This is a genomic window from Vibrio sp. BS-M-Sm-2, assembly GCF_041504345.1.
In the GTDB taxonomy this organism is placed as follows: domain Bacteria; phylum Pseudomonadota; class Gammaproteobacteria; order Enterobacterales; family Vibrionaceae; genus Vibrio; species Vibrio satsumensis.
This window is the reverse complement of sequence record NZ_CP167894.1, coordinates 3,171,927-3,287,269: the sequence shown is the minus strand read 5'-3', so window position 1 is coordinate 3,287,269 and position 115,343 is coordinate 3,171,927. Positions and strand designations below refer to the sequence as shown.

General features: G+C 43.6%; 85 protein-coding genes, 4 tRNA genes, 11 pseudogenes and 1 other annotated feature (1 of these 101 only partly in view). Of the genes and pseudogenes, 37 read left to right on the top strand and 63 right to left on the bottom strand.

The genetic code is table 11. The features are described from left to right. The 10 genes and pseudogenes from AB8613_RS15025 to AB8613_RS14980 all read right to left on the bottom strand — a co-directional run. Positions 1–992 (bottom strand): annotated as a pseudogene (locus tag AB8613_RS15025) (IS3 family transposase) (its annotated part extends 21 nt beyond the left edge of the window); the annotation flags it as partial. A gap of 321 nt (positions 993–1,313) precedes the next feature. After that, positions 1,314–3,281, bottom strand: coding sequence for an Ig-like domain-containing protein (locus tag AB8613_RS15020; protein WP_372384040.1), 1,968 nt, complete (start codon positions 3,279–3,281; stop codon positions 1,314–1,316). 143 nt (positions 3,282–3,424) lie between these two features. After that, on the bottom strand, positions 3,425–4,474 hold the full coding sequence (locus AB8613_RS15015; protein ID WP_372384039.1) for an OmpA family protein: 1,050 nt from the start codon (positions 4,472–4,474) through the stop codon (positions 3,425–3,427). A gap of 61 nt (positions 4,475–4,535) precedes the next feature. Continuing rightward, positions 4,536–4,673, bottom strand: a complete 138-nt coding sequence (locus AB8613_RS15010; RefSeq protein ID WP_372384038.1) for a hypothetical protein — start codon at positions 4,671–4,673, stop codon at positions 4,536–4,538. A gap of 92 nt (positions 4,674–4,765) precedes the next feature. Continuing rightward, a complete protein-coding gene (locus AB8613_RS15005) occupies positions 4,766–6,259 on the bottom strand; it encodes an EAL domain-containing protein (protein ID WP_372384037.1) in 1,494 nt (497 codons plus the stop codon). An 83-nt stretch (positions 6,260–6,342) separates the two neighbouring features. After that, a complete protein-coding gene (locus tag AB8613_RS15000) occupies positions 6,343–6,651 on the bottom strand; it encodes a hypothetical protein (RefSeq protein WP_372384036.1) in 309 nt (102 codons plus the stop codon). Between the two features lie 2,219 nt (positions 6,652–8,870). After that, positions 8,871–9,976 (bottom strand): annotated as a pseudogene (locus AB8613_RS14995) (IS3 family transposase); the annotation flags it as partial. Between the two features lie 351 nt (positions 9,977–10,327). Beyond that, complete coding sequence (locus AB8613_RS14990; RefSeq protein WP_372384035.1) at positions 10,328–11,101, bottom strand: hypothetical protein; 774 nt, start codon at positions 11,099–11,101, stop codon at positions 10,328–10,330. A 672-nt stretch (positions 11,102–11,773) separates the two neighbouring features. Next, on the bottom strand, positions 11,774–13,336 hold the full coding sequence (locus AB8613_RS14985) for a bifunctional UDP-sugar hydrolase/5'-nucleotidase (RefSeq protein ID WP_372384034.1): 1,563 nt from the start codon (positions 13,334–13,336) through the stop codon (positions 11,774–11,776). A gap of 752 nt (positions 13,337–14,088) precedes the next feature. Then, positions 14,089–14,757: a class I SAM-dependent methyltransferase gene (locus tag AB8613_RS14980; protein WP_372384033.1), complete on the bottom strand. Its 669-nt coding sequence runs from the start codon at positions 14,755–14,757 to the stop codon at positions 14,089–14,091. A gap of 278 nt (positions 14,758–15,035) precedes the next feature. On the opposite strand from AB8613_RS14980, the pseudogene AB8613_RS14975 reads away from it, so the two are divergent. Next, a pseudogene (locus AB8613_RS14975) lies at positions 15,036–15,193 on the top strand (IS21 family transposase); the annotation flags it as partial. Here the strand turns inward: AB8613_RS14975 and AB8613_RS14970 are convergent. The 4 genes and pseudogenes from AB8613_RS14970 to AB8613_RS14955 form a co-directional block, all read right to left on the bottom strand. Further along, positions 15,155–15,313 (bottom strand): annotated as a pseudogene (locus tag AB8613_RS14970) (group II intron maturase-specific domain-containing protein); the annotation flags it as partial. The pseudogenes AB8613_RS14975 and AB8613_RS14970 sit on opposite strands and share 39 nt — an antisense overlap. 541 nt (positions 15,314–15,854) lie before the next feature. After that, positions 15,855–16,724 carry an alpha/beta hydrolase gene (locus AB8613_RS14965; RefSeq protein WP_372384032.1) on the bottom strand — a complete coding sequence of 290 codons (870 nt, stop codon included), beginning with the start codon at positions 16,722–16,724 and terminating at the stop codon, positions 15,855–15,857. Positions 16,725–16,886: 162 nt separating this feature from the next. Next, the gene (tpx, locus tag AB8613_RS14960; RefSeq protein ID WP_372384031.1) at positions 16,887–17,384 is read right to left on the bottom strand and encodes a thiol peroxidase; all 498 of its coding nucleotides are present in this window, start codon (positions 17,382–17,384) and stop codon (positions 16,887–16,889) included. 771 nt (positions 17,385–18,155) lie between these two features. Next, positions 18,156–18,610: pseudogene (locus AB8613_RS14955) on the bottom strand (GIY-YIG nuclease family protein); the annotation flags it as partial. A gap of 254 nt (positions 18,611–18,864) precedes the next feature. Here AB8613_RS14955 and AB8613_RS14950 point away from each other — a divergent pair. Then, entirely contained in the window at positions 18,865–20,697 is a 1,833-nt protein-coding gene (locus AB8613_RS14950; RefSeq protein ID WP_372384030.1) for an aryl-sulfate sulfotransferase, read from the top strand. A 121-nt stretch (positions 20,698–20,818) separates the two neighbouring features. Here the strand turns inward: AB8613_RS14950 and AB8613_RS14945 are convergent, their stop codons facing one another. From AB8613_RS14945 to AB8613_RS14890, 12 genes and pseudogenes are all read right to left on the bottom strand, one after another. Next, positions 20,819–21,007 (bottom strand): hypothetical protein, encoded by a 189-nt coding sequence (locus tag AB8613_RS14945; RefSeq protein ID WP_372384845.1) that lies wholly within the window; start codon positions 21,005–21,007, stop codon positions 20,819–20,821. Next, positions 20,952–21,143 (bottom strand): annotated as a pseudogene (locus AB8613_RS14940) (IS3 family transposase); the annotation flags it as partial. The gene AB8613_RS14945 and the pseudogene AB8613_RS14940, both read right to left, overlap by 56 nt. Positions 21,144–21,155: 12 nt before the next feature. Then, positions 21,156–21,623, bottom strand: a pseudogene (locus AB8613_RS14935) (transposase). Between the two features lie 239 nt (positions 21,624–21,862). After that, on the bottom strand, positions 21,863–22,195 hold the full coding sequence (locus AB8613_RS14930; protein ID WP_372384029.1) for a transposase: 333 nt from the start codon (positions 22,193–22,195) through the stop codon (positions 21,863–21,865). A 190-nt stretch (positions 22,196–22,385) separates the two neighbouring features. Continuing rightward, positions 22,386–23,044: pseudogene (locus AB8613_RS14925) on the bottom strand (IS3 family transposase); the annotation flags it as partial. 297 nt (positions 23,045–23,341) lie between these two features. Next, entirely contained in the window at positions 23,342–24,067 is a 726-nt protein-coding gene (locus tag AB8613_RS14920; protein ID WP_372384028.1) for a hypothetical protein, read from the bottom strand. Positions 24,068–24,405: 338 nt separating this feature from the next. Next, positions 24,406–25,254 (bottom strand): outer membrane beta-barrel protein, encoded by an 849-nt coding sequence (locus AB8613_RS14915; RefSeq protein WP_372384027.1) that lies wholly within the window; start codon positions 25,252–25,254, stop codon positions 24,406–24,408. Next, positions 25,255–26,286 (bottom strand): hypothetical protein, encoded by a 1,032-nt coding sequence (locus tag AB8613_RS14910; protein ID WP_372384026.1) that lies wholly within the window; start codon positions 26,284–26,286, stop codon positions 25,255–25,257. Continuing rightward, a complete protein-coding gene (locus tag AB8613_RS14905) occupies positions 26,286–27,002 on the bottom strand; it encodes a hypothetical protein (RefSeq protein ID WP_372384025.1) in 717 nt (238 codons plus the stop codon). The genes AB8613_RS14910 and AB8613_RS14905 overlap by 1 nt, the downstream gene beginning before the upstream one ends. Positions 27,003–27,014: 12 nt before the next feature. Next, a complete protein-coding gene (locus AB8613_RS14900) occupies positions 27,015–29,759 on the bottom strand; it encodes a TcfC E-set like domain-containing protein (protein ID WP_372384024.1) in 2,745 nt (914 codons plus the stop codon). Next, entirely contained in the window at positions 29,759–30,277 is a 519-nt protein-coding gene (locus tag AB8613_RS14895; RefSeq protein ID WP_372384023.1) for a hypothetical protein, read from the bottom strand. The genes AB8613_RS14900 and AB8613_RS14895 overlap by 1 nt, the downstream gene beginning before the upstream one ends. A gap of 67 nt (positions 30,278–30,344) precedes the next feature. Then, the gene (locus AB8613_RS14890) at positions 30,345–30,842 is read right to left on the bottom strand and encodes a hypothetical protein (protein WP_372384022.1); all 498 of its coding nucleotides are present in this window, start codon (positions 30,840–30,842) and stop codon (positions 30,345–30,347) included. A 1,030-nt stretch (positions 30,843–31,872) separates the two neighbouring features. Between AB8613_RS14890 and AB8613_RS14885 the strand changes: the two genes are divergently transcribed. After that, positions 31,873–32,814, top strand: coding sequence for a helix-turn-helix domain-containing protein (locus AB8613_RS14885; RefSeq protein ID WP_372384021.1), 942 nt, complete (start codon positions 31,873–31,875; stop codon positions 32,812–32,814). Between the two features lie 180 nt (positions 32,815–32,994). On the opposite strand, the pseudogene AB8613_RS14880 reads toward AB8613_RS14885, so the two are convergent. Further along, a pseudogene (locus AB8613_RS14880) lies at positions 32,995–33,192 on the bottom strand (sugar-binding transcriptional regulator); the annotation flags it as partial. 51 nt (positions 33,193–33,243) lie between these two features. Between AB8613_RS14880 and AB8613_RS14875 the strand changes: the two are divergent. Beyond that, a pseudogene (locus AB8613_RS14875) lies at positions 33,244–33,795 on the top strand (transketolase); the annotation flags it as partial. A 57-nt stretch (positions 33,796–33,852) separates the two neighbouring features. On the opposite strand, the gene AB8613_RS14870 reads toward AB8613_RS14875, so the two are convergent. The 9 genes from AB8613_RS14870 to AB8613_RS14830 form a co-directional block, all read right to left on the bottom strand. After that, positions 33,853–34,344, bottom strand: coding sequence for a hypothetical protein (locus AB8613_RS14870; RefSeq protein WP_372384020.1), 492 nt, complete (start codon positions 34,342–34,344; stop codon positions 33,853–33,855). Between the two features lie 95 nt (positions 34,345–34,439). Then, positions 34,440–37,073 carry an Ig-like domain-containing protein gene (locus AB8613_RS14865; RefSeq protein WP_372384019.1) on the bottom strand — a complete coding sequence of 878 codons (2,634 nt, stop codon included), beginning with the start codon at positions 37,071–37,073 and terminating at the stop codon, positions 34,440–34,442. 360 nt (positions 37,074–37,433) lie between these two features. After that, positions 37,434–40,076, bottom strand: coding sequence for an Ig-like domain-containing protein (locus tag AB8613_RS14860; protein WP_372384018.1), 2,643 nt, complete (start codon positions 40,074–40,076; stop codon positions 37,434–37,436). A gap of 361 nt (positions 40,077–40,437) precedes the next feature. Next, positions 40,438–43,083, bottom strand: coding sequence for an Ig-like domain-containing protein (locus tag AB8613_RS14855; protein ID WP_372384017.1), 2,646 nt, complete (start codon positions 43,081–43,083; stop codon positions 40,438–40,440). Positions 43,084–43,195: 112 nt separating this feature from the next. Next, a complete protein-coding gene (locus AB8613_RS14850; RefSeq protein WP_372384016.1) occupies positions 43,196–44,431 on the bottom strand; it encodes a lactonase family protein in 1,236 nt (411 codons plus the stop codon). Positions 44,432–44,486: 55 nt separating this feature from the next. Then, a complete protein-coding gene (locus AB8613_RS14845) occupies positions 44,487–46,124 on the bottom strand; it encodes a BBE domain-containing protein (protein WP_372384015.1) in 1,638 nt (545 codons plus the stop codon). 297 nt (positions 46,125–46,421) lie between these two features. Further along, positions 46,422–47,021 carry a hypothetical protein gene (locus AB8613_RS14840; protein WP_372384014.1) on the bottom strand — a complete coding sequence of 200 codons (600 nt, stop codon included), beginning with the start codon at positions 47,019–47,021 and terminating at the stop codon, positions 46,422–46,424. 19 nt (positions 47,022–47,040) lie between these two features. Then, positions 47,041–47,556 (bottom strand): ferredoxin-type protein NapF, encoded by a 516-nt coding sequence (napF, locus tag AB8613_RS14835; protein WP_372384013.1) that lies wholly within the window; start codon positions 47,554–47,556, stop codon positions 47,041–47,043. Beyond that, entirely contained in the window at positions 47,556–48,122 is a 567-nt protein-coding gene (locus tag AB8613_RS14830; RefSeq protein ID WP_372384012.1) for a molecular chaperone TorD family protein, read from the bottom strand. The genes napF and AB8613_RS14830 overlap by 1 nt, the downstream gene beginning before the upstream one ends. A gap of 198 nt (positions 48,123–48,320) precedes the next feature. Here AB8613_RS14830 and AB8613_RS14825 point away from each other — a divergent pair, with 198 nt between their 5' ends. Genes AB8613_RS14825 through AB8613_RS14815 form a run of 3 tightly spaced genes read left to right on the top strand, consistent with a single transcriptional unit; the run spans position 48,321 to position 52,238 of the window. Continuing rightward, entirely contained in the window at positions 48,321–50,759 is a 2,439-nt protein-coding gene (locus tag AB8613_RS14825; RefSeq protein ID WP_372384011.1) for a DmsA/YnfE/YnfF family dimethyl sulfoxide reductase, read from the top strand. Between the two features lie 11 nt (positions 50,760–50,770). Further along, positions 50,771–51,391, top strand: a complete 621-nt coding sequence (locus tag AB8613_RS14820) for a DMSO/selenate family reductase complex B subunit (protein ID WP_372384010.1) — start codon at positions 50,771–50,773, stop codon at positions 51,389–51,391. Between the two features lies 1 nt (position 51,392). Continuing rightward, the gene (locus tag AB8613_RS14815; RefSeq protein ID WP_372384009.1) at positions 51,393–52,238 is read left to right on the top strand and encodes a dimethyl sulfoxide reductase anchor subunit family protein; all 846 of its coding nucleotides are present in this window, start codon (positions 51,393–51,395) and stop codon (positions 52,236–52,238) included. A 160-nt stretch (positions 52,239–52,398) separates the two neighbouring features. Here the strand turns inward: AB8613_RS14815 and AB8613_RS14810 are convergent, their stop codons facing one another. Beyond that, complete coding sequence (locus AB8613_RS14810; RefSeq protein ID WP_146489861.1) at positions 52,399–53,637, bottom strand: CinA family nicotinamide mononucleotide deamidase-related protein; 1,239 nt, start codon at positions 53,635–53,637, stop codon at positions 52,399–52,401. Positions 53,638–53,847: 210 nt separating this feature from the next. On the opposite strand from AB8613_RS14810, the gene AB8613_RS14805 reads away from it, so the two are divergent. The 4 genes from AB8613_RS14805 to AB8613_RS14790 all read left to right on the top strand — a co-directional run bounded on the left by AB8613_RS14805 (position 53,848) and on the right by AB8613_RS14790 (position 57,872). Beyond that, positions 53,848–54,756, top strand: coding sequence for a DUF3943 domain-containing protein (locus AB8613_RS14805; RefSeq protein ID WP_146489860.1), 909 nt, complete (start codon positions 53,848–53,850; stop codon positions 54,754–54,756). A 232-nt stretch (positions 54,757–54,988) separates the two neighbouring features. Then, positions 54,989–55,501 (top strand): glycine cleavage system protein R, encoded by a 513-nt coding sequence (locus tag AB8613_RS14800; RefSeq protein ID WP_050646057.1) that lies wholly within the window; start codon positions 54,989–54,991, stop codon positions 55,499–55,501. A gap of 191 nt (positions 55,502–55,692) precedes the next feature. Then, positions 55,693–57,333, top strand: a complete 1,641-nt coding sequence (locus AB8613_RS14795; protein ID WP_372384008.1) for a DUF1566 domain-containing protein — start codon at positions 55,693–55,695, stop codon at positions 57,331–57,333. Next, a complete protein-coding gene (locus AB8613_RS14790; RefSeq protein WP_048659590.1) occupies positions 57,333–57,872 on the top strand; it encodes a DUF1566 domain-containing protein in 540 nt (179 codons plus the stop codon). Before AB8613_RS14795 ends, AB8613_RS14790 begins: the two co-directional genes overlap by 1 nt. A gap of 77 nt (positions 57,873–57,949) precedes the next feature. Here the strand turns inward: AB8613_RS14790 and nspC are convergent, their stop codons facing one another. From nspC to uvrY, 10 genes are all read right to left on the bottom strand, one after another. After that, positions 57,950–59,083 carry a carboxynorspermidine decarboxylase gene (nspC, locus tag AB8613_RS14785; protein WP_285953942.1) on the bottom strand — a complete coding sequence of 378 codons (1,134 nt, stop codon included), beginning with the start codon at positions 59,081–59,083 and terminating at the stop codon, positions 57,950–57,952. 210 nt (positions 59,084–59,293) lie between these two features. Continuing rightward, positions 59,294–60,544 carry a carboxynorspermidine synthase gene (locus AB8613_RS14780; RefSeq protein ID WP_372384007.1) on the bottom strand — a complete coding sequence of 417 codons (1,251 nt, stop codon included), beginning with the start codon at positions 60,542–60,544 and terminating at the stop codon, positions 59,294–59,296. 8 nt (positions 60,545–60,552) lie between these two features. After that, positions 60,553–63,504: a pyridoxal phosphate-dependent class III aminotransferase gene (locus AB8613_RS14775; protein WP_372384006.1), complete on the bottom strand. Its 2,952-nt coding sequence runs from the start codon at positions 63,502–63,504 to the stop codon at positions 60,553–60,555. Between the two features lie 883 nt (positions 63,505–64,387). Then, positions 64,388–64,463 (bottom strand) — tRNA-Gly (locus AB8613_RS14770). Positions 64,464–64,495: 32 nt separating this feature from the next. After that, a tRNA-Leu gene (locus AB8613_RS14765) sits at positions 64,496–64,582 on the bottom strand. Between the two features lie 80 nt (positions 64,583–64,662). Beyond that, positions 64,663–64,738, bottom strand: a tRNA-Gly gene (locus AB8613_RS14760). A gap of 36 nt (positions 64,739–64,774) precedes the next feature. Next, positions 64,775–64,848 (bottom strand) — tRNA-Cys (locus tag AB8613_RS14755). 266 nt (positions 64,849–65,114) lie between these two features. Further along, the gene (pgsA, locus tag AB8613_RS14750; protein ID WP_019821134.1) at positions 65,115–65,672 is read right to left on the bottom strand and encodes a CDP-diacylglycerol--glycerol-3-phosphate 3-phosphatidyltransferase; all 558 of its coding nucleotides are present in this window, start codon (positions 65,670–65,672) and stop codon (positions 65,115–65,117) included. A gap of 46 nt (positions 65,673–65,718) precedes the next feature. Further along, entirely contained in the window at positions 65,719–67,551 is a 1,833-nt protein-coding gene (gene uvrC, locus AB8613_RS14745) for an excinuclease ABC subunit UvrC (protein ID WP_210447209.1), read from the bottom strand. A gap of 15 nt (positions 67,552–67,566) precedes the next feature. Next, positions 67,567–68,211 carry a UvrY/SirA/GacA family response regulator transcription factor gene (uvrY, locus tag AB8613_RS14740; RefSeq protein ID WP_004729778.1) on the bottom strand — a complete coding sequence of 215 codons (645 nt, stop codon included), beginning with the start codon at positions 68,209–68,211 and terminating at the stop codon, positions 67,567–67,569. A gap of 425 nt (positions 68,212–68,636) precedes the next feature. Here uvrY and AB8613_RS14735 point away from each other — a divergent pair, with 425 nt between their 5' ends. Beyond that, positions 68,637–71,000, top strand: coding sequence for a DNA polymerase II (locus AB8613_RS14735; RefSeq protein WP_372384005.1), 2,364 nt, complete (start codon positions 68,637–68,639; stop codon positions 70,998–71,000). 85 nt (positions 71,001–71,085) lie between these two features. On the opposite strand, the gene AB8613_RS14730 is transcribed toward AB8613_RS14735, so the two are convergent. Then, complete coding sequence (locus tag AB8613_RS14730; RefSeq protein ID WP_017629621.1) at positions 71,086–71,853, bottom strand: hypothetical protein; 768 nt, start codon at positions 71,851–71,853, stop codon at positions 71,086–71,088. Between the two features lie 137 nt (positions 71,854–71,990). On the opposite strand from AB8613_RS14730, the gene yeiP reads away from it, so the two are divergent. The 3 genes from yeiP to AB8613_RS14715 all read left to right on the top strand — a co-directional run bounded on the left by yeiP (position 71,991) and on the right by AB8613_RS14715 (position 73,530). Continuing rightward, positions 71,991–72,560, top strand: a complete 570-nt coding sequence (gene yeiP / locus AB8613_RS14725) for an elongation factor P-like protein YeiP (RefSeq protein ID WP_017055115.1) — start codon at positions 71,991–71,993, stop codon at positions 72,558–72,560. A gap of 10 nt (positions 72,561–72,570) precedes the next feature. Then, the gene (locus AB8613_RS14720; RefSeq protein WP_004741258.1) at positions 72,571–72,900 is read left to right on the top strand and encodes an HI1450 family dsDNA-mimic protein; all 330 of its coding nucleotides are present in this window, start codon (positions 72,571–72,573) and stop codon (positions 72,898–72,900) included. Between the two features lie 147 nt (positions 72,901–73,047). Next, positions 73,048–73,530, top strand: coding sequence for an RNA methyltransferase (locus AB8613_RS14715; RefSeq protein WP_017061495.1), 483 nt, complete (start codon positions 73,048–73,050; stop codon positions 73,528–73,530). Between the two features lie 240 nt (positions 73,531–73,770). Here the strand turns inward: AB8613_RS14715 and rluB are convergent, their stop codons facing one another. The 3 genes and pseudogenes from rluB to AB8613_RS14700 form a co-directional block, all read right to left on the bottom strand. After that, entirely contained in the window at positions 73,771–74,805 is a 1,035-nt protein-coding gene (rluB, locus tag AB8613_RS14710) for a 23S rRNA pseudouridine(2605) synthase RluB (protein ID WP_017055112.1), read from the bottom strand. Between the two features lie 159 nt (positions 74,806–74,964). Then, a pseudogene (locus tag AB8613_RS14705) lies at positions 74,965–75,586 on the bottom strand (L-threonylcarbamoyladenylate synthase). A gap of 62 nt (positions 75,587–75,648) precedes the next feature. Then, positions 75,649–76,503, bottom strand: coding sequence for a PHP domain-containing protein (locus AB8613_RS14700; protein WP_048659601.1), 855 nt, complete (start codon positions 76,501–76,503; stop codon positions 75,649–75,651). Between the two features lie 120 nt (positions 76,504–76,623). Between AB8613_RS14700 and AB8613_RS14695 the strand changes: the two genes are divergently transcribed. The 7 genes from AB8613_RS14695 (at position 76,624) to trpA (ending at position 83,756) form a co-directional block, all read left to right on the top strand. Then, complete coding sequence (locus AB8613_RS14695; protein ID WP_009848753.1) at positions 76,624–76,749, top strand: trp operon leader peptide; 126 nt, start codon at positions 76,624–76,626, stop codon at positions 76,747–76,749. After that, positions 76,696–76,810 (top strand) — a sequence feature (Trp leader region). (Overlaps the previous gene by 54 nt.) Positions 76,811–76,935: 125 nt before the next feature. Further along, positions 76,936–78,543, top strand: coding sequence for an anthranilate synthase component 1 (locus AB8613_RS14690; RefSeq protein WP_372384004.1), 1,608 nt, complete (start codon positions 76,936–76,938; stop codon positions 78,541–78,543). Positions 78,544–78,545: 2 nt separating this feature from the next. After that, on the top strand, positions 78,546–79,154 hold the full coding sequence (locus tag AB8613_RS14685) for an aminodeoxychorismate/anthranilate synthase component II (protein WP_017063544.1): 609 nt from the start codon (positions 78,546–78,548) through the stop codon (positions 79,152–79,154). A 9-nt stretch (positions 79,155–79,163) separates the two neighbouring features. Continuing rightward, entirely contained in the window at positions 79,164–80,159 is a 996-nt protein-coding gene (gene trpD / locus AB8613_RS14680) for an anthranilate phosphoribosyltransferase (protein WP_048607239.1), read from the top strand. A gap of 25 nt (positions 80,160–80,184) precedes the next feature. Beyond that, positions 80,185–81,636 carry a bifunctional indole-3-glycerol-phosphate synthase TrpC/phosphoribosylanthranilate isomerase TrpF gene (gene trpCF / locus AB8613_RS14675; protein WP_372384003.1) on the top strand — a complete coding sequence of 484 codons (1,452 nt, stop codon included), beginning with the start codon at positions 80,185–80,187 and terminating at the stop codon, positions 81,634–81,636. 123 nt (positions 81,637–81,759) lie between these two features. Further along, positions 81,760–82,950, top strand: coding sequence for a tryptophan synthase subunit beta (trpB, locus tag AB8613_RS14670; protein WP_060982409.1), 1,191 nt, complete (start codon positions 81,760–81,762; stop codon positions 82,948–82,950). Continuing rightward, a complete protein-coding gene (trpA, locus tag AB8613_RS14665; RefSeq protein WP_061018380.1) occupies positions 82,950–83,756 on the top strand; it encodes a tryptophan synthase subunit alpha in 807 nt (268 codons plus the stop codon). Before trpB ends, trpA begins: the two co-directional genes overlap by 1 nt. Positions 83,757–83,844: 88 nt before the next feature. Here the strand turns inward: trpA and AB8613_RS14660 are convergent, their stop codons facing one another. Together AB8613_RS14660 and AB8613_RS14655 are read right to left on the bottom strand one after the other, a co-directional pair. Beyond that, positions 83,845–84,642 carry a slipin family protein gene (locus tag AB8613_RS14660; protein ID WP_048664711.1) on the bottom strand — a complete coding sequence of 266 codons (798 nt, stop codon included), beginning with the start codon at positions 84,640–84,642 and terminating at the stop codon, positions 83,845–83,847. An 82-nt stretch (positions 84,643–84,724) separates the two neighbouring features. Next, positions 84,725–86,131, bottom strand: a complete 1,407-nt coding sequence (locus AB8613_RS14655; protein ID WP_327783700.1) for a nodulation protein NfeD — start codon at positions 86,129–86,131, stop codon at positions 84,725–84,727. A 409-nt stretch (positions 86,132–86,540) separates the two neighbouring features. Between AB8613_RS14655 and AB8613_RS14650 the strand changes: the two genes are divergently transcribed. Then, positions 86,541–87,860 carry a dicarboxylate/amino acid:cation symporter gene (locus AB8613_RS14650; RefSeq protein ID WP_315897550.1) on the top strand — a complete coding sequence of 440 codons (1,320 nt, stop codon included), beginning with the start codon at positions 86,541–86,543 and terminating at the stop codon, positions 87,858–87,860. 120 nt (positions 87,861–87,980) lie between these two features. Here AB8613_RS14650 and AB8613_RS14645 read toward each other — a convergent pair whose 3' ends face one another. Both AB8613_RS14645 and hisC read right to left on the bottom strand, forming a co-directional pair. Beyond that, positions 87,981–88,754, bottom strand: coding sequence for an ABC transporter substrate-binding protein (locus tag AB8613_RS14645; protein WP_285953265.1), 774 nt, complete (start codon positions 88,752–88,754; stop codon positions 87,981–87,983). A gap of 10 nt (positions 88,755–88,764) precedes the next feature. After that, positions 88,765–89,916, bottom strand: coding sequence for a histidinol-phosphate transaminase (gene hisC / locus AB8613_RS14640; protein ID WP_285953264.1), 1,152 nt, complete (start codon positions 89,914–89,916; stop codon positions 88,765–88,767). A gap of 181 nt (positions 89,917–90,097) precedes the next feature. Between hisC and AB8613_RS14635 the strand changes: the two genes are divergently transcribed. From AB8613_RS14635 to AB8613_RS14610, 6 genes are all read left to right on the top strand, one after another. Continuing rightward, positions 90,098–90,985, top strand: a complete 888-nt coding sequence (locus AB8613_RS14635) for a LysR substrate-binding domain-containing protein (protein WP_146492145.1) — start codon at positions 90,098–90,100, stop codon at positions 90,983–90,985. 287 nt (positions 90,986–91,272) lie between these two features. Beyond that, positions 91,273–91,521, top strand: a complete 249-nt coding sequence (locus tag AB8613_RS14630; protein ID WP_017069991.1) for a hypothetical protein — start codon at positions 91,273–91,275, stop codon at positions 91,519–91,521. Positions 91,522–91,654: 133 nt separating this feature from the next. Further along, complete coding sequence (locus AB8613_RS14625; RefSeq protein WP_285953262.1) at positions 91,655–92,236, top strand: septation protein A; 582 nt, start codon at positions 91,655–91,657, stop codon at positions 92,234–92,236. A gap of 266 nt (positions 92,237–92,502) precedes the next feature. Continuing rightward, complete coding sequence (yciA, locus tag AB8613_RS14620) at positions 92,503–92,901, top strand: acyl-CoA thioester hydrolase YciA (protein ID WP_009846426.1); 399 nt, start codon at positions 92,503–92,505, stop codon at positions 92,899–92,901. 194 nt (positions 92,902–93,095) lie between these two features. After that, positions 93,096–93,392: a YciI family protein gene (locus AB8613_RS14615; protein ID WP_017063533.1), complete on the top strand. Its 297-nt coding sequence runs from the start codon at positions 93,096–93,098 to the stop codon at positions 93,390–93,392. A gap of 1 nt (position 93,393) precedes the next feature. Next, positions 93,394–93,789: a GspS/AspS pilotin family protein gene (locus tag AB8613_RS14610; protein ID WP_285953261.1), complete on the top strand. Its 396-nt coding sequence runs from the start codon at positions 93,394–93,396 to the stop codon at positions 93,787–93,789. An 89-nt stretch (positions 93,790–93,878) separates the two neighbouring features. On the opposite strand, the gene metE is transcribed toward AB8613_RS14610, so the two are convergent. Beyond that, positions 93,879–96,242: a 5-methyltetrahydropteroyltriglutamate--homocysteine S-methyltransferase gene (metE, locus tag AB8613_RS14605; protein WP_372384002.1), complete on the bottom strand. Its 2,364-nt coding sequence runs from the start codon at positions 96,240–96,242 to the stop codon at positions 93,879–93,881. Positions 96,243–96,523: 281 nt separating this feature from the next. Between metE and AB8613_RS14600 the strand changes: the two genes are divergently transcribed. Next, positions 96,524–97,435: a LysR substrate-binding domain-containing protein gene (locus AB8613_RS14600; protein ID WP_285953259.1), complete on the top strand. Its 912-nt coding sequence runs from the start codon at positions 96,524–96,526 to the stop codon at positions 97,433–97,435. Between the two features lie 141 nt (positions 97,436–97,576). Here the strand turns inward: AB8613_RS14600 and AB8613_RS14595 are convergent, their stop codons facing one another. Together AB8613_RS14595 and AB8613_RS14590 are read right to left on the bottom strand one after the other, a co-directional pair. After that, positions 97,577–97,777, bottom strand: a complete 201-nt coding sequence (locus tag AB8613_RS14595) for a DUF4250 domain-containing protein (protein ID WP_004741624.1) — start codon at positions 97,775–97,777, stop codon at positions 97,577–97,579. Positions 97,778–97,892: 115 nt separating this feature from the next. After that, a complete protein-coding gene (locus AB8613_RS14590; RefSeq protein WP_372384001.1) occupies positions 97,893–98,573 on the bottom strand; it encodes a hypothetical protein in 681 nt (226 codons plus the stop codon). 236 nt (positions 98,574–98,809) lie between these two features. Here AB8613_RS14590 and AB8613_RS14585 point away from each other — a divergent pair, with 236 nt between their 5' ends. Further along, entirely contained in the window at positions 98,810–101,194 is a 2,385-nt protein-coding gene (locus AB8613_RS14585) for a YgiQ family radical SAM protein (RefSeq protein WP_285953257.1), read from the top strand. A 107-nt stretch (positions 101,195–101,301) separates the two neighbouring features. On the opposite strand, the gene AB8613_RS14580 is transcribed toward AB8613_RS14585, so the two are convergent. From AB8613_RS14580 to AB8613_RS14570, 3 genes are read right to left on the bottom strand one after another with little or no spacing between them, the layout of a single operon-like run. Then, positions 101,302–101,766: a GtrA family protein gene (locus AB8613_RS14580; protein ID WP_372384000.1), complete on the bottom strand. Its 465-nt coding sequence runs from the start codon at positions 101,764–101,766 to the stop codon at positions 101,302–101,304. Further along, the gene (locus AB8613_RS14575; RefSeq protein ID WP_372383999.1) at positions 101,753–103,222 is read right to left on the bottom strand and encodes an ArnT family glycosyltransferase; all 1,470 of its coding nucleotides are present in this window, start codon (positions 103,220–103,222) and stop codon (positions 101,753–101,755) included. Before AB8613_RS14575 ends, AB8613_RS14580 begins: the two co-directional genes overlap by 14 nt. Beyond that, entirely contained in the window at positions 103,219–104,238 is a 1,020-nt protein-coding gene (locus AB8613_RS14570) for a glycosyltransferase (protein ID WP_372383998.1), read from the bottom strand. The genes AB8613_RS14575 and AB8613_RS14570 overlap by 4 nt, the downstream gene beginning before the upstream one ends. A gap of 125 nt (positions 104,239–104,363) precedes the next feature. On the opposite strand from AB8613_RS14570, the gene AB8613_RS14565 reads away from it, so the two are divergent. From AB8613_RS14565 to AB8613_RS14545, 5 genes are all read left to right on the top strand, one after another. Continuing rightward, positions 104,364–105,041 (top strand): response regulator transcription factor, encoded by a 678-nt coding sequence (locus tag AB8613_RS14565; RefSeq protein ID WP_285953254.1) that lies wholly within the window; start codon positions 104,364–104,366, stop codon positions 105,039–105,041. Continuing rightward, the gene (locus AB8613_RS14560) at positions 105,038–106,336 is read left to right on the top strand and encodes a sensor histidine kinase (RefSeq protein ID WP_372383997.1); all 1,299 of its coding nucleotides are present in this window, start codon (positions 105,038–105,040) and stop codon (positions 106,334–106,336) included. Before AB8613_RS14565 ends, AB8613_RS14560 begins: the two co-directional genes overlap by 4 nt. A 127-nt stretch (positions 106,337–106,463) precedes the next feature. Next, positions 106,464–107,408: a 1-aminocyclopropane-1-carboxylate deaminase/D-cysteine desulfhydrase gene (locus tag AB8613_RS14555; RefSeq protein ID WP_285953252.1), complete on the top strand. Its 945-nt coding sequence runs from the start codon at positions 106,464–106,466 to the stop codon at positions 107,406–107,408. A gap of 189 nt (positions 107,409–107,597) precedes the next feature. Next, complete coding sequence (locus AB8613_RS14550; protein WP_285953251.1) at positions 107,598–108,335, top strand: dienelactone hydrolase family protein; 738 nt, start codon at positions 107,598–107,600, stop codon at positions 108,333–108,335. 176 nt (positions 108,336–108,511) lie between these two features. Then, positions 108,512–109,417, top strand: a complete 906-nt coding sequence (locus tag AB8613_RS14545) for a MalM family protein (RefSeq protein ID WP_146492159.1) — start codon at positions 108,512–108,514, stop codon at positions 109,415–109,417. A gap of 88 nt (positions 109,418–109,505) precedes the next feature. Here AB8613_RS14545 and AB8613_RS14540 read toward each other — a convergent pair whose 3' ends face one another. Beyond that, a complete protein-coding gene (locus tag AB8613_RS14540; protein WP_372383996.1) occupies positions 109,506–112,319 on the bottom strand; it encodes a glycoside hydrolase family 3 C-terminal domain-containing protein in 2,814 nt (937 codons plus the stop codon). A gap of 142 nt (positions 112,320–112,461) precedes the next feature. Here AB8613_RS14540 and AB8613_RS14535 point away from each other — a divergent pair, with 142 nt between their 5' ends. Beyond that, the gene (locus AB8613_RS14535; RefSeq protein ID WP_048664698.1) at positions 112,462–113,340 is read left to right on the top strand and encodes a helix-turn-helix domain-containing protein; all 879 of its coding nucleotides are present in this window, start codon (positions 112,462–112,464) and stop codon (positions 113,338–113,340) included. A gap of 293 nt (positions 113,341–113,633) precedes the next feature. On the opposite strand, the gene AB8613_RS14530 is transcribed toward AB8613_RS14535, so the two are convergent. Continuing rightward, positions 113,634–114,965 carry a carbohydrate porin gene (locus AB8613_RS14530; RefSeq protein WP_019821079.1) on the bottom strand — a complete coding sequence of 444 codons (1,332 nt, stop codon included), beginning with the start codon at positions 114,963–114,965 and terminating at the stop codon, positions 113,634–113,636. Positions 114,966–115,343 lie beyond the last annotated feature (378 nt).

Genomic DNA, 115,343 nt, shown 5'->3' with positions numbered 1-115,343 from the left:
AACTACTGTTGGTATCCATTCCGTCTTCAAGCTTCTAAATAAGCGATTGATGTATCCCAACAATTACCACGACGACTCATGCTTTCAGTTATACGATATCGCCAAAGTCTTTGGCGATATTTACGGCTGCTATATTGACAGCCTTGATCTGAATGGAACATCACTTTCTTCGGACATCCTCGTTCAAAGCTTTAGATACTAATTCGGTATCGGGCTTATAGGATAAAGAGCACCCCACAACGCGTCGGCTAAATAGGTCAAGCACTACCGCTAAATAGGCCCACTTCGAATCTGACCAAATATAAGTAATATCGCCACACCAAACACGATTCGGAGTACTGACAGAAAATTCACGCTTCAGTAGATTTGGAATATCTAGCCTTTCTACTTTTGCATGTCTATATCGATGCGAACCTGGCTGTTTACTCATTAAATCAGCTTCACGCATTATCTGGCGAACCTTGAATCGTCCGGCTTTTATGCCTTCTGCGCTCAGCATCGAGACAAGAGTCTACTACCAGCAGAGCCTCGACCCATGTTGAAGAGTTCTTTAATTTGGCTAGCTAGACGAATGCGATTGGTATCCGGCTTGAGTTGCTTAAACTCGTAGTAACAAGACGAAGCTACGTTGAACAGCTCGTAAAGCATTTTGACCGATTCATGCTCCCTCAACTTGTCTATTAACGAGAACGTTCGAGTTCGTCCGACATTAAGAGAGCGGTGGCCTTTTTTAATATGGATTTTTCTCGTTCTAACCGGTTAATCCGGGCTTCTAACTCTTGGATTTTCTTTTGCTCGGGCGTGAGGGCTTTGGTCGTTGGAGTAATCCCACCTCGCTCAACTTGGAGTTGGTCGACCCATCGCCGTAAAGCTGTTTCACCTACGCCCATAGAGTTAGCGGCTTCAGGTATGGAGTACCCTTGGTCAAGAACCAAACTTGCAGCATCTATTTTGAACTCAGTAGAAAATGTACGTCGTTGTCGTTTTGTCATTGAGCACCTCATTTATGGTGGAGACTTTACCACCTAATTTGGTGTCCGGGATCATTAGACCACTACACTTCCCAAAATGAAGATAGGAAAGTATGATTCGACATGGAAACGGTAGTTTGTGTATGATTTTTGTTTGGCGACTAAACCATATCACTTACTACCGTTTTTGTTTTTAGTTCCCGCTAATCCGCGATGAACCTTTAATAACCGCTATTTGGGTAGATACCCCGTGTATCCACAGAATAAATTCGACCTTTCATCGAAAGATGAAAACGATGTTAACCTAGGTCGTACTGTCCACAAAAGATTCGAATGGACTTGTTATCGAACCTCCGCTACGCACGAGGCATAATGCGTCCCATCACCTTTGGTTACTTCACTATTATTTTTAAGACTAACTAAAATATAATTAGGGGACATTTCGTCTAGAGTATCTGTCCAATAACGCAATGAAGCTGGCCAACCCCACAAATTATAGAAAGAAGTGGCTCCTGAGTTCTCAAAATCAAAGAGGCTTTTTAGTTCATTTCTTGAGGCTCTACTCCATCCCTTTCGGCCTGCAAAACTTAAATCATCTAACTTTTGGCACCAACGGTCAAGTTGACCATTTTCACCGGGAATAGTAACGCCAACGCCACCCTGTCGAAAGAGTGCAAAGCTTCCTGTCGGCCCGTCAGTTCCATCCTCAACTCGAAATGTTGCGTATGTGTTATTACTATTGTTATTGGAGTTTTGACTAGTATACGCCATCCTATTCATCACCAATTCTGATGGACTGCTCGTATACCATTTTACAATTCCGTCAAAGCCAACGACTTCTCTAACTTTCAGACAATACCCCGTAGCATTCGATTGATCACTATTATTAACTCCACCAGTTGGAGCTGTATCTATAGGAAAACCACTCTCATGTCCACATACCAATAAAGTGGGGTCTAGCACGTTTACTGCAACCGGTGTACTCATGACCGAATCAAAGGATGCGGTAGTTTCCGTGATACCTAGGTGTACACCGATAACCATACCTCCCTGGACCGTTGCAATGTTTGTATCTTGCACGCCCCAATTAACGGAAGGAGTAATTGGAATCATTGAACCATCAGAATATACGCCTGTAGCGACTAATGTTCTCGAACTTAATAAGTTTACTTCGACAGGGTTTGGTGAAACCTCTATAGATAATAAGATGCTACCCGTCACAGCTAACTCCGCTTGCGTACTGAAGCTTTGACCATTGGCTTGACCCGACGCGGTTATGGTGACATTACCCACCTTGACTCCAGTGGCCACGCCATCGCTATCTATGGTAGCAATATTGCTATTACTGCTTTGCCAGTTAAGCGCCTCTTGACTTGTTACATCAAGAGCCTGGCCATCAGACAGGATTGCTGTGGCGGTAAAGGGCGCAGCTAGTCCTAGTGGAATCGTTTGTGGGGTTTGGATTATAGACAACGATGTTACGATAGCATCCGTCACTTCTAACGCCGCATTCGCACTGAAGCTTTGACCATTGGCTTGACCCGACGCGGTTATGGTGACACTGCCAACCATGACACCTGTTGCCACGCCATCGCTATCTATGGTAGCAATATTGCTATTACTGCTTTGCCAGTTAAGCGCCTCTTGACTTGTTACATCAAGAGCCTGGCCATCAGACAGGATTGCTATGGCGGTAAAGGTCGCAGCTAGTCCTACTGGAGTCGTTTGGGTGGTTTGGGTGGTTTGGGTGGTTTGGGTGGTTTGGGTTATATACAACAATGCTACGATAGCATCCGTCACTTCTAACGCCGCATTCGCACTGAAGCTTTGACCATTGGCTTGACCCGACGCGGTTATGGTGGCACTGCCAACCATGACACCTGTTGCCAGGCCATCGCTATCTATGGTAGCAATATTGCTATTACTGCTTTGCCAGTTAAGCGCCTCTTGACTTGTCACATCAAGAGTCTGGCCATCAGACAGGATTGCTATGGCGGTAAAGGTCGCAGCTAGTCCTACTGGAGTCGTTTGTGGGGTTTGGGTTATATACAACGACTCTACGATAGCATCCGTCACTGCTAACGCCGCATTCGCAGTAAAGTTCTGACCGTTGGTTTGACCCGACGCGGTTATGGTGACACTGCCAACCTTGACTCCAGTGGCCACTCCATCGCTATCGATGGTAGCAATATTGCTATTACTGCTTTGCCAGTTAAGCGCCTCTTGGTTTGTCACATCAAGTACTTGACCATCAGACAAAACTGCTTCTGCTTTAAATCGGACTGTAAATCCTTGAGGGGTTTGTGCCATTTTGGGAGTGACAATAAGGTCTATAATATTATTTGGCAACGCGGGAGGTTCAGTGAGAAGTCCTCCATCACCATTATTACACCCAGCCAGTCCGATCACTGTCAGTATTGAAAGACTAAGCCCTAAAAATAATTTCATTAATCTCATTGTTGTAATGCCTCTGTCTTCTCTACTACTCGCTCTTCTTTCGTCTTAAAGTCAATCTCAACTCGACGATTCTTCGCTCGCCCTTCTTTGTTGCGATTATCCGCCACAGGCTGGCTTTCACCCATACCGATGACCGTTAAACGCTCTGACGCTACGCCATTCTCGATGAGGTAATCCGCCACCGCTTGTGCACGGAGCTCCGATAGGGCTTGGTTATAAGCTTCAGCTCCGCTGCTGTCGGTGTGGCCCGTAATGGATATCCCCCCAATGTCGTATTGTCCCAATACGCGAACTAACGTATCTAAGTCTTCATTGGGTTGAAATATCGAGGAATCAAACGCAAACCAAGCATAGGCATCAAGGAAAATGTCTTTTATGACGGTTTTAGTCTCAGGGGGTAAGACGGGCTTTAATTGTGGATCAGGAGCTGGTTGATGTGTTTTTTGACCAAAATGGTACGTCAGCCCAAACGAAGTAAAGTGTAAATCCGATTGAAGGACATCACTGTCTCCAATGCCATCAATAAACTGATATTCCCCTCGTAGTGACCATTGTTGAGAAAATCGGTAGTCAATACCCAGTGCGACCAGTGTGTTCCAATCTTGACTGTTTTGTTGACCCTCCCAATCAGAGGTCTTATCAATATCTTGATAAGAGGCCCCTAGGCGACTAAATAGCGCCCATTCAGGGGACAGGTGATAAGAGAACTTTGCAGAAAGCTCCGCCCCATAGGCGTCAGCGCTGACACGGCTTCCATTATAAGTGGCGTCAATTTGACCATAATCCGTCACGCCAGCCTCAAGAGCCAGCCAATCATTGAATTGGTAGCCAGCATAAACACCGCCACCGAAGGTATCCTCATTACATTCATTAGCACCACTTTCACAAGCATCTAGAAAGTAACCCCAGCCAAAACGTCCGCCAACATAAAAGTGGGGAGATAATGAAAGTTCATGGGTTGCTTCTAGTTCAGGAGCTCCTTTAGCTAGAGATAGCCCACCCACACACATTGAGGATATTAACAACACTGAAGTGTTTTTTTTCATATTTATCCATTCAATAAAGATTACATTCAAATAGTAGTAATCGAGTAGGCTGGTTCTGGTTTTATGAGTAAACCAGAACCAGCCCTCCGATGCCCATAGCTTCGCAGATTTCTTTGTAGATATGTCCCTCGTAAAGTATGCTCTGACCACATTCAAGTTTAAATTCTGGGTTAAAAGTGCGTCTATCACGCTTAGTCATAATGTCACCTGATTAAGAGATGATCATACATCACCTCTTAATCAGGTGGCCAAATTCACTATGCCACTACAACAACATCCAAGTACTGGTGACTACAGGCTTACATCTAAGTATGTATTAATAAATTCATCTAATGGCATAGGCTTAAAGAAAAAGTAACCTTGTAAATAGTCAACGCCATGAGATCTTAAATACTTAGCTTGTTCTTCTGTTTCTACGCCCTCTGCTACAGTTTTCATGTCTAAGCGAACAGCGAGATCTAATAGGTTTTCGACGATGTGCATTGATACTGAGTTAGTTCCGACCATTTGAACAAAACTTCGGTCTATTTTTAATACGTCAAAGTGAAACAAGTTTAAATAGTTCAAACTGGCGTGTCCGGTCCCAAAATCGTCGATAGCGAGTTGCACATGGTGCAGATGTAGCGCATCAAATAACTCTCTTGCCTCCCGAGTATCTTTAATTAACTCTCTCTCTGTTAACTCAAAAGATAACGCGACTTTAGCCTCAGATAAAGCATTTAGGAAACCTAAACTGTCCGCCAATAATTCTGATTGGGTACAATGCTTAGCTGAGATGTTAAATGAAATATTGAATTCTTCAGAAAAACAGCCCTGATGAGGACTGAGCTTTTTCTGTACTTGGTTCATAAGTGATTTCGTCATGGGAATGATCAGGCCAGACTCTTCAGCTAACGGAATAAAAAGATCCGGGTTGATAACCCCTTTGCTCGGGTGTAACCAGCGCGCCAACACTTCAACGCCTACCATATTTGAGTCTTTATCTACATAGGGTTGAACATAAGGAATGATTTCTTCATTCTCTATCGCTGATGCTATAAGCGTTTCCAAAGTCTCCGGTTTGTTCATCAACCGATACGTTCCCCATGAAAGTGCCCCACATAAGAAGAGAAAGTAGATCACTAAAAGCAATTTGTGATCTTGAATATGTTCAATATAATCGTGATAAGTAAGGTTAACACTCAATGAATATCGATAGTTAGATGAGTTGATAGTTAAAGATGCACTTGTCGAGTTAGGTTCAAAAAACTGCTGATCATCCATTATCTTACCATCAATGTGCAGCAAAATATGTTGTCCTTCAAGAACAGACGCCAAGACTTGTCGTACGTAGTAGCCAGAGATAAAACTAACTACAATAATATCATCATACTTTGATACAAAAGCTAATGATGACTCTTTGGGATTAAAAGAAGAATGTTCCTGAAGAAACAACGTACGGAACACGATTTCTTTCTCAAGAGGTATATCCACTTCTCCTTCTAACGAACTGCAATAAATACGTTTTTCTTTTATGAAGTGTATTAACTGAACATCTGAACTTATGGCAACAAGCTCACGTAAGAAAGGGAGAATATCTCCACATGGCTTCTGTGTATAGAGGTAAGCTCTTTGATTGGTTGCATCAGCATTACGGATAAGTTTATCTAGGAGAGCAATACCTGACTTCAGCAGTTTTTCAGAATCATGCTTTAGGTGAGAGTTTGCCAATCCACCTAAGACACAAATACTAATGCTCAACGACAAACCAAATATTGTAAGGGGTACTAATCTCTTTTTCGACACATTGTTATCCCTAAATGATCTTCTATATTTAGAATAGCTCAATCATTTAGTTAGCGCCTAAATAAATGACATGACATTATTAATCAGTGACCGTCCAATTTCCTACCATGGCTAAGAGCTGTAATTTCCCCATCAAAAGATTCAAATACAGTGACTGTGCAATAACGTAAACGGTGGCCTTTGGCCCAAGCACTATTGGCATGAATGGTTTCAATATCTAGTGTATTTATCGCACTAGTAAATTGCGTTAGGTCGCCGTCCCGCTCCGGATAGCAAATTCTGAAAATGCTGTACTTATCAGGATACAGAGCAACAGGCCGGCGAGGCTCGACCAGATAGTCGTCCAATGTTTCCATATAGGCTTGGGGCGTTTCCTCTGGAGCGAATTTCATAGCGATTAATTCGCTGGTAGCATCACCAATAAATATGATAAATGTATAGTACTCCCTTCGCTCTTCAAACCAAGAGTATGGAGAGCCATCTATCTGAATCTACTCCCCTCGACGAGAGCGACGCTTTCGTCGAGGGGAGTGTGGCCCTTCTTTCTCTCCTCAGTCATCCAGATAGAGACATCAATCATCCAGATGCGTAGTGTTTCTCTGGAGATTTTTATACCATGTCGCTCCTCGAGCTTTTCACTGGCAAGAGTGGGGGAAAAACCTGCATAGGAGCGTTGGTTGCTTCCGTGTAGCATCGGTATAGGTATTGTTAGACTTCTTGCGTCGTTGACGGGAAATAAGCCCTCTGCCCTCTTCAGCCTGGAATCGTGCAAGAAGGCTTTTGATCTGACGAACCCACAGATCAAGCTGGGAAGCAGCCACCATTTGGAGAAGACGGCCGGCATAAATTAAACGGTCGAGTTCCTTGTGGCTCAACGCTAAATACCCTTCTAACTTTTCCCCTCAATTACCAATCGATTAATTTAGAAAGGGATATTTTAGCTTTGTTGAGAGGAGGGGACATTAAAGCTTTACACTTACACTGGTATGGCAATGTAAAAAACACTGTCAGACTGGATGAGAGTGGGCCAAAGTAGGTAGACAATATTTCAAGCAAAGTATGCACATGTGATTGTATGCTAGATGGCAACTAACGATTTTCAATAAATTAACTGATTTTTGAACAAAAATCATTTTCGTAATACAAATATTAGCAATTCATGAATAACTACAAGTATAGCAAACAGAAAAACTGACTATTAGGGCGCATCGAAAGAGATTGAAAATCTCTGCCCTACGATGGCTGTGTTCGCATGAAGAAAGTTGTTCAGGCCCACACAGTTCTGGAGTAGAACGCAAAATTTACTTACATAGAGACATAAAGCTTGTCAGCAATCTGATTAAGCGCTGGCTAAGCACACTTAATCTTTATTTGTTATATTTATTTTCCAAAGTTTTGTTCTCTCAATTCTTCGCATTCACCAAGAACCAACAGTTATTCCCATCTAAGCAAGCTCTTCCATTACAATCTTTCACTCTGAAGCTAGTATATCAAGCGCCTCGATAAACCCCTATTACTCGGGTAGTCACACAAGTTGTAACACTTGTTCTAAGGTTGTGTATTCGCCACCGTAAATCTGAGCGCTTAGAGCCTTTCTATCTAAAAAATAATATCCCCCAATGACCAATCGGTCATAAGGGGGATAGATATATGATTCAGGTGGCTGTCTATATATCGAATTTGATATAAGACTTGCTCTTTTGAGATGGGGACTTTTCTTGCGTTAGTTCTAAGTGTGTTCGGCAATGTTCACTCAGCGTTGAATAAGATTTGAGGTTACTGAGAGGCTGGTTAATGCAAGTTGATGATGGAACTTTCCCCTTCCACGTCACAGTTATGGTTGCAGCAGATGTATTGAATGGCAATGATAACGCTGTAATGATAGCTAATAGGGTTAAATTTGACTTAAGCATAACTAGGCACCTTTGTGATTGCACTCTTTGTATGTGCTAATTATCACCTCGCAGTGGTCTTTTTGTAAAATAAATACTTATAAATACTTTTAAATACTTTTAAATACTTTTAAGCATAATTTGCGAGGCTTTGGAGCACAATTCAGTGGAACTGAATCAAGAACCTATGAGCTGATCAGCGACACGCCCTCCCTCTCGTAACCCAGCTCTTAAACCTCCAGACTAAACAACCAGTTAGAAGGGGTAGATCAATTACTCATTAACTGTGATCCTCTTACTTTTTCGGTTGATGAAGAAGCGATAAGCGGGGCCACGCAAAGCAAATAGAATAAGCGTGGGTGAGTGTGTCGATTCGGCTATCGCGACAGTGCTTATGGTGAAACAAGTATTTCTATCAACCTGTGAGTACTGCAAGGATTTATCGATTCGATATTTAGGTATGCCCATGTTTCATTAAGTTTCCTCATTACATCTGCATCGGCCGTAGAGCAGAGTATGTTGAGGCCTCATTTGAGACAAAAATGCGAGGGGTTTTACTGTACCGAGCCATTGATACGATTTGTATTCGGGTTTAGTTAAAGTTAAAAATACAGGGCAAGTGGCAGCTGAGAATTTAGCGAAAGCTGTATATAGTACTTGGAAAAACATTCTTTAGTGGTCAACTGATATTCCACGCTCTTAGAGTTTAACCAGAACAATCGTTCTGATTCATTGGGTGTTAGACCACCGTTGTATTGGTGCGGACGGAACTGGCAATAATAGTCAATAATGTATTGAGTAATTTCTTGTTACGCCTCTGCAAAACTCCGATAAACTACTGTTGGTATCCATTCCGTCTTCAAGCTTCTAAATAAGCGATTGATGTATCCCAACAATTACCACGACGACTCATGCTTTCAGTTATACGATATCGCCAAAGTCTTTGGCGATATTTACGGCTGCTATATTGACAGCCTTGATCTGAATGGAACATCACTTTCTTCGGACATCCTCGTTCAAAGCTTTAGATACTAATTCGGTATCGGGCTTATAGGATAAAGAGCACCCCACAACTCGTCGGCTAAATAGGTCAAGCACTACCGCTAAATAGGCCCACTTCGAATCTGACCAAATATAAGTAATATCGCCACACCAAACACGATTCGGAGTACTGACAGAAAATTCACGCTTCAGTAGATTTGGAATATCTAGCCTTTCTACTTTTGCATGTCTATATCGATGCGAACCTGGCTGTTTACTCATTAAATCAGCTTCACGCATTATCTGGCGAACCTTGAATCGTCCGGCTTTTATGCCTTCTGCGCTCAGCATCGAGACAAGAGTCGACTACCAGCAGAGCCTCGACCCATGTTGAAGAGTTCTTTAATTTGGCTAGCTAGACGAATGCGATTGGTATCCGGCTTGAGTTGCTTAAACTCGTAGTAACAAGACGAAGCTACGTTGAACAGCTCGCAAAGCATTTTGACCGATTCATGCTCCCTCAACTTGTCTATTAACGAGAACGTTCGAGTTCGTCCGACATTAAGAGAGCGGTGGCCTTTTTTAATATGGATTTTTCTCGTTCTAACCGGTTAATCCGGGCTTCTAACTCTTGGATTTTCTTTTGCTCAGGCGTGAGGGCTTTGGTCGTTGGAGTAATCCCACCTCGCTCAACTTTGAGTTGGTCGACCCAACGCCGTAAAGCTGTTTCACCTACGCACATAGAGTTAGCGGCTTCAGGTATGGAGTACCCTTGAACAAGAACCAAACTTGCAGCATCTATTTTGAACTCAGCAGAAAATGTACGTCGTTGTCGTTTTGTCATTGAACACCTCATTTATGGTGGAGCCTTTACTACCTAATTTGGTGTCCGGGATCATTAGACCACTACAAAGTCGATGATAAGCTTCTCTAGCATATATCGCCTTTGAGTTGGGAGCACATTGCATTAACTGGTGAGTACCGCTGGCCAAATCCTTAACGTAGGATAATTTACTAATTCCCTGTCTACCCCTTTTAGATGTTGGAATTAAAATGTTCTAGCTGTGCGGATTGCGCAACAAAGCCTCTTGAAAGGCTTGATTGTCCATGTTCGTTCCTTTTTTGAGTGAGGCATTGCTGTTTCTACTCAGGGCTTAAGTTTTTGTACATTTGGCGGTTGCGGCGATTTGTTCGTTTATCTTTTGGTGGGATCGCGCGTAGCAAAGGTGTTGAGTAAGGTTACGATGTCATTGATAGAGGTAAAGTCGAAGTTGGGAAAGTATGAGCTTCTATTCGAGCAATAGGTGAAGTTATATAGATAGGTAAAGATCTCTCGCCAATGCTTAGACATGTGGTGCGAGAGTATTTTCTGATAGCGGTTTGGCAACCATTGATTGAGTAACCGCTGGTAATCTTGGTGCCATTCGGTTCCATTAAATTCTAGGTTTGGTTGCTTGTTAGCTGTTAGCGCGCAAAAGGTTATGTTCCAACACCCACTTGGATATTGCTTGGTTAATGTCGACCAAGTCTCGCCCCACCAACCAATGCTTTTATGCTGAATGGAAGGTGAAATGTTGGTCGTTTTTTTTGCGTACAAGTAATAGAAATTAAAACGACCAGTACATATCTCGGGAGTTAGATTGGTGATGGCAGCACCGCGAATGAAACTCTCATGTTCTAGGAAAAAATCGAACGAATGATGCTTAGGTAACATTTTGGATAGGCTTATCCAGTGAGCGTGCGCGGCATAAACTGGTCGTAGTATGTGTCCTTCGTTCGACTGACATTGCGTTTGATGTGCATAGCCGAGTTCATCAAATTTACTTCTAGCGAAAATCCTATCGTATGTAGATTGAACGGCTTTGAAAGGGTCATCTAAACATTCAGTCGTGATTTCGACTGTATCTAAGTAATAACGCCCAATCTGGCTGCTCTGCTCTTTGTTAAGATACAGATTATCGGTATTCAAAATATGAAATCCATAGCGACTCTCTGTTGTTGATAGATTCCAGCATTTCAGGCTGCTCTCGTTTCCTGAGCGAGATAAAGAAGAGGCACTAGCGGTATATAATGCAACCCCACCTTCGGTATAGCTGAGGTACTGTTGTATTAGCAACTGATTGATTTGGCGTAGCAATAGAGCCAACCTTTTTAAGCGCGCATAGAAGAGCTTATTGTTGAGCTGAGATTTTTGTAAAAGTTCTTGAGGTGAAACTCCTTTAAGTAATAGGTCAAGCAAGGGCTGCAATGTAGCACTGGTTTTGTGGGGGTTTAGCAAGCCAAAAACCGATGCACATTGCTGACACTTGATGCGTGGTGTGCCAATTTTTGTGTATCCATAAGCGTGTGTTCGGGTGTGAGTCTGGCAAGACGGGCATTCAACATTGGGTAGCCGGAGCTTGTCATCCTCAATTTGTTTGCTTAAAAGCAGGATCGGTTCATTTTCAAGGATGGGGGTAAATGCCCCACATAGAGGGCATTTATAAGACTCGAAACCCAGCTGAACGCTGCGTTGGTAAAGACTTAAATCAGGGTTCGCTAGGTTTTTACAACCGTAGCTTTTGCAGCAATTGAATTGAGTTCTCACAGGTACGATGCTTACTAATCCCTGATGTTTATACTTTGATATCAGCCGTGTTTATTATTGGCGGCTCAAATCGACTTGGCGACCCAATTCAGGAACGGTGATGACTTTATTTTTCAGGAAACCATCAATAAGTACTGTAGTGACAGATTCGCCATTTGACAGCATTTTTCCTTTGTTGAACATCGTGTAACCATCACCGCCACTGGCAGCATAGGAGTAGGTAGCAACCTTGTACTTTTGTGTGTCGGATACCGGATGGCCGTTGACTTCCAAACTAGCTAGGCGCTTACCTTCTGGGTGCGTGCTGTCGTAAGTTGCTTTAATTCCAGAAAATTGTGCAAGGCCATAAGGTAGCGTGTAACTGTATTCAAGCAGCTCTTTGACATTTTTGCCAGTCAGTTCAACTACGGTGAGTGTGTCAGTAAATGGGAAAAGATTCATCACATTTTCACGAGTGACAACTCCGGGATTTAAGTCAACGCGAATGCTTCCTGAGCTGATCATTGCAATGTCAGCTCGACCGGCTTCTTTCATTAAATCAGCGACAAGGTCACCAATATTTGATTCTCGGTAGTAACGGCGTGAAGCCGCTTTATCAATAGTGGCGAGTTGATAGGTCAGAGCAGGATTATCATTACGTACTTTTTGAATTAACGCGTAAGTTGCATCGTCGCGTTTGAGTTTGGCTGACTCAACAGGGATCAACTTACCACCTAAGAATTTGACATCATGCTTTTCGGTATCGACAGTAAATTTTGTGTAGCCAAGGTGCATGCCTTGACCAAAGGTTAAGCCGATAACTGTGCCAGTTTTTGGATGAACAACAGGTTCGATCAAGCCATTATCCGAGTGACCACCGAAAATAACATCCACTCCCTTAAGCTTGCCTGCCATTTCGTAATCTTCATCAAATCCACGTTGAACTTCTGGATCGGCTTCTTTGTCCGTTTGCATTGGAGCTGTCTTGTTTTGGTGCGTCAGTACGACGATCATGTCGACATCATCGCGGATCTTATCAGCCCATTTTTGAGCGATTTCTGTCGGGTCTTTGATGGTTAACCCTTTACGGTTTCCTTTCCACATTGTGTTGTAGAACGCATCTATTCCCATGACACCAATCACGCCGATTTTAACACCATCACGTTCAATGATTGTGTATGGCTGAGCAAACATTGAGTCAGAAGCTTCATGGAAGATGTTCGCGTTGAGCACAGGGAAACTGGCACGAGGCATGGTCTCTACCAATGATTGCCAACCGTATTCAAATTCATGATTACCCAGTGTAATTACGTCATAACCCATTGAGTTATAAAGGTCGAAAGGTAGTTTCCCTTTCGACTTTTTAGAGAGTGCACCCGTATAAATATCACCGGCGTCTAATAGGAAGCTGGTTCCTTCTTCAGCCTGAACGTTTTTGATCAAGGTTGCCAAGTAAGGGATACCGCCAATCAGTTCAATGTCGTCATTCCAGAATGCATCCACAGGGTCGTAAACACTTTCAATATCGTTGGTATGAAGCAGGGTGATCTCTTTTATTTCAGCTAAGGTTGGCATTGATGCCACGGTGGCTAATACGGAGACCGCAAAGCATAACGGCTTTAGTTTTAGGTTTTTCATAGTGTGCTCATGTCAGTGAAGAAAACGATTGCCATTTTAGGGAGGGAAGGGGATATGAGTGTGAGTCAGAACACACTCTTTATTTCGAATGGGCGTTAAATCCTACAGAGTTACCTTTTGAGTTGGTTTGCTGCTGTGTGTCGTGTTGTTAAGAGTCTGGATCGGCTTAACTAGTTTTCGATCAAAAAAGAGCAATTAGCTATTTCTGCATTCATGACGCCATTGATACTCATGGATAGCCTCGGCCTCAAGACCACAAGAGCATTTCGCCTAAGAGTTAGGTTTAAGAGTCAGGGTAATAAGTGATGCTGTCTGGTGTGGCTTTACTATTTTAAAACCTTCCCAGAATGAAGATAGGAAAGTATGATTCGGCATGGAAACGGTAGTTTGTGTATGATTTTTGTTTGGCGACTAAACCATATCACTTACTACCATTTTTGTTTTTAGTTCCCGCTAATCCGCGATGAACCTAAAAAAAGCCCACTGTCAGACTGGATGAGAGTGGGCAAAGTAGGTATTACAATACTTTAAGCAGAGTATGCGCGCGCGATTATATGCAACCACACGACTACTGGCAACTAACAATTCTCTATAAATGAACAATTATCACTTTTGTGATAGTCGAACATTAGCAAAATATGAATAACTAGAGATATGGCAACGTTGTTGTGAAGTGCTAGTGCTCGTGCTATGAGTAAAATCGCACTAGCAAAAAGGTGGGATTAGTTATGTTAGGTTCGCACTAAGTGCCATTACCTTAAATCAAGCTTTTTGTTCTTACATGAAAATAGTGCTACGCAACCAATCACCTTAATGTCAACGTTAGAAAAATGCTCATTTAGATGCCTTGATAATGACTCAAAGTCATCACCTAGGTTACAAAAGATGCCCTTTTTATTGTAGATGTGTATGATTTTTTTGGCCAAAAAGTTCATCTTCACGCCCTTACCTAAAATGGTACTACCAAAAACAATACCCTCCTCATTTAAGACATTCTTTAAATTTTTAAATAACAAACTTTTTTCCGAAAGATCGCCAGGCAAGCAATGAAGTAAATAGTTCATACTTATAGAGTCAAATTTTTCAATACGCAGAGCATCCATATTAAGCACATCAACTTGATAGACCTCTGGCTGAAAATCTCTGATAGCAGTTGAAGCCTCGTCAAGGCTGTTCTCATTCATATCCAGCAAAGCTATACGCCTTGTATTTTTGGGAAGGTGATTTTTAAGATAGTAGCCTGTACCAACACCAACATCTAAGTGGTTGGGCGATACATGATTAAGAAAATAATTAGAGATATTTCGAGTTGGACACCTCCAAAAAAAATGGTTTGAAACCCCCAAAACCCAAAAGTCATATATGGATAAGACCTTCTTTGAGTAGATAGCCTGCCCTTCCATTGTTGTTTTTTTGCTCATGCTGTTCTCACTTTAAATTTATTTATGAATAATAATGCCATACATTGCTATTCATTTTCTTAATCATTATTCCTATGTATGAAAATGCGCGAGTTAGCTATCCAAAACAGCCTTCAGACCGACTCAAACACTCTTCGAGTGCATATTTCGGAACATTCCGAACAGTCATTTCGGAATAGCGAAACCGCGATCGGAAAGCCCGAAATCCTACCATTTTCTCTTTTAAATCAATAGCTCGCTATTATTTACTTCTTAAACAAGAAGGTAAGGAAGCGACAATGGCAAAAAAGAAAACTCCAATGAACAAAATCAAAGAGGTATTACGCCTTAAGTACGACTGCGGTCTCTCAAATCCAGCATCGCTTCTTGCCTTAAACTCGGTCCTTCCACCATATCGGAACTCCTGACTCGCTTTAAACAAAGCCAACTTGGTTGGATGACGTCTAACTTCCCAGTGCCATAGCGCTTGGAATAGTTTGTGGCCGACATACCCGAATATTTGTTTAGCAACACAATGGCGATAGTAATTCGCCCATCCCCTGAGTTTCGGATTTATGTGGTTTTCAGGAGGAACATCCTCTCACGATTCTTTTCCCACTGAGCCCAACGGCTAAGTTTCGTCACATTGTCCGAGCCACTGCTTTATTCAGGCTCGTAGGTTCATCTGGTGATACAGACTGTTCACTCATAAAGCGGTGAACAACGCTTCACATCCCAAAGCATGGCGGCAAAACACGTCTCTGGACATCAATGAGCTACAGCTCCCCCTAAATTAGCAATTCGTAGATAACTATAGGTATGGCAAAGTCGTTGTGAATTGCTAGTGCGATGAGTAACATAGCACCATAAAAAGGGTTGGTTTGCATTTGTTTGTTAGTGCGCACTAAGTGCCTTTATGGTAAACCGACCACCTACGCACAACGGGGGTATGGAAAATGTCATCAATAGCTGCTGAGTTCACGGTCTGAAACTAAAATCCAAGCATGCGACCCTGTAAATTAACTCTTCGACTTGATCTAAATGTACAGATTCCTCACTCATAAGGACATACAGCCGCATGTAGCAACTAAAGACAGGAAAGGCCGCCATTGCCGACCTTATAAATACTTATCGAACCAATTTAGTTCTTGCTTGACTACAGATTCAAAGAACTCACCACTGTACACCTGATAGTGGGTTGCACCTTGCTCAATATGTAACTGTTTAGGTTCATTAGCATGCTCGAATAACGTTTTCGACTCACTAACTGGATTCACTTTATCTTCACCGGCTGCCACTACTAGCAGGGGTTTATTTAGTAACGCTAGTGCGTTAAGTGGTTTGTGATTCATGGTTTCCCACACAGTTAAGAATGGGATTTTGATATTTAAAGCTGGGAAGTCATCTTTAAAATTATTAAAAAACTCTACAGATTGAGGGTCACCTAATACTTTAGCGATTGGCACCATCAACTCTTTGCCAGTCTTCGCCTTCTTGTCGCGCATTCGCTCTAACGCTCTAACAAATTTTTCTTTCTCTTCTACGTTCATTTCTCCGGTAATAACGGACTCACCATCAGCAAAAGTTAACTGAGCTACTACACATTGCACCTTCGGGTTGAGGCTTGCTGCAATAATTGAGTTCGCGCCACCAAAAGAAGTCCCCCAAAGCCCAATACGGCTCGCATCAATATTTTGCTGAGTAGATACCCATTCGATTGCAGCATTGATATCTTCAATTTGTAACGCAGGAACTAAACGACCAAGTTCCCCCTCGCTTTCTCCAAACCCACGATAATCAAAGGTAAGCGACGCGTATCCTTGCTCAGAAAATCGTTCAGCATAAGCAGGAAGTAGTAACTCTTTCACACCACAAAAACCGTGACACAAAATAATGATTGGATATTGTGTTTGTGGTTTATTTTTTGGCAAATAAAGGTGAGCGGAAATAGCCACCCCTTGAGAAGGGAATTTAACATGCTGATACATTTATATGTTCTCTTTGTATTTGAGTTTATATGTTATCTAAACATTCTTTATACACTAATTACGTTAACGACCTGTTCTGACCAATGAATTAAGCTCTTGTTCTTATCGTAAACATCAAGACACCTAAAACCTTGGGGAAAATCAGGAGTGGTAAATTTTTAATTAGAAAGCATTCAAGGCTAGCGAGTAATTAGGTTCATCGGTTATTTCTTTAACTAACTCTGAATATGTAACTTTTCCATCGGTACTCACACATACGATTGCACGAGTTGTTAAACCTCTCAGAGCGCCCTCTGTAATTGATACACCGTAATTCTCTGAAAAATCAAAGCTACGGAAGATTGACGCATGTTGAACATTGCTGATATTTTCAACTTCACAGAAGCGACCGACCGCAAAAGGTAAGTCAGCAGAAACACATAACACCACGGTATTTTCAAGTTTTGAAGCTTCTTCGTTGAATCTCTTAACGCTTGCCGAACAAACCGGAGTATCAATGCTTGGGAAAATGTTAATTATTACATTCTGACCTTTGAACGACGAAAGTGTTAGGTCAGATAAATCTGAAGCGGTTAGAGAAAACTCTGGAGCCTGCTCACCTACAACAGGAATCCCCCCTACAACTTTTACTGGGTTTCCTTGGAAAGTTACTTGTGACATAATTTAGCCTATTTTTAAATGATTGTTTTTTGTTAAAAAAATCATACGATTGAGTAGCAAGACATAACCCCAAAATTAATTTAGTGTCAATTGGCAAACAATACATTGGAGCTGTCTCAAATTTAATTTATTTGTTGGTAGTCATTATTCCTTTTATGGTAAATCCGCAAGTTTAGCCTTAGAACACCATGCTTCCAGCCCTCTAAAACGCTTTAAATACTGTTTTAGCAAGAAAATCTACCGTAGACCCCGCAACAAGTTTGAAAGTTTGTGACTCTTTTATCTCGATTAACATGGCAAAAATCAGCGGGGTTGCTTAAACCAAGAACCGTACAATAATGCCCATTTTTCACACTTTGTGAATCTTAGGTGTCAGATTAGTTATACTTACTCAAAACTCAACCTGTTCCAGTCGTACTCTTTATTGGCGAAACACACTTTGGGTAAAAATGTGTTTTCTTTAGCCGATTTATTTATCATTAGAAAATAAAATCAGAAACTTATGAATAGCACCTGCAATTTAAAACCCAAAGAGATGCCAAGATTCTAGGTGAATTACATTCGGATAATTTATTGTAAGGCAAAAGCCAATTAACTAGATATGAATAAATAAAGCTACCAGCAATAAATGGGGCAGAGCTGTACTAACTGAATTAGCTAGCTGGAAGATGGGAAATCAATCTGGGCTTAAAAAAATCTAGCCCAGATTAAATCTTACAGGCACCGAGTCAAAAATGGGTAACTGTCAGATCAGGTCTGAATTAGTACACTTTAAATGCTCTCAGCAAATTCAGGTTGCTTCGTCTTAGTTAAATCGCTGATAGCACCAAGCTCGATTGCTTCTTTCAACTCAGCTTGCTTGCGCATTGCTTTAGTTTCATTGAAGCCCTGTGCTACAGCAGTTTCGATGAACTCAGCATCATCAATATCGAAGTTTTTAACAGCTTTCTTGATGTCAGATAGATCCACTTGGAAAAACTCTTTACGCCTATTCACCATGTTCAGACGGTCATTATCAAATACGCGATGCAACTCTTTCTCAGAGAAGGTGCGTCAGTGGTGTGAATCATGGTGTGGACATCAAAACTGAATGGTACTGAAGCGTCACCCAACTCCTTGACCCGATCCATTGGTTCGAGTCGGCGGGTCATACCAATCTTATAAACGTTTTCTCCAAACGAGCCAATATTACTAATAACATAAAAGTGACCTTGCTTGGTTTGCTGCTGTGTGTCGTGTTGTTAAGAGTCTGGATCGGCTTAACTAGTTTTCGATCAAAAAAGAGCAATTAGCTATTTCTGAGACCGTTTCAATCGGCATTTAGAATCCGATCTGTAACCTGTAATACCACAAGAGAGCGCTCCCACTTACGAACTGGTAGAGGCATTCTTCCATTTTATGATCTCAAAAGTGACATGTTTTAGGGCAGTCTTATCACTTATATTAATATACAATCTCACACATAACCGAGGTAAGGTACATGAAAATCATAAAAACTATATCTAGAATGTTTCCCTATACATTTTTCATATTATTATCACTCTATATACAAATAAATATGGCTCATGCAAAAGCTCCTGATGATCTTGTTGAATTGCATACAAAGAAATGGGATGAGCTAGTTTTAAAAATTGCTAATGGAGCCTATGAGCCAGCTAATCCATATATTGAACTGGATCCATTTAGACTTGATAACAATACTGCAGCGGCCCCTTTAACCGCACTTATTGGCGTAAAAACTCTTTCATTTAGCCATGTATCTGTAACGGTAAAAGGAAAAACTCCTGAGACGGACGTTAGCTATCAATTTACAGAGGAAAGCATGGAGCATTTTATTCCCATTGCAGGGCTGTATCCTGATTACGCGAATATCGTAGAGGTTAGTTATGTTCATCCGCTCTCCCCTTCTCTTGATGAGACATATACATATACTATTCAAACTGAACCATTACCTGATGATTTTCCTATAATAGAAGAGCTAGATCCAGCCCTAATATCTCAACCCGAGCGTATGCAGCGAGGCCTCACTTTTATAGGGGTTCAAACTCATGGTTTTATTGGTATTGATGCCAACCATGAGGTTAGATGGTATGTTGGGCGCGATCTTTATTCAAACCAAGATATATCTGAAGATTGGTCGTCTTTTATCCGTACAGAAAATGGTAACTTTCTATTTACTAACACATTCTATCAACTTAATGAAGTTGACATTTTAGGCAGGTGTATAAAGCAAACTAATACTGACTTTAGGATGCATCATGATTTAGTCGAGCTTCCAAATGGCAATATTCTAATGCCAGCCGAGGTGGCTAATGCTTTTACTAGTGAACCAGAACCTGTAAAGATCGAAGATCAGCTGGTCGAATTGGATTACAATTCGCTCGCACCAAAACCAGAGCGAATTAAATATTTCGACTTCAAAAATATTATTGATGAATCACGCTTTTATCAACCAAATATTGACGAAGATAATGAAGACGTATATGGAATAGAAGTTATCGATTGGATGCATATGAATCGAGGAGATTATAACCCTGAAAGTAACTCTTATATGATATCCTCGCGCCATCAAGATGCGGTCATAGCTTTCAATCAAAACTCATCATTTGACTCGGTTACACATGAAGCTGGGGCTGACATCCGATGGATATTAGGCGCTCATGATAACTGGACAATCGAATATCAACCTTACTTACTTATACCAGTTGACGAGAATGGAAATAGTGATGGTAATTATTCAGATAAACGCTGGTTAGATCGTAACTTCTGGAATTGGGGGCAGCATTCAGCGACATTCTTACCAGACCAGGATAATAATCCAAGCACAGTTGACATAATCTTATTTGACAATGGAAACTTCCGAAGTTTTGATTCATCTTACTGGGTTAACGCTGCTGACAATAGCTCTCGATATGTACACTACCGAATTGATGAAGTAGATAAAACCGTTCAGCTAATCTATGAATACAGCGATCAATATTCATACAAATATTATAGTGGGTATGTTGGAAATGTCGTTAGATACTCTGATAATAACGAAAGTGGTACGTTTTTAATAAATTATGGTGGTGCAAACTTTGATGGAGAAGGCAATAAAATAGGAACTCCCAATGGAGATCCTGAAGACGGTTCAAGTGTAACGGGGGTTTTCGCTGAAATAGCTGTAACTGAAGTTGACTTTGAAACTGGTCAGCCAATCTTCGGTGTGAAAATATCCAATGGTGATACTGGGCATTTTTCATTCTATAGTTTCAAGTCGTTGCGATTCCCAATGTACCCAGATAACTTAGAACTAAACAGCCCCTATCATTAATTTATACGTTGCCATAAAAGGGCTTTTCAGGCTCTGTCGAAAACTTTATTGTATGGCGACAGAAGCTATTCTCTAGTAAGCGCCCCTAATCCCTCGGGGCGACATTCTAGTGTTTGAATTTTCAAGGTGGGAGTGCATCGATATCTGACTTAGCTTCCGCTATCTCGACAATACTGTAAAGCATCGCGCTCGCGTCAGCACCATTTACAGTGTCCGAGATCGGCCAATTTTTCTGCCAATGACCTGTGTAGTGGTCAAGTAAAACTGGCCACGGTTTTATGAGTGAACCAGAACTGTCGTTCTGATTCACTTGGTGTTAATCCACCGTTATATTGATGTGGACGGTGCTGGTTATAATAGCCAACTAGGTATGTAAAACTTTTATAGCCATTCTTTGGTACCCATTCCGTCTTCAAGCTTCTGAACACTCGCTCCATCGGACTATTGACGCTCCTATGTCAAGACAGACTCGCTAGATCTTTCAGTATTCGCGGGAATAGCTCTCTCGCTATATAACGTTTTAAGATACGAGTTATTTCCTTAGTTGATAGCCCTTCTGCTGTTCTTCGTTCAACATAGTCTTTTGTCCTGGGATCACTACGCATTCTAACCATTGCCACGGTCCAAAAAGCGTTATTCGCACTACGGCTACCTCCTCGATCCAACCTATGACGGGTAGTTTTCCCCGATCACGCTGGAATTGGATTAACGCCACACAAGGCTGCAAACGATGATTCTTTCTTTAATTGGTTGGCGTTGTCTCCAGCCGCAACTAAGAGCGTTGCAGCCACATTTGTGCCGACCCCAAACGTTGACACAAGGCTTTGAGCTGTGTTCAAAGTCAGTTTTTTCAAAGCATTATCAAGAGATTTTACTTGGTCGTTAAGGAAGTTCCAACGTTGTGCCAACAGCACAAGCGAAATCATTAATGGCTCACTACTATTAGAGCACCGAGCTAAGCATGCGGTCGCACACGCACTAGGCTTTGGCTGGTAAAGGGACTGTTTTAGCTCATCAGGACCTGATACAAGAAGAGCGCGTATTTAATTCATCGCCTGAGTTCTTGCTTTGACAGCGCTATTGCGGGTCATTTGCAGGCTCCGTAATGACTCGACTGGTCCTGCATGGCTTTTAGGAATGACTGCTGCCTATCCAGATAATATGCTTATAGCCGCATTCTCTGAATCTTTAAGTCTATTTTGCTTTTCAGACGTATCTCCATTCGATTTGGTCGCATCACTTCATATACATCAATACAATTCTTATTCAAGAATTTAGTCAATTCAGCACCATAGCTTCCCGTACCTTCGATGCCAGCTTTTTGAAGGAACCCGTAAGACTTACACCATGCTAAGAGCTCACGATAATCTGCAATGTCGGCACTAAATGACTTACTTTTAACAACCTGAGCAAGCTCATTGATAAGTGTTGCAACATGAAGCTCTAAATGAGTATCTACACCTAAATACAATTTGTAGCGGGGATCGTTACTGTTCATTTAATCACTCTCCTGAGTGAACAGCCCAGCAGGACAGGACACTGGAGATGCAATACAAAGCTCCTATTAAGTCACAACTGAGTCGATAGAATTGAACAGACTCTTTGAACGACAGGTCAACACAAAGACATTTCAACCAATCCCGGCAAGGGTCAGTACAAACAGTCTGTACTTATATTCTAATCCCAGTATCCCAGCAATTTCTTCGTCGAGATAAGCTTTGCTTGATCTGAAAGCGCCACCGTAATTGCCGATAACTTCGGCTGGTATAATGACTGCCTGGATCGCTGTGGAACATTACCCCTTGTCGTTTACCACGAGACTCATAAGTCATGGCAAGAGCTTTACTCGTTAATCGACTATCGGGCGTTAATGACATTGCCCAACCAATCGTTTTTCTAGCAAACAGATCTATAACAACGGCTTAGTACATCCAACGATGGCCTGTCCAAACATAAGTAACATCGCCAACCCAAACGTTGTTTGGCTCCGTAACTGAAAACTGGCGGCCTAAGTGGTATGAGATCTCAATATGTTCTTGTGATGCTCTGCGATACCTGCGTTTTGGTACTTGGAAGCTCGATAAGCCAAGGGCTTTCATGAACTTCGTTGCTCTGGAACGACCCTGATTAACTCCCTTAGTCGTAATTGTGTCAGCGATGGTTCTAGCGCCCGTAGAGCCGTTGCTTGCGGCGTGAGCCGCTAACTAGACTACGGAGCTTTACTGTTTCAGCATCAATCTCTGCTTGAGTTTCTTGATTATCAAGAATTGTTCAGTTAATCCGACATCGACAGAGCCATGGCTTTTTTAAATATTTCATTATGCTCTTCAAGGCGAGCTAACTTATGAGGTGATGACATCACCTCTAACTAAGTGACCAAATTCAACGTAACACTACATTCGAAAATATTGCACCTGAATATGTTTCGTGTGTACTACTTAATGATCCTAAGACATTGTAAAGACTCTCGTTGCTTTTTCTCGACCTCAGATGACTAAAGCTGACATGGTGACCTGAAACCATGACAACACCCTAAAATACTTAGCAAATGCTTGCTTGATATACATTTTAATTTATCAAATAAATCAAGGTTCAGACTTAGAGTACATTATTTCGTCGCCCCTAAGCCGAAACTAAAAAAGCGTCAATTCTTACTTCTATGGTAAACGCTAGTTTTGTTATATTGTTTGTCATGTGATGAGACTGTTATGTTCAAATTTTCCGACTGGACATTTTCAGGAAGGTTAAACACCTTCGACCTTCCAGAAATCACCATATACTCACTCCGGCATTGTTTTAGCTCGCCACAACCCTCTCCCTCTACAGTCACATAGATTAGTGTGTTACCTTTATTCTCAATTATCAAATCAGCACCGTTATTTAACACTTTATACTCTACGTTAGGTGAACGAGTTGGAATGATATAAATAGGTGTAAAACCGTAGTTGAACTGAATTCCACTAGACTTTATACTTTTAGCGTCATAGTGGCTTGGGGTAAACGGCAGCATGAACATAAGGTCTGTAGTGGTATCGCACGACGATTCGTAACACAAGCTTCTTATTCCAACCGTTTTTTCTTCACCAGGTCTAAGTACAACCTGTGGGTGTGTTAGCGAAATTTTCCAATCCGATAAGTTTTTACGCGTATAGTCATTACGAACCACTTCGTTATTCTGATTTACAGTCAACTCCTGTATATTTGACTGTATAAAAAGAGGGGCTGAACCATCATTTGACAAAGAAATAGCGCCATTTCCTTTTTCGTCAGATACTACAACCATTTTATCTACTTTAAATGCAAGTGCAGTTTCAGGAACGATAATTGAGTAACCAATGACCATAATTAAACAAGCTAACTTTATTTTCATATTATATCTCTTAAGAAGAACGGTTGACATTTTTGATAAATCTACCACTAAAAATTAGAGTAATTTCATTCAAATTCATGATTTAGCCTGAAGCTACTGTTTTAAAGAATATTCGACGCCACTTTCTTTTTATTGGGCATAGTAGAATATGACGCCAAAAAGATGCCTACCTGCGATGGTAGTATGCATAGACGCTAATCGCAGCGCTAGGAAAAGATATGAAAGCATTGGGAGGACTTGTGTGTTTTGTTTGGGTTAGTCTGCCATGTAACATTTAGGACCTAAAAAACACTGCTGCTTGATTAAACAACAGTGTTACCGTATATAGAAAACGTAAGTTAGTCACAGCTAAATTGAGGTATTTTAATCACCTCACCAGGGAATAGAAGATTAACGTCTCTATTGGATAACTGTCTGTTTACCTCAAGAATTTCCGTTAGTGATACTTGGTTTAACTTAGCAAGCTTGTTCAAATGGTCGCCAGTTTGGACTTGATAAGATTGAGTGACTTTTTTACATGGATTCAAGTTCACTGGCTTTGAGATATTTTGCTGGTTATTTGCTAATCTTAATTCTGGCTCCTTTTGATTTTTACTCTCCTCTAATGTAGTTATTTTCACAGCCCGATGTTCTAGATAACTTTTACTAATATGTTCAGAATTATAGCTCTCTTCCGAATTTGAAAAGCGATAAGCGACACGAACGTTAAACGAATAAAGGTCGTCTTGCCATTTTTGTAAGTCAAAGATTCCTCGATAAGAGATATCTGCGATCCAGTTTTTTGTCAGCGCATATTGCATGCCCAACGATGCAGTTACGTTGGTATCAATTTGTGAATAATTCAATTCATCGCTAAAAGTTGATAGACCGCCACCGGCTCCTATGTATAGTGACGAATAATCGCTCAAAGGTAATAATAAGCTTGCATCCAATATAGTGGTACTGAGGCCTGAATCTGCTCCACCTAACGCACCAAAGCCACTGTACTCTAACCCCAAACGCAAGTGAGAATTGACATTATAGCCCGCACCGACAGAATAACCCAACGCCTCACTATCCGCTTTATCATTATCGAAAACTGAAAACACCACACCACTACTGATTTGAACAGGTGATAAAGGCTGTTTTGCTTTGACGCCTTCTGCATTAACAATTAGCAGTGCGATCAACAAAATTTTTGTTTTCATTTATATACGAGGCTCCAACATAATTGTTACTTGATCTTCGTATCTACCACTTGAAAGTATTTCTCCATTATAGTTGTAACGAAAATTCAACTCGAAAGTAATAGCTGTTTTAGTACCTCCGCCCTGCCCGATCTGTGTTGTATTGTGTAACAGCTTGCCTTTCTCGACCATAATGTTATTACTACAACCTGCGCAATCAATACTGTAGGGGATTAACACATTACGTTCTGTTTGATGGACTAGATGATAGTCTGACTCGCCATTTAACAGTGTTAATTGAATACCGTCGCTAAAGTAGCCGTTGGCCGTAATATCGAACTTGGTTTGAGCAGACACCTTCCTGTTAACCACATCATATTGTGGGTCCATCTCCCCATCCCCTTGAACAATAATATTGTCAAGTTGGACAGGAAAATAATTAAACATCATAATAACGGTTTCATTTATATTACGATATGTTCTTATACCATTATTTTCGTAATAGTGACGTATCATGAATTTTATTTGGATAGAGTAAACACCTTGTTTTTTCCCTTCTAATGAACTAAGAATATCATTATCATTTAATGTAATTATTGGTCGATAGAAAACAAATGGTTCTGTTTTTACCTTAGCGCTTAACTTAGTTTCCGAAATACAGTTTATTCCAGTTAACTGTATTATGGGTAACTTAACGCTATCATGAATACAAGAGTTGTTCCCCATGCCGCTCTGTAATTTAGAAAACTCAGCACCTGTTGTATTGTATTCCATGCCTACAACTTGAACGGGGCTAGTGCTAGCATCAACCCAACCATTCGTAATAAATTGTTGACCCCCTCCAAGACTAGCAGGAGTCCAAGATTCAACAGCTTGTAACATTGGAGGCGTCCCCCAGGTACTTGGTACCATAGCATTTAAACCAGAGGTATGAGTCATGTTATCCCAATTAATTACACCGCCGCTTACAGTCGCTCTAATTTCAAATGCCGCATGTGACTGACTCATTTGAAATAATATAACGCCAATGAAGACGATAAATTGCTTTATCATTACATACCTCTTAGTTCTAACGTATATTTTTCAGTGTAACTGCGATCATGGGAAGTCACAGTAACGTTTATACTTTCGCTTTGCATCACGCTAGGTAATTTAAATGATTTTTCTCGACCAGCTAATACAGTATACATTTTTTGACAAGCTTGTTTGTTTTGGCCCTCACATGAATTCGCGTAAATATTGATCAATGTATTACTGTCATTGATAACATGTAATCTATCACCTTGATTTATTAACTCGTATGAAAATTCCGGATTTTTAGTTGGAATAACATATACTGGAGCGAAACCAAAATTCACTTGAATTGAACTGTTATCATTCTCTTCTTTTAAGTAAGGGCTTGGATAAAATGTTGTTAAAAACATGAGATCTTTATCATTTTCACACTTAGATTCACTACACAAACTGCGAATACCTACTACTTTCTCTTGACCTGGTTTCAAAATTAATTTCTGGTTTGTCAATGAAATCTTCCAATCTTCTAAGTTTTGTCTTGTATATTTTTTCTTCTTGATCTCAGTTCCGTTTGATATGCTAATTTCTTCTACTTTAGAATCAACGAATATTATATCGTCCTCATCATTAGTTAAAGTTAATATACCATTCGAGTTTTTGTCAGAGACAATAATCATTTTATCTAATTGAAGTGCATTTACAGAAAAATTTACTACCATAAGAATAGATATCGATATGATTTTTTTCAATTTCATTTCACCACCCTACTAGTTAATCTTTGCGACTGGATAAAATATACTATTTGTTTTATACATATTTTTAGCCATTAGTTTAAATTTCTCGATTTCGTTCGCATGCGTTGCTAACACTTCCTGTAACTTATTTGACTTATGAGATATATAAATCGCTTTATAGCGCCCTATATCTTTTTTAATCAAATTGTAACCTAAATATTCAAGTTTATTCATCGATTGTGTTAATTTATCCGACACTTCAAATGCTCCAAGAAATAATGCATTTAACGATTCTGATTTATATTCAATGTTCTGTATAGTATCTGTTTTAGCAATCGGTAAGCAATAGTTTTGTCCGAAATTCAATTGACTCGTAGAATTAAACTGATAAGGCAATAAACATTGAGTACCGTCTGACGTTAACTCAAAATCCATCCCCTCTAATACCGTTACTCTGTATACGCCGTTAGTCATTTCATTCACATCTACGCATCCTTCACCGCTGCATTCGACCTTAATTACAGGCTCTTCGGAAATATTGTTAAACGCTGTCACAAACGACACTAGGCGTCGAATTTTGGGCTCTATTGTGGCAACTGTACCTGGGTGACTGAACACCATAGCCTCGCTGCCACCGGCGTTATATAAATCAACGCTTTCAGACTCAAATGTAGCTTCATAACTATTAAAATCTTGTAACGGTATAATGGTCTCATCACGGTACACGATGAATTTATTATTATCCTTCCCCTGCTTTTTGAGTGTAAAGTAGCCTTTCTCTTCAACTGAATTTTTGTCAAATTCACTTTGTTCGATATCTACTAATGTGTATGCCGAAGCATGCTTGTCTGTAAGATAAACATCGTCACTAGTTATAATTTGAGTGCTCGATAAGCTAGCATCAACACCCAGATTACCGTTACTAGACCCGGTAAGCGAACCGTTCATCCTTGCATATTCTGTAGTGCCGCTTACAGTCAAACGTCCATCTTGGTACATTTCGTTTTGGCGTCGTGCATATGTGTTACTTACTTCTACTGATGAATCAAACGTGTCGCTCTTGATAACTTCGTTACGACGAAGTGTCGTCTTAAACTGATTTACTCCATCTTTGTCTGAAGATAATGCCGTAATTGATTCTGTCTTCGTTGATAATGGAACTGTCCAAAGTAAGTTAACCTGTGCGTCATCGGTACTGTGGCTATAATCCACGTTAATATTAAACCTCGAATCAAGGATCGCAGAGGTACTGTAACCTAAAGACAACAGTTCAGACTCGCTATCAGATTCTAAGCCATTTGATGCGTTAGCGTTCGTCAAGGAGTATGACGCATACAGCGACTGGTCTCGGCCAAATGAATAAGAGCTATTTAATGACACACGAGAGTAATTTGAGCGACCATACATACGTGATGCCACAGGGTCTTCGTTATCGTTTTCCAACTCTTCGTAACCAAGATTGATATACGGTATACTAATGTTCGCACTTAAGTGATTAGCATCGTCAAACTGACTATAAACCGCTTCGCTGTCCAGACCAAATTGAAATAAATTCAATGTCCCACCCAGTGTGAACATATTCCCAAGTTCTGATGTCAAAGCTCCCGCACCAAGTTGAACACTATCAATCAATTGATAGCTACCTAATGCTTGAAAATAAACGTTATCTTCACTCTTGCTATCAACACCTGTATTTTCACCCTCGTTGCTATCAGCAAACATACCGGCGGATAACAAGTAATCCATCCCACCCGGGGATAAAGTATCGCCTGTTGAGTTGTAGACTTGAAAACTTTGACTATTTACAACCTCTCCGCCACTTGAAACATCTACTCTTGCTTCATATCGTCCGCGCGGCAGTTCGTCGTAAGAAATCGCATTTTGCCCCTCTGACACATTTCGCTGGTAAATGACGCGCTCATCTCTATAAACTTGCACGCTTCCACTTACAGGCACATAAAAGCTGAGCACTTTGTCACTGTTCACGCCGCCAATAATAAGTTTATCTGACGAGCCGACCGTTACAGAATCTTGGCTAAAGCGCGCAGTACTCCTTAGAAAATCTGTTGAATTTAGCTCAGGTGCAAATTCAAAGTGACCAACCTTTAACGCGTAAGCGTCAATATCAAGATGGTATCCTGCTTCATACAACTCAAACTCGTTACCGTTAGATATATTGAAGTCGCTTTTTAGATAACCGTAATTTAAACCTAAAACCGATTCGTCATTTAAGCTAAATTTATTATCGCTATCTTGGTATGCGCTAACATATAAATCGAACGAATTTATCAGACCATTTTTGCGGCTTTCTACTGAGTGATAATTAGTTGTTTCTCCACCCCGTTTATAATCAACACCTTCTGGAGAGATAAACAAATATAGCTCTTGGTCGTTATAATTATGGACCAACTCGTAAGTTTCTGGAAAAATTTGACATTGCTCTAGTTCACCTAAGCATAGGCTTTCATCTTCAATTCCGTTCAGTAGATCACTAATAATCTGTTGTTGGTAGCTCTTTTTAATTGAGTTCTTCTCTAAATAATCAGCAAGCACACTAAATGACTCTGAGTTATCTTGGTCCAATTTGACCAATTTAAACGAAGTGAGCAAAGTGACAGGAGAGCTCAATGAACCATCAAGATTACGGATGCGGACACTTGTTTCCTTAAGTTCGAACAGGTGTTCGAACCCTTCAGGTGCAGTCTGACTATAGGCCTCAGATATAACTAATGGCAGCGTAAAACATAGCGCTGTCGAAACTAAGATTTTCTTTAACATTAAACGTCCACCTCAACACTGAACTCTAGCTGTCCGGTACATGTTCGAGCTTGATTATTATCGATTTTGATTTCATTGAACGGCTGAAATTCAAGTGTTATTTTATGCTCAGCATATTGATTAGATTGGCCTTCTACAAAGCTGAAACGTTTACTTTGATTAATTTCTATTAGCGTGTCGTCTATCTTCACATCAACAAAATTAGCCTGAGCGTGAGTTTGACCAGAATAATCTTTACATTCTGCTTCGTTTTTAGTTAGTTTTGTTGTATAAGCTATTGGAGAAGCACTTGCTGGAATTGACGTTTCTATCATTAATATCGTCTCCTCTCTTTTAAACCTGTCTCGTTGACTATCTTCAACGACTAATGTTAATTCCGACGGAGTGAACTGCACAGAGTCAATAGAAGATGTATAAAGGTTACCTATATTTAGCGTCGTGTGGATCTGTAGGGTTTTAGTGTTTTGTGCATTGACATTGATACTAATTAATGCCAGCACCATTGCCATCATTCTCATGTTATATTTCCTAAAGAGGCTTGCAAAATTGCAAGCCTCTTGTTCTAGATTAATTGTTCACTATCTCTTAAACAACGCTTGTTACAAGCGTCAAGCTCGCTTTTACCGTCTTACCCGCTACTTCTTCTGCAGTAAGTTGAGCCTCTTGTTTGATTTGAACTGAAATATTGTCTTTTTCGCCAGTTGAGTCGCCGACCGCGTAATCATCACCATCGATTACCGCCGTCACTAATTGGCTATCTACTTCAGCATTGTCGTATGTCACACTAAACGCCTCAACCTGCCAGTTCACTGGCGTCGCTTCACCTATCGTTCCACCGTTGTCAACGTAAGACTCTAGCTTGATAGCCTCACTTACAAACTGACCATCGGCATTTGGTTGAATAACACCATATAAGGCAGTAAGATCTCCATTCTCACCTGTAATCAGGTGTGTACCATCGCCAATAGAACCTGGCACTTCACCTTCCCAAGAAACTGTTGTTACTGCTGCATTTGCGCCAGCGCTTAGCGCCATACCCATTAATACTGCTGAACTTAAAACTACTTTTTTGAATACTGACACTTTAATTTCCTTCACTTTACTTTAAAATTTAATAATTGTTTCTATCGCTCCGAGTTACCGTTATGAATACGATGACTAGCGAACGAGATACATTTTGCTAAAATCTCACTCTTTAATATTGAGCATTTTAGATTTTTCGTTTTCATGAATGCCCAGGCTCACTTTTGATCTTGAATTTAAGCTCTTTGTTTTTTTAGCTAATTAATCGTTCTCGTGAACCAAAGGTGTACTAAAGCGCTGCAACAACAAAAGTCAGCTAAGCGAAAAGATATAATGAGGAAATTATAGAAAATCAGACGTTAGTAGCTAATATTCAGTTATCATAGTGTTCAACACGAGCGAATTGAATTACCAACGGTAAGGTCTTCAAAACTGTAATTAATTTAAAGGTTAATTGCGCCGATAAGCAGTCTCTCGTTTACAATGAGCTTCATAAATCACCTATTACCAGCTAACCCAAATAAACACATCAACTTTATTTTGATAAATGTTATCACACGTCATTCACTACGATTAATATTCATCTAACTTCCGCTCTTTTAACTGGGCTATCACTACCGCTTGGAACTTAATAACACTAACTGTCAAATCTCACTTATCTCTTTAATTCCAAAGAAAAAAACTTATAATAGTGCCCGTTCCTCGACCCTGCGTCGAATCGATCACAAAAGCGTATTAAAGGATAAAGATATATTTCATGCAGCCAATAGCCTTTAAAACCCTTCGTAGATTTGCGGTATAACTAGAAATAGGGCTTTGCCAAAGTAGGAAATGATTCAAAATGCCTTCGAGTTACCGTTAGTTTAAAGGGTAACTATTACCCAGTATGCTAGTGACAGGAAAAATCAAGTCGATGAGTTATTGTAGCAAGTCGCTAGATTGAAAAAGCACCTTTAAATTGCGGTTATTTACTTTGTATTTCGCGATTGTCAAAATAATCGCATCAATACTCGTCCTGCTGTCATATTCTGTTGTAAAAAACACCGGATATGCTTACATTTAACATGAAGGTCTAACTAAGGAGAGTAAAATGGCTATCACTTTCTCAGAATATTTACAAAATATCCGAGCTTCCAAAGGAGTAACACAACAAGAAGTCCTTGATTTTCTTATTGAGGGAAACGATGTTTTTTCTAAATTGGACTTGACGACCTATAGTCGATGGGAACGCGGTGTGACTAAACCTAAACTCAGTAAGCAAATACTCGCCGCGAGATTATTAGGCAGTGATATCATGGAGCTACTAGACATAGAAACAAATAACAGCAAAATCGAGGCAAACCTGTTAGCTTACGTGATAAGTAAATCTCGAAACCATTACACTCAAGACTCAAAAGAATTCGAGATGAATCACTATGAGTCTCTCGCCGAACAAACCGAACTAAGCGAACAACTCGAAACTTTTCATTCGGATTACTTAAATATTAACTTTAACTCCGAAATCATTCAAAAAAGTCAGCTAAAACTAGACACATTCCATGACGCCTCAGGTCAACTAGTTGGCCACCTTCTATACGGGTTTGTCGATAGCAATGTCGATATTAGTCTAATTTCACCCAACAATTTAGAAAATTGCCCATTCATCAACAAAGAAGAGTGCAGTGACAAAGGGTGTAAGGGTAGGAGTGTGTCAATGTACATTGTCTCTGCTTACAGCTCATTATCTGCCACTAGGATGACTATTTTACTTCTCCTGCTTGAACGTATAAAAGAGACTCATTGTACGAGAGACTTTTATGTGAACTGTCATGACCAAGACGGGTTTACACTTTTCGATAAAAACTCTGATCATCAAGTGATCAATAAGGGGCGAATAGTCGAAAGCGGTGGTATAAGACTTTACGGTAAAAATTACAAGTTTCTTCAACTAAAGCTTTCATCCGAAAGCTTGCTTGCATCTGACTTAGTCAAATATCTGTTCTCCCTTTATAAAAATGGGTTTGATGAACTCCTTGATGATACAGTAGGCTAACGCAATCATTGCCGTGTAGCATCAAAGCCTTTTGAACCAGATATCATGAATCACAAATTATGTAATTTGATAAGTCAGTCGAAATGTATCTTATGCAAGGTCAATAATATCTTCATCGCACAACATTGATACCCTTATAAACAGACTAACGATTGGCGGCGTAAGCGCCGCCCTCTTCAACTTCAACTGCTCATCCAAATCCAGCTCGGTTAATGCATGACATACACTGGTTGCGATTACATCAATCACGCCAGATCTTAGTGCACCTAACAACGCGAAGATTTAACGCCCTCGCGATCACTTCTACTATTAAACGAAACTCTCCTAAACCTGAGCCAATTCCTCGTCACTCATTACTGTGTTTACCGTTTTTCCGTACGTAGGATGTGCACAATGAGCAATAAATGAGAACAGCTTCGCAGTTGACCGGGCATCACTAACGCTGTTGGTATGGCAATGGCTGAGAAAGCGCTAGCAGCACCGTTCAACAAAGAAGGCTTAGATATCGTAGACCACTACACTTATGCATTCATGGGTGATGGCTGTCTGATGTAAGGTATTTCTCACGAAGCATGTTCTCTAGCGGGTACGCTAGGTCTTGGTAAGCTGGTTGCTTTCTGGGATGACAACGGCATCTCTATCGATGGCGAAGTTGAAGGTTGGTTCTCTGACGATACACCTAAGCGTTTCGAAACTTACGGCTGGCACGTAATTCCAGCAGTTGATGGTCACGATGCTGATGCTATCAATGCGGCTATTAAAGCAGCTAAAGCGGATCCTCGTCCGACTCTAATCTGTACTAAAACGGTAATTGGCTTTGGTTCTCCAAACAAAGCAGGTACGCACGACTGTCACGGTGCACCATTAGGCGCTGACGAAATCGCAGCAACTCGTAAGCAACTAGGTTGGGAGCACAGTCCTTTTGAAATACCGTCGGAAGTTTACTCAGAGTGGGATGCGAAAGAAGCTGGCGCAGCAAAGCTGCTATGTTCCCTGTTTTTTAGCGTGTCGCCTTATCAAAAAATATAATTACTACGTTTATCTCTCAGTCCAACGAATAACATCGAGTAGCAACCTACCCTCAGGGTTAGATGTGTCCGGTGTGCATTCATCTAATTGGTGTACTAACCACTGTGGCATCCAAACTTTAGCGAAGCCGTTATCTGTTTTTAGTCTAGGACTTAAGTCAGACAGTTCATGTACAGGTAAGTCGTTTTTGTACGCTAGATACCACTCTTCCCAATTAGACATATCGGCACAAAAATCGATACTCATGACGCCTTTATCGTCAGGAAACACACCTACTTTCGCCAGGCTAATTGCGGGTAACCCGCCCGACAGGACACATTGTGAACCGAGTTTTTTCACCACTTTAGCCGAAACTTTTAAAGCGGGTAAAGAGGGGCGAGTTTCCACCCACTGCTGCCATGCGTAAAGTGCTTGGTCATAAAAGCGCACAAACATACCTTCTTGAATACCAATAATTTTACCTTGTTGCTGGCTCAACTTGAGTTTTGTTTCAATATCCATCTCTATCCTTACTGAGTTTGAAAATAAACCGTTAACTTTTTAAAAAGAAAAAACGGCCCTGCGGGCCGCAAACTCTAAACTCTAAACGTTAAACCCTAAGGACCTGATACGCACGAGGCGTAGTACTGATTGTATGAACTCATGCTGGTGACGTCGCCATTGCTGAGGCCCATGAGGTAGTCATTGAAAGTACCGGAATTGGTCGTCGACGACCAGTAGTAGTAGGTGGACGCCCAACCCTTCGCTGCATACATTTTGCTATACCTGCCGTAAAGATCTTGTAGTCCTATTTTTCCAGGCGACAAAGTACCGCCGACAGGGGCGAGCACCCAATTATATTTGCCGTAAAGACCCATATCATTGTATGCCTTGCACAAGTCATTAGCTTCAGAGTTTGTGAATCTTGCAAAAACGCCTTCATCCGGCCCCAATTTACCTGTTTCTTCATACTGACTAGACACTGGATAGTCTATAGCCTTTAAAAACTTGACACTTGGCGTACCTGTGAACAAGTATGTGTCACCACCTTTGTTAAATTCCACCATTTTAATACAGGCATCTGCGGCGTTTTTACCATCATTATCGCCGACTTGGCCCCCACAAAGATAGCCATTAAACGTCACTTGGCTGGTTGATTCCGTCTGTTTGTCCAACGTCGTCGTGTAAGACGAGGTGACATCAAACGTCATGCTGCTTTTTGGCATCTCGTGTTGGCGATCCCATATTACGCGTACTTTTTGCTTACCTTGCGAATCTGTTTTTGTCGTCTCTTCCACCAAAAGTGGTTTGACAATCTCGAACGTGTCAGGGTGCTCGCCGCTACTTACCTCTGACGTAACCGAATAACCTTCTACCGGGTTGCCATAGTCATCTTTTAGGGTTGCCGTCACCAGGTTACCACCCAACGAAATGTAGGGAGCGTTATTAATCGTCGCTTTCGATGTCACACCTGCGGTCTGTTCATCACCGATGAATTTTACGTCATGAGTTTGGGTAACGCCGCCAACATCAAATGTTACTGTCACCGTCTCGGCTTTCGTGCTGGTTAATGTAAACTCAGCAATACCTTGGCTATCGGTTGTTTGCGTCGCAGGGTCTAGTGTTGCGTCAGCACCAGAGACCGTTGCACTGATTAGCGTATCTGGCCTAACTTCATCGCCCAGTTTTAGCTCCACAGAGACCGTACCAACATCGGTACCATTCGCCACCACCTCTGTACTTGAGTCTGGTTGCACTTGAATCAAGCCTTGTTTGAGACATGTAGCATAGTAATAGTCTGTCGGACTAAGGGCTCCCGTCTGAACGCTACCACTGTCAGACAAGTCTACCCACTTAGCCTCTTCAGCCACATCGTCATAAGCAAGGTACGCATAGTCCGCTGGCCAATTGTGCAGAGTTTGCACATTGATGTTTCCTGCCATCTGCGACAGTTCCTCTACCGTTGGCAGCGAGGCGCCACTTTGCTGACAATACTCTACCGCTGTTGGGTAACGCACCCCTGCCATGTCGATTGCCGGCGAGTACGCTGAATCACTGAGTTTGGCATCGTAAACTAGGCCTTTATTTGCTGCATCAACCGTTGTAAGAGGCGCAGTAAAAACATCCCCCAAATAAGGAATGTCTCCCCATTTTGCCGACTGGTTTGGGTCAACGACCTCTACACGAATCAAGCCCATATCATAAGCACCATTGTGATCGCTCACCGCGAAGCTAATGTAATGAAAACCAGGTTGTGAAGCACTAAAGATAATGGTTTTATTTTGGGTATCCAGCGGGGCTTTCGGTGTCACATTCGCATTGAATGTTTTAACATAAATTAACTGGTAATCATCACCATCTTCCGACGTCACAAAATCACTGATATCGATGTCTGTTTCTGTCGAAACCTTAACAGTATTCGGGTATTGGATATTGCCATCTATCGAAAAACCTTGGTTTGCCTCATAGCCCACCGCGATATCTAATACGCCCATTAACACTTCTCCTGTGGCATTGGCTAAGCTATACATAACCCTGTCAATACCCGTAAAACCTTGTGCCGGCGTGTAGTTTATACTTTGCTCATCCAAACTATCGACACTAACGCTGCCTCCATGACTATAAGCTAGGGACAGGTCGCTACTCGTTAAGGTGAATTGGTCACCCAGCTCGTAACCAACTTTCTGTAACTCCTCTTTTAACGAAACCGTGATATTCTCGTTAATAAGTGTTACAGCACTCAATGGTGTAAGCTCGGTTGAGTCAGGCTCACTACTTACGGCAACGCGAGTAATCGCTGTACTCATGCTTTCGGCGCCACTGCCATTACTCATGGCGATTGAATCCTGTGATTGACGACTCATCGCTGCCGAAGCTTTAGGAGAAACCTGATAGCGGTAACTGCACACCTTCGGATCCGTTGCTTGAATCGTAAACCCTGAATCCGTCATACTTTCAACTTGGCAGTCGCTACGCTGAGACAAAACTTCAATGTTTGTCAAAGTAAAACCGCCCCCATTGGATGAATGCACATTGGATGTCAGATCGACTTCATACCGTTCCGATAGTGCCGTTGAATACATCGCATCTTGAGCCAACACCGTTGCTGATTGAGCATTCAAATCAACGCCCGTTGCGGTGGAGGTCGTGCCACTGCTCTCTCCTCCACAACCAAACAGAGTGAAAACTGTAGCAAAAACAAATGTTGGAACTTTAGTCACCGAAAACTGACTGTAATATCGAATCATCATAATCTTCTCTCTGATACACTATGCCTCTAGTCTATCCGCTAAGAAAGAATATTGAGCGGGCATTTAAATTTCCAAATTATCGGAAGTGCCCAGCTTACCAACTTGGTGACCAATTAAGGAAAAACGAAAGAAATGTTAGGCGCTATTGTTTAACAAAAATACCAACTATTATAGGTGCATTAGCTAAAAGCAAAATCGACAGGAGTTGGACAAGGTGTAATACTTGTTAGACTCAGCTCGCCATTTTGCTGATTGATAGTAAAGACAGCAATATTGTCCGAGTTTGATAATTAGCTATTGCGTTGTAAAAAAGAAAAACGGCCCTGCGGGCCGCAAACTCTAAACTCTAAACGTTAAACCCTAAGGACCTGATACGCACGAGACGTAGACCTGTTGGGATGGGTCGAGGCTGCCGACGTTGCCATTGCTGAGGTGCACGTAGTAGTAAGTGGAACCATCCGGCGTCGACGACCAGTAGCCGAGGCTGGAAGCCCAACCCTTCGCCTCATAAAAAGCACTGTAATCATACTTCGTGGGAGCATATGCGTTATAAAGCGTGTACTTCAGTTCATTTCTCGTCGGTAACCTCCAGTTACTCTTACCATTCAACTCAATATCGTTATAATATGTGCAAAGTGCATTTGCTTGAGAGTTTGCTTGAAAGTTTGAGAATCTTGCAAAAACGCCTTCATCCGGCCCATTTCTACCTGTTTCTTTATAGTCACTTGAAGGCACCGGATAGTCTATAGCCTTTAAAAACTTGACACTTGGCGTACCCGTGAACAAGTATGTGTCATCACCTTCGTTAAATTCCACCATTTTAATACAATCAGCGGCTGCGTTTTCACCATCATCATCGCCGACTTGGCCCCCACAAAGATAGCCATTAAACGTCACTTGGCTGGTTGATCCCGTCTGTTTGTCCAACGTCGTCGTGTAAGACGAGGTGACATCAAACGTCATGCTGCTTTTTGGCATCTTGTATTGGGGATTCCATATTACGCGTACTTTTTGCTCACCTTTCGAATCTGTTTTTGTCGTCTCTTCCACCAAAAGTGGTTTGACAGTCTCGAACGTGTCAGGGTGCTCGCCGCTACTTACCTCTGACGTAACCGAATAACCTTCTACCGGGTTGCCATAATCATCTTTTAGGGTTGCCGTTACCAGGTTACCATCCACCGAACCGTACTCAGCGTTATTAATCGTCGCTTTCGATGTCACACCTGAGGTCTGTTCATCACCGATGAATTTTACGTCATGAGTTTGGGTAACGCCGCCAACATCAAATGTTACTGTCACCGTCTCGGCTTTCGTGCTGGTTAATGTAAACTCAGCAATACCTTGGCTGTCGGTTGTTTGCGTCGCAGGGTCTAGTGTTGCGTCAGCACCAGAGACCGTTGCACTGATTAGCGTATCTGGCCTAACTTCATCGCCCAGTTTTAGCTCCACAGAGACCGTACCAACATCGGTACCATTTGCCACCACCTCTGTACTTGAGTCTGGTTGCACTTGAATCAAGCCTTGTTTGAGACATGTAGCATAGTAATAGTCTGTCGGACTAAGGGCTCCCGTCTGAACGCTACCACTGTCAGACAAGTCTACCCACTTAGCCTCTTCAGCCACATCGTCATAAGCAAGGTACGCATAGTCCGCTGGCCAATTGTGCAGAGTTTGCACATTGATGTTTCCTGCCATCTGCGAAAGTTCCTCTACCGTTGGCAGCGAGGCGCCACTTTGCTGACAATACTCTACCGCTGTTGGGTAACGCACCCCTGCCATGTCGATTGCCGGCGAGTACGCTGAATCACTGAGTTTGGCATCGTAAACTAGGCCTTTATTTGCTGCATCAACCGTTGTAAGAGGCGCAGTAAAAACATCCCCCAAATAAGGAATGTCTCCCCATTTTGCCGACTGGTTTGGGTCAACGACCTCTACACGAATCAAGCCCATATCATAAGCACCATTGTGATCACTCACCGCGAAGCTAATGTAATGAAAACCAGGTTGTGAAGCACTAAAGATAATGGTTTTATTTTGGGTATCCAGCGGGGCTTTCGGTGTCACATTCGCATTGAATGTTTTAACATAAATTAACTGGTAATCATCACCATCTTCCGACGTCACAAAATCACTGATATCGATGTCTGTTTCTGTCGAAACCTTAATAGTATTCGGGTATTGGATATTGCCATCTATCGAAAAACCTTGGTTTGCCTCATAGCCCACCGCGATATCTAATACGCCCATTAACACTTCTCCTGTGGCATTGGCTAAGCTATACATAACCCTGTCAATACCCGTAAAACCTTGTGCCGGCGTGTAGTTTATACTTTGCTCATCCAAACTATCGACACTAACGCTGCCTCCATGACTATAAGCTAGGGACAGGTCGCTACTCGTTAAGGTGAATTGGTCACCCAGCTCGTAACCAACTTTCTGTAACTCCTCTTTTAACGAAACCGTGATATTCTCGTTAATAAGTGTTACAGCACTCAATGGTGTAAGCTCGGTTGAGTCAGGCTCACTACTTACGGCAACGCGAGTAATCGCTGTACTCATGCTTTCGGCGCCACTGCCATTACTCATGGCGATTGAATCCTGTGATTGACGACTCATCGCTGCCGAAGCTTTAGGAGAAACCTGATAGCGGTAACTGCACACCTTCGGGTCCGTTGCTTGAATCGTAAACCCTGAATCCGTCATACTTTCAACTTGGCAGTCGCTACGCTGAGACAAAACTTCAATGTTTGTCAAAGTAAAACCGCCCCCATTGGATGAATGCACATTGGATGTCAGATCGACTTCATACCGTTCCGATAGTGCCGTTGAATACATCGCATCTTGAGCCAATACCGTTGCTGATTGAGCATTCAAATCAACGCCCGTTGCGGTGGAGGTCGTGCCACTGCTCTCTCCTCCACAACCAAACAGAGTGAAAACTGTAGCAAAAACAAATGTTGGAACTTTAGTCACCGAAAACTGACTGTAATATCGAATCATCATAATCTACTCTCTGATACACTATGCCTCTAGTCTATCCGCTAAGAAAGAATATTGAGCGGGCATTTAAATTTCCAAATTATCGGAAGTGCCCAGCTTACCAACTTGGTGACCAATTAAGGAAAAACGAAAGAAATGTTAGGCGCTATTGTTTAACAAAAATACCAACTATTATAGGTGCATTAGCTAAAAGCAAAATCGACAGGAGTTGGACAAGGTGTAATACTTGTTAGACTCAGCTCGCCATTTTGCTGATTGATAGTAAAGACAGCAATATTGTCCGAGTTTGATAATTAGCTATTGCGTTGTAAAAAAGAAAAAACGGCCCTGCGGGCCGCAAACTCTAAACTCTAAACGTTAAACCCTAAGGACCTGATACGCACGAGGCGTAGAGCTGAAGGGAAGGGCTGGTGCCGTAGACGCTGCCATCGTAGAGGCGCACGAGGTAGTAGATGGAACCATTGTTGGTTTCTCTTCGCGTCGACGACCAGTAGTAGTAGCGAGTCGCCCAACCCAGCGCCTCATAAATAGCACTGTAATCATACTCCGTGGGAGCATATGTGTCATAAAGCCTCTTCTTCAGTTCATTTCTCGTCGGTAACCTCCAGTTACTCTTACCATTCAACTCAATATCGTTATAATATGTGCAAAGTGCATTTGCTTGAGAGTTTGTGAATCTTGCAAAAACGCCTTCATCCGGCCCATATGTACCTGTTTCTTTAAAGTCACTTGAAGACACCGGATAGTCTATAGCCTTTAAAAACTTGACACTTGGCGTACCCGTGAACAAGTATGTGTCATCACCTTCGTTAAATTCCACCATTTTAATACAATCAGCGGCTGCGTTTTCACCATCATCATCGCCGACTTGGCCCCCACAAAGATAGCCATTAAACGTCACTTGGCTGGTTGATCCCGTCTGTTTGTCCAACGTCGTCGTGTAAGACGAGGTGACATCAAACGTCATGCTGCTTTTTGGCATCTCGTATTGGCGATCCCATATTAAGCGTACTTTTTGCTCACCTTGCGAATCTGTTTTTGTCGTCTCTTCCACCAAAAGTGGTTTGACAGTCTCGAACGTGTCAGGGTGCTCGCCGCTACTTACCTCTGACGTAACCGAATAACCTTCTAACGGGTTGCCATAATCATCTTTTAGGGTTGCCGTTACCAGGTTACCATCCACCGAACCGTACTCAGCGTTATTAATCGTCGCTTTCGATGTCACACCTGAGGTCTGTTCATCACCGATGAATTTTACGTCATGAGTTTGGGTAACGCCGCCAACATCAAATGTTACTGTCACCGTCTTGGCTTTAACGCTAGTTAACTCAAACTGAGCAAGACCTTGGCTGTCGGTTGTTTGCGTCTCAGGCTCGAGTGTTGCACTAGAATCAGAGACCCGGGCACTGACCAAAGTATTAGGCCTAATTTCATCGCCCAACTTTAGCTCAACAAAAACCGTGCCGACATCGGTACCATTAGCAACCACTTCAGCACTGGACGTTGGTAGTACAGTAATCAAGCCTTGTTTAATACACGTGCCGTAGTAATATTCTGTCAGACTAATCTCCCCCGTCTGAACGATGGCGTCGTTGTCAGACAAATCCACCCAATTGGCACTCTCTACCACTTCGTCATAAGCAAGGTACGCTTTTCCCACTGGCCAGTTGTGCATCGATTGAACTTGCTTGTCTGTTGTCATCTTCGTTAACTGCGTTACTGTTGGCAACACTGCACCAATGCTCTCGCAATACGCTTTCGCTGTTGCGTAACGCAGCCCTGCCATATCAATCGCTGGCGTGTACCCTGTGTCACTGGACTTAGCGTCGTAAATTAAGCCTTGGCTTGCTGCATCAACCACGGTTAGCGGTGCTGTGTATATATCGGCTAAATGAGCAATGTCTTTCCACTGTGCCGACTGGTTTGGGTCAACGACTTCTACACGAATCAAACCCATATCATAAGCACCATTGTGATCACTCACCGCGAAGCTAATGTAATGGAAACCAGGTTGTGGAGCACTAAAGGTAATGGTTTTATTTTGGGTATCCAGCGGGGCTTTCGGTGTCACATGCGCATTGAATGTTTTTACATAAATTAACTGGTAATCATCACCATCTTCCGACGTCACAAAATCACTGATATCGACGTCTGTTTCTGTCGAAACCTTAATAGTATTCGGGTATTGGATATTGCCATCTATCGAAAAGCCTTGGTTTGCCTCATAGCCCACCGCGATATCTAATACGCCCATTAACACTTCTCCTGTGGCATTGGCTAAGCTATACATAACCCTGTCAATACCCGTAAAACCTTGTGCCGGCGTGTAGTTTATACTTTGCTCATCCAAACTATCGACACTAACGCTACCTCCATGACTATAAGCTAGGGACAGGTCGCTACTCGTTAAGGTGAATTGGTCACCCAGCTCGTAACCAACTTTCTGTAACTCCTCTTTTAACGAAACCGTGATATTCTCGTTAATAAGTGTTACAGCACTCAATGGTGTAAGCTCGGTTGAGTCAGGCTCACTACTTACGGCAACGCGAGTAATCGCTGTACTCATGCTTTCGGCGCCACTGCCATTACTCATGGCGATTGAATCCTGTGATTGACGACTCATCGCTGCCGAAGCTTTAGGAGAAACCTGATAGCGGTAACTGCACACCTTCGGATCCGTTGCTTGAATCGTAAACCCTGAATCCGTCATACTTTCAACTTGGCAGTCGCTACGCTGAGACAAAACTTCAATGTTTGTCAAAGTAAAACCGCCCCCATTGGATGAATGCACATTGGATGTCAGATCGACTTCATACCGTTCCGATAGTGCCGTTGAATACATCGCATCTTGAGCCAACACCGTTGCTGATTGAGCATTCAAATCAACGCCCGTTGCGGTGGAGGTCGTGCCACTGCTCTCTCCTCCACAACCAAACAGAGTGAAAACTGTAGCAAAAACAAATGTTGGAACTTTAGTCACCGAAAACTGGCTGTGATATCGAATCATCATATCTTCTCTCTTACGTTATGCCCTTCTTAGCCAATTTGATGATTAATTAAGGAAAAACGAATAAAAAGTTAGGCTTTATTGTTTAACAAAAATACCAACTATTATAGGTGCATTAGCTAAAAGCAAAATCGACAGGAGTTGGACAAGGTGTAATACTTGTTAGACTCAGCTCACCATTTTGCTGATTGATAGTAAAGACAGCAATATTGTCCGAGTTTTGATTACCAACTAGCAAATACTCCCCCGATGGCTCAATATTCATTCCTCTAGGCACTTTGCCCTCGCTGTATATCCAGCTTATTGGCGTCAGTTTCCCTGTTTCAGCGTCAACATTGAATAATCCAATGGTGTTCTCATTTATATCATCACCGTTTTGACGGTTTGTAGCGTACAACCATTGCCCGTTAGGGTGGACTCGTACTTCCGCCGGAGCACCTCCGCTCTCTTCTGATGCTAGAGTTGAAACACTTTGCTGCCAAACCAGCGCACCTCGAACAAGGTCAAAGCTAAATACGTCGATAGTACAAATCAGCTCATTTATCACATACGCTGCTTTCTCGTTTGGGTGGAATACCATATGTCGAGGTCCAGAGCCTGAAGCAATATTTGCGTAAGGTACCGTGCCAGAAGACAAAGTGCCCTTATCATGGTTCAGTTGCCACGAAAACACACGGTCAGCGCCTAGGTCGATCCCAAATAGGTGTTGCTGGCTAGGATGACTTAATACCATGTGAGCGTGAGGGGCTTCTTGTCTATCCGGGTTTGGCCCCGAGCCATTGGTTGTGCTGTAGCCGATATCACTTACCGGGCCAATGCTGCCATCCGCGTTTAATGGAAAGATTGGAAAGCTCCCAGAGCCATAGTTTGCAGCCATAAGAAAACCTCCTGAAGGATGTACACTGCAGTGGCATGGATAGAGCCCTTGGGTTAGCTGAGCATTAATATATGACAGTGTTCCATCGAGTGAATTGATGGCAAACGCACTGGCTTTACCAAGCAATTGTCCTTCGATATTTTCACCTAATTCGTTCACGCAATAAAGGTAACCTTGTGTTGGGTCTGTAGCGAGAAAGGAAGGATTTTCGGTATCAATCACTTGAATAAAGTGCAAGGTGCCAGTGGTATCAAGGCGGTAGACGTAGATACCCTGCGCGGTGCTTGGTGCGTCACCGCCTGGTGCTGTATTAGGTGCGGTGTACGTACCGACATAAACATTTCGGTCAGCGTTCATTGTTCTTGGCTCTTTGGCAAACACTTGGTGAGGCATGAACGCGAGCGTGGCAGTAGTCAGACCGACACCTTTAACAAATTGACGACGTGATAACGAAGAAGTGGATAATTTAGGCATGGGCGTTATCTCAAATAATTGTGTCCTTCAACCTTAGGTTGAAGGATATGCAGTGTTATGAACGAGGCGCACCAACAATCGATTGGGCATGATTGAAGAGGTTTTGTGGGTCCCAATCGTTTTTCACGTACTGTAAGCGGGCATAGTTTCCGCCGTAGTACAAAGTAGGCCAATCAATGAGGTCTTTGTCACAATAACCGACGTAACATCCATCTACCACAACCGTGCCTGTTTGTGGATCGGGAAAACCTGGGACTGGCTCGTTATTCGGATAATTAGCATAAGTCGCGGAGTATAAATCTTTCATCCAATTCAAACATGCAGCATCCCATCCCTCACTGCCATTAAGCATCTGTTTCCAGTTAATGATGTACTGTATTTTGATAAAAGAGTCCCTTGCTGCATCGGGCGTTGCGTTAGAAGCGATGTCGTTGATTGCACCACCATAAGTATGCATTTGGACATTGGCATAAAAGTCGACAGACTTGCTATTAGAATCGATAATTGAGGTCGTTAAGTAAGTGTAAAACGTATCAAGGTGGTCTTCAGGGAAGTCAGCACGCATATGGCAGGATTTGAACTTGTTTCTTGTGCCACCCACAATGGCCCCGCGCACCTCAACGGCATCAAGGTAACCTAGACGTTGTACGCCATCCCCGGGACCATTGAGTGAGAAAGGACTGACCCCTAGTGCCACTAAATCGTCAAAGAATGTTCGAATGTAGGAGATGTAAAGTGCATCACCGATGTCGACGTCATCAAATGAGCTGACAATATCAAAGTCAATATTACCATTGTGTTGATGGTTGAAGTTTGCGGCGCAGTAAAGCTCGTTTGGCCAAGTCTTAATACTTAACTCATACAAACGTACGATGGATTTGAACGTAGCGGCATCTGGAATATTATCCCAACTGACCGCGAGGCGAGTAATATCTGAGTAATTCGGTGCGTCAGGCAAGGTGCTTTTAAAAATGTACTTAGTAATAATACCGAAATTACCACCGCCGCCGCCGCAATGCGCCCAGAAGAGATCTTGTTTTTGTGTGTCAGCGTCGTCATGACGACATTCATGGAGCGTCACAATGTTTGAGGCGTCAACAGTTGCGACCTCAATGGCTTCTAATTGATCGACCGTCAATCCATGTAAGCGGGAGAGAACACCAAAGCCGCCGCCTACGATATGTCCGCCTAGCCCAACTGAATAACAAGTGCCCCCCGGAACACATTTACCAAGCTGTTTATAGAACATCTTGGCAGCTTCCCAGTTAGTCAGTCCCGCTTCTGCGTAGAAGGTTCCGTCGCTAAGCGCTCCCCCTGCTTTAAGACAAGAAGTGTCAATGATAGCGGTGATATTGTCATTAAAAACGAAGTCTTCATAGCAGTGACCACCACTTTTCACTGAAAAGTTATCGCGATAGTTTACGTTGTCGACGACTAACTGAAGTACATTTTTTGCGCCTTCAGATGTGACACAAAAATAGATAATTTGACAGTTGGACGCTTTCCACCGTTGGTTAAATGCCACCGTTAAACCTTCGAACTGATTTGCGCTGGCTCTATCTATGGCCACATAACCATTGGTGTCTAAGGTATTTAACTGCTCAGCAGACAAGCTGTTCAAGCTAATAGGCAGTGTGGCAAGAGCGGCGGCGCCACCCAACATTTTGAAACTGTCTCTACGACTAATATTCATACTCCACCTCCAAGTGTGCACTCTGTTGCATCAATAGATATCTAAATGTAGAGGTACGATGAAACAATCGACATAGCATCGCTGAGTTTAATTCCCTTAAAGTGCCTACCCCATGTGGAAAAAGGAGTTTACTCAAAGGCACAGAAAACACCCAGTGAAACCAAATTTAAATTAGGTAACTGTATTAAGCAGCCCTCGGAATGCAATTTGTTTAAAATCATCGTCTGTCTGTGTGGCTTTCCAGACCTCAAATGCCTCAAGGTTTTGTTGCACCTTTTGCTTACTACTTGCCATGACTTAGTCCTCTATTATGTTTTTTATCAACACAAGGTCATTGGGTGCAAGCAGCACTTTTCCGGCTGTATTCAGTACTCTCGCTCGCTCTTTCTCACCCCTAAACGTAAAATCATTAGTTAACTTAATCAGACCTAAGAGATTTTTTATTGCCTTTTTTTCCGCAACGGAAAAATTAGACGAAGGGATGACATCTACTGACCCTTGCGCATCAGTCCGATAATTGAGCATTGAATCGACGCTAATAGAACCTTGGTTCTTAAAATTTTTATCTAGTATTTTTTCAAGATGCTTATTTCTGTTTTCTAGATGCTTAATATAGATCTGGATTTGTGATGGAATCGCTGACGATGCCTCTCCTTGTTTGTTAATTTTGCGCGGAGATAAAGCGACTTCACAATAAGCATCTATTATCGGCTTATAAACACCTTTACTATCGTTATCCAGCGTACCCTTTGCTGGTTTGCCTCCACAGCTTGCTCGAATAAACTCGGCAATTGAAGTTATCCCTATTGCCATGCCATTAGTCAAATGATGGTGGCAAGCACGCTTCACATTTTTTATGCCTGTTTGAAGCCGCTGGTCAGGGTACTCTTTAAGCAACCCCTCGAAAACCAAACGTTTATTGCTGAGTCAGGTTAAGAGTCACAGAGCCAATATAACAAGCGCTTCGGCACTCTCCACAACCATTACACTTATCTTTGTCCACCATAGGCAATTCTCCTACCTCGATGTATATCGCACCTGCTGAACAAGCAGTTTGGCATGCCGAGCAGTCCATTTGCATGTAGTTATTGCAGCTATCAGCAAAGCTAGGCTTGAGGTCGATATAAGGTGTGACCGTTGGATGGAGCGCGCCAGTCGGACACACTTCACTGCACTTGTTACACAGAGAACAATGGTTGTAATCCAAATTCAGTAACGCACTGCCCTCTAGCATCTCAATAACGCTATTAGGACACGCTTGCTCACACAACCCGCAACCGTCGCAAAGACGCTCAAACAGCACTTCATCGACCGCTCTTGGTGGTCTTGCATGCAAGCGCTGTGATATCTCTTCATAATTCGCGGCTGCTTTAACCGGTTTAGAAAGTCGAGTTAAGAAACCGCGTCTATTTGAATTTATTTGTTCAGACATTAGTCGATATATAACTTTTTAGTAGCAACGTTTAAATTATATTCAGATGTTAAGTACTTAAACCAACCTATTACATCAACCGATAGCTTTTTATAAAAAGATAGCTCTGATGCTTTATTTATTTTTTCTAAATAAACAGAAGACCAAGTTAATAAGTGACCTTCAAGTAATTCACCAGCTGAATTAATATTATTATTTTCTAACAAATATGCATGAGCGAATAACATTAAACCAAATTGATCTTCCGGCTCTCTTAAACCTGTGTCTAATTCAATCTGATTCAATTCTAAAAACTGGCGATACTCTACAGTAGAAGCGCCGAACACAACGCGGTCTTTATCTAGGTACACTGAACCCCAAGGTGGCGCTGGCATGTCTCCCACGCCTTCAAACAGGCGGCTGAACTCTGCTGCGAGTGCATCTTCGTCTTCACTTCTCAATGCCAGCAAGCATTCTTGAGAGAGTACTTCGCTCTCAACCAAGGCTTCAACAATGGTGATTAACTGTTCTTTACTTGTCGCTTGATAAAATAGCGAACCCAACAATTTATGCGTATCGATAATCATTATTATTTATAACGTTATAGGTTTAAAGATAATTATATTAATTAATCCATTTTATTCTTTGATCCATTTTATACATTCAATTCATAAACTTTAAATTCCACACTTATTTGACGCCTATCAATCAACATTTAAATATTAAAAGACAAAAACAAAACTACCTATAAAGTGCTAGCCATCAATAGCAAAAGGCATCTTAGAATGACGAATAAAAAAGAATCTGGGGTAATGAATCTTACTCGAAGAGGCTTCATGAAAGCTTCTTCTGCGGTAGGTAGCGCAGCCGCACTCGCGGGCGGTATCGCTTTACCTTTCAAATCCAAACCAGTAGCGGCTGCGGTTGCTGAGAGTGTGGATGAGAAAATCGTATGGAGTGCATGTACTGTAAACTGTGGCTCTCGCTGCCCATTACGTATGCATGTGCAAAACGGTGAAATCAAATACGTAGAAACCGACAACACTGGTACTGACGAATACGGTCATCACCAAGTTCGTGCTTGTCTACGTGGTCGCTCTATGCGCCGCCGTGTTTACAACCCAGATCGCCTGAAATACCCAATGAAACGTGTGGGTAAACGTGGTGAAGGTAAGTTTAAGCGTATTAGCTGGGAAGAAGCTTATGATGAAGTTGCTGGCACCATGCAGCGCCTTATCAAAGACTACGGTAACGACACTATCTACCTAAACTACGGTACAGGTACGCTTGGCGGTACAGTAACTAAGTCTTGGCCACCAGCTCAAACGCTGATTGCTCGTCTAATGAACCTAAGTGGTGGTTACCTAAACCATTACGGTGACTACTCAACAGCGCAAATCGCGAAAGGCTTGAGCTACACCTACGGTGGTTGGGCAAACAACAACTCTTTCTCTGACCTAGAGAACACTAAGCTTAACATCCAGTTTGGTAACAACCCTGCCGAGACACGTATGTCTGGCGGCGGTCTGATCCACCACTATGTAGAAAGCAAAAACAAATCGAACGCAAGAACGATCATCATCGACCCACGATACACCGATACTGCCGGTGGCCGTGAAGATCAATGGATTCCAATTCGTCCTTCTACGGATGCTGCATTGGTAGCGGGTCTTGCACACGTAATGATCACTGAAGACCTTGTCGATCAACCGTTCCTAGACAAATACTGCGTAGGTTACGACGAGAAAACTCTGCCTGCATCAGCGCCTAAAAACAGCGACTACAAATCTTACATCCTAGGTTTAGGTGAAGATGGCGTAGAAAAAACACCAGAGTGGGCTTCTAAGATCACAGGCATTCCAGTTGATACCATCATCAAGCTTGGCCGTGAAATGGGTACAGCAAAACCATGTGCGATTCACCAAGGTTGGGGCTTACAACGCACTGCGAACGGTGAACTAGCGTGTCGTGCAATCGCGATGCTGTCACTACTAACCGGTTCTGTCGGTGTATCAGGCGGTTCAACAGGTGCTCGTGAGAGTGACATCAACATTCCGTTTGTGCGCTTCCCTACTGTGCCAAACCCAGTTGAAACGTCTATTTCAATGTTTATGTGGACAGACGCAATTTACCGTCATCATGAAATGACCGACATCACTGATGGTGTTCGCGGTGCAGAGCGCCTTAAGAACCCAATCAAGATGATCTGGAACTACGCAGGTAACTGCATCATCAACCAGCACTCAGACATCAACAAGACACACGCGATTCTTCAAGATGAAAGTGCGTGTGAAATGATTGTCGTGGTTGATAACCATATGACTTCTTCAGCAAAATACGCCGATATCATCCTGCCAGACTTAACAACGTCTGAGCAAGACGACTGGTGTATGGATGGTAAAGCATCGAACATGCCTTACTTCATCTACGCGCAGAAAGCGATTGAGCCTCAGTTTGAAGCGAAATCTATCTACGAGATGTGTACTGAGCTTGCTAAACGCATGGGCGTTGAAAAAGAGTTCACGGAGGGTCGTACTCAAGAGCAATGGATTGAGCACCTGTACGCAGAAACTCGTAAGAACGATCCAACCCTGCCAACCTTCGAAGAGATGAAAGAGCTGGGTATCTACAAACGTAGCTACGACCATCACTACATCGCTTACGAAGACTTCCGCAAAGATCCAGAAGCGAACCCACTGACCACACCAAGTGGCAAGATCGAGATCTACTCAGAGCAACTGGCTGATATCGCGAAGACTTGGAAACTGAAAGAAGACGAAGTGATTCACCCACTTCCTATTTACGCGGATTCTTTTGAAGGCCATAACGATCCACTAGCAGAGAAGTACCCGCTTCAGCTGACCGGTTTCCACTACAAAGCTCGTACGCACTCAACTTACGGCAACGTTGCAGAAATAAAAGCAGCAGCACCGCAAGAGTTGTGGATCAATCCAATCGATGCAAAAGAACGTGGTATTGAAAGCGGCGACATGGTGAGTATTTTCAACGACCGTGGCGAAGTACACATTCCAGCGAAAGTGACACCAAGGATTCTTCCTCGAGTTGTCGCACTAGGCGAAGGTGCATGGTACGCACCGGATGGTCAGAAGATCGACCATGCAGGCTCTATCAACGTGTTGACGACTCAGCGCCCGAGCCCACTTGCTAAGGGTAACCCTCAGCATACAAACCTAGTTCAAATCAAAGCGCTAAAGAAAGCATAAGGTAGGTTGGAATGAAACAATACGGCTTTTACATTGATTCAAGTAAATGCACGGGTTGTAAAACCTGTCAGCTTGCTTGTAAAGATTATAATGATCTCGACATCAAAACGAACTACCGTCGCGTATACGAATACGCAGGTGGTGGCTTCACTCAAGGTGGTGATACCTGGGTTCAGAAAGATGTCTTTTCTTACTACCTGTCTATCGCTTGTAACCACTGTACTAACCCAGCGTGTGTGAAAGTGTGTCCTTCGGGCGCGATGCACAAACGTGATCAAGACGGTTTGGTTGTGGTTGATGAGAGCGTTTGTATTGGTTGTCAGCACTGCAGCAATGCGTGTCCTTACGGCGCACCACAATACAATGCTAAGAAAGGTCACATGACTAAATGCGATGGTTGTTACCAACGTGTTTCTGAAGGCAAACAGCCTATCTGTGTTGAATCTTGCCCACTTCGTGCATTGGAGTTTGGTGAAATCAATACACTTCGCGAGAAGTACGGCTCTGGTGCGGATGTGGCTCCACTGCCATCTTCAACAGAAACGCTACCGAACATCGTGATTAAGCTGAACAAAAACGCGAAACCGACTGGCGATACCAGTGGTCACCTAGCAAACCCGAAGGAGGTGTAAGATGATTTTTCATGAGTGGTCTTTAATCTTCTTTACGGTGCTGGCGCAAACTGCGGTTGGTGGTTACTTACTTATTGGTGCTCGCGCACTGGTACTTGGTCATGACGAAGAGAAACTAAACAACTACAAGGTTCCAATGTTCATTCTGTGGGCATTAATGAGTCTTGGTTTTATGTTCTCGACAACTCACCTAGGTTCTCCATTGCGCGCGTTTAACGCTTTTAACCAACTAGGCTCAGCTTGGCTGTCTAACGAAGTATTCTTCGGTGCGGCATTCTTCGCGGTAGGTGGCCTTCAATGGTTACTGTCTGTGGTTAAGAAAGGTGGCGTTGCTATCCAGAAAGCACTGATGGTTGGCGCGATGGTGTTGGGTGCAATCTTCATGTACGCGATGATCAACGTATACATGATCAACACAGTACCTACGTGGGACAACATCTACACACCACTGAGCTTCATCATGACGATGGTTGTGGGCGGCTTGCTGCTGTCTCAGTTTGTGATTGTATTCGCAAATGACAGCCGCTTTACGGTTGACCGTAACATCACCATGCTGGCTTTTATCGCAGTTGCTATCAGCTTGCTTGTGACAGTAGGAAAGCTGAACCTAATCGGTGACATCCAAACTTCAGCGGCAAAAGCGTCTGAGTTAGTCGATGGTTTAGGTAACTATGTGATTCTTCAAGTGGCACTGCTAATGGCAAGCTTGTTGATTTGGATTCTACCTATGCTGAACAAAGCAAAAGTGAACCCAGTTAACCTTGGCTTAGCACTAGTATTGTTCTTGGCCTCAGAGTTAATCGGCCGTGGCTTGTTCTATAGTCTACATATGACAAGCGGTTTGTAATCGAGTTCTTACAGACATGAGTTACGTGTAAACATCACTGCTTGTTTGGTTATCTAGAAGGCTAGATAAACAAAAGGCCCAACACCTATTTAGATGTTGGGCCTTTTTATTTCATTTTTCTAACGTTTTTAGTACAGACTTAACGAGTTCGCTTACATACTTACTTAATGATAGCTGCTGGAATAAACATGTCTTTCAATCGCTTAGCCGAAGAGTAAGTGCCAAACATCGGTTTGTTGTCTAGGTGCCTTCTCAGCATATCGGCTGCTACGGTTTTGATGATGGTACGTGCATCTTCACGCTTGTATTGACGGTAGAACTCCAGCACTTGCCCCCACTCGCCTGCTTCGCTCGATAACGCAATACTAAAAGTATTACCCTCTAACTTACCCGTTACTAAGGCTAACTCTGTGCCGCACTTTTCTCTTGTTGCACCAGCCAATGCAAACGTCGCCGCTAGTGGATCGCTCTTTTCAAGCTCACTCTCTTTTGGCTCCGCCATAACCCAAGAGTGGCCGAAGCAATCTTCAACTTGCTCATTCGATTGCAGCCAAGCCGATAGCGCACCTTTAGTTGACACTTCCGATACCGACAGCGTCTTCTTTCTCTCAGCCATAATGTGGCCGATATGATCGATCATCGGCTCATCAACACTGACAACGTTGCTCTCTAATAGCTTGTACACCATTTGCAGCAGCTTAACGCGAGTTTCTAAATCCGACTTAGGTCCAAATAGTTTCACTTCAATAAACGGCAGATAAGAGCGGTAACCCAATTCATAGCCTTGAGGCAATTTCAGCTGGTCTAACACGTCTGATATGCCAGATTCGGACAAACCAAAGGTAAACAACCTGCTGCATTCAGAAGCGACCACTTGAGGATAAGTACGAGCGAGGTCAGGGATAATTTCAAAGCTCACCATGCGCTTAAACTCACTGGGCACTCCCGGAGTGAAATAGAAAGTCGCATCGTTAATCTTAAGTTTGAAACCACATGCAGTGCCGACAGGGTTATCGACGATTTCCGAGTTTACTGGCAGCAAAGCCTGCTTTAGGTTGCTATCCGGCATCGGCATACCACGCCCGGAAAACATCTCTTCCATACGCGCCAGCCATTCAGGGAACATAATGAGTTTCTGCTCTGAGGCAGCCGCAGCAGCAGCTGCACTCATATCATCGGTTGTCGGGCCTAAACCACCATTAACGATAACCACATCATAGTTAAAGCTCAGCATCAGCAGTTCTTCAACAAGAGCATTCATTTGATCACCCACAGTTGAGCGCTTAGCAAGAGCAAAACCATGCTGATAAAACTCAGCAGACATCCAAGCTGCGTTCGTATCTACAATGTCTCCATGAAGAACTTCTTCACCTGTACTTAACATTGCGATTTTCGTCATATTTCTATCCCTTGTTGTCATAAAAAGACACTGCATTATTTACAAACTGGTCTATGGTTGAATTTGGAGCAATTCGCCTTTTCACTAATATTAATAATGTTAAACCTAAGGTTTTCTTAGGAAAAGCTATAAATTATTAGTTCCCTAAATCAGGCATTTAATAGATAATTGTGACCCTGATCAATTCCAAACTTTCTCATGGAGACCCTTGTGGCCAAATCACCGTTACTAGCAAAGGTTACTGCTGCATTTACAATGCTAATGTCAGTTAACTCGGTTGCAAGCCAATACGACTTCGACCAGCCAATCAACCTTTCTTATTCGGATGAATGTGCTCAAGATTACTGTGTTAATGATAGCTTGTACACCTACAAGCCTAATACCAATTACGCACTGAGCGAATCAAGTGATGAGTACGACTTCTCAATCCAACAACCAAAACACATGTTGGTGAGCCAAGAGAAGGATTGGGACTACCTTATGGGCCAAACCTACACCATTTTGGGCTTAAGTGTCGCTACAGTAGGTTTGATGACTCTACTCCCTGAAAGTATCACTAAGTGGGATGATGACCAACGTGACATCAGCTCATTAGGTAAAAAGTGGAAAGACAACGTATCTGAAGGCCCTGTATGGGACCGCGATGAACACTTCCTAAACTACGTGATGCACCCCTATTTTGGTGGTGTTTACTACACCGCAGCTCGACACGCAGGTTACGATGAGTTTGAGTCTTTCTTATACTCTTGGACCATGTCTACGTTCTTCTGGGAATACGGTGTAGAAGCGTTTGCCGAAGTACCATCATGGCAAGATCTGTTCATCACTCCATTCTTTGGTGCGGTTGTTGGTGAAATGATGCTAGAAGCAGAGCAAGACATCATTGCTTCAGGCGGCGAAGTGATGGGCTCTCAAACCATGGGTGATGTGTCTCTATTTTTCCTAAACCCTGTTGGACACATCCACTACTGGGTAAGTGATGCTTGGGGCGGTGACGCAGAAGTTAATCTGAATACTAACCCTTGGTGGGATAACCAAGACGCAGCTAGATTCGCATACGATGCTGGTGCGCCATACGATTCTCAGTTTGTTGGTATGAACTTTAAAGTAACCTTCTAATACAGCAACCTAATTACTTTCGTAAAAACAAAACTCTTCTAAAAAGCGGCTCTCTAGCCGCTTTTTTTGTGCCCTACTCTTCATTCTCTTTTTTTGCATCACAGCTTAGTTTCAAAAATTGACCTAGGTCAAACATTGTTCGATGTAACCTTCTACACTGAAATTAAAGAACTTTATCGCGCGATATCAAACATTTAATTAGCAAATAATAATTGAAACTTTGGGGGCTGATATGAACAGTACATTTATCGTAAACTTTATCGGAAAAGCATCACCAGCAACAATCAAACAACTTGCTGCGGTTACTCACGAAAACGACGGCAAATGGCTCATCAGTAAAGTGAACTTTATTGAAGACCAAGTCGCAGGCGTACTCAAGGTTCAACTTCCAGCCATCAACGAATCGATTGTAAAAGAAGCTTTCAGCGCCAACCCGGATCTCATCGTACAGTTTGTCGATTCAGATCATACGCACAATGCTCAAGACACAATCCATCACTTAAGGCTCGACTCTAACGACCGAGCAGGTATCGTCAACGAAGTGACACATGTATTGGATAGACAAGGGATCAGCATTCTAGATATGGATTGCCACCGAGTCTTTATCGCTGGTGGTGGTGGTGTTAGTTCAAGCTTATTCACTTCAAAAATCGCCGTTAAGCTACCAATCGAAGTTCAAATCGATGATGTAGTTAATGAACTCGAAACACTCAGTGAAGACACTCGAGTAATGATTGAAAGCTAATTTAACTTACCTCCTGACGATACCTTAATCGTTGGGAGGCCACCTCATAAATAAGACCTCTCTTACATTACTTACAAAAAAAACGCATCAAAACACCCAAAACACATAGCCATAGCATATGAAATTAAGCATTTATATAATTTTTTTGATACGATAGATATCTTATATAATTTAGTAGCTTAGGTTCATACATGGAAAGAAAAAGGTCGAGCTGGCAACTCAATGTCATCTCAGCAATCCTTCTTACGACACTTTTTAGCGGTTGTAAAAGTGGTCATGAAAATAACGATAGTGGAACAACTACTACGGGAACAACTTCAAGTACGTCATCTTCCCCTATTACGCTTAGCATCCCAAATAGTGTCTCATTTTCTGAACCACAATCAGGGTCGAAAACAGAATCCATTACCGTTTCTCTTTCCGAAGCATTAGCTCAAGAACTCACCTTAACGATCTCAACTAGTGACGTGACAACTCGCTCTAATGGCACCTTCAAAAACTACGATGCTATCTCAAGCCAAAACGTCAAAATTGCGGCAGGTGCAACCAGCGCAGCTCTACCACTAAACCTTGTGCACAATAATCTGTATGAGGGCAGTAAAACACTTCATTACTCTATTAGTGCTGATAACGGTGCAAATTACACTCTTTCAAACGAACGAACTGTAGTAACTATTGATGATAGCGATACTCAACCAACCGTTAGTTTTAGTAACGACTTAAGTACCGTTGTAGAAGGTGACAGCATTATTCAACAAGCTGTTTTGAGTCATTACACATCTCAAGATGTAACACTTACCCTAACTCAAACCGGTATTGCCGCGCCTGAGGACTTTACTGTTGATATAGCAGGGTTAACTCTTAAATTGCCAGCAGAAACCCTATCAACAAATATCACATTTTCTGCTCGTGATGATAGCTTCGATGAAGGTGGCGAATCGGTAATCTACACGATAGCTTCCGTTGGTAACGCGACTATCGATTCGAGTAAAAACACTCTCGCGTTCTATATTCCTGGGCAGAAAAGTTTCAATGATACTGGGTATGTCACTTATTTTGATGGAACAGACTACGACAGCGTCACTCCTCCAGCATCACATCCAAATCAAGATGCCGATTTTGGTTTAGATGTCACCAATGGAAGTGAACATTCAGATGGGGAATATGGCTTTCGCTACACCAAGCTAGATGCTCACGGAAACCCTCTAATACCTAGCGCTACTGATTGGCGCTGTGTTAAAGATGAGCATACTGGATTGTATATTGAAGCAAAACAAGATCCGATAGCAATGCCCAGCCAGTCCGAGGTCGATACTTGGGTTAAGAAACATAAAGACGCCCCTGACGCCAACCCTTACCCTTGGGGCAGTCAATCAAGCTCATGGAGAAGCGCCTCATACACATATACTTGGTACGACTCTGACAATACAACCAATGGTGGCTATGCCGGAGCACCCAATGATCTCTTGTATAGCGCCGGCCCGATATCTTCTCAATGTGCGTACATTAATGATGGTTCGGGAAGTAACTACTGTAATACAAGTAGTTATATTAGTAGCCTAAACAGTCGCTCTATTTGCGGCATTACAGATTGGCGCTTACCTTCACCTGTTGAAGCCCGTTCATTTATCAACTTCAATGTCGGCACTGCACCAGCAGGAGCCATTAATTTCTTTCCTAATCTTGGAGACCGACTCTTCACGCATTCTAGCTCTGTTAAACAAGATGGTAGTGCTAGATGTATCGACTCTCAAAATGGAGAGCTTGAGCTTTGTAATAAAAACATCGCAGGCTCGACAGGAATTGTGGCTGTAAGTGGAGGTATTGAGTAATGAAACTAAAACTATGCTTAGGTGTAATTGCCTCTCTTTTAAGTGCAAATACCATCGCGCAAACCTGCGTGCAAACTCAAACTCCTTCTCACCAAGACGGACAATTTATTGACCGTAAAGATGGTACATTACTCGACGTAACGACTAATTTGCTTTGGTCAAAATGCAACCTAGGCGAAACCTACAATCAATCCAATGACACATGTGATGGTACCGCAATTAAATATCAAAATTGGCAGGATGCGCTCATCGCAACTGAAGATTCGAATCTGACCACTATCGCAGGTCAGGTTGGTTTTAGGTTGCCTAATATCAAAGAGTTAAGTTCAATCGTTGACTATAGCTGTACTAGACCAGCAATTAACCTGACACACTTCCCGACAACAACCAACGAACCATATTGGACTAATACTCCTGACGCTCATAAAATCAACAGTGACTATGATGGTTTAATTATTGATTTTGAAGAAGCTTTGGAAGTCATTACCGACCCAGATGATATTCCACATCCTCTTGTTCGATTAGTGAAAACATTTTAATTAGTTTTTACGGTACAAATAATCAAAAAGAGCAGCTCATCCGCTGCTCTTTTTATTTTTCTGAACAATAAAGTCCGTTATTTAACTGACCATTGTGACAATGAACGTTTGAAGTCTTCATAGCCAAACTCATTCAGTTTTTGAACGTCGCCATTGCTGCGCTCGCAGTAGATTGAGGGCATTTTAAGGCCATTGAACCAGTTCAGTTTCACCATGGTATAGCCTGCGCTGTCCAACAAGTGAAGTTTTTGACCAATCTTTAGTGGCTCATCAAAGCTCGCTTCACAGAACTGATCCCCCGCCAAGCATGAACATGAGCCAATCACATAGCTATGGCTACCACTTTCGGACGCTTCTAATACCGATGCTGGTTCATTATAGATAAGCGTATCAAGACGGTGTGCCTCGGTTGCAGAATCGACAATTGCCGTTTTCTTCACGTTCTCAACGATATCAACTACTGTCACAACTAGGTCGGTTGTTTTGGTGATGATCGCTTCACCCGGTTCAAGGTACATTTGCACGCCGTGTCTTTCAGAGAAAGCTTTTAGCGCAAGGCCAAGTTTCTCAATGTCGTAGCCCGGCCACGTGAAGAACACACCACCGCCCATGCTCACCCAATCCAACTTATCTAAGTGACCACCAAACTGTTCTGATATTGAATCAAGTAGGCCGATAAATGCATCGACGTCTTTGTTCTCACAGTTCATGTGGAACATCACGCCATTAATCTCATCAAAGATTTCAGGCTTGATGTGGTCAGCTTGCACGCCCAAACGCGAGAACTGACGTGCAGGGTTTGCTAAGTCTTGTCCTGCGTAGCTTACGCCAGGATTTAGACGTAAACCCAGCGAGGCTTTGCCTTCAACAATATGACGGTAAGCTTCGAATTGGCTTTGCGAGTTGAAGATCATCTTGTCGCAAATATCCGCAACTTCTCTCACATCATCTTCGCTGTAACCCACACTGTAAGCGTGCGTCTCACCACCAAAGGTTTCGTGGCCAAGCTTCACTTCGTATGGACCAGAGCTTGTCGTGCCATCGAGATACGGTTTGATGATGTCAAACACACCCCATGTAGAGAAGCACTTGAGTGCCAATACCAACTTCACACCTGAGATCTCTTTCAGCTGCTTGGCTTTCTCTAAGTTCGCAATCAACTTGTCTTCGTTGATCATGAAATAAGGCGTTTTTAGTTCGTTGTTTTGCATGTTAATACCTTGCGGCCCTCGAGTTCACGAAGGCACATGATAATCGAACAAAGCCGACGCAACAGCATCGGCTTGTAATTATACGTTCTCGTCAATCATATGACTTTGAATGGAATTCGCAGAGCTTTGACCTTGTCGCTAGGACATCGCGCGAGTTTACGAACGTAAATGAGCACGATGGACAACGCGACGAGGGCAAAGAGCCAGAAATTACTTCAAAGTGTGGATCAGAGGTAAACCAGCCGTAGGCTCTAGCTCTTGAACGTGCCAATCTAGACCGATTTCAGGCATGGTTGCTAGGAACGGGTCTGGGTTTAACTGTTCCATGTTGAATACGCCTTTATCAGCCCATTCGCCACGGAAGAACTGAAGTGCAGCCGTAATAGCTGGAACACCTGTTGTGTAAGAGATCGCTTGGTGCTCTACGTCTTCGTAAGCCACTTCGTGGTCTGCGTTATTGTAGATGAATACGCTGCGTTCTTTACCGTCTTTCTTACCTTGAACCCAAGTACCGATACACGTTAAACCAGTGTAACCCGGAGCTAGAGATGTTGGATCTGGTAATAGTGCTTTAAGAACATGCAGAGGCTGAACCACTGTGCCATCGTGCAGTGTTAGCGGTTCAGGGCTAAGAAGGCCGATATCACGCATGCAGTTGAAGTAGTTCAGGTATGCATCACCAAAGCCCATCCAGAATTCGATACGCTTAGCTGGGATGAACTCTTTCATCGAACGAACTTCATCGTGTGCCATTGAGTAAACTTTGTGAGAACCACAGTTCGGGAATTCAAACTCAAGCATACGAGAGTGACACGGTACTTGTTTCCACTCTTCATTTTCCCAGTAGAAAGAGTCGCCTTGGATCTCAAGCATGTTGGTTTCTGGGTCAAAGTTTGTCGCAAACTTCTTGCCGTGGTCACCTGCATTCACGTCCATTACATCAATTGAGTCAATCTCATCGAACAAGTGCTTAACCGCGTACGCAGCAAAGATTGATACCACACCAGGATCGAAACCCGCGCCAAGAATACCTGTGATGCCCGCTTCAGCAAACTTCTCACGGTAACCCCACTGCCAATCGTAAGCTTGTGGTACTTGTTGGCCTTCAGAACATAGGTCAACCGCTACCGATGTATCTAGGTAAGATACTTTCGCTTGGTAACACGCTTCCATGATCGCCATGTTTACCCAAGGAGGACCAGCGTTGATGACTAGGTCTGGTTTCACTTCGTTAATCAGAGCAACAAGTGCATCAACATCATCAGCGTTTACTGCGCGAGCTTCTAGTTTTTTAGTTGAATCTTTTAGGTTGTTTTTACCCTTGATCGATTCGATGATTTTTTCACATTTCGCGATTGTGCGAGAAGCGATTGTGATATCACCCAGTACTTCGTTATTTTGTGCTGCTTTGTGTGCAACAACCCAACCAACGCCACCTGCACCAATTTGTAGAATAGCCATAGTTTTAATTACCCTTGTTGTTCTGCTAGCTCAATAGCTAAAGTTTGAATTTTGTTAATTAGAGATTTGAAATCTGATGTCGTTAAGCACGGATTCAAGATAGTGAATTTCAGCGCGCTTTTACCATCCACTACCGTTTCGCCAAGTACGGCAACACCACGAGTCAGCGCTTCCAATCTTAACGTTTGATTCAGTTTGTCTAAATCAATAGCACTGTTTGCTGATTGCTCATTGCTAAGCACCGAACGGAACAGCACCGTCGATAGTGAAGGCTCCGCTAATAGCTCTAAATCCGCTTGATTTTGAATCAGGTCGGCAACTTGAAGCGTCTGCTCTAGGAGATGATCGTACATATCACCCAGCTGCTTTGGCCCAACGCTTTGCATGGTCATGAAGACTTTCAATGCATCGAAACGCTTGGTGGTCGCAATAGACTTATCGACTAGATTTGGCAGCTCATCATGCTCGCGATTCAAGTAGTCTGCGTGATGCAGTAGGTACTTAAAGTTCGCTTTGTCTTTCAGCAGCACAGCACCACAGCTGATTGTTTGGAAGAACAACTTGTGGAAGTCAACGCTGACAGAGTCCGCTTTCTCGATGCCTTTCAGACGAGCTTTATGGCTACTTAAGATAAGCGCGCCGCCGTAAGCGCTGTCGACATGGAACCAAAGACCTTGTTGGTTTGCGATGTCTGCAATCGCATCAAGGTCGTCGATAGCACCATGATCAGTTGTACCCGCCGTACCAACTACAGCAAAAGGAATCAACCCTTGGGCTTTAAGCGCTTTTACTTCTGCGTCTAAGTAATCCGGTTTGATGGTGCCGTTTGCGTTGGTCTCAACACAGCACACCGCGCTCTCGCCTAAACCGAGCAATGAAGCGGATTTTTGAACCGTGAAGTGAGATTTATCTGAACACAAGATGCGAAGCTTACTCGCGTAATCCGGTAAACCCAGCTTTTGGATAGAGTGACTATCGTGCTTATCCGCAACCCAGTCTCTCGCTAGCAATAGGCCCATTAGGTTACTTTGCGTGCCACCACTAGTGAAAACACCGTCCGCTTGTTCACCTAGTTGGTACTTGTCACACATCCAATCAACCACGCGCTGCTCAACATAAGTCGCAGCAGATGCTTGGTCCCATGAATCCATAGATTGATTCAGAGCCGCGATAATTGATTCCGCTGCTACTGATGCCATAAGAGGAGGCGTATGAAGGTGTGCGATACAGTCAGGGTGCTGTACAAAGATAGAGTTTGCTGCAACTAGGTCAGCGGTGCTATCTATAACGTCAACCAAAGCGTGTTGGTTGTTGTCTAGGTCGACAGCCTTGATAGAAGCCTCTAGCACTTTTGGTTCTAGACCTGAGTATGGAGTTTCAACCTGCTCGAAAACCGCTTTCATTGCCTGAGTGGTTTGGTTCATCACGTTAGCGAATTCGTCGCTACCGCCTAGGCCTGTGTGAATGAAGTGCTTGTTCCACTCTTGATTTGCTTGCTTATCTGAAGCTTGCTCTTCTTGAACACCTCCGCTGGCAGCAATGATGGCTTCTTCCATCACTCGCAGGGCAAAGTCTATCTGTTCGAAAGAGATAATCATTGGTGGCAGGAAGCGAATCACAGATCCATCACGACCGCCCTTCTCGACCATCAAACCACGCTCTAATGCCGCGCGTTGAATAGCTAGGGTCAGGTCACCGTCTGATTTCGGCTCACCAAATTTATTGAGTTCACCGTTTGGTTGCTTGATCTCGGCGCCAAGCATTAAACCTTTACCACGAACTTCAGCAATACAGTTAACGCGAGATTGAATCTTCTCTAACCCATGACGTAGGTATTGGCCTGCAATGTTCGCGTGCTCCACCAAACCATCTCGCTCGATGATTTCCAGTGCTTTAGCACCAGACACCATTGCTAACTGGTTACCACGGAATGTACCGGTATGTTCACCCGCTTTCCAAGTATCGATGCTCTTGTCGAATACAAGCAGCGACATAGGCAGTCCGCCACCGATCGCTTTAGATAAACATAAGATATCAGGGTTAACGCCTGACTCTTCAAACGCGAATCGATGTCCTGTTTTGCCGACACCACACTGAATTTCATCAAAAATCAGTAGTATACCGTGCTCATCACAAATGCGACGTAAACCTTGTAGCCAAGACGCAGGAGCCGGAATAACACCGCCCTCACCTTGCACGGGCTCTACGATCATCGCAGCTGGCTTCATGATGCCGGATTCATCGTCATTCAACATACGTTCGATGTAACGAATACTTGCGTTAGCACCCGCTTCACCACCAATGCCAAACGGGCAGCGTAGGTTGTATGGGAAAGGCATAAAGTGCACATCAGACATCAAGCCACTACGACGCTCTTTGGTGCCTAGGTTACCCATCATGCCCATGGTGCCATTGGTCATGCCGTGGTAAGCACCACGGAAAGCAAACATGGTGTTACGACCTGTGGTTTGCTTCGCTAGTTTGATTGCCGCTTCAACAGCATCAGCGCCTGATGGGCCACAGAATTGAAGAACCGAGTTATCTGAAAAGTCTTGAGGGAGAAAAGCTTTAACTCGCTTGATAAACGTCTCTTTCGCTTGAGTCGTAATATCCAGAGTTTGGTATGGCAGACCGGAATCAAGTTGGTCTTTAAGTGCTTGGTTAATCTCTGGGTGGTTATAACCCAAAGAAAGTGTACCGGCACCGGCTAAGCAATCGAGAAAGAGTTGGCCACGAGTATCTTCAACTAAAGCGCCACATGCTCGCTTAATAGCAATAGGAAGACGTCTTGGGTAAGAACGTACATCCGACTCATGCTGTTCTTGCTCAAGCAAAATAGCGTCAGGTGTTAGGTCGTAAGTTCCCTCGACGATAGGAACCATAGTTGAAAATGAATTTGCGATAGTATTGATATCGACTTCAAAGGCGGTAGTCATAAAAGTCCCCTTGAATGTGTTCATACTCACCTCCATCAGACGCAACTATCCACCAACCCTCTTTAAATTTGGAGAGAGTTCATAGTTAAGTACGCGTATTGTCTAGAAATGAGATATAGCTGTACGCTCGCATAAGTCAAATGACAAATACGAAATTAAGCCGTCTTAAGACAGCGATAAATTGTTAGCGTGAGCTCAAGGTTCAGTAATGCTACTGTTTTGAAGAATTGGACATTTTTGCAGGATCGGGCAGCTATGAGGAGCTGGTCCCTTTGGAAATGCAGAGCTGATTAGCAATGTTGTAATTAGTGTGTTCAATGTTGGGTTTCCCATTAACATGGCGAACTGCGCCATAAGTATCCCGTCTATCAGCTAAAGGACTAGCCAATACCTACCCTACGTAATGTCCCAATCAGCAAGAATGGTCACTACGCGTATCCCCCAGAAGCAATCGTTGCTCTTCTTGAACATTGTTCATTCCGAGATTGCGCGGAAAAGTAACATAAAGTGAAATGAACGATCAATAGTTTTTAATAATAGCTTGATAAATAGCAGTGGTGGCTAAGCAATTGCTGTAAATATCGTCAACACTATCGTTTAAGAAAGAGCTCCCCTGTTCATTCGTTCCTCGAGCCCGAGGCTGACGAGGCAGGTATACAGGCGGCGTTAGTGATAGCTTCGAGGCTGTGGCATCTTTTCGTCATTCCCTAGTACGAGGAACGAGTTCATAGGGAATCTCGCTTTTAAAAACTAACTTATCTAAACGAACTTGATTGCGAAATTTTGAGATAGAGATAGAGATAGAGATGAATTCTAAGTGAGGGCTCGAGCAAGCAAAGTACTTACACGCAAAAGCTAAACCACAGAAACCAAAAAGCCCGAACATTTCTGTTCGGGCTTTTTAATTTGGAGCGATACATCGGGTTCGAACCGATGACCTCAACCTTGGCAAGGTTGCGCTCTACCAACTGAGCTAGTATCGCATTTGCTTTATCGAGATAAAGACTTTAATAGATGGTGCCCCGGGCCGGACTTGAACCGGCACAGCGCGAACGCCGAGGGATTTTAAATCCCTTGTGTCTACCAATTCCACCACCAGGGCACGCAATTCTTTATTGCGATGCCGATTACTGAAAAGTAAAACACCATCTTAATGCTGACGCCAATCAACATTACAAAATTTGGAGCGATACATCGGGTTCGAACCGATGACCTCAACCTTGGCAAGGTTGCGCTCTACCAACTGAGCTAGTATCGCATTTTCATTCGTATTCTTTCTAGAAGAAAGAGAGAATGGAGGCGCCTCCCGGAGTCGAACCGAGGTCCACGGATTTGCAATCCGCTGCATAGCCACTCTGCCAAGGCGCCTTAGTAACTCCAATCGAATAGCTCATTGCCATCCTCTTGGGTACGGGATGCATTCTACGGATTCAGACGATTGAGTCAATATTATTTTTGTATTTTTAATTCGTTTGAATAGATTTCATACGAAACAGGCCAAATAGCTGACTTTATGTTCAAAACACACGGTGAGCAGGTTATTCAAAGGAGATCTATATCACATTAGATATCCACTATTGATAACTTAACCTTAGGTTAAAGATCAAAAAAGCGAGCCTCAGCTCGCTTCTTCATCAATGATGTTTTTCGTCTAACAAGTCGTCTTTGGCGGCCATCAAGTATTGCGCCATCGACCAGTAGGTTAGAATCGTTGCAACGTAGAGCGCGATGTAACCAACCCAAACCATCCAATCGTCATAACGCCAAATAAGCACCCACAACGCGAACATCTGAGAAACCGTTTTAACCTTACCGACCCAAGATACTGCAACACTTGCACGTTTACCGATTTCAGCCATCCATTCACGAAGCGCTGAAATGATGATCTCACGAGCTATCATGGTCACTGCTGGGATAGTCACCCAAATCGAGTGGTAATGCTCAGTAATCAGGATAAGAGCCGTAGCAACCAACACTTTGTCAGCCACCGGATCAATGAAGGCACCGAAGCGAGACGTTTGCCCTAACTTACGAGCTAGCATGCCATCTAGCCAATCAGTGAAACCTGCTACCCAAAACACCATCGCAGCAGCAAAAGGAGCCCATTGATAAGGTAGATAGAAAACGACAACGAATACTGGGATCAAAAATAGTCTCAGTAATGACAAAATATTAGGTATATTCAAACGCATATTATTAGGCTCTTATTAATTGCGCTTTAATGGTGCGGGATTTTTACTATTGTTTCAATGCTTGATAAATGTTTTCTGCCAAAGAATGACTAATGCCCGGCACTTTGGTTATTTCTTCGACAGTTGCACGCTTAAGTTCTTGTAAGCCACCCATATATTTCAGCAAAGCTTGACGACGCTTAGGTCCAACACCTTCAATTCCTTCCAAAGCACTGGTTCTTCGCGTTTTACCACGTTTCGCCCTATGCCCTGCAATCGCGTGATTATGGCTTTCGTCACGGATGTGTTGGATAAGGTGCAGTGCTGGAGCATCACTGGGTAAATTGAACTCTTCCCCTTCTAAAGTCACTAGAGTCTCTAAACCCGGTTTACGAGTCACGCCTTTCGCAATACCCATCATTCTTGGTCTAAACGGCCAATCACCCCAATATTGAGAAATGATCTCATGCGCGCGGTTTAGCTGACCTTTACCACCATCGATAAAGATGATGTCTGGGATCTTGTCGACATCGAGTTGCTTCGAGTAACGTCTCTCAAGCGCCTGAGCCATCGCAGCGTAGTCATCACCACCGGTAATACCTGTGATGTTGTAACGACGGTACTCAGGTTTCACCGGGCCTTCCTGATTGAACACCACACAAGACGCAATCGTGCTTTCACCCATGGTATGACTGATATCGAAACATTCCATGCGCTTAATCGCATCCATCGACAGCACTTCTTGTAGCTCTTTGAAGCGCTGATTGATGGTCATCTTGTGATTAATCTTGGTCGTAATCGCCGTTAACGCATTGGTGTTCGACAATTTAAGGTAACGACCACGAGTACCAGAAGGGTTTGTGTTGAAATGGATCTTACGACCTGCAACTTCACACAAAGCTTCTTGGATTGGTGTGACGTCTTCCATCAGGTCCGCGTTCAGAATCAAACGGGTTGGAATGGTTCTCGCTTCATTATGCGCTAAGTAATACTGACTTAAAAAGCTCGAAAAGACCTCTTCTCGCACCGTATTGTTTGGAATCTTAGGAAAGTGGCTGCGGCTACCTAAGACCTTACCTTGGCGAATCATCAAGATATGAATACACGCCACGCCATTCTCTTGAGCAAAGCCCAACACATCCATATCTTCCATAGAGTCGTCAGATACATACTGTTGTTCTTGCACACGTCGAATCGCTTGGATTTGATCGCGGAAAGCGGCGGCTTGTTCAAAGCGAAGCTCTCGGCTGGCCGTGTCCATCTTCTCGATGAGCGTCTCTAGCACCAACTTATCTTTCCCTTGCAGGAATAGACGAACATAGTCGATAAGCTCACTGTACTCTTCATCAGAGATAATCGAGCTAACACATGGCGCAGCACAACGACCAATTTGATACATCAAGCATGGGCGGGTTCGGTTTGCATAAACCGTGTCTTCACACTGACGAGCAGGAAAGATTTTTTGTATTAAGTGTAGCGTCTCACGCACAGCGCCGGAGTCAGGATAAGGACCAAAGTATTCACCCTTTTTCTTTTTAGCACCGCGGTGCATCGACAAACGAGGATGCTTGTGACCGCTAATGAAAATATAAGGGTACGACTTATCATCACGCAGAAGTACGTTGTATTTCGGCAGATACTGCTTGATGTAGTTGTGCTCAAGAATAAGAGCTTCGGTTTCCGTGTGCGTTACAGTCACATCAATCTTGTCGATATTGCTGACTAGAGCGCGTGTTTTTTCACTGTCGACTTTTTTACGGAAATAACTGGAAAGGCGTTTTTTGAGGTTCTTAGCTTTACCGACGTAAATAACAACAGCCTCGGCGTTATACATTCGATAAACGCCGGGCTGTTCTGTTACTGTCTTGAGGAATGAGACTGAGTCAAACAAGTTGGTCACTATACGATCTCAGTGTTAAAGGGTCTCAGTGTCTAACATTCCATGTCTAATCGCTAAGTGCGTCAGCTCTACATCGCCACTGATATCCAGCTTGCTGAACAAACGGTAGCGGTAACTGTTGACTGTTTTAGGACTTAGATTGAGTTGTTCTGAAATATCCGTCACTTTCTGACCTTTGGTAATCATCATCATGATTTGAAGTTCACGTTCAGATAAGTCTGCGAATGGATTTTCAGACGCAGGCGAGAATTGGCTCAAAGCCATCTGCTGCGCAATTTCTGGTGAAATGTATCGTTGGCCACTATTAACCACTCGAATTGCATTTACCATTTCATCCGGACCTGCTCCTTTAGTAAGGTAACCAGCAGCCCCAGCTTGCATCACTTTAGTTGGAAACGGATTTTCCGTATGAACAGTTAAAACGATGATTTTAACATCAGGGTTGAAACGCAAGATTTTCTTGGTTGCTTCTAAGCCACCAATACCAGGCATATTCATATCCATCAAAATAACGTCAGTATTGTTAGTACGACACCATTTTGCAGCATCTTCACCGCTTTCAGCTTCCCCTGCTACGTTCATTCCACGGACGTCTTCAATAATACGTCGTATCCCTGTGCGAACCAGCTCGTGATCATCTACAAGGAAAACATTTATCAAACTTGTATCTCCACACTATTAATTGGCTCTGCAACCACTGTGTCGTTTCATCTGTTTGAAACAATTAAACAAAGGAACAGTGGATCGCAGCATTGAGTACATCTTAACTTAATTACTAAAAAAAGCTCTGTTGAATATGTGCTGAAACACGAACTTTAGCAAGTACTTATTAACAAATAAACTAACTAAAACAACAAGCTTTTTCTAAAAATCAATCAGTTAAAACAACACCCAATAAAATTACACAAGATAAAGATATTTTCAATACCATTGAATAACCATTCTCGACAATTTCACTTATTTGCTTATAGAGTCCCGTTATTTGGCTCTGTTAACTAGAATTTAGTTAGTATTTTTGCTGCCTGTTGTGCGCAGAGGGTCGCTAGGTGGTAATATTCGATTCCCAATTTCAATAGGTTACTACATTGGATATTCAGCAAGGCTTTGTGCTCACAAGACAAGCAAGAGACTTTTCAGGGCGCACGCAAATCGACTTGTGGTTAAGCACCCCTCAAGGCCCTACTCTACTGACAATTCAAAATGAAAAGCCTGTATTTTTCGTCGCGCAAGCTGATGTAGAAGCGTGTCAGGCTATCGCAGCGAAAGAGTCAATCAATTGCAAATTCAAGCCTCTAGGGCTAGCCACATTCGAGCAAACGCCTCTAGCCGCGTGTTATACATCTCTGTCGAGAAGTAGTTTTGGTTTAGCGCAAGCCTTTCACAACGAAGAAATCCAAACCTTTGAAAGCGATATTCGACTCGCCGATCGATATCTGATGGAACGATTTATCAAGGGAAGTATTGAGTTCACCGGATCTGGTACGCAAAAAAATAAGTATCGTCGAGTCTCAAGCGCAAAATGCCGAGCAGGTGATTACTTACCCAACCTATCAGTGGTCTCACTTGATATTGAGTGTTCAGAAAAAGGCGTGCTTTATTCAATTGGCCTAGACAGCCCGATGGACAGTCGAGTGATCATGGTCGGCGAACCACAACGAGCTGAAACCAATATCCAATGGGTAGCCAACGAAAAAGCGCTACTCGAAGCAATGATAGCTTGGTTCTCTGAATTTGATCCTGACATCATCATTGGTTGGAACGTTATTGACTTCGATTTTAGGCTGCTGCACAAACGTTCAGAATGGAACGAAGTGAAGCTCAACATCGGCAGAGACAATCAACCGAGCTTTTTCCGTAGTTCGGCACAAAATCAACAAGGTTTTATCACTATTCCCGGGCGCGTTGTCTTGGATGGTATCGATATGCTTAAAACGGCGACCTATCACTTCCGCTCATGGTCGCTGGAGTCGGTATCGCAAGAGCTACTTGGTGAAGGCAAAGACATCCACAACGTTCATGACCGTATGGATGAGATCAACCGGATGTTTAAGTTCGATAAGCCTTCACTCGCCAAGTACAACCTTCAAGACTGTGTGCTAGTAAACCGCATCTTCGAGCACACTCACCTACTCGACTTCGCCATTGAGCGCTCTCGATTAACCGGTGTAGAGCTGGATCGCGTTGGTGGCTCTGTTGCTGCCTTTACTAATTTATATCTTCCTCAAATCCACAGAGCGGGTTATGTCGCACCTAACTTAGAGCCGGAGAACTGGATTGCCAGCCCCGGTGGCTACGTAATGGATTCTATTCCTAACCTGTATGACTCAGTTCTGGTACTCGATTTTAAAAGCCTATACCCGTCCATCATTCGTTCGTTTTTGATTGACCCTATGGGGCTTATTGAAGGATTGAAACTGGAACTAGGTCCAGACGAAAACCAAGCGGTTGATGGTTTTCGCGGTGGGCAATTCCACCGCTCTAAACACTTTCTGCCTGAGATGATTGAAAACCTCTGGGCAGCACGTGATGTTGCGAAGAAGAACAACGAAAAAGCATTCTCTCAGGCGATTAAGATCATCATGAACTCATTCTATGGGGTGTTAGGTTCGTCTGGCTGCCGTTTCTTTGATACGCGCTTGGCCTCCTCTATCACCATGCGTGGGCATGAGATCATGAAGCAAACTAAAGTTCTGATCGAAGATAAAGGCTATCAAGTGATTTATGGGGACACAGATTCAACCTTCGTGTCTCTGAACGGCAGCTATGATCAGGAAAAAGCAGACGAGATCGGAAACGCACTGGTCGCTTACATCAACGATTGGTGGACGAACCACTTAAAAGAAACCTACAACCTGACTTCTATACTCGAATTGGAATACGAGACTCACTATCGCAAGTTTCTAATGCCAACCATTAGAGGCTCAGAAACAGGCTCGAAGAAACGTTATGCGGGCTTAATCACTCAAGGTGATAAAGAGAAGATCATCTTTAAAGGACTAGAGAGTGCGCGCACCGATTGGACACCTCTCGCACAGCAATTCCAACAAACCCTGTATGAGATGGTATTTCACGACCAAGACCCAACTGACTACGTGAGACAGTTTGTTGATGAGACTTCAGCAGGTAAACACGATGATTTATTGGTTTATCAGAAGCGTCTACGTCGTAAACTGCATGAGTACCAGAAGAACATTCCGCCACAAGTTCGCGCCGCAAGATTAGCCGACGAGATCAACGCTCAGCTTGGTCGTCCGCTTCAATACCAGAACAAAGGGCGTATTGAGTATTTGATTACTCTGAGTGGCCCTGAGCCGAAAGAGTATTTAAAGAGCGGTATCGATTATCAGCATTACATCGACAAACAGATTAAACCGGTCGCAGAGGCTATTTTGCCCTTCATCGGTTTAGATTTTGAGAGAGTCAGCGGGCAGCAGTTAGGTCTATTCTAAGATTATTGTCGAGGTTTCATCAAAACAAAAAAGCAGAGGAATGTTCAATTCGCTCTGCTTTTTTATATCGATAGATTACGAAGCTCTATCCGATTCGAAACTCTGTTTTCTGATATTGCTTAACCAGCCACTCTCCAAAACCATCCAGAATGCCGATAACCGAACGTTTCGGAATCGCTCTTCCAGAAAGTAAAATGCCCAATCGTTGAATTTCAACTTCTCTATCTGGGTGATACTTCAAGAACTGTTGGCCACATTCGACAGGATCATCAAACCAATACTTATCGCGATACATCACCAAAGAGTAGCTCGCTCTTAGCAGCTTCTTGGCAATGATCACTTGCGCGGCCACTTGTTGTTCTGGTGTTGTTGCTCGGGCAATTTTGTTGCGATACACCGCTAACCAGTTTTCCGCATCCATGTTCCAATGCTTGGCAATTTCCCAACTCGTTTCAAAATCGCCATAGCAATCCGATAGATCTTCACCGTGCACACACACGGCCAAATGCTTCAGCATAAAGCCCCAAGTGAAGATATTGTCGAAATCGACTATCTCGCTCACTAAGGTGGTTTTAATTGCGACTTGAGTAACCTGCGGGAAGCTTTTTTGGAAGCGCCATTTAATGGTATTCAACAGCGTGGTTCGCTGATCAGGAAACGGGCGGTGTGTCACCACAACCACATCAAGATTTGAGCGACCGACAACGGCTTGCTTGCGAGCGACACTGCCATAAATATAGACACTGTGTAGATTAGAACCTAACCCACCTTTTAAGAAGGTAATCAGATCGTTAACCACAGGTTGGAATTCAGGTTGAAAAGGCTGTGTTGGGTCAATAACAGGTAGCTGCATAGGTCGTTTCGGCAAATAAAATCATGATTTAACTGTGACTCTATGATCGCTTAGGTGACTTTATGATTCAAGCTATTCCTATTTATAGCATCTCCGAGATATAATCAGCGGATAGACCCAATAAGGACAAACACAAAATGCCTAGAGCAAGTGAAATTAAAAAAGGTTTTGCTATCACAGTAGAAAGCAAAACAGTGATCGTTAAAGATATCGAAGTAACAACACCAGGCGGCCGCGGCGGCCAAAAAATTTACCGCTTCCGTGGTAACGATGTAGCAACTGGCGTTAAAACTGAAGTTCGCCACAAGGCTGACGAAATCGTTGAAACTATCGACGTAACCAAGCGTGCAGTAATGTTCTCTTACGTTGATGGCAACGAGTACATCTTCATGGACAACGAAGATTACACACAATTCATCTTCAACGGTGAAACAATCGAAGACGAACTACTGTTCATCAACGAAGAAACTCAAGGCATGTACGCGATCCTTATCGATGGCAACGCTGCAACGCTTGAGCTTCCAACATCTGTTGAGCTAGTTATCGAAGAGACTGACCCTTCAATCAAAGGTGCATCAGCGTCTGCTCGTACTAAGCCTGCTCGTCTTTCTACAGGTCTTACTATTCAAGTACCTGAATACATCGCGACTGGCGACAAAGTAGTAGTAAACACTGCTGAACGTAAATACATGAACCGCGCAAGCTAAGATACTTATTATGACCGAAGCTAACGACCTAATGTCTTATGACGACGCAATTGACACTGCATACGACATCTTTCTAGAGATGGCACCTGACAACCTAGAACCTGCAGACGTGATTCTTTTCACGGCTCAGTTTGAAGATCGTGGCGCAGCAGAGCTTGTTGAAACTGGCGATGATTGGGTTGAACATGTTGGCTTTGAAGTCGACAAAGAAATCTACGCTGAAGTGCGCATTGGTCTTGTGAATGAAGCTGATGACGTTCTAGACGACGTATTTGCTCGCATGCTGATCAGCCGTGACCCAGAACATAAGTTCTGTCACATGCTGTGGAAACGCGACTAATACCGCTGTTGACGCTCATCTGCATGAGTAAACAAGTATTCATGTAAGCGAGTTAAAAGTTAGCCGAGCCGATTGCTCGGCTATTTTTATCACGCCATTTCTCATCGTGATTACTCACTTTCATCATCAACTTTAGATTCACTGATTATGACCAAAGCAAAAACAGACACACAATCAAAAGGCTATGCCTGCATTGGCCTAGTTAACCCAAAGACGCCTGAAAACGTAGGCTCTGTAATGCGAGCAGCTGGCTGCTACGGCGCCAACTCTGTGTTTTACACTGGTACACGCTACGACCATGCGCGAAAATTCCATACCGACACCAAAGAAAAGCACCTAGCCCTGCCTTTAATTGGTGTTGAAGAGCTGAAAGATATTATTCCAGTAGGCTGCGTGCCGGTTGCTGTTGATCTGATTGAAGGTGCTAAGCCACTACCTGATTACAAGCACCCACCACGTGCGTTTTACATTTTTGGCCCAGAAGATGGCACGCTAAAGAAAGAGATCACCGACTTCTGTCGTGAGACGATTTACGTTCCAACCAACGGCTGCATGAATCTAGCGGCATCAGTGAATGTTGTGCTTTACGACCGACTGGCGAAAGGCGATAACTTCTCGAATCATAAATAGTCAAAGATGCGAGATACGAAATACGAAATACGAAATACGAAATACGAAATACGAGCAGATTATAGATGCGCGTACACGAAAGGCACGCTTACTGTCGTTTATAGCAGCATGTTTTCGATACTCGGTTATTCGCATCCCTCATCTTCTATTGCTTCAGACGTAAAAAAACCTGCTCAATGAGCAGGTTTTTAGTATTCAGTGCTTTCAGCTAATGAAGCTTACGCGTAAGAACTTACGTAATTACTGACGTGTTCTTGGCTTAGCTGGTTTAGCCGGACGACCGTTGTTCAGCTTAGGCTTACTTTTGTTAGCCTGAGGTTTGCCTTTGTTTGCAGCTGGAGCACTACGACCTGAATCAGGTGTTGTAGTACCGCGAGTTGCAGGCTTCTTGCGTTTAGTTTGGTTGCTACGGCCTTTTGGTGCGTTTGCACGCTCTTCGTGACGCTTAACAGCACGACGAATTTTTTGGCTACGAGAACGCTCACGCTTACGAGAAGTGTTTGAAGGATCAAGATCCAACAAAGTCTCTTTCTCTGGCTTAAGCTCAACAAGCTCACGCAGGTAGTTAACTTCTTGAAGATCTAGCTCTTTCCAACCGCCACGAGGCAGTTTCTTATCAAGGTAGATATCACCGTAACGTACACGTTTCAGGCGGCTTACTGTTGTTTCTTGAGATTCCCAAAGACGACGAACCTCACGGTTACGACCTTCGTTAATCGCTACGTAGAAAGTATGATTCATACCTTCACCGCCAGCGTAAACCACATCTTCAAAACGAGCCATGCCGTCTTCAAGTTGTACGCCACGAGTAACGTTTTTTACTTTTTGCTCAGTCACTTCACCAAACACACGTACTAAGTACTCACGTTCAACCTGACGGCTTGGGTGCATTAGACGGTTTGCAAGTTCACCATCAGTAGTGAAAAGCAAAAGACCCGATGTGTTTGCATCAAGACGACCAACTGAAATCCAACGAGAACCACGGATCTTAGGTAGACGATCGAAAACAGTACGGCGGCCTTCAGGATCGTGACGAGTACAAAGCTCACCTTCAGGTTTGTAGTAAGCAAGTACACGACAAACCACTTCTTCAGAAGCCTTGCCTGAAACAGTATGGCCATCGATACGGATCACTGAGTTCTCGTCTTCAAGACGCTCGCCCAGTTTCGCAACTTGACCGTTAACACTTACACGACCAGATTTGATTAAACCTTCTAGCTCACGACGAGAACCGTGACCAGCTCGCGCTAAAACCTTCTGTAATTTTTCGCTCATTTACTCTTTTCTACCTAATTGTCGTCTTCACAGACGTCGAATGAATTTTTCGCGACCAAATCGCGGTCGCGTATTATCGCAAATAACCTGCCAAAAAGCACTTGTTATTTACTCTGGCAGGTTTGCTGTATCGTTACAGACTGTTAATCAGTAAAGCGATTATTCAAACGGCGCAGGATCGCCAGCACCACGACGTAGAACCACGGCATCATCATCACTAAAGTCAATAACCGTCGTCGGTTGCTCACCTAAGTAACCACCATTCAAAATGACATCAACCGCATGCTCTAGGCTGTCACTGAATTTCTTCTGGATCCGACTCAGTTGTCTCGTTACCCGGAAGAATCAATGACGTCGACATCAGTGGTTCGCCCATCGCTTCCAACAAGTCGAGTGCAATCTTGTTGTCTGGGACACGAATACCAATCGTTTTACGCTTGGCGTTCATCAAACGCTTTGGTACTTCTTTGGTTGCTTTAAAGATAAACGTGTAAGCACCTGGCGTGTGTGCTTTCAGTAGACGGAAAGCCACGTTATCGACGCGTGCATACAGTGATAATTCAGAAAGATCACGGCATAACAACGTGAAGTTGTGCTTGTCATCGATGCGACGAATTTTACAGATACGTTCAAGTGCTTGTTTGTTTTCAAGCTGACAGCCCAGCGCATAACCGGAATCTGTTGGATAAACCACTACGCCGCCATTACGAATAATCGCAACCGCTTGAGTAATTAAGCGTGCTTGTGGGTTATCTGGGTGTACATAAAAAAACTGGCTCATTGTTGATCCTCGTTATCGAATCTCTCGACTCTATCATCAGAAGGAGCTGGTTCACCTAAAGACTATTCAGATGGTGAAACCGTTTGAAACTCCCAATCTTTCCATACTTCTTCGACCCCAGAAGGTAGCCAGAGATTACGTCCAAGTTCCATCCACGGAGATGGGTAATGGAAATCACTGCCTTGGGAGGCTAATAGTTTGTATTGTATAGCATAATCCGCGAGTGTGCGTCTTTCTTGTTGCGCTTGCTGAGGTTGAGCGACTTCCATCGCATCCCCTTTCGCTTCAACAAATGCAGCTAGCAAGCGCTTAACCCACTTGGCTGTAAGGCCATATCGCCCAGGGTGAGCGAGTACGGCTTGGCCACCAGCAGCATGAATGGCCGTGACAGCATCACTCATTGAGCACCACGTCGGCGGCACATAACCTGGGTTATTGCGAGTAAGAAACTTTTTAAACACCTGCTGCATGGTTTTTGCGTAGCCGTTGTCGACTAACCACTTAGCAAAGTGAGCGCGAGTAATAGGCGCATCACCTGCAATCAATTTAACTTCTTCTAGCACCCCTTCACGAGTCGCTTTCTCAAGACGTTGAGCAATCATCTCTGCGCGTCCAATACGGTGTTGCTTCTGTTGCTCAATGAGCGCTTTGAGTTCTGGTGACTCAGGATCAACGTTTAACCCAACAATATGAATATCTTTGTTTTGCCAAACGGTCGAAATCTCAATGCCGTTGATCAGCTGAATAGGAAGGTTGTTATCAGCAATATAGCTGCGTGCTTCAGCAAGCCCATCAGTCGTGTCATGATCTGTAATCGCTAACGCTTCGATGTTAAAGCCTAACGCTCGGTCAATCAGTTCAGGTGGAGTAAGTCGGCCATCTGAGGCTGTTGTATGACTATGTAGATCAATTCTCATATATTCTTTTTCATTGTTTTTAATTTTTATCGTTATATTTGTGCCAACGCACTTGACCTGCAAGCGCAAAACTAGTTAACTAGTACACAAATACGAAGTATCACATTTGATAGGTTCACCATGTTACAAGAATTTAACCAAAACCATAAAGATAAAGTTTTAGAACTTTCTTCAGTAGAAGCAAGCTCTGAGCTTAATTGGTGGCGCACTTGGACAAGTTCTTGGTGGGCTAACGTGTACTTCTAGTTAAACAGTTTGTTTATAAAAAAGTTATCACTAAGCCCGCTTTAATAGCGGGCTTTTTAATTTGTCGAACATCTCACATTCAACTGACTAACAAATCATCGAATTGACCATATTCTAGATTGGGTGAAAGGTATCTTTATGCGACTATGTACGGCAGGAAATTTAAAGAATCATAAAGGAGGTCTTGTGAACAAGGCCATTGAAATCAAAAAGCTGGGAACCATTGAGGTCATCAATTCATCAGTTCCTTACTCGCAAGATCCAACCAGCGTTTTTCATACTCTGTGTGAAAACAAAACAGACAGTTTGCTGTTGGAATCGGCTGAGATTGAATCCAAACAGAACCTAACAAGCCTGCTCCTTATCGACTCTGCTGTTCGTATCGTATGTCGCGGACATGAAGTAACCTTTCAAGCATTGACTGAAAACGGTCAAGCGCTTATCAAAAATCTCACTCAAAACGTGAAAGCAGAAATAAAATCTGACCTAACCGATAACGTTTTGACGCTGACTTTTGTCGAACCAAGCAACGAATTAGACGAAGACTCACGTTTAAGAGAAGCCTCTTCATTCGATGCACTGCGTTTGGTTCAGCACAGCTTTGAGCAAGACGCAGATAACAAACACGCGCTATTCATGGCGGGCTTGTTCGCTTACGACATCGTGGCTAACTTTGAACCGCTAGGTGATGCTGAAGCAACCAACAATTGTCCTGACTTTGTATTCTACGTTGCGGAAACACTATTGCGTTTCGACCACCAAGAGAACGAAGGCCTACTTCATGCGAGCTTGTTCGCTCAAGATGACAGTATCAAAGCGCAATTAACTGACCGTTTAGCCGACATTCAAACTCAGTGCCAGTCACTGAAAGCAATCACTGAAGTAACGCCGCTCGACAACGTTGAAGCGGTACCGAGCGTTTCAGATGAAGACTTCTGCCAAACGGTTCGTGATTTAAAAGAGTACGTAGTTAAAGGCGACGTATTCCAAGTGGTGCCCTCACGCCGCTTTACTTTACCTTGCCCTGCTCCACTGGCGGCTTATAAAGAACTTAAGCAAAGCAACCCAAGCCCTTACATGTTCTACATGCAAGATGAGCTATTTACTCTGTTTGGTGCTTCTCCAGAAAGCGCGCTGAAGTACGAAACTGAAACCAACCAAATCGAGATCTACCCAATTGCGGGCACTCGTCGTCGCGGTAAGCGTCCTGATGGTCAAATCGATTTCGACCTAGATAGCCGTATCGAGCTTGAACTGCGCACCGACAAGAAAGAAAACGCAGAACACATGATGCTAGTCGACCTAGCGCGTAACGATGTAGCACGTATCGCGGAAGCTGGCACTCGCCACGTAGCAGACTTGTTGAAAGTAGACCGCTACAGCCATGTAATGCACTTGGTTTCTCGTGTTGTTGGTCAGCTACGCGAAGACTTAGATGCTCTTCACGCTTACCAAGCTTGTATGAACATGGGCACGCTAACGGGCGCACCAAAAATCCGCGCAATGCAGCTTATTCGTGATGTAGAAAAAACGCGTCGTGGTAGCTACGGTGGTGCAGTCGGTTACCTAACAGGTGAAGGTACTCTGGATACTTGTATCGTAATTCGCTCTGCTTACGTTGAAAATGGCGTGGCACAAGTACAAGCTGGCGCTGGTGTAGTATTCGACTCAGACCCACAAGCAGAAGCGGATGAGACTCGCGGCAAAGCTCAAGCGGTCATCTCTGCGATTCAAGCAGCGCATACTAAGAGCTCTGCTACAAACCAACACTCATCAAATAAGAAGGAGTCGTAATCATGGCTGATATTGTATTCATCGATAACTTCGACTCGTTCACTTACAACCTTGTAGACCAATTTCGTTCATTAGGTCACAGCGTTAAGATTTACCGTAACAACATTCCCGCAAAGGTAGTTGAAGCGGCGATCAATGAATTAGACAACCCTGTTGCACTACTTTCACCAGGCCCTGGCGCCCCAGCGGATGCCGGTTGCATGCCGGAGCTGATTCAGCTGCTAAAAGGCAAAGTACCAATGATTGGCATTTGTTTAGGCCACCAAGCGATCGTTGAAGCTTATGGCGGTACCGTTGCAGGCGCAGGCGAAATTATTCATGGTAAGGTGTCAATGATGGAACACCAAAACCATGCGACTTACCAAGGCTTACCTTCGCCACTGGCTATCGCTCGCTACCACTCTTTAGTGGCAACGCATGTATCCGATAGCCTAACGGTGACAGCTGAAGTCGATGATTTGGTGATGTCTGTAGTTCAAGAACAAGACAAGGTTTGTGGATTCCAATTCCACCCTGAATCAATTATGACGACCTACGGTGCAACGCTTCTAGCAAACGCTATCGAATGGGCTCTTGAGAAACCTCTTCGCCTTGAAAAGACTGGAAAATAGGAAACGATCATGGAACAGATTAATAAACTTTACGAACAGCAGTCTCTTACTCAAGAAGAAAGCCAACAATTGTTTGATGTGATCATCAAGGGCGAACTTGACCCAATCTTGATGGCTTCTGCGCTAACGGCACTAAAAATCAAAGGCGAAACGCCCGATGAGATCGCAGGTGCAGCGAAAGCACTGCTTGCGAATGCAAACCCGTTTCCGCGCCCTGATTACGATTTCGCAGACATCGTAGGTACAGGTGGCGACGGTCACAACACCATTAATATCTCGACGACTTCTGCATTTGTTGCCGCAGCGTGTGGCTTAAAAGTCGCGAAACACGGTAACCGTAGTGTATCGAGCAAATCAGGCTCTTCCGACCTACTGGATTCATTCGGTATCAACCTAGCGATGACAGCAGAAGACACACGTACTGCTGTTGATGAACTTGGCGTAGCATTCCTATTTGCTCCGCAGTATCACGTTGGTGTACGTCACGCGATGCCGGTTCGTCAAACAATGAAAACGCGCACTATCTTCAATATTCTTGGCCCACTGATTAACCCTGCTCGCCCTAACATCGAGCTAATGGGTGTTTACAGCAAAGAGTTGGTTCGCCCGATCGCAGAAACCATGCTGCAAATGGGCATGAAGCGTGCTGCGGTTGTTCACGGTAGTGGCCTAGATGAAGTGGCGATTCATGGCGAGACTATCGTTGCTGAAATTAAAGATGGCGAGATTCACGAGTACACCGTAACTCCGGCTGACTTTGGTTTGAACACTCACCCTCTTGAAGCAATCAAGGGCGGCGAGCCAGAAGAAAACAAAGCCATCACAACCGATATACTGACGGGTAAAGGCACTGATGCTCAAGTTGGCGCAGTGGCAGTCAACGTTGCTCTACTGATGCGTCTATTTGGTCATGAAGATCTAAAAGCCAACGCACAACAAGCAATTGACGCGATGAACTCAGGTAAAGCTTACGAGCTTGTGCAAAAGCTTGCTGCTCACGCCTAACGAACGACGAATTGAGACAAAGAACATGACACAGACTACCGATAAACTGTCGACCCACGTTTCAGTCAAAGAAGCTGAAATGGCGGAAGTATTAGCAAAAATCGTTCGTGATAAATACCAATGGGTTGAAGCGCGTAAGCAGACTCAACCACTAAACGAATTTAAAGCGTCACTAACTTCAACAGACCGCAGCTTTTATGATGCTCTGAGTGGTGAGCAAACCGTTTTCATCACTGAGTGTAAGAAAGCCTCTCCGTCAAAAGGTTTAATTCGTGACGAGTTTGACCTGGACTACATTGCATCAGTTTACAACAACCACGCAAACGCGATTTCAGTGCTGACAGACGAGAAGTACTTCCAAGGTGACTTTGAGTTTTTACCTAAGGTTCGCAGCATTGCTAAGCAGCCTATTTTGTGTAAAGACTTCATGGTTGATACCTACCAAGTGTACCTAGCTCGTCACTACTCAGCTGACGCAATCTTGTTGATGCTATCGGTATTGGATGACGAAGAGTACAAAGCGCTGGCGGAAGTCGCACATTCACTCAACATGGGTGTGCTAACCGAAGTCAGCAACGAAGAAGAACTTCATCGCGCAGTCTCTTTAAAAGCAAAAGTGATCGGCATTAACAACCGTAACCTTCGTGACCTTTCGACTGATTTGAATCGTACCAAAGAGTTGGCTCCGCTGATTCGTGAACTGGCTCCAAACGCAGTCGTGATTTCAGAGTCTGGTATCTACACTCACCAACAAGTTCGTGACCTTTCAACGTTTGCAGATGGCTTCCTAATCGGCAGCTCTCTGATGGCTGAAAAGAACCTTGAACTTGCGGTACGTAAAGTGACACTCGGTGAAAATAAGGTGTGTGGTTTAACCCACCCTGACGATGCCGCGAAAGCGTATCAAGCAGGTGCAGTCTTCGGTGGTTTGATTTTCGTTGAAGCGTCTAAACGTCATGTGGATATCGAAGCGGCTCGTTTAACCATGAGTGGCGCACCTTTGAACTACGTGGGTGTGTTCCAAAACCATAGCGTTACTGACGTGGCAAAAACGGTTTCTGAGCTAGGCCTGTTCGCTGTGCAGCTGCACGGTGACGAGTCTCAAGCGTTTGTCGATGAACTAAAGCAATCACTGCCTGAAAGCGTTGAGATTTGGAAAGCTTACGGTGTTGCTTCTGGTGCTGCTTCCGGTGCTAAAAGCTCACTACCAGAATTACTGGAAAGCAACGTGACTCGTCACCTACTAGATACTAAAGTGGGTTCTCAAACAGGTGGTACTGGTCAAGCGTTCGATTGGAGCCTAATCAATAACCAAAGCGCAATCATGTTGGCTGGTGGTCTAAATCCAGAAAATGCTAACCAAGCGGCTAAGTTAGGCTGCTTAGGATTAGACCTAAACTCTGGCGTTGAATCAGCTCCAGGTAAAAAAGACGCAGACAAACTGCAACGCGCTTTTACAGCGATTCGTAATTACTAAGCTTTTCTAAATTACGAGCCTAATCACTAGAAACTTATTTGTGGGCTTTGCCTTTTGCGGAGCTCAAGCAAGATTAAATGACTTGGTGTGAATACACATCAATAGAATTGAAGGAATAACACAATGGCTAAACTCGATGCCTACTTTGGTGAATACGGTGGTCAATACGTACCGCAGATCCTAGTGCCAGCACTAGACCAACTTGAACAAGCATTTATCGATGCGCAAGCCGATCCTGAGTTCCGCAGTGAATTCATGACGCTTCTTCAAGAGTACGCTGGTCGTCCAACGGCACTAACGTTGACTCGTAACCTAACTAAAGGCACAAAAACCAAACTGTACCTTAAGCGTGAAGATCTACTTCACGGTGGCGCCCACAAGACAAACCAAGTACTTGGTCAAGCATTGCTAGCAAAACGCATGGGTAAGCAGGAAATCATCGCTGAGACTGGCGCAGGCCAACACGGTGTTGCAACGGCTCTAGCTTGTGCTCTCTTAGGTCTGAAGTGTCGTGTTTACATGGGTGCAAAAGACGTTGAACGTCAAAGCCCGAACGTGTTCCGCATGAAGCTAATGGGCGCAGAGGTTATCCCTGTTCATTCTGGCTCGTCAACGCTAAAAGATGCATGTAACGAAGCGCTACGTGACTGGTCTGCAACTTATGAAGACGCACACTACCTACTGGGTACGGCTGCGGGTCCTCACCCATTCCCAACGATTGTTCGTGATTTCCAACGCATGATTGGTGAAGAGACGAAGAACCAAATTCTAGCTCGTGAAGGTCGCCTTCCTGATGCGGTTATCGCTTGTGTCGGCGGTGGTTCAAACGCTATCGGTATGTTCGCTGACTTCATTGAAGAAGAGTCTGTACGCCTAATCGGTGTTGAGCCTGCAGGTAAAGGTATTGATACCGACCAACACGGCGCGCCGCTTAAACACGGTAAAACCGGCATCTTCTTCGGTATGAAAGCACCACTAATGCAAGATGAAAATGGCCAAGTGGAAGAGTCTTACTCTGTTTCTGCGGGTCTAGACTTTCCATCAGTTGGTCCTCAACACGCGCACCTAAATGCCATTGGCCGTGCTGAATACGACAACGTGACTGATGACGAAGCACTAGAAGCTTTCCAAGCTATCGCACGTAACGAAGGTATTATCGCAGCGCTAGAGTCATCTCATGCTTTGGCTCATGCAATCAAAATGGCTCACGACGACCCAGAGAAAGAACAACTATTGGTAGTTAACTTATCTGGCCGTGGTGACAAAGACATTTTCTCTGTACACGACATTCTTAAAGAGAAAGGAGCATTATAATGGATCGCTATCAATCACTCTTCACTCGCTTAGCTGAAAAGAATCAGGGCGCATTTGTACCATTCGTAACGGTTGGCGATCCTAACCCTGAGCAATCACTTAAGATCATGGAAACGCTGGTAGAAGCGGGGGCTGATGCGCTTGAACTTGGCATTCCGTTCTCTGATCCACTGGCTGATGGCCCAACAATCCAAGGTGCGAACATTCGTGCGTTAGATTCTAAAGTAACACCTGATGTGTGTTTTGATCTTATTGGACAAATCCGCGCGAAATACCCAGAGCTACCAATTGGCCTACTGATGTACGCGAACTTGGTTTACGCACGTGGTATCGAGAACTTCTACGAGCGTTGTGCTAATGCGGGTATCGATTCAGTATTGATTGCTGACGTACCAACTAACGAAAGTGGCGAGTTTGTTGCGGCAGCGAAGAAGTTTGGCGTTCACCCAATCTTTATTGCTCCACCAACAGCAAGTGATGAGACGCTTCAATCAGTTTCTGAGCTAGGTGGTGGTTACACTTACCTACTTTCTCGTGCTGGCGTAACGGGTGCAGAAACCAAAGCAAACATGCCAGTAACCGCACTGCTTGATCGTTTGAACAAGTTTGACGCGCCACCAGCACTGCTTGGTTTCGGTATCTCGGCTCCTGAGCAAGTCAAAGAAGCCATCGAAGCTGGCGCTGCCGGTGCGATCTCTGGCTCAGCGGTCGTAAAAATCATTGAAAACAACGTTGAACAACCAGAAGCAATGCTTAAAGCACTTGCTGAGTTTGTTACGCCAATGAAAGCGGCTACGCAAAAGTAATCTACGGTCAATAAATAGAACTAACTCTTCAAATATCAAAAGGCTCCACAGATGTGGAGCCGTTTTTATTGCTTGTCATTCACGCTAGCTAATCATCCACTTTCATCGCTTTCTTAATAGCAGCTTCATTAAGTGTCGCTTTGATGGGGTCGGTGATCTTATCCACCAAGTCGACAGGCATCGGGAAGACGATGGTCGTGGTGCGTTCATTCGCCACTTCGGTTAGAGTCTGCATGTAACGCAACTGAATGGCGTTAGGTGCTTTGTTTAGCACTTCCGCGGCTTCTCTTAACTTAGTTGATGCCTCTAACTCACCCGTTGCATGTATCACCTTGGCTCGACGAGAACGTTCCGCCTCTGCTTGTTTAGCAAGAGCTCGCACCATGCTGTCATCTAGATCGACATGCTTGATCTCGACATTGGCAATCTTAATCCCCCAGTTATCGGTGTGTTGATCCAGTATCGATTGCAAATCTCTATTGAGCTCTTCTCGCTCTGACAATAGCTCGTCCAACTCATGTTGCCCTAGAACAGAACGTAACGTTGTTTGTGAAAGTTGACTGGTGGCCTCAAGATAGTTCTCAACGTTGTTGATCGCCATTTTCGGATCAAGCACTCGAAAATAGACCACAGCATTGACCTTAACCGACACGTTATCTCGAGTAATCAAATCTTGCGTCGGTACATCCAAAACGATAGTTCGTAGATCCACTCGCACAATTTGTTGGATAAAAGGAATGATGATTATCAAACCTGGTCCTTTAACACCGTAAAAGCGCCCTAAGAAGAACACTACTGCACGCTCGTACTCGCGCAGAACTCTGAACATACTGGCTATCAACAAGATAACGAGCACGATGACAATACCTATAGTGTGTATAAACATAACCGCCCCCTAATGGTAACGATGGTTAAGCAATAAATAATTCAATCAAGTTTGTCCTAGCATTCCACGCTAACAATACGTGCTAACTAGGTTTCGATGATGTCTCATCGGGCAGCGCCTCAACATCTAACAGCAATCCAGTCAGTTTGGTCACTCTGATAATCTGCCCCGCTTGCAGTTCACTCGCGCATTTGGCTTGCCAGATCTCACCTTCGACCAATACTCGACCTGCTCCTGGGAAACCGCTTACCACTTTACCTGTATCACCGACAACCGCTTCCATCCCCGTAGTCACTGGCTTGCTTCTCACTCGAACTAACATGGATATGGTGACGACGATAAAGGCAACAGAGAACAAACTGATCCCAATGATTAGCGGCAATGCAATTTGGTAACCCGGTACCTCTGTGTCCATCAGCATGATCGAGCCCAAAGTGAATGCGGCGACGCCACCCAACCCGAAGATACCAAAACTCGGGCTAAAGGCTTCTGCCACCATGAGGGCAATTCCCAATAGAATTAACGCAAGGCCTGCGTAACTCACTGGCAGCATTTGTAAGGAATACATGGCGAGTAGCAAACAAATTCCCCCTAATACACCCGGTAAACCAACGCCGGGGTTATAGAACTCAAGGAGCAAGCCATAGATACCGATTAGCATCAGAATGTAAGCAACATTTGGATTAGTGATCACCGAAAGCAAACTAAAGCGCCAGTCTTGTTCTCGCTCGACAAAAGCAACATCACTAAGTTGGACTTCCTGACTGACACCATTGATTATGATGGTGCGTCCATTACTCAACTCAACCAATTGCTGTAGGTCGCTCGCGATGAAATCAATCACGTTAAGTTCGAGCGCATTCTCTGAGTCCAAACTCGCCGCTTCTCTTACCGCTTTTTCTGCCCATTCTTCGTTACGTTTGTGCAGCTTAGCCAAACTAACGATGTAGGCAGCAGCATCATTGATGACTTTCTTCTCCATCGCAGTGGAGGCTTTTACTTGGTCTGAATTCTCTTGTTTCGTTTCGTCTTGCTCACTTGCTGACGCGTTATCATCTTTATTGGCATCGTCTTGAGGTGATAATGGATTAGTCGGCGCTTTGCCACCGCCAAGAGACACCGGCGTGGCTGCGCCCAAATTAGTTCCGGGCGCCATGGAGGCAATGTGACTAGCAAGTAGAATGTAGGTTCCCGCACTCGCCGCACGTGAGCCCGCGGGCCCAACCCAAGTTGCTATCGGAATCGGTGACGTGGTGATGGATCGAATAATGTCGCGCATCGACGAATCTAACCCGCCGGGCGTGTTCATTTTCAAAATGATGAATTTAGCTTGCTCATCGTAAGCTTGTTCTATTTCTCTAGTGAGGTAGTCACTGGTCGCGGGACCTATCCCTCCATTCACCTCAATAACCCAGACATCATCGGCCTGAGCAAACACAGAGCTGAACAACAGAAAAAACGCAAACAAGTACTTTAATATAAAAGTCATAGCCCCTCTCCTTACAACTGAGATGCTAGATAGACGTTTTATTTAAAGCGTAGAGATAACATCTTGGTAATAAATAGATACCTTAAGCATAGTTCAGGCGAAATTTCACACAACACGCATCTTTCAATTCACTCAAATCCCCAGACTAAAAAACACCCAAAAATGAAAACCAAATGTTAACAAAACAGTTCTAATACCAACGCCTCGAAATCATTCACAAAGCACCCAGCAAAAAGACTTTTATAAATCCAACAAATAACATCGCAATAAAAAACCAAAGCAAACGATTGCATTGTTGTGCAAAATCAATAAATGACATTAGACCACCTATTTTTGGAGGACTTTCACCTCTGCTCATATTGATAAATGTAAAGGATACGTGTAAAACTCTTCGCGAAATATTAATCCAATGGTACATCGTACATTGGTGAGTAGTTCTGGGATTTTTATATTTAGTAGCACAGAGGTTATGGAAGTGTTAAAAGAAAAGAGTTTACTAAGCAACATCGGCGTTCAAGTCGTTATTGCAATGATCGTCGGTACTGTAGTCGGTGCGATGATGGGTGACAGCGCAACTATGTTCGCTCCACTGGGCGCTATCTTCATCAATTTGATCAAGATGCTGGTTATCCCTCTAGTAGCAGTTGCACTGATTTCAGGTGCTGCTGGTCTGGGCAACAGTTCATCTGCAGGTAAAGTCGGTGTAACAACACTAGGTTACTTTGCACTAACGTCTGCACTTGCTGTAGCACTAGCGCTGGTAATGGGTGAAGTATTCGAACCGGGTCGTGGTATCGATGTTTCTGGCGTTGAAGGCATGTTCTCTTCTGAATACGCTGCGAAAGGCGAACTTCCAACGTTCTGGGCAACCATCACTGGCATGATCCCTACCAACGTTTTCCAATCATTGAATGAAGCAAACATTCTGCAAATTCTCGTTTTCTGCTTGTTCTTTGGTATCGCGCTTTCTAAGCAAGCGAAAGAAAAACGTGACCCTATCATCAATGGCGTAAACGCGATTGTTGACGCTATGGTTTGGATGATCAACAAGGTGATGATCATCGCACCACTTGGCGTATTCGGCCTAATGGCAGAAGCAGTAGGTACTTTCGGTTTCGGCGCACTTATGGTTGTGTTCAAACTGTTCATTGTTTACATCGCTGCGATCCTGATTTTCGGCTTTGTTGCCTACCCACTGATGATTCAAATCTTCACTAAGACTTCAGCTAAGAAGTTCCTAGTAGCAATGAAGAAGCCTCAAGCGGTAGCACTATCAACTGCTTCATCAATGGCAACACTACCAGTAACAATGGAAACAGTTGAGAAAGAGCTTGGCGTTCGTAACTCTACTGCTTCATTCGTTCTGCCTCTTGGCGCGACGATCAACATGTCTGGTAACGCGATCTACTACGGCCTAGTGGCTATCTTCTTCGCACAGCTGTTCAACATCGACCTATCTATGGGCGCTTACGTTGCTATCATCGTAACGTCTACGCTAGGTGCAGTTGGTCAAGCTGGTGTTCCAGGTCCTTCTTTCCTAGTGGTTGCAGTTCTTCTTGCGGCTGGTATCCCTATCGAAGGTCTACCTCTGTTGTTCGCTCTCGACCGTATCTTCGACATGATCCGTACTGCTCTAAACATCACTGGTGATGCAGCATGTGCCGTAATCGTTGATTCTCTAATCGAAGACGAAACGAAAGAAGCTGAGCTACAAAAACAGCAAGCGTAATAAATAAACGCTAAGCTAGTGGTGACTGAATTAGCACCACCAGCTTAAACTAAAAAATCCGAGAGCCTCACAGCCCTCGGATTTTTTGTTTTTGGTGTTCTAATTTAGGCGTTAGACGAATTATAAATCAGCGCCATAGATATCAAACGTAAAGTACTTAGACGCGATCTTGTCGTAGGTACCGTTCGATCTGATCTCCTCAATCGCGGCATTGAATTGTTTCGCCAGTTTTGAATCCTGTTTTCTTAATGCTAACGCCGTACCCTCGCCAATGTAGGCTTTGTCGGTTACTGCTTTGCCTTTGAACTCAAAGCCCTCGCCTTCTTTCTTATCTAAGAAAGCCAATGACAGTTGATCTGAGTTGCCGAAAGTTAGATCTAGACGACCGTTTTGCAGATCCAGATAAACTTCATCTTGGCCGGTATAACGCTTAATGTTTGCCACATCGCCAAACTTGTCAGTTACGTAGCGATCGTGAATCGTACCTTGCTGAACACCGATGGTTTTGCCTGCTAAGCCTGCCTCATCAACGCTGAACTCCGCGCTTTTAGCAGCAACAAACACAGCTGGGGTCTGGTAGTACTTATCAGTGAACAAGATCTTGCGCTTACGCTCTTCGGTAATACGCATCGACGCCATGATCACATCTGACTTTCTTGCCAATAAACTTGGAATCAACGAATCCCAACTTTGTGAAACCCAAGTACAATCGAGCTTGGCTTGCTCACACAAGGCATCAGCTATCTCAATATCAAACCCGACAGGCACACCGGCACTGTTTTTGTAGTTGAATGGCGGATACGTAAAGTCTGACGCCAAACGGATTTCTTTTGCCTGTACCGTTGTACCAAGTAAAGCGGCCGTAAAAGCGAGTCCTAGTATTATCTTTTTCATCATTGCCATCCTAGATATGATCTTTATCGAGTTGAGATTGAATTTCTATATATTGATCTTGTTGATGCTTTCGTTTTTGCTGATCTTGTTGAGTCTGTTGTAGCTCGGTTTGGTAGCGTGTAAGTGACGTTATCACTTCTAGCATGCTCTCTTGGCTACCAATACTGATTCGTACGCAGTTACGCAAGGCAGGTTCGTGGTTTTGATTCCTTATCACAATGCTATCCTTCGCCAATACACTGAACACTTGATACCCAGGTTTTTGACGTAGCAAAATAAAGTTCGTCGATGAGGGGTAAACTGACTCGATGAAATCAAACTGCGTTAACTCACAAGCAAACCAGTTACGTAGCTCGACCAATTTTAGCGTCGCGTCTTCCATCACAGAGACTCGTTCATCAGACAAAGCGTCTAAAACGATTTGAGATGAACAATCTGGCATCGGATAAGGTGGAATCAGCTTCGCGATATACTGCATCACATTTTGACTCGCTAAGATAAAGCCACAACGAACCGCAGCCAATCCAAACGCCTTCGACAAAGTGCGAATCACAACCAAATGTGGATAGCGTTCAATAAGGCTAACGGCTGACGTTTGTGGTTCAAATTCGATATACGCTTCATCGACTACCACTAGCGACTTTCCAATCGTGCCTTCCAGTACCTGAATCAAATCCAATTTAGGAATCACATTACCCGTTGGGTTGTTTGGTGAACAAAGAAACACGATATTCGCCAGTTCCGCTTTATTCACGATATCAGCGACGTTCAGGCTGAAGTCTTCCTGCAATGGAGAGTCCAAGGTATTAATCGCCAATGCATCGGCGCAAAACTCATACATCGCATACGTTGGAGAACAGATAAGTATGTTGTCGCTCGCCGGTTTACAGAATGTTCTGATCAGCAAATCAATCGCTTCATCTGCACCACGAACGGCAACAGTCGCAGCATCAGTGCCACAGTAATCTTGGTAAGCCTTAGCAATATCTTGTGGTAAGAAGTCTGGGTATCGGTTGTGACTTGCTTCTCCTTGAAACAGCGAGCTTTCCAATTCATTGGCGTTTAGCCAGACACGTCCATCACCACCAATTCTTCTAGCTGATTGATAAGGTATTAATTTTTTTACAGCCTGAGGTACTAAGCTATCAATAAAAGATGTCAAGAAGCTATCCCTTTCACAAAATCACAATGTCTTCATCATTGCCTTAATATTCAAAAAATGTGACTTATACACATATTGAATCACAAATGATGATTAAGTATTTACATTCAAACAGAACACTATTGATAAATGAATCGAAATAATCACATAATAGCCATGATAAAAAATCATAGGTCAAGATATGAATCGCACACTACCTTCAACCAAAACCTTACTCGCGTTTTTGTCTACGGCAAGGCATCTCAACTTTACGCGAGCTGCACATGAGCTCAATGTCACGCAAGGTGCAGTCAGTCGTCAGGTGTTGTCGTTTGAAGAAAGCCTTGGCTGTGATCTCTTCTATCGTCATGCTCGCGGGCTGTCTTTAACGCCGAAAGGAGAAGAACTGGTTCCCTTGATACAAGGAACGATTCATCAACTGCAATCGGCTCTAAATCAAGTGGCTAGCTCTCCCTCCAAGATCAAACTCAACGCACCGAGCTGTATTACCTCTTGGTTATTGCCTAAGTTGATGTCCTTTCAACAGGCCTATCCTGATATTGATGTCGAGCTCACGTCGACCATCAAGCACGTTTTTGAGCCAAGCTTTGATCCCTTCGATGCGGTGATTATTTATGGCAAGAAACCAAACCAACACTCAATTGTTAGCCAACTACTGTTCAACGAGCAACTAGCTCCTGTCTGCCAAGCGCAAAGCATTACCAAAAGCCATCTTGTCAACGACGCGTCGACCATCATCAAGCCACACAAGCTTGCCCAATACACTTGGCTACACGCCAACAATGAGCAGAGTGATTGGCGACTTTGGTTGGAACACATAGGAAGCCACGACCTTTCAAGTAAGAACAACCAGCAATTCGCGACACTCGATCAAGCTATGAATGCTGCCATTCAAGGGTTTGGTATTGCCATAGGCGACATCACGCTGGCCACGCAAGATATTGATTTAGGTAGATTGGTGAAAGTGAGTGAAGGCAGTGTCTTTTCGGGAAATGGATACTTCCTATTACAACCCAAAAACCGTCAGAATGCCTCGCTATCAACCTTAGTCGATTGGCTAGTCGATTAACGGTTATCAAATTGCCAATTCAGGAGCCTAAAAGCTTCAGTAGATCGTCATAATGAGAATTTTACCATTCTCAAAATAAAACTATTTTCCGTCAGCCCCGTATTGGTGTTTAGATAATAGAACGTACGTTCCTTTAACTAATTGAAAAGAAGTTCAATTCTATTTGATTGGGGAGACGCTCTATTCAATTGGAAAAAATGGCATTCGAATTGCTTTGTCATAGATAACCCAACCAATATACAGCAGGTTGCATCATTATCACTGCAGCTTGTCACGGAGGATAGGCTATGACCTTACAAAGACATACGTATTACGGCTTAATTCACCATGGAATTAAAACCCTGCTAATGGATCGAATTGGCCACTTCACAGAACGTGAATATCACGAGTACCTAGATCTAACAACGGGTAAATCGACGTGTTTTGCCATGAGTGAGCAAGAACTCGAAAATACCTTAGATAGCTTGAAGAGCGAAGGCTACCTTGAAGACATCAAGAAGCTGATACCTCGCTACCAAACCTCGTCAATGAGATAATCTGTTAAAACTCGTTAAACACGATGAGCGGTTAGATTGAATTAATTAGTACCCAATTGTCTCGGGCTATTTAGCATCGAGACAGTTTTCGTTAGACTGTCTGCAACTCAATTAACTGGATAGTCAGTGCCTCATGAAACAAATTCTTGATTTCATTCCTCTCATTATTTTCTTTGCGCTGTATAAGATGTATGACATCTATACAGCGACTGGTGCTTTGATCGTTGCATCTGCAGTTCAAATTATTTTGACATACTTCATCTACAAGAAAGTAGAAAAAATGCAGATCATCACGTTCCTTATGGTTGCCGTATTTGGTGGCATGACCATCTTCTTGCACGACGACAACTTCATAAAATGGAAAGTGACGATCGTTTACGCTCTATTCGCTATTGGCCTGACAGCCAGCCACCTTATGGGAAAATCAGCAATTAAAGGCATGTTGGGTAAAGAGATCACACTGCCTGATGCCATATGGGGCAAGATCAACTGGGCTTGGACTCTATTTTTTACCCTATGTGCCATTCTCAACGTTTACGTTGCTTTCAGCCTACCATTGGATGTGTGGGTTAACTTCAAGGTGTTTGGCCTGCTAATAGCAACATTACTATTTACGCTGCTTACGGGTGCCTACATCTATAAGCATTTACCAAAAGATCAACAGCTACAAAAAGAGCAGCAAGAGCTAACTGATAAAAATACTGACGAGAAGTAACCCCAAGGGGTGAGTCCTCATTCCGTTTTTGTTACAATTCTTGTCAATATGCTATACCTAGCGGCCAATGATACTCGTGATCATTGGCCGTTGGCTTTTCTGTGTTGCGGAAACTGGTCAAAATAAAGCCTATTATTTAGTGACAATCTCACTAAATTAACGGCCATCTGGTTTCTTGTTGTTCATTGCACTCATTTGCCAATGTACCCAATCAGTCAACACATCAGTTTTTATTTAAGATAATCAATACCACCAAGAGTACTACAATGACGATTCAATCAACTTTGAACCCAATTGGTTCTTTACTTCTTCGCACCTTGGCGATGCCTTCTGATACCAATGCAGCAGGCCAGATTTTCGGTGGTTGGATAATGTCTCAACTCGACCTTGCTGGCGGCATACTGGCAAAAGAGATCTCTAACGGCAAAATAGTCACCGTTTCAGTATCGAGTATCGAGTTCAAACAGCCGGTTTCAGTAGGTGATGTGGTGTGCGTTTATGGTGACTGTACTAAAATTGGTCGTAGCTCGATGAATATCGACCTAGAAGTATGGGTTAAGCCTGTACTTGATCACGGCATCGGCGACCGTTACAAGGTGTGTGGCGCGACGTTCAATTACGTGGCAGTTGATGAAAGTGGCAAGCCTCGCTCTATCAATAAATAGGACTTTCGACAGCCCTATCGCACTGTAAGGTCTTTAGCCATTTCGATTAAAAATGCTAAAGACCTTCTCACTCTCCCGCACCAATTCACAATTTCTTATCATTAGTCCTTCCAATACCAATTAGTTCGCGTAAATTAGCAAGATAGCGAATTTAAACGCCCCAATTTAGTGAAGTAAAATAAGGATATCTCAATATGTGGTACGTGATTTTTTCTCAAGACGTCGAAAATTCATTAGAAAAACGCCTAAGTGTTCGCCCACAACATTTAGAACGCCTACAAACACTTCACGATGAAGGCCGACTGTTAACAGCAGGCCCAATGCCAGCCATTGACTCAGATAACCCTGGTGAAGCAGGCTTCACAGGTTCGACTGTGATTGCTGAGTTTAATTCTTTAGAAGATGCACAGACGTGGGCAGACGCAGACCCGTACATCGCTGCTGGTGTCTACCAAAATGTTATTGTTAAACCATTCAAGAAAGTATTTTAACGTGAAAAAATGGATTATTGGCTCACTGGCTTTAGCTCTGCTTGCAGGCTGTTCATCAAGTGAGCATGACGAACAAAGACAGCTAGAGATGATGGCTCAGCACCGTGCTGGCGTTTTATCTGCCGGCTTGCCGATTGAGTACGGCCCGTTGTCGGTCATGCGAGTACTCGCAAAAAACACCGTGATTGAAATCATGATGATCTACAACCAAGATGCTAAAGGTGCGAAGCCTTTAAACCAAGTTGTTGATATGAGTGTGAATAGCTACTGCACTAACTCAGAAGTAAGAGCAAACCTAGACATGGGCTTGGCTTACAACATTAAGATTCGCAACACACGCGGACAATTGATGGTTGAGAAGCTGATCAGCAAAGATACTTGCCAGAGCAGCAGCTAGATTCGAGATTCGAGATTCGAACAAATATGAACTTCAAAGCCTCGCAGTTACGAGGCTTTTTATTTTGAGTCATATAGCTCTAATGATAGTTAAGCTTCTGTTGACTCCCACTCTTTACGCAGTGCCTTAGTCGCAGAGACTAAGTTAGTCAGTGCTGCTTCTGTTTCTGCCCAATTACGTGTCTTTAGACCACAATCTGGGTTTGCCCATAAACGTTCTGCCGGAATTTTCTCCGCTGCTTTCTTCAACAGACCAATGATCCACTCTTGCGATGGAATGTTTGGCGAGTGAATATCGTAAACACCTGGACCAATAGCATTCGGGTAATTGAACTCTTCAAACGCTTTAAGCAATTCCATATTCGAACGAGAGGTCTCAATGGTAATTACGTCAGCGTCTAGTGCGGCCACTGAATCAATGATTTCGTTGAACTCGCTGTAACACATGTGTGTATGGATTTGCGTCTCAGGCTTGGCACTCGCGGCTGAGATCTTAAAGGCATCAACTGCCCATTCTAAGTATTCTGCATGGTCACGTTTTTTCAATGGTAAACCTTCACGAATCGCAGGTTCATCAATCTGAATAATGTTGATTCCTGCATCTTGTAGGTCAGATACTTCATCACGCAGCGCAAATGCTAATTGGTTAGTAATATCTTTACGCGAGATATCCTCACGCGGGAACGTCCAACACAAAATAGTGACCGGGCCAGTCAGCATGCCTTTCATCTGCTTAGATGTCAGTGATTGTGCATAAGTCGACCACTCAACCGTCATCGGTTTTTCACGCTCAATGTCCGCGACCACAATCGCAGGTTTCACGCAGCGAGAGCCGTAGCTTTGTACCCAGCCAAATTTGGTGGTCTGAAAACCTGCTAAGTTCTCTGCAAAGTACTCCACCATGTCGTTACGTTCCGCTTCTCCATGCACCAACACATCTAAATCGAGTGCTTCTTGACGCTTCACCGCATCGGCGATATGACCTTTTAGTGCAGTCGTGTATTCCGCTTCACTCAATTTCCCGCTGCGATAAGCGCTGCGCTGAACACGTATCTCACCAGTCTGTGGAAAAGAACCAATCGTAGTCGTTGGCAGTAATGGTAAACCTAAAACTTCCGACTGATGTGCAGCTCGCTCTGGGTAAGGGGTACTACGGTCAGCGAGTGCTTTGGTAATCGTGTTGAGGCGAGCCTGTACCTGTGGCTTATTAACATGAGTTGCACTCTTACGAGCTACAATCGGCTGGCTATAAGTCTCGCACGCTAAAATGGCATTTTGATCGCCGTCCAGCGCTGCACCCAATAAGCTCACCTCAGTCACTTTCTGTTTTGCAAAGGCAAACCAACTCTTCACTTCTTCGCTGAGTGTCTCTTCTAACTCAAGGTCGACTGGGCTATGCAGCAACGAACATGAACTTGCGACCCACAATTTGTCTCCTAGCTTCTCTTTCACTGGCTGTAGTAACTCAAGCTGCGCGGCTAAGTCAGCTCGCCAAATATTACGGCCATTGATTGCACCTGCAGAGAGCACCCAATCTTCAGGTAGTTTATTCACCACTTCATCAAGTTGCTGCGGTGCGGCAGCCAAGTCGATATGTAAACCATTCACTGGCAGTTTTACGATTTTATCTAACGTATCAGTCACTGAATCAAAGTAAGTAGTAAGCAATAGTTTCACATCGCCTTGAATCACTTGATAAGCCAGTTTGAATGAATCAGCCCACTTAGTTTCAAGTTCCAGGGATAGTATGGGCTCATCGATTTGCACCCACTCAACGCCCAACTTGGCAAGCTTAGCTAAAATCGCTTGGTAGGCAGTAAGTAGACGTGGAAGCAAGGTTAAACGGTCAAAGCCCTCTTCCACTTCTTTGCCTAGATATAAGTAAGACAGCGGACCTAGAAGAACTGGCTTCACCTTATGCCCAGCTTGAATGGCTTCATTCACTTCATCAAACAGTTGTGGCCAGCTCACTTCAAACGAATCATCTTTACTGAACTCTGGAACAATGTAGTGATAATTCGTGTTGAACCACTTGGTCATGTCAGATGCTGCAGTACCATCTTTGGCACTTTCTGAACCATGTTTCCCGCCACAACAAGTTGGCAGCTTTTGAGATTGTATTTGAGTTTGAGATTGCCCGCGGCCAACGCGGAACAAGGTATCTAAGTCTGGGAAGGCTTTCTCTTCTTCAGATCCACCAGCGTGACGTTTTGGTACATGGCCCAAGAGCAAAGTCGTTGTTAACACATGGTCGTACCATGCGAAGTCACCCGCAGTTACAAAGCTAAGATTCGCATCAGCTTGTACATTCCAGTTACGATTTCTCAGCTCGCTGCCTAGTTGTTTGAGTTCAGATTGACCAATTTCACCGCGCCAGTACTTCTCTAGTGTGAATTTGAGTTCGCGTTTTTCACCAATACGTGGGTAGCCAAGAATATGCGTTGTTGTCGTCATGAACCGATTCCTTATTCAATAATTGTTAGTATCTTTTCAGACTGCCTATTGTGTTCTTGCTTTCATAAAAAGGCGTCCGGATGGCTAAACTATCTACCGAATCAGCTCGACGAACAACGTCCAAATATTCATCTTGTTTATTAAAAATATTCATCATCAGCGAGTCAGAGATGAACACAATTAAATCCATCTGGACATCTAGACGTTTACAAATGATAAAAAACCCCGTAGGGTGATTATTAAGAAATATTGAATTGGCTTAGGGAATATGAGGAATACTCATGATAGAGCTTAAACATCTGCGAACATTGACCACCTTAAGAGACAGCGGCTCACTCACAGCCACAGCGACCTCTCTTCACCTAACTCAATCGGCGCTTTCTCACCAATTGAAAGACCTTGAGGCGCGTATTGGCGGTCAGCTTTTCCTGCGTAAAACGAGGCCAGTTAAATTCACCTCTGAAGGTGAGATTTTGCTTAAGCTCGCCGATGAGATACAGCCAAGAATCGCTAAAGCAGAGAACGAACTCGCAAGCCTAAAAGAGGACGTGAATGGGCGTTTGCACATGGCGATCGAGTGTCACTCATGCTTCCAATGGTTAATGCCCGCTTTGAAGGAGTACCAAGTTGCTTGGCCGAGTGTGACATTAGATTTTTCGTCAGGCTTTGGTTTTGAACCCCTACCCGCATTAATGGCTGGTGAATTAGACTTGGTGATCACCTCAGACATTCAGCCACGTTCAGAGGTTCACTATGAGCCACTTTTCGACTTCGAGATGCGTTTGATCACTGCAATTAACTCGCCTTTGGCTGATAAGCCAAGCATTGCTCCGCAAGATCTTAGCGATCTCACCATGCTCTCCTATCCAGTTCAAAAACAGCGTTTGGATGTTGTGAAGCACTTTTTGCAACCTGCAGGTGTAGAACCTAAGAAGTGGAAGCAAGCAGACAACACCTTGATGTTGGTGCAAATGGTATCGGCAGGATTAGGTGTCGCAGCATTGCCAAACTGGGCGATCAGTGAATTTTCACGACAAGGCTTAATCGCCAGTAAACCGTTAGGTAAAGGGCTTTCAAGAAGACTGTTTGCAGCGGTAAGAAACTCAGAGAAAGACAAGCGTTATCTGCAAGCATTCTTCAGCACTGCAAGGCAGCAGAGTAAGAGCCACCTGGATGGAATAAAGGTCGTTTAACGGTATTTCTGATTGTGTTCGCTAAGACAAAAAGCAAACGCCAGACACGCAAATCATAAACAAAAAAGTCACAGATTATCTGTGACTTTTTAGGTTTAGTAGCGCTTGTTTTGCGTTATCTGTTGATTCGCGAAAAATAGACTATCTTGCGTATGACTTAAACTGATTAGTCAGCGGATCGTATTGATAGCCAAGCATATCAAGCTTGCCGACGACACTTTCTATATCCATCTCATACATACTAATGAGCTCTTCAAAACTGTCGCACTCTAAGCGCAGTTTTTCGTTCACTATTCCCAGCAAGATAATGCTATCCAGACTTTTAACGTTACTTAAATCCATCTCGTACTCCTTACGAACACACCGACTAAAATTAAGTTTAGAACGCTTACCAACGCCATGCTAAAAAACTGATCACACTTCTTAATGAGAGTACGTGATTAATAAGAATGAGCGACTAAAGTGCCCAAACTGGCGTTAAACCAACAGCAGCCGCCAATAACATCAATAACGAAACCGTCAGTTGCAGCTTTTCAGGGGTCTTGACGAACAGTAGATGCCAACACCACACCACAATAGATGAGATTAGCAAAGCAAAGCTGAACAACAAAGTTGAAATCACAGGCTCTAGTTGAGCTTCAGAAAGGGAATAAACACTCACCACCGTCGCCAAAACCACCAACATACCCGTCAATACACCCACCACTGGCAAAACACGGTGGAATGCTTGCAAACGCGTTCTTGCGATCGTCAGCAATAAATGACCAAACGCAGCACCTAATAATACGACCAACAGCAGAGTCGTAATGATACCGACAGTGGTTACTTGTTCAGTCGCTTGAATTGCAACGTATGACAGCGCTAAACCGCAAGCAAGATACATCACCCAGATAGGGCCAGAATCACGAGTCTTCTTAGTTTGAACTTGTGAGTAGAAATAAAAGATTGTGAATACGACAAGGAATGCTTCAATTTTAACCGAAGCAACGGCAAGCCAAAGCACGCCAATCGCAGGCAACATCTTGTGGATACGACCACGTTGTCCTGGGCAAATATCCCCTTTTACCAGGATGAGGGTTAAGATCAGTTGGGCTCCTAAAAGCATCGGAGCAAATTGTACTAATAACGTTTCGACCATTGTGGATCTACTTCTTCAGACTTATTTTCGCGAATAATATCAAAAACTGCTGCGAACACTAATCAAAATCATAAATTAGCGACGTTATTCAAGACTTCAACTATGCTGTTTTATGGCTCTTTTGTCGCCATTACCGTAAAAAGACGAAAGACACCAGAACTAACAGGGGCATGTTCTACTGGCTAGTCTAGTCTCATGCCGCTATAATTCCCGCCTCAAAAATCAGAGGTTGAAATATGTACAGCGATATCACTCCTATTCACGAACACAAAAAATACTGGGCCGAGTGCTACGGAACTGCACCCTTTTTGCCTACCAGTAGAAAGGAGATGGATGCTCTTGGATGGGATAGCTGTGACATTATTATTGTAACTGGTGATGCGTATGTCGATCACCCGAGCTTTGGTATGGCTATCATCGGCCGTCTCCTTGAAGCTCAAGGTTTCCGCGTGGGCATTATCGCTCAACCAAAGTGGGACAATAAAGATGCCTTTATGAAGCTAGGTAAACCTAACCTATTCTTCGGCATTACAGCGGGTAACATGGACTCCATGATCAACCGCTACACCTCTGATCGCAAATTACGTCACGATGATGCTTACACGCCAAATAACGAAGGTGGTAAGCGTCCTGACCGTGCAACTCTGGTTTACTCTCAACGTTGTCGTGAAGCCTACAAAGGCACGCCAATCGTTCTTGGTGGTATTGAAGCGAGCTTGCGACGTGTTGCGCACTACGACTACTGGTCGGATAAAGTTCGTCGCTCTGTATTGTTTGATGCAAAAGCAGACATCCTTCTTTTTGGTAACGCCGAGCGCGCACTGGTTGAAGTGGCACACCGCATCGCTGATGGCGAAGACATGTCAACGCTGACAGACATTCGTGGTACAGCAATCAATCTTGCTGCAGCGCCTGAAGGCTTCAAAATCATCGACTCTTCTCGTATCGAAAAGCCGAACAAAGCTTACGTACCGGTAAACCCGTACGAAGTGGAAACGCAATGTGATACTAAGAAAGATGAGAAAGAAGAAATAAAAGCGCAGCCGATTACGATTCGCCCTTCTCGTCACGATGCAAAAACAACAGCCGTTCGTATCCCTGCATACGAAAAGCTAAACAACGACCGTATTCTTTACGCTCACGCTAGCCGTATCTTGCACCTAGAGACAAACCCGTATTCAGGTCGTGCTTTGATTCAACGTCATGGTAACCGTGAACTTTGGGTTAACCAAGCACCAATTCCATTGACGACTGAAGAGATGGATTACGTGTTTGGCCTTGCTTACAAGCGTGTTCCTCACCCTATGTACGGCAAAGCGAAGATTCCTGCTTACGACATGATCAAAACCTCGGTGAACATCATGCGTGGTTGTTTTGGTGGTTGTTCTTTCTGTTCAATCACAGAGCACGAAGGTCGTATCATTCAGAACCGTTCGAAAGAATCGATCTTGGATGAAATCGAAGACATTAAAGATAAAGTACCTGGCTTTACCGGTACTATTTCTGACTTGGGTGGCCCAACGGCGAACATGTACCGTTTAGGTTGTTCCGATCCGAAAGCAGAAATTAACTGTCGTCGCCCATCATGTGTTTTCCCGAAAATCTGTGAAAAGCTAAACACAGACCACCAACACACGATTGACCTATACCGCTCAGCAAGAAAAGTACCGGGCGTTAAGAAGATCATGATCGCTTCTGGTGTTCGTTACGACTTAGCGATTGAATCTCCAGAGTACGTACGTGAGCTTGTGACTCACCACGTAGGTGGCTACTTGAAGATTGCTCCAGAGCATACTGAAAAAGGCCCACTGGATCTGATGATGAAACCGGGAATGGGCACTTACGATCGTTTCAAAGAGATGTTCGAAAAGTACAGCGCTGAAGCCGGTAAGAAACAGTACCTAATTCCTTACTTCATCTCCGCTCACCCGGGCACAGAAGATGAAGACATGCTTAACCTTGCAATGTGGCTTAAAAAGCACAACTACGAGTGTGACCAAGTACAGAACTTCTACCCATCACCAATGTGTAATGCAACGTCGATGTACTACTCAGAGACGAACCCTCTGAAGCGTGTGAAATATAAGAAGCGTGAAGATGTGCCAGTGCCTAAAGGTGACCGTCAACGTCGTCTGCATAAAGCACTGCTTCGTTACCACGATCCAGAAAACTGGAAGATCATCCGTGAAGCTCTGATCAGCATGGGTAAACAGCACTTGATCGGTGATAAAGCAAACTGCCTAGTACCAGCAGAAGATTTTGATGCACAAACACCAGCACAACGTCGTAAGTCTGGTCGTCACGGCTCACAGCGTTTTGCAACGAAGCACAGCAAATCTCAACCGGGTTTAGGCGGCGAGAAGCCACGCAACCATTCCAAACCTGGTGGTAAAAAGCCGAATGCTAACGGCAACAGCCAAGGCAATGCTAACCAAGGAAACGGAAAGCAAAACGGTAGCGGCAATGGCAACGCTCGTAAACCAGCGACAGGCTTCATTAAGAAAGCTCCTGGTGGTCAATCACAAGGCAATAGCGGCGGAAACCGCAACAAAGCGGGCAATGGTCAAGGTGGCAAACCTGCTGGCAACGGAAAGAATCGCCAACGCGCGACACAACGCTAATATTGTGAGCCAATAACTTAATAGTAATGAAATACAAAGCGCAGCTATTTAGCTGCGCTTTTTTGTGTTTGTACCAGTTGTCACTTGGCTATGTGATTACAAAGAATCTAACGAGTGAAGACCCAATATTGACTAAACAGGTAGTTAGTCACCATACCGACCAAGATACCAACTGCCATTGCGATAAACAGAGCGCCAGTAAACACTGGCAGTAGTTCTGCCATCAACTTAAAGCACAGTAGATTAGGTACCGCTGATATCGATGCGGAGAACATGAATTTTTGCCACTGAATCAGTTTATCAGACCAACTCCCCTTCCCCTTGAACCCAAAAGTCAGCACGCGATTACCAAACCACGTTGTCGTTGCAGCAGCAATGAACGAGCCTATTCTCGCCGTCATTAAAGGCAAACCTACAATGTAATGCAGCAAGGCGAATACCGCACAATCAACAACAAACCCACCAGCACCAACCACAGCAAATCGAACCATCTTGTGATGGGATTGGAGCTTTTGACTGTGTGCCTGAAGCTTGTTGTTGAACATTTGCAGTCCTGAGTTAACGCTGAACATCACTTTCACTTCGAACGTGGCTCAACGACAAATTTGGTTTGATGTTTTGGCTATGACAGCTAAACAAAGCACGCTTTATTTTCACCGTTGGTTCCAAAATACAAGTTAACGCGTTGTCTTTAATCTTGGTTTCTACTTCTGCTCTTTTACCAATCAAGTAGAACTTGTCGATGCCATCTAGTTGCTCGATATCGAGCAGTTTCTTTGCTTGCCCATGGCTATAAAATTGACCTGAGAATGGTCGCTTACCCACATAGAAGCTTGGCGCAGAATCCGTAATCTGTTCAAAGATGATACGGTCACTCTTCTCGTTCGCCTTACCTAGGTTTAGGTAAACCATCGCAATCATCAGCAACACTGGCAGAACTAAGGCCACGCTGGAGAACCACTTCTTATCTTTTTCCACTACGAGTATAGCAACCAACAAACCAAGAGCAGGAATACCTGGTAACACGTAAGCAGGAAGAATATTGCCCGCCATAGTGAAAAGAATCAAAGGTGAAATCAACCAACACACAAGGAATGAAAACAGTCCGCTATTCTCAACGTTAATTTCTGCAATTCTCTTGCGTCGAGCAAATGCCAATATCGGTAATACAATCGACCAAGGCGCAGCGGCTTGAATCCAGAATACCCAGATCATGCCTCGTGTTTCATCATGAGCAGATCCATAAAGATCCCCCTCCCAGCCACTCACAACAAAACGCTTAAAATGTTCGCCAACAATAAAGTAATCAATGAAACCCGGTGTCGCCATCTCTGCCATGATGTACCAAGGCAAAGCGATCGCTAACATCACACCTAAACCAGACAACAATGGGAAACGTTGCCAAAGCGCTTTAAAAGCACCAAAGAAACCGTGTTGTAAGACCAACCAAGGGAATACTGCGATACCCATGATGACAATCGCTACTGGCCCTTTTGCAAGTAAGCCTAATGCCAAACCAATAAAGCCAACGTAACCCCAGTATCTATTAGTCTTCGCACTCCCTTCCCCCTTCCAACACAGGTAGAAGCCTAGCATGGCAATAGTCATCGCTAAGGTTAACGCAATGTCTGTCATCACAGCACCCGCAGCGATAGAAAAAATACCACATGTCGCCAATACAACGGCTGCAACTAAAGCGCTTTGTCCTGTTCGCTTCGCCATGTAAGCCGTCAGCAAAATTGTTACTACACCCGCTAACCAATGAGGAGCTCGAACGGCAAATTCACTTAGGCCGAACAACTCAATACCGGCAGCACTCATCCATGTAAACAGCGGCGGCTTACCCCAGAAAGGAATGCCATAATCAAACTGCGGCGTTAGCCAATTACCCGTTTCCACCATTAGACGAGCCATTTCACCGTAGCGTGCTTCGGTGGTGTCCATTAATGGGTAGGTTGCCAAAGATAAAAGCCTTAAAACCAATGCAAAAGCCAACAAATACCATAGGTGCGTTCTGTTCAGGCTCATGCTGACTCCTCTAATTTAAAATGTGTTTTTAACGCGGGTGTATCAACCACAGACTGGATCAGATACAAAGGGCGATTCTTGGTTTCGATAAAAATACGACCTATGTATTCCCCCATTAAACCAATACTCAGAAGTTGAATGCCGCCGAGGGCAAGTTGTACAACCATTATTGACGGGTAACCAGTGATAGGCTCACCAAACATCATGGTTTTGAACACAATGACCATCCCATACACAAAAGCCGTTAAGGCAACGAGGCCACCAACTGCTGTCGCAATGCGCAGTGGTCGAATTGAGAACGAGGTGATGCCATCCATCGCCAAGCCAATCAGCTTCAAGTAGTTCCACTTAGTCTCGCCACAAAAGCGAGCGTCACGCTTAAACTGAATCGTCGCTTGTCTGAACCCCGGCCATGAGAAAATGCCTTTCATGTAACGATTACGTTCAGGAAGCTGGTTGATATGGTCGACAACTTCACGACTCAACAGTCTGAAGTCGCCCACATTTTCAGGAACATCGATCTTTGCTGCCACGTTCATGACTTTGTAAAAGCTTGCCGCTGAAAACTTCTTGAACCACGTTTCACCGTCACGTTGGCTGCGCTGCATGTTGACGACGTCATAACCTTCTCGCCATTTGGCAACCATTTGTGGAATAAGCTCCGGCGGATCTTGCAGGTCTGCATCTAACAGGATCACCGCTTGTCCGCGGCAATGCTCAAGGCCAGCACTCATGGCTGACTCTTTACCAAAGTTACGGCTTAAACCAATCACCGAGATTGAACTATTGATTGAAGTGAATGAACTCACCAAATCCAAGCTGTTGTCTTTGCTACCATCATCGACATAAACAATCTCACTCGTAATCGGTAAGCTATCGAGAACCTTAGTTAGGCGAGAATGGAACTCTTCCAACACCTCTTGTTCATCGTAAAAAGGCACAATGATAGACAGAGATACCGCAGGGTTAATCTGCGAAGTAGATATCTTAGGGCGGCTAATATGAAGTTCAGACATAATACAATCTTCTATTTTCTAATCTGGAGTCAATCTACCCTCCCATAAGTGAAAGTTATGTTATTGACATATTTTTCACGCTCACTCAGGATAATGTTACTGTCTATTTCTGTATGAGAATCAAAATGAAACGAGTTCTATTAGTCGAAGATAACCGTGAAATTGCAGGTGTCTTGTTTGATTACTTTGAGTGTATTGGTATGGAACTCGATTATGCGGACAACGGCGAACTGGGCCTGCAACTCGCAATGGAAAACTCATTTGATATCATCATATTAGATCTAATGCTGCCGAGAATGGACGGCCTAACCGTTTGTAATAAACTGCGAGACCAAGGCAACGCAACACCCATTTTGATGCTCACTGCACTGGATAGCCGCGAAGACATGTTAAAAGGCTTTGACCACGGTGCAGATGACTACCTCACCAAGCCTTTTGACTTGGATATTCTAGAAGCGAGAATGAACGCGTTGGTTCGTCGTTACCGCGGAAAAGTCGCCTCTTCTAAACTTCAGTTCGATGAACTCACCATCGATCAAAAGACACGCAAAGCGTACCGCCAAGACAAATTACTTGCACTGAACCCAACCACTTACACGATACTTGAGATGCTGTGCCAAAACGCACCTGAAGTGGTCACTCGCGAAGATATCTCATACAAGCTATGGGAAGAAGACGAGCCCAACAACGATGTGTTACGTAGCCACATCTATCAACTGCGTAATCAACTCGACAAACCTTTTGACACCCCAATGTTGATTACCGTACCTAAAGTTGGATTCCGTTTGGAGCCATCGAATTGATCTTAAATGTTCTCACAAGCACCAAAACCTTAACTGGCCGCTTAGCGCTTTTCTTTGGGTTAATGGCCGTGATCGTATCTGCATTCGTCTATGTCGTTTTTGTTGCCGCGCTTTACATGTCAGAAGATCGGGTCGGTGAAAGACGCATCCTGATTGACCGAAATTATGCGGTAAGGTTATTTCAAGCAGGAGAAAGTGGTGAGTTAAAGATAGATGATCTGACAATCGCCTATAACGATCCTTCATTCATTCCTGCCAAATATTACAAGTTTATTAAAGATAAAGAGAGCTTCATTGGTGAAGTCGGCGAAGAGCCAGAATCTCGTATGGTGTATGTGGGAGAATACACTGACGAAGGAGAAACCTTTCCAATTATCCTGCTTTCCGAGATAGACCTTGTTGAGTTTGATGTTTCTGAACTCATGTACGCAACCACCTTTGTACTCACACTGCTTTCTATCTTGATTTTTGGCTTTGGTGCGTTGCTCTATCGCCTGTCTAAGAGGCTGATCGAGCCCTTCAACTCTCTTTCTGAACAGCTTGAGTCGAATAAGCTCAACCTCAATGAAGAGTTTGGTGTAAGCGATGATGCGGCAGTTGAGTTTCGTCAGTTAACAGACCAACTCAATCAATACCGTAGAGAGATCAACTCCTTGCTCAAGCGCGAACAAGCATTTGCTCGCTATTCAAGCCATGAGTTAAGAACCCCACTAACGGTCGCTCGTGGTGCGAATAAATTACTTTTAAGAAGCGAAACCACGGAATTTCAATCTCGCCAGGTTGAACGTATTGATGATGCTATTGTTCAGATGTCAGAAATGGTCGACGCCCTGCTCGGTTTAGTCCGTTATGAGAGAGACAGTGACGACGCACCTCTGCGCTTGTTTAGCCAGCAAGAGCTAGAAGCCATCATTTCCAAGAACTCATTACAAGCGGATGAAAAGGAAATCGAGATATCCTTACACGTTCAATCAGAGCCAACTATTCAAGCCACCAGCGCAATAATGAATATGTTGATCGGCAACTTGTTGAGGAACGCCATTGCAGCGACTAATAGTGGCACTGTCACTATTAACCTGTCCCAAGAAAGTATCGTAATAGAAGACCAAGGCGAAGGCCTTCAGGAGCAATATAACCCGAATGGTCATGGATTAGGTCTATTGATTGTCGATGACTTGTGCCAACGCTTCCATTGGGGCTTTGAATTAGTCAACCGTAGTTCTGGTGGGTGCACTGCAAAAATCAGCTTGCAAACCGATTCAACCTCACCAATTATCGAGCGAACAAACTCGTAACGCAGAGCTCAATATCCAATGAAAACTTGATTTAGTTGGTTTACAGCACTCGCTCGCTACTAGATACTTACTAATCCTATTTGATATAAAAATGCTGGCTCTTTAGTCAGCATTTTATCTAAGTGCGATGAAACTAAATAATAGCCCTGTAACTCAGCATCAATACAATGAGCACACCTTTTTCTTAAAGCGTGACGATCAACTTCACTCCCATTTTTGTGGCAATAAAGCCCGAAAGTTCATGAAGCTACTCGAAGACGAGCACCCAAACGTCACCACTTTAATCAGCTACGGTTCTGCTCAAGCTAATTCTCTGTTCTCGCTCGCTGCACTTGCTAAAATTAAAGGCTGGACGCTTGAATTTTATGTCGACCACATTCCTCAATGGCTACAAGAACGCCCGCTAGGTAACTACCGTGGCGCTATCGATCTTGAGGCTAAGGTTATTTCAGTCAAAGAAACAGGCTCTGAGCTTCATCCACAAGAGTATATTGAGCAACTAAGACAACCTGACTCTCAGTGCATTGTGTTACCAGAAGGTGGACGTTCTCAGCTTGCTGAGTACGGTGTGAAACAACTGGCGATGGAAATACTCAGCTGGACTCGCTTCGAAAACAAACACGATTTCGTCGTTGCACTACCAGCAGGCACAGGCAGCACTGCACTGTATCTACATAAGCATTTAAAAGTGCACAACATCCCGGTGTTAACCTGTGCGTGTGTCGGTGGCAGTGAATACTTAACACAGCAATTCAATGAACTTGGTGAAACCGATCACCCGCAGATCTTACCGCTCAAAACCAAGCACCACTTTGGAAAATTGTATCAACAGGATTATCAAACTTGGTTGGATCTACAAGAGCAAACCGACATCGAGTTTGACCTGCTTTACGACCCATTAATGTGGCAATGCTTAGAACAATGGCAAGCAGATAACCCGACCCAAACCATCATCTATATCCATCAAGGTGGCATCTTAGGTAATGAATCCATGTTGCCACGCTATCAGCGTAAGTATCCCGATATCAAAACCAGCAATTCCAACAGTGATAACACCAGTACAACTTGGTAATTTCTCTGATGCCCTAACCTTGCCCCCCGAACAACCATAATGCTCTGCCACTGTGGTTGTTTATGCTCAAATTAGCCTAGCGACCCTTTCATTACTTCATCTATCAAAGCCAACCTAGCAATCTGGCGAGAATCGTCGTGTTATCTATACTTTCGATTGGAACGTCATTGTCATCGAAAGGAATAACGTATGCGAACACTCACTACGCTAGGTCTGTTTTCGGTTTTACTTCCCTTTTCAGCACTGTCTGGAGAAAACGTCATCTACCAGGTTGATGGCATGGAATATGAAGGTTATTGGAGTGAAGCCAGCGATCAAGCGCCCTTAATACTTTTAATACACGATTGGGATGGTTTGACCGACTACGAGAAGAAGCGCTCTGAGATGCTTAATGAACTCGGTTACAACGTATTCGCCATCGACCTGTTTGGTAAAGGCATCCGCCCAACCGAGGTGAAAGACAAAAAACAACACACAGGCGAGCTGTATAGAGACAGAGAAAAAATGCGCGCGCTCCTCAATGCAGGAGCCTTGGAAGCACAAAGGCTTGGCGGTAACTTAGATAACAATGTGATGATGGGTTACTGTTTTGGTGGTGCCGCCGTATTGGAAGCCGCGAGAGCAGGAATTCCATCCAAAGCTTATGTCACCTTCCACGGTGGTCTATCGACACCGAAAGGACAAGACTACTCACAAACCAAAGCACCTGTTGTCGTGCTCCATGGAACGGCAGACGCTATGATCTCAATGCAAGATTTTGGCAACCTCGCCGCTGAGCTTGAAACGGCCAAAGTTCCGCATGAAATGATCACCTACAGTGGTGCGCCGCATGCCTTTACTGTATTCGACTCAAACAACTATCAACAAGAAGCTGACCAAAAATCGTGGGAACGCTTTACTCAGTTGTTAAGTTCGGTATCTCGTTAACTTTCAATCTAAGTAACAGCTCAACGGAAGCCTGTCACCTAATTCGTACTAATTATTAGCGACTATTTCTTTAAATTTGGCGTTCGTCACTCAAAAAGAAAGCGCTTTCTTGTAATGTATCTCTATTATCAATTAGGCACTCTGAATCAGATATGCTTTTTTAACTGTGAGAAATTATGAAATATTTAGCAATACTACCAGCGGTATTCGCACTCAGCGCCTGTTCAACAGTGACAGAGTCACCGGTTAGCTACCACAAAACTTCTCCGGGGCTAGAGTCACTAAAAAATAACGAAAACTGCTGCGAAAATCTGAGTACCATTCAATATCAAAGCATTACGAACCCAGAAGAAATATCTGTTTCGATCACCACAGCAAGCCCTAAAATCGAGTTCAAATCTGGCCGATCCTTTGCTGGAGGGCTAAAGCTTCCTACAACACTAGATGCTATTCGTTTTTCAGTGACTTCAAATGCTAATTATTCAGCATTCGTTCCGTCACTTTTGGTCTTAGACAAAAATTACCAGCCGCTAGATGTTATTGGTAAAGAAAGCATCACATACCAGCCACTTAGCCTGCTTGATGGTGCACAATATGGCGCACAAATAGAACTGCAAGAACGTTACTTAAACGGCGAGGCTCCTGCTTACTTGGTCGTATTCACAACCAGCGAAGCACTCGCGGAAACAACTCCTGTCGAAAAACCAAGTGATATGGCGATACGCTCTGGCGATATCCAGGCAAACATCGCTCATAACACGGACTACGCCATCCCCCACGCTGCAATCGGGAAAGTCTCCTTTGATTTTAAATTCACAGCGGTAACCACCGTTGTTGAAGAACAAAACCGTCAAAATCGAGTTCAACAAATTATTCCAGAATCAACCGTAGCCCAATCAGATTTATTAACGGAAAATACACTGAATAAGAAAGAGGTTTATCAAACTCTTATAGAAAACTCGGTTTCATCTGGAGATTTTAGTGCAGCACTGACTTACGTTGAAGAATCTGAGCGATTAGGAATCGAAGGGATGCGAAACTCCTTTGTTGACGCGATGAAGCAATATCAAAAAGCACAATAACTCAGCCTCAAAGTAGTCGTTTATTTTCTCTCACTTTACCTCTTTTTTGAGCAACGAGAGTTAAATAAACGACTGTTATCCCTCAGCCCTATTCAGATATAAACGAAAATTCTAATTGCTCCAATTCTAAGCCTAATTTGATAAATTCAATATCCAAAGAATAAAAGCCTTTATCAAGCTTAACGGAGAGCCCCTCAACTGAAACTGTCTCGCCATTAGTACCATTCACTGATAGAGACATCGCATACACGTTATTGAAACTCAAACTACACGCAGATTGAGCCAAGGTGCCGCTATCGTAGTTAACAATACCTGCACATCGATACACACCCGCCTGTTTAACTTCCAAAACAATGCTACGGTTTTCTCTGATATTAAGTGGTAATACTATTGCACGTTGCTCAGCCGCCAGAGAGCAAAAGTCTCCCTCAGTTTTACTCTGTTGTTTATCAAGATTTTGAGTCGCCTCAAAGCTCTTAACTGGATCAAAAGCGACTAATGGGCGCCCCATTGCTGGAGAGTCCATAATAAAACGACAAATATTCATCGCGCTTCGTTGCAACTCCCCTAAGCTCAACGTTCCGCTTTCAAGCGCCTGTAACGTATCGTCATTCGACACGTTATTTTCCGCACCATCATGCTCAACAACCATATACAGATCATTTTGAGAGCGAAGCATAAAGGATGTGTAACTTCGACTTTCAGCACCACCTTTGATTGGGTCATTCATTTTTGCCCACCAATCCGTCATCACTATCCCTTTATAACCCCACTCCCCCCGAAGAATCGTAGTATTGAGGTCGTAATTGGATGCAGCCCAGTGACCATTAATAGGATTGTAGGAGGTCATAACACTCGAAGCTCCTCCTTGTTTTACCGCTATTTCAAAAGGCTTCAGATGAATCTCACGAAGCGCTCTCTGTGATACAACACTATCAACATCAAACCGTGACGTTTCTTGATCATTCGCCACCAAATGCTTGATTGTGCCAGACACTCCTGCAGCTTTAAGACCAAGAGTTTGAGATGCAGCTATTACCCCTGAGAGAAATGGATCTTCTGAGAAATACTCAAAATTTCGACCATTCAAAGGGTGGCGGTGGATGTTAATCCCAGGACCAAGCAACGTATCAATATGATTGGCTTGCATCTCTTTCCCCACTAAATGAAATAGTTTCTCATTCAGCTCCGGGTTCCATGTACAGCCTAATAATGTACCAATTGGGACTTGAGATGCTTTATGTCCGCTGTCCATTCGGATACCAGACGGACCATCTGCAGCAGCAACGACAGGGATGCCTAAATCAAACAAGCTCGGCGAAACACCACCAAAAGCAGCAGCAGTACCAGGCGTCACCTTAGGACTGCACATACCTTCACCACGAACAATTGTCGCTAACTGCTTTACGGTCATTTGCGAGATAAATTCGTCAATGTCCGCTCGCCCCTGCTTAACATCCAGTAAACGAATGCCCGTATCTTCACTAAGAGGAATAGAACTTGGAAGCTCATTCAGAATACGTTTACTCAAATCTATAGTTCGTAGCGGCACAGATTCGTAATCGTAACTGTAAGCACCATTTTCCACGTTGCCTTTGGGGATCAATCTCTTAAATCCGGTGACAGGAGCAAGTGCTTCCGTTAATTGCTCAACAACCAACAGCTCTTCTATTTTAACGCTCTCACTAACAAGCTTTGCTTGGCGAACACTTCCTCCTAGATAAAAGTGATATTCTCCAGCTTCAAGTACGTAACTATTTGGGTGTCCCGTTTTACCGCAGTCATCAAATGATGCGAAGGAAGATAGAGGACATGAAATTGTCAAACACACCGTTTCTTGCGGGTCCAAGGTCGGTGTTTTCACAAACCCGATCAGTGCTCGTGTTGGCTTACCAAGATGACCTTGAGGCGCTTCAACATATAATTGAACAACATCCTTGCCACTGTATTTCTCACCTATGTTTTTAACTTCAATATCAAATACCAACTCTTGTTCAGAGCCAGAACCAAGAATCGTTAGCGCATTTAATTGATTGGAAAAGCGGGTGTAGGACAGCCCAAAACCAAACTCAAATTGAACAGCTTTAAGATTGAAAGTTTCAAAATACCGATACCCGACATAGATATCTTCTTGGTACAGATTACGCTCTTTATTTCCGAAGCTAGCGCTGGAAGGGTAATCAGATAAAGAGTGCGCAATAGTGTCGGTCAAACGTCCACTCGGGCTAACATCACCTGATAAAACATCCGCAAGTGCATGCCCACCTTCCATGCCTGCAGCCCAGCTATACAAAATTGCCTTGATCGACCTTGCATCTTTGAGTGAGCTTACCCATGACATATCAATAATGTTGGTCACGTTCAGTATCACAATGACATCATCAAAATGTTCCGTCACTTTCTCCAACATTTGCATTTCGAGGGCGGTTAAATTGTAACTGCCTTGCTGCTGTGCATTATCTTGATCCTCACCAGCTGTTCGACCGATAAAAATAACGGCTTTGTTAGATTTGGCGGCGGCATCCATCACAACAGAAGCTGAAAGAGGCATTTCATCTTGAAACCAAGGTTCAGCTGCCCAACCACCACCGCCGTCATTGAACGGGTTATCCTTGACCCAACGTTGGTATACCTCCACCAAACTGAGATTAAGATTGATGTTTGGATTCTCATACAAGCCCTGTAATGCATTAACTGAATAAGGGACATTCACCGCTCCACCAGATCCAGTGCCACTTCGGTAGGTATCAATCTGACAGCGACCAAAAAGAGACACCGTATCACTAGCCTGCAATGGCAATATTGAATCACTATTTTTTAGTAGCACAATGCCCTCAGTAGCCGCTTGTCGACTTATGGGTGCAAGCTGCTTCTGTGCTTCGAGAATTTCCACAGTATTCATTTAAAGTCCTACTATTTTTTTACTTAGAGCAAAAATTTGGCCTCTCGCTCTAAAAGTTAATATTGTCTTTGTTCAAAAAATAGTAATCTTAACCACGGCGTGTAACTACCAAACAAGCGACAGAAATAGGTAAAATAGCGACATGAAAACCAAGTTTAGACTCCAAAGTCATCAAAGATATCCTCAGATCAAATTTGCCTATGTCGATGGTCATCACGATTTCGACTTTGACGTACATAGCCATGACTTTTCTGAACTTTTCTTAGTTGTGAGTGGTAGTGGAAAGCATACGGTAGCTAGCCACACTTACCCTTTAAGTACAGGAGATGTATTTGTTATTAATGGGGATATTGAACATGGATTTTGTGAAGTAAATAAACTGAAGATTGTAAACTTGATGTTTGATACGGCATTGCCTTTTTTTGAGGTACCTTCAATGCGTCAAATGCCAGGTTATCAAGCGCTTTTCAAGGTAGAACCAATTGCTCGACAAGCATCTGAATATCAAGCAAAGCTTACGTTATCACTTTCTCAGTTGAAACGAATCAATGGACTTCTACAACAAATCAAATCGGAATACGACAACGCAGAACAGGGGTTTGAAATCATATTGACGAGCACAATGCAGCAACTTGCGATAGAACTTGCTCGGCGATATCAAGAACAGACCCATAGCTTACCAAAAACAACCCTGGCATTGAGCCGTGCTCTCGCACATATTGACCGTCATTACAAAGAAGTAGGATTAGATACAGAAACCATTGCGCAAGCGGCCTATATCAGCAAGCGGCAACTAGAAAGGTTATTCAGGCAGTTTTTAAATACATCCCCAAACCAATACGTCAAAGACCTTCAAATTCGACACTCGGCATCCTTATTATTAAACGACAACAAAAGCATCCAACACATTGCTGAGTCTTGCGGCTTTTCTGACAGCAACTATTTCTCCAAATGTTTTAAGGCCCAAAATGGATGCAGCCCTCGCGAATTTAGAAAGCAACATTCTTCCCATAACTCATAACCCTTTCCCCCTTAAACCTTAAGCCTTAAGCCTTAAAAGATTAGATATGTCACACATAAAAAAACCGCTCCTTTCGAAGCGGTCGATGAGTATCTTTGGCAAGAACACATTTGAAACGAAACTCAAATATGGAAGACTCATAGCAATAAAAATGAAACTCTTTGTGCTGCTAGGAAAGAGCTCAACTATTGCAATAAATAGGATATCGAGAACCTTGCCCGCCCTAAAGGCAAGGCCGTCATACCACTCCCCCGGTATGCTCGATATCACTTAAGACCCTAAGGTAAAAAATTCTACCACCACATGTCAGCTTGAATACCTACAACAAAGTCGCCCTCTTTACCCGTACCATCTTGCATTTCACCATCAAGGTAAGATGCCATGAAGCGAATTTCTGGAGATGGACCGAAGCCAGAGTGCACAACTAGAGTCGGTGCTACTGTTAGCTTGTAATCATAAGAATTCTTTGACTCACCATTACGGTCTTCGTAGTTGTACATGTAACCAGCTTCGGTAGCGATAAAGAAGTTTTCTGAAATTGGGAACGTTGGTCGCACCATTGCTGATACCCAGCCGTCTGTGTCACCATTGTCAAAATCGTTGTACTGGGTTTGAAGAGAGTGGAAAATATTCACACCATTTTCAAAAAAGTACCCACCCCATGCTAAAGCACGTAGCGATACATCGTTTTCATCAACAGCCTTCAAACAAGACGTACCACAGCCCGTGCCTGTCGTTAACCAACTTTGATAGTCGCTACCAGGCTTGTACGTGTTGTAAGTCGTAAGAGTACCGCCTAAAAGGTTACCTGAACCTAAGCCTTTACCAGCCTGCGCGATGTATTTTGTAAAACCTTTATCTGACAACCCAAAGACAGACTCAGTGTGAACAATTGCCGTCATTTCATAGCCATTCTCAGCGAATGCTTCTGGGCCATTACCAAAACCTAAATCGACCATATTGTCTGGCATATACTTAGCCATAGCGTGAAGCTCAACACTGCCAAAGTTCACGCCAGCATGAAGTGCATGCATGATGTTGTTGCTGTCACCCCAGAAACTTGTATCGCCAGAGTCATCGCTTGCAATATAAGCAAAGTCCCACTTATTACCACCTAGCTCAACACCTTCAATACCAACACCAGTACCTGACATATCCGTGTAGAAAAAGTCGGTCATAAAGATGTAATTATCTTTACCATAAAAGCGCTTACCACCCCATACAACACCGGTTTCAGATACACCTTCAAACTCGACAAAAGTTTCTGCCATACCAATTTCGCTGTTGGTTGCATCGGCATTGGCACCAAGTTGGTTGGTTGCATATTCCGCATTGTTGGCTGCTGCTCGTGTTTTGATTCGAATTTTCTGACCACCGTCATTCTCAAAATTTTTCTGCAGTGCAACTTCAAAGTGGCTATCCGACTCAACACCCAATCGACCTAAACGCTCTTTAGATGCTGGGAACTTTGCTCGTTTAAAATCATCATTTTCACTGAATAGAACACCAGCACGGAAATAACCGTGAAATTCAAATCCATCCGATTTTTCGGCATGTACAGCAGGTGCAGTAGACAAGCCAGCTGTAGCGACTAAACAAGCAAGGGTAAGCTTAGAAAGTTTCATAATAACTCCATGTTCCAAATTATACTTTCACAAAGAAAGCGCTTTCTTTATTTTTCTTAAAAAAACCAATCGAACAGATTTAAAGAAGATCAAATCTAAGCCCACATTCACTATGCACTCTTAACCTTATTGGCTTTAACCGCTCAGTTGGTATGGAAAGAGTATAAATCGATCTCGTGAATATAAACCGTGATCAACCCCACCAAAGAAAGCGCTTTCTTATGCGTGAGTCACAAAAATAGAGATGTTAAGTATTTTGTTTGAACAATCATGGAACCAAGTAAAATGTCACTGTTCACATATTAAAGACGAATTGCTCCGTTCAATCACTCAGAACCAGTTTCGAAATACACCGTCGGTTGTCTTCCTCAAATAATC

Excerpts from the sequence above, each read along its gene's own strand:
- AB8613_RS14660 (WP_048664711.1), bottom strand. The coding sequence starts at position 84,642 with ATGTTTATACACACTATAGGTATTGTCATCGTGCTCGTTATCTTGTTG.
- AB8613_RS14905 (WP_372384025.1), bottom strand. The coding sequence starts at position 27,002 with ATGAAATTGAAAAAAATCATATCGATATCTATTCTTATGGTAGTAAAT.
- AB8613_RS14630 (WP_017069991.1), top strand. The coding sequence starts at position 91,273 with ATGACCTTACAAAGACATACGTATTACGGCTTAATTCACCATGGAATT.
- trpB (WP_060982409.1), top strand. The coding sequence starts at position 81,760 with ATGGCTAAACTCGATGCCTACTTTGGTGAATACGGTGGTCAATACGTA.
- AB8613_RS14930 (WP_372384029.1), bottom strand. The coding sequence starts at position 22,195 with ATGAACAGTAACGATCCCCGCTACAAATTGTATTTAGGTGTAGATACT.
- AB8613_RS14565 (WP_285953254.1), top strand. The coding sequence starts at position 104,364 with ATGAAACGAGTTCTATTAGTCGAAGATAACCGTGAAATTGCAGGTGTC.
- trpA (WP_061018380.1), top strand. The coding sequence starts at position 82,950 with ATGGATCGCTATCAATCACTCTTCACTCGCTTAGCTGAAAAGAATCAG.
- AB8613_RS14980 (WP_372384033.1), bottom strand. The coding sequence starts at position 14,757 with ATGAGCAAAAAAACAACAATGGAAGGGCAGGCTATCTACTCAAAGAAG.
- yeiP (WP_017055115.1), top strand. The coding sequence starts at position 71,991 with ATGCCTAGAGCAAGTGAAATTAAAAAAGGTTTTGCTATCACAGTAGAA.
- AB8613_RS14830 (WP_372384012.1), bottom strand. The coding sequence starts at position 48,122 with ATGATTATCGATACGCATAAATTGTTGGGTTCGCTATTTTATCAAGCG.
- napF (WP_372384013.1), bottom strand. The coding sequence starts at position 47,556 with ATGTCTGAACAAATAAATTCAAATAGACGCGGTTTCTTAACTCGACTT.
- tpx (WP_372384031.1), bottom strand. The coding sequence starts at position 17,384 with ATGTCACAAGTAACTTTCCAAGGAAACCCAGTAAAAGTTGTAGGGGGG.
- AB8613_RS15015 (WP_372384039.1), bottom strand. The coding sequence starts at position 4,474 with ATGAAAAAAAACACTTCAGTGTTGTTAATATCCTCAATGTGTGTGGGT.
- AB8613_RS14885 (WP_372384021.1), top strand. The coding sequence starts at position 31,873 with ATGGCTATCACTTTCTCAGAATATTTACAAAATATCCGAGCTTCCAAA.
- AB8613_RS14570 (WP_372383998.1), bottom strand. The coding sequence starts at position 104,238 with ATGTCTGAACTTCATATTAGCCGCCCTAAGATATCTACTTCGCAGATT.
- AB8613_RS14850 (WP_372384016.1), bottom strand. The coding sequence starts at position 44,431 with ATGCCTAAATTATCCACTTCTTCGTTATCACGTCGTCAATTTGTTAAA.
- AB8613_RS14820 (WP_372384010.1), top strand. The coding sequence starts at position 50,771 with ATGAAACAATACGGCTTTTACATTGATTCAAGTAAATGCACGGGTTGT.
- AB8613_RS14655 (WP_327783700.1), bottom strand. The coding sequence starts at position 86,131 with ATGACTTTTATATTAAAGTACTTGTTTGCGTTTTTTCTGTTGTTCAGC.
- AB8613_RS15020 (WP_372384040.1), bottom strand. The coding sequence starts at position 3,281 with ATGGCACAAACCCCTCAAGGATTTACAGTCCGATTTAAAGCAGAAGCA.
- AB8613_RS14920 (WP_372384028.1), bottom strand. The coding sequence starts at position 24,067 with ATGAAAATAAAGTTAGCTTGTTTAATTATGGTCATTGGTTACTCAATT.
- AB8613_RS14695 (WP_009848753.1), top strand. The coding sequence starts at position 76,624 with ATGTTACAAGAATTTAACCAAAACCATAAAGATAAAGTTTTAGAACTT.
- AB8613_RS14555 (WP_285953252.1), top strand. The coding sequence starts at position 106,464 with ATGAAACTAAATAATAGCCCTGTAACTCAGCATCAATACAATGAGCAC.
- AB8613_RS14780 (WP_372384007.1), bottom strand. The coding sequence starts at position 60,544 with ATGGCTATTCTACAAATTGGTGCAGGTGGCGTTGGTTGGGTTGTTGCA.
- nspC (WP_285953942.1), bottom strand. The coding sequence starts at position 59,083 with ATGCAAAACAACGAACTAAAAACGCCTTATTTCATGATCAACGAAGAC.
- AB8613_RS14775 (WP_372384006.1), bottom strand. The coding sequence starts at position 63,504 with ATGAACACATTCAAGGGGACTTTTATGACTACCGCCTTTGAAGTCGAT.
- AB8613_RS14855 (WP_372384017.1), bottom strand. The coding sequence starts at position 43,083 with ATGATGATTCGATATCACAGCCAGTTTTCGGTGACTAAAGTTCCAACA.
- AB8613_RS14730 (WP_017629621.1), bottom strand. The coding sequence starts at position 71,853 with ATGCAGCTACCTGTTATTGACCCAACACAGCCTTTTCAACCTGAATTC.
- AB8613_RS14825 (WP_372384011.1), top strand. The coding sequence starts at position 48,321 with ATGACGAATAAAAAAGAATCTGGGGTAATGAATCTTACTCGAAGAGGC.
- metE (WP_372384002.1), bottom strand. The coding sequence starts at position 96,242 with ATGACGACAACAACGCATATTCTTGGCTACCCACGTATTGGTGAAAAA.
- AB8613_RS14870 (WP_372384020.1), bottom strand. The coding sequence starts at position 34,344 with ATGGATATTGAAACAAAACTCAAGTTGAGCCAGCAACAAGGTAAAATT.
- AB8613_RS14810 (WP_146489861.1), bottom strand. The coding sequence starts at position 53,637 with ATGACGAAAATCGCAATGTTAAGTACAGGTGAAGAAGTTCTTCATGGA.
- trpD (WP_048607239.1), top strand. The coding sequence starts at position 79,164 with ATGGAACAGATTAATAAACTTTACGAACAGCAGTCTCTTACTCAAGAA.
- AB8613_RS14795 (WP_372384008.1), top strand. The coding sequence starts at position 55,693 with ATGGAAAGAAAAAGGTCGAGCTGGCAACTCAATGTCATCTCAGCAATC.
- AB8613_RS14615 (WP_017063533.1), top strand. The coding sequence starts at position 93,096 with ATGTGGTACGTGATTTTTTCTCAAGACGTCGAAAATTCATTAGAAAAA.
- yciA (WP_009846426.1), top strand. The coding sequence starts at position 92,503 with ATGACGATTCAATCAACTTTGAACCCAATTGGTTCTTTACTTCTTCGC.
- AB8613_RS14595 (WP_004741624.1), bottom strand. The coding sequence starts at position 97,777 with ATGGATTTAAGTAACGTTAAAAGTCTGGATAGCATTATCTTGCTGGGA.
- AB8613_RS14895 (WP_372384023.1), bottom strand. The coding sequence starts at position 30,277 with ATGAGAATGATGGCAATGGTGCTGGCATTAATTAGTATCAATGTCAAT.
- AB8613_RS14790 (WP_048659590.1), top strand. The coding sequence starts at position 57,333 with ATGAAACTAAAACTATGCTTAGGTGTAATTGCCTCTCTTTTAAGTGCA.
- rluB (WP_017055112.1), bottom strand. The coding sequence starts at position 74,805 with ATGAGCGAAAAATTACAGAAGGTTTTAGCGCGAGCTGGTCACGGTTCT.
- AB8613_RS14625 (WP_285953262.1), top strand. The coding sequence starts at position 91,655 with ATGAAACAAATTCTTGATTTCATTCCTCTCATTATTTTCTTTGCGCTG.
- AB8613_RS14635 (WP_146492145.1), top strand. The coding sequence starts at position 90,098 with ATGAATCGCACACTACCTTCAACCAAAACCTTACTCGCGTTTTTGTCT.
- AB8613_RS14590 (WP_372384001.1), bottom strand. The coding sequence starts at position 98,573 with ATGGTCGAAACGTTATTAGTACAATTTGCTCCGATGCTTTTAGGAGCC.
- AB8613_RS15010 (WP_372384038.1), bottom strand. The coding sequence starts at position 4,673 with ATGACTAAGCGTGATAGACGCACTTTTAACCCAGAATTTAAACTTGAA.
- trpCF (WP_372384003.1), top strand. The coding sequence starts at position 80,185 with ATGACACAGACTACCGATAAACTGTCGACCCACGTTTCAGTCAAAGAA.
- AB8613_RS14815 (WP_372384009.1), top strand. The coding sequence starts at position 51,393 with ATGATTTTTCATGAGTGGTCTTTAATCTTCTTTACGGTGCTGGCGCAA.
- AB8613_RS14650 (WP_315897550.1), top strand. The coding sequence starts at position 86,541 with ATGGTACATCGTACATTGGTGAGTAGTTCTGGGATTTTTATATTTAGT.
- AB8613_RS14915 (WP_372384027.1), bottom strand. The coding sequence starts at position 25,254 with ATGAAAACAAAAATTTTGTTGATCGCACTGCTAATTGTTAATGCAGAA.
- AB8613_RS14985 (WP_372384034.1), bottom strand. The coding sequence starts at position 13,336 with ATGAAAAACCTAAAACTAAAGCCGTTATGCTTTGCGGTCTCCGTATTA.
- AB8613_RS14535 (WP_048664698.1), top strand. The coding sequence starts at position 112,462 with ATGAAAACCAAGTTTAGACTCCAAAGTCATCAAAGATATCCTCAGATC.
- AB8613_RS14720 (WP_004741258.1), top strand. The coding sequence starts at position 72,571 with ATGACCGAAGCTAACGACCTAATGTCTTATGACGACGCAATTGACACT.
- AB8613_RS14860 (WP_372384018.1), bottom strand. The coding sequence starts at position 40,076 with ATGATGATTCGATATTACAGTCAGTTTTCGGTGACTAAAGTTCCAACA.
- AB8613_RS14585 (WP_285953257.1), top strand. The coding sequence starts at position 98,810 with ATGTACAGCGATATCACTCCTATTCACGAACACAAAAAATACTGGGCC.
- AB8613_RS14800 (WP_050646057.1), top strand. The coding sequence starts at position 54,989 with ATGAACAGTACATTTATCGTAAACTTTATCGGAAAAGCATCACCAGCA.
- AB8613_RS14900 (WP_372384024.1), bottom strand. The coding sequence starts at position 29,759 with ATGTTAAAGAAAATCTTAGTTTCGACAGCGCTATGTTTTACGCTGCCA.
- AB8613_RS14910 (WP_372384026.1), bottom strand. The coding sequence starts at position 26,286 with ATGATAAAGCAATTTATCGTCTTCATTGGCGTTATATTATTTCAAATG.
- AB8613_RS14685 (WP_017063544.1), top strand. The coding sequence starts at position 78,546 with ATGGCTGATATTGTATTCATCGATAACTTCGACTCGTTCACTTACAAC.
- AB8613_RS15000 (WP_372384036.1), bottom strand. The coding sequence starts at position 6,651 with ATGAAATTCGCTCCAGAGGAAACGCCCCAAGCCTATATGGAAACATTG.
- pgsA (WP_019821134.1), bottom strand. The coding sequence starts at position 65,672 with ATGCGTTTGAATATACCTAATATTTTGTCATTACTGAGACTATTTTTG.
- AB8613_RS14580 (WP_372384000.1), bottom strand. The coding sequence starts at position 101,766 with ATGTTCAGCGTTAACTCAGGACTGCAAATGTTCAACAACAAGCTTCAG.
- AB8613_RS14600 (WP_285953259.1), top strand. The coding sequence starts at position 96,524 with ATGATAGAGCTTAAACATCTGCGAACATTGACCACCTTAAGAGACAGC.
- AB8613_RS14530 (WP_019821079.1), bottom strand. The coding sequence starts at position 114,965 with ATGAAACTTTCTAAGCTTACCCTTGCTTGTTTAGTCGCTACAGCTGGC.
- AB8613_RS14845 (WP_372384015.1), bottom strand. The coding sequence starts at position 46,124 with ATGAATATTAGTCGTAGAGACAGTTTCAAAATGTTGGGTGGCGCCGCC.
- AB8613_RS14700 (WP_048659601.1), bottom strand. The coding sequence starts at position 76,503 with ATGAGAATTGATCTACATAGTCATACAACAGCCTCAGATGGCCGACTT.
- AB8613_RS14540 (WP_372383996.1), bottom strand. The coding sequence starts at position 112,319 with ATGAATACTGTGGAAATTCTCGAAGCACAGAAGCAGCTTGCACCCATA.
- AB8613_RS14715 (WP_017061495.1), top strand. The coding sequence starts at position 73,048 with ATGACCAAAGCAAAAACAGACACACAATCAAAAGGCTATGCCTGCATT.
- AB8613_RS14865 (WP_372384019.1), bottom strand. The coding sequence starts at position 37,073 with ATGATGATTCGATATTACAGTCAGTTTTCGGTGACTAAAGTTCCAACA.
- AB8613_RS14645 (WP_285953265.1), bottom strand. The coding sequence starts at position 88,754 with ATGAAAAAGATAATACTAGGACTCGCTTTTACGGCCGCTTTACTTGGT.
- AB8613_RS14545 (WP_146492159.1), top strand. The coding sequence starts at position 108,512 with ATGAAATATTTAGCAATACTACCAGCGGTATTCGCACTCAGCGCCTGT.
- AB8613_RS14550 (WP_285953251.1), top strand. The coding sequence starts at position 107,598 with ATGCGAACACTCACTACGCTAGGTCTGTTTTCGGTTTTACTTCCCTTT.
- AB8613_RS14965 (WP_372384032.1), bottom strand. The coding sequence starts at position 16,724 with ATGTATCAGCATGTTAAATTCCCTTCTCAAGGGGTGGCTATTTCCGCT.
- AB8613_RS14575 (WP_372383999.1), bottom strand. The coding sequence starts at position 103,222 with ATGAGCCTGAACAGAACGCACCTATGGTATTTGTTGGCTTTTGCATTG.
- AB8613_RS14950 (WP_372384030.1), top strand. The coding sequence starts at position 18,865 with ATGAAAATCATAAAAACTATATCTAGAATGTTTCCCTATACATTTTTC.